Below are 112,449 nucleotides of genomic sequence, written 5' to 3' on the forward strand. Positions count from 1 at the left end.
CGAGGAACTGACGCTGTACGGCGAATCCGCGCCGCCCGCGACCATGCGCGCCTCGGCGATGACCGAGAACATCGTGCTGATGCGCTATGTGGAAGCGAATTCGGCGCTGTATCGCATGGTAACGGTCGTGAAGCAGCGCGACAGCGCGCACGATTCCACGATCCGCCGGCTGACGATCGATGCGCGCGGCCTGCACATCACGGAGAGCTTCATCGGGCCGACGGGCATCCTGTCCGGCCATACGTCGCTCTCGCCTGCGCTGTCCGTGTCGGATCCCGGCCCGCGCACATGAAAAAGATCCTTGTCGTCGACGACGAATTCGACATTCTGACCACCTGGCGGCTCGTGCTGGAGATGGAAGGCTACGAGGTGACGACGGCCTCGAACGGGCGCATCGCGCTCGACGCCGCGAACATGAACGCGCCGGACGTCATCATCACGGACTGGATGATGCCGCACATGAACGGCGTCGAGCTGATCCGCAGTCTCGCGGCGAGCGATACGCTCAACAAGGTGCCCGTAATTCTCATGAGCGCCGCCGCGCACGCGCCGGAGCTGGACCACCCGGACGCGCGGTTTCGCAGGAAGCCGCTTTCCATCGACGATTTGCTCGCGCTGGTGGCGCATCTCGTCAGCCGCGGCTGAGCGCGCCGCGCGGTGGGCACGAACCGTGCTCTAACGTCCGTTCCGGCGCTGCCGGTTGAATCGAAGCAGTATCGAGGCAAGACCAACGCAAACCGCTTCAACGAGAATGGGAGGCACCATGGTGCAAGATCAAGTGGAAGGCACGGCTCAAAACGTGGTCGGCAAGGTGCAGGACGCGGTCGGCGCGCTGACGGGCGATTCGGGCACGCAGGTCGAGGGCAAGGCGCGTCAGGCGCTCGGCTCGCTGCAGCAGACGTACGGGCAGACGCTCGACAACGTCCGCAACGTCGTTTCCGATCAGCCGATCAACGGGGTGCTGATCGCCGCGGCTGTCGGGTTCCTGCTGGGCGCATTGTGGAATCGCGATCGGTAAAGATCGGTTAAGCGCGGCGCGCTGCGCTTCCCGGCAGCGCGTACCCGCTTGAACGACAAAGCCGGCGCCTCGTGCGCCGGCTTTGTCGTTTTTGACGCGTTCGTTCTGACGCCCCGACGAACTATGCCCTACACGGCCAGCACATTCGACAACGTGCCGATCCCCGCGATCGACACATCGACGCGTGCGCCGTCCTTGATCGACCCGACGCCGATCGACGTCCCGCACGCGATCACGTCGCCGGGCGCGAGCGTCATGTCGTGCGAGAGCAGGCTCACCTGCTCGGCGGGCGAGAAAATCATGTCGTCGAGCGGATAGTTCTGACGCTCGACGCCATCGACTGTCGTCACCACGTTCGCGCTGCGCCAGTCGAAGCCGCTGACGATTCCCGGCCCGAGACACGTGAACGTGTCGAAGCCCTTCGAGCGGCACCACTGCGCGAAGTTGGGATCTTCCTGAAGCAGTTCGATCGCGGTGACGTCGTTCACGCACGTATAACCGAAAATCGCGGCTTCGGCCTCTTCCACCGACGCGCACGACACCGTCTTGCCGATCACGACGCCCAGTTCCCCCTCGTAAGCGATCTTGCCGTGATAATTCCTCGGCCGGCGAATCGACTCGTTTGGCCCGATCACCGACATCGGCGGCTTGATCAGAAAGAGCGGATGCTGCGGCGGCGCCTTGTCGAGCTTCTGCGAAAGCGCGTAGTAGTTGTTCCAGAGCGCGATGACCTTGCTCGGCTCGCACGGCGCAAGCAGCGTGAGGTCGTCCACGGGAAAGGAAATGTCGGTCGGGCGCGGTTCGTCGAACAGCGCGCCGTCGTGCTGCACGACGCGGCCCGAACGCTCGTCGAGCGTGCCGAAGCCGATATGCCCGCCGGCATCGCGAAAACGTATCCAGGTGGTCACGGGAGTCCTTTTTCGTTGGCGCGAGCCGAGGCCCGCGCCGTTCTCTCGGATTAAATCAGGCCCGCGCCGCGCGCCCACTTGTATTTCGCGCCGAGCACCGCGACGGGCAGCTCGGTCGAATACGCGTAGGCCGGCACGCCGTGTTCGTACAGATACTCGGCCGCCTCCTCCACCTGCACGTCACCGGCGAGCGACGCGACGATCGGCTTTTCGATGCCGCGCGCCTTCATTTCCTCCTTCACCTCGATCACGAGTTTCGCGAAGACCATCGGCGGCGTGATGATCGTGTGCCAGTAGCCGAGGATGATCGAATGAATGCGGTCGTCTTCGAGCCCGAGCTTGATCGTGTTCTTGTACGTGGTCGGCGGCTCGCCGCCCGTGATATCGACCGGATTGCCCGCCGCGCCGAACGGCGGAATGAACTTGCGGAACGCGGCGTCGAGGTCGTCAGGCATGGTCATCAGCGAGAGGCCGTTGTCCACGCAGGCGTCGGAGAGCAGCACGCCCGAGCCGCCCGCGCCCGTGATGATGACGGTGTTTTCGCCCTTCGGCGTCGGCAGCTTCGGAATGCCGCGCGCGAATTCGAGCAAGTCGCGCAGCGACCGCGCGCGGATCACGCCGCATTGCGCGAACACGTCCTCGTAAATCTTGTCGTTGCCCGCGAGCGCCCCCGTGTGGGAACTGGCCGCGCGTGCGCCGAGGCTCGTTCGGCCCGCCTTCAGCACGACGACCGGCTTTTTCTTCGACACGCGCCGCGCGGCTTCCGCGAAGGCGCGGCCGTCCTTCAGGTCCTCGCAGTGCTGCGCGATGATTTCCGTGTTGTCGTCCTGCTCGAAGAACGTGAGCAGATCGTCCTCGTCGATATCGCTCTTGTTGCCGAGCCCGACGATGGCGGACACGCCCATCTTCGCCGACCGCGAAAAGCCGATGATCGCCATGCCGATGCCACCCGATTGCGACGAGAGCGCGGCCTTGCCCTTCACGTCGTACGGCGTACAGAACGTGGCGCACAGATTCTTCGGCGTGTAATAGAAGCCGTAGATGTTCGGGCCCATCATGCGGATATCGTACTGACGCGCAATCCGCACCAGTTCTTCCTGACCGGCCTGATTGCCCGTCTCCGCGAAGCCGGACGGAATCAGCACCGCGCCGGGAATCTGCTTTTCGCCCACTTCGACGAGCGCCTGCGCGACGAACTTGGCGGGAATGGCGAACACGGCCACATCGATCACGCCGGGCACGTCCTTCACGCTCTTGTACGCCTTGCGGCCCATGATTTCTTCGGCTTTCGGGTGAATCGGATAAATCTCGCCCTGATAGCCGCCGTTGATCAGGTTCTTCATGACCGAGTTGCCGATCTTGCCGTCCTCGTTCGACGCGCCGATCACCGCGACCGCATCCGGCTTCATGATGCGGTTCATCTGCTTGACGATCTGCTCCTGCGTCGGGCGATAGCGCGGCTCGGCCGGCTCGAAGTCCATCACGATACGCACGTCCGCCGCCACCGCGCCAGCGGGACTCGCGAAGACCGGATTCAGGTCCATCTCCGAGATCTGCGGGAAGTCGTCGACGAGGCGCGACACGCGTTCGACCAGCGTCACGAGCGCCTCGCGGTTCACGGGCTCTGAGCCGCGCACGCCGCGCAGGACATCGGCGGCCTGAATGCCGTCGAGCATCGACTCCGCTTCTTCGCGCGTCACCGGCGCCAGGCGGAAGGTCACGTCCTTCAGCACTTCGACCAGCACGCCGCCGAGGCCGAACGCGATCAGTTTGCCGAACGACGGGTCCGTGACCGCGCCGATGATGACTTCCTGCCCCGCGCCGACCATCTGCTGAACCTGCACGCCGACGATGGTCGCGTTCGCGTCGTATTTCTTCGCGTTCTCGATGATGGTCGCGAAGCCCGCCTTCACGTCCGCTTCGTTCTTCACGCCGACGAGCACGCCGCCCGCCTCCGTCTTGTGCAGGATTTCGGGCGAGACGATTTTAAGCACCACCGGAAAGCCGATGAACGACGCGAGCTTGGCGGCATCGTCCGCGCTAGTCGCGACGCCTTCCTGCGGCACCGCGATGCCGTAGGCGTCGCAGACGAGCTTGCCTTCCGGCGCGGTCAGCGACGTGCGGCCCTCGGCCTTCACGCGCTCGAAGATTTCCGCGACACGGCGCTTCGCGTCGGCCGCATGCAACGGCACGACGATCGATGCCGACGTGGAAGACTGTACGGTTTCGCTGCGTTCCTGGACGACCGTGCTGTTCATTTTTGCGTGTCTCCGTGTGTTCTAGGACGTGTCTGAGCCGCGCGCCGCCCGTTGCGGGCGGCGCGCGAAGGGCGCATCGGGAGTGAAGGTTCAGATCGCGCCGAGGCTCTTCAGCGTGGCGATTTGGTCCGGCGTGTAGCCGAGTTCGGCCATGACTTCATCGGTATGCTCGCCGAGCAGCGGCGAGCGCACGACGTCCGTCGGGCTGTCGGAGAGCTTGATCGGGTTGCCGACCGTCAGGTACTTTCCGCGCACCGGATGGTCCACTTCCACGACCGTGCCGGTCTTTCTGAGCGACGGTTCTTCGGCGATTTCTTTCATCGAGAGAATCGGGCCGCAGGGAATGTCGTGCTTGTTCAGGATCTCCATCGCCTGGAACTTGGTCTTCGACATGGTCCACCGCTCGATTTCCGCGAAGATTTCCTTCAGATGCGGCAGGCGGGCATTGGGCGTCTTGTAGTCCGGATGATCGATCCACTCTTCCTTGCCGATGACCTTGCAGATTTCGCCCCACACCGGCGCCTGCGTGATGAAGTAGATGTACGCGTTCGGATCGGTTTCCCAGCCCTTGCACTTGAGAATCCAGCCCGGCTGACCGCCGCCGGACGCGTTGCCCGCGCGCGGCACCGCTTCTCCGAACGTGCCGTTCGGATACTGCGGGTACTCCTTCATGACGCCGGTCCGCTCGAGCCGCTGCTGATCGCGCAGCTTCACGCGGCACAGGTTGAGCACGCCGTCCTGCATGGCCGCGAGCACTTTCTGCCCGCGTCCGGTGCGGTTGCGTTGGTACAGCGCCGTGACGATGCCGAGCGCGAGGTGCAGCCCCGTGCCCGAATCGCCGATCTGCGCGCCGGTGACGGTCGGCGGGCCGTCGTCGAAACCCGTGGTCGATGCCGCGCCGCCCGCGCACTGCGCGACGTTCTCATAGACCTTGCAGTCTTCGTACGGTCCCGGCCCGAAGCCCTTCACGGACGCCACGATCATGGCGGGATTCAGTTCCTGGATGCGTTCCCACGTGAAGCCCATGCGGTCCAGCGCGCCCGGCGCGAAGTTCTCGACCAGCACGTCGCACTTCCTGACGAGCGTTTCGAGCACTTTCTTGCCCTCGGGATTCTTCGTGTCGATGGTGATGGACCGCTTGTTGTGGTTCAGCATCGTGAAGTAGAGGCTGTCGGCATCGGGGATATCGCGCAGTTGCTCCCGCGTGATGTCGCCCGCGCCCGCGCGCTCCACCTTGATGACGTCCGCGCCGAACCACGCCAGCAACTGCGTGCAGGTCGGACCCGATTGAACGTGCGTGAAATCGAGGATGCGTACGCCATCCAGTGCCTTGCCCGAACTATTCATGGCTGTCTCCCTGTGTCTTCGATCACGTTCTTTATTTGTACATGGTTTGGGCCATCGTGCCAGGGGCGTAAACCGTAGGATCGACCCAGATATTGATGACCGCGCTCTTGCCGGTTTTCGCGATCGACTCGCGCGCCCGCTGCAACGCGCCCGCGATCTTCGACGCCTCGTAGACTTCCTCGCCGTAGCCGCCGAGCATTTCGGCGAAGCGGCCATACGGCACGTCCGAGAGCAGATTGCCGACGTTGCCGCGCTCGTCGCCGTATTTCGCGAGCTGGCCGTAACGGATCTGGTTCATCGCGGAGTTGTTGCCGATCACCGCGATATACGGCACGCCGAAGCGGTTGGCCGTTTCCATGTCGAACGAGGTCATGGAGAACGCGCCGTCGCCGTAGTAGCAGAGCACTTCCTTCTCCGGATTGGCAAGACCCGCCGCGATCGCGAAGCCGGTGCCGACGCCGAGCGAGCCGAGCGCGCCGGGGTCCATCCACTGGCCGGGGCGGCGCGGACGCACGGCTTGCGCCGAGATGGTGACGACATCGCCGCCATCGCCGATATAGATGGTGTCGTCGGACAGGAACTGGTTGATCTCGTGCGCGACGCGATACGGATGAATCGGGCTCGCATCGGACGTGAACAGCGGCATGAGCTTGGCGGTCGCGGTTTCCTCCGCCGCCGCGAGCTCGCGCATCCACGCCTGGCGCGACTGGCGCTTGTCGTTCTTCAGACGCCCGCTCGCGGCTTGCAGCACCGCGCCGAGAATCGCGCCCGGATCGCCGACGAGACCGAGGTCGATATCGCGATTCTTGCCGACGGTGCGGTAATCCATGTCGATCTGCACCAGCTTCAGCTCCTTGCTGATGCGCTTGCCGTAGCCCATGCGGAAATCGAACGGGGTCCCGACGATCACGATCAGGTCCGCCTTCGCGAAAGCCTGCGAGCGCGTGCGGTCGAAGTGATGCGGATCGCCCGGCGGCAGGAGGCCGCGGCTCGCGCCGTTGAAGTAGCCGGGAACGTCGAGACCGCGCAGCAACGCGATCGCTTCTTCGTGACCGCGCGCCGTCCAGACTTGCTGGCCGTAGAGAATCGCCGGGCGCTCCGAGTTGACGAGCAGATCGGCGAGCTTTTCGATGTCCTTCGGATCGCCGACCGATTTGGTCGATGCGCGATAGCGTCCCGGCTGCGGAATCACGGCCTTGCTCACGTCGATTTCGCGGTCGAGCACATCGCGCGGAATTTCCAGATACGCCGGGCCGGGCGCGCCGTTGAAGGCTTCGCGCGCGGCCATCGACACCATGTCGGCGACGCGCTCCGTGCTCGGCACGGTCGCGGCGAACTTGGTGATGGGCGACATCATGTCGACGTGCGGCAGATCTTGCAGCGAACCCATCTTGTGCTGCGTGAGCGCGCCCTGCCCGCCGATATGGATGATCGGGCTTTCCGAGCGAAACGCCGTGGCGACGCCCGTGACCGCGTTCGTGCAGCCGGGGCCGGCCGTCGTCACCACGCAGCCGAGCTTGCCGGTCTGACGCGCGTAGCCGTCGGCGGCATGGGCGGCGACCTGTTCGTGACGCACGTCGATGATGCGGATGCCTTCATCGACGCAGCCATCGTAGATATCGATGATGTGCCCGCCGCACAACGTGAAGATGGTATCGACGCCTTCGTTCTTGAGAGCTCGCGCGACCAGATGGCCGCCCGAAACGACGCCCGCGCCGCGCGTCTTCTGCTTGAGCGTGTCATCGGCGGTGGTGGTGGCTGGAGCGACTTCCGGACGGCTGCTGACGACTTCGGACATGTGTTGTCTCCTCCTCGAATGGGTGTGTTCTTTCGCGCCGGACGTCGCGCTTTCGTCCGGTTGCTGTGATATACAATATTCCACACACAGTATTAGTCAACGAAGATCTGATTGGAATAAACCCTGTGATGCGGTGCATGAATGTCGCTGGGGCTTGTGGATGCTGATTCTCAGCGGGTTTCATGCTGCGCTGTAGCATCCGGCACGACTCCCGCTGCGTGTCTGATATGTGATATATCTAATATCAGCGCATCGACGACGCGTCGTGCGCTATACGAGACCAACGACCGCAGGCGGCCGATTCGATCGAACGCGCGAGTCGAAACAGGAGACGCAATGAACATTCACGAGTATCAAGCGAAGGCGCTGCTGCGAAAGTACGGCGTCGCGGTGCCGCAGGGCCGCGTCGCGTTCACGGCGCAGGAGGCCGCCGACGCCGCCAGCGCGCTCGGCGGCCCGGTCTGGGTCGTAAAGTCGCAGATTCATGCGGGCGGGCGCGGCGCGGGCCGTTTCGTCAACGATCCCGATGGCAAAGGCGGCGTGCGCGTCGTGAAATCAGTGGACGATGTGCGCGAGAACGCGCGAAAGATGCTGTCGTCCGTGCTCGTCACCAAGCAAACCGGCGCGGCGGGCAAGGAAGTAAAGCGGCTGTATATCGAGGAAGGCTGCGACATCGCACGCGAGCTGTATCTCGGCATCCTGGTCGACCGGGCGACGTCGCGCATCACGATCATGGCGTCGACGGAAGGCGGCATGGAGATCGAGGAAGTCGCGCATCGCACGCCCGAGAAAATACTCAAAGTCGCGATCGATCCGGCGACCGGTCTTCAGCCCTTTCACACGCGGCAGGTCGCGTTCGGCCTGGGGCTCACCGGCAATCAGGTGAAAGCGGCGTCGAAGTTCATCGCCGCGCTGTATCAGGCGTTCGTCGATCTGGACGCGTCCGTGGTCGAGGTGAATCCGCTCGTCGTGACCGGCTCCGGCGACGTCATGGCGCTCGACGCCAAGCTCAATTTCGACGACAACGCGCTGTATCGCCACCCGGATGTGGAAGCCCTGCGCGACGAGGACGAGGAAGATCCCGCCGAAATCGAAGCCGCGAAGCACGGGCTCAATTACGTGAAGCTGGACGGCAGCATCGGCTGCATGGTGAACGGCGCGGGCCTCGCGATGGCCACCATGGACATCATCAAGCTCTACGGCGGCGAGCCGGCCAATTTCCTGGACGTGGGCGGCGGCGCGACGCAGGAACGCGTCGCGACCGCATTCAAGCTGATTCTGCGCGATCCCAAGGTGCAAGGCATTCTCGTCAACATTTTCGGCGGCATCATGCGCTGCGACGTGATCGCACAAGGCGTCGTCGCGGCGGCGCGCGAAGTGGATCTGCGCGTGCCGCTCGTCGTGCGGCTGGCCGGCACGAATGTCGATGCGGGCCGCGAAATCCTGCGCACGTCCGGGCTCACCATCATCTCCGCCGACAATCTCGCCGATGCCGCCGACAAGATCGTCAGCGCCGTCCACCATTGAAAGGAAGCCTCCATGAGCGTTCTGATCGACAAGAATACGAAGGTGATCTGCCAGGGCTTCACCGGCGCGCAAGGCACGTTTCACTCTGAGCAGGCGATTGCCTACGGCACGCGAATGGTCGGCGGCGTCACGCCCGGCAAGGGCGGCACGACGCATCTCGACCTGCCGGTTTTCGACACGGTGGCCGACGCGGTCGCGAAAACAGGGGCGGACGCCTCAGTCATCTACGTGCCGCCGCCGTTCGCCGCCGACGCGATCCTCGAAGCCATCGATTCGGAAGTGCCGTTGATCGTCTGCATCACCGAAGGCATTCCCGTGCTCGACATGCTGCGCGTGAAGCGCGCCCTCGCGGGGTCGGCCAGCCGGCTCGTCGGGCCGAACTGTCCGGGCGTCATCACGCCGGGCGCATGCAAGATCGGCATCATGCCGGGGCACATTCATCGGCCCGGAAAGATCGGCGTGGTGTCGCGTTCGGGCACGCTCACCTACGAAGCCGTCGCTCAGACCACCGCGACCGGACTCGGCCAGACGACGTGCATCGGCATTGGCGGCGATCCGGTGAACGGGACCAACTTCATCGACTGCCTGTCGCTTTTCCTCGCCGACGACGCGACGGAGGGCATCATCATGATCGGCGAGATTGGCGGATCGGCGGAGGAAGAAGCGGCGCAGTTCCTGAAGGACGCGAGGACGAAAAAGCCGGTGGTCGGCTTCATCGCCGGCACGACCGCGCCGCCGGGACGCCGCATGGGTCACGCGGGCGCGATCATCTCCGGCGGCTCGGGCACGGCAAGCGCGAAGATCGACGCGATGAAGTCGGCGGGCATCCACGTCGCGGATTCGCCGGCGGCGCTCGGTGAAACGATGCTGCGGGCGATGCGCTAGCGCGTCTATCGGGCGCATGAAAAAGGCCGCGCGGCGATTGCCGTGCGGCCTTCTGCTTTACTGCTCGCGCTGCCCGCAACTCAATCCAAGAAATCGCAGTTCGCCTCGACGAACGCCGCCAGATCCAGCGAGTGCTGCTTCACGAGCCGCTCGACGAGTTCCGTGTCGCGCTTTTCCAGCGCCTCGATGATGCGCATGTGATCGACGATCGAGCGCGACGCGCGGTCGCTCTGCGAGATAGTCATCTTCCGGATGGCGCGCACGTGCACGAAGATATTCTTGATGGTGTCGAAGATGATCTGCGACTTCGACAGCCGCACGATGGCCTGGTGAAACGCGATGTTCGCTTCCGAATACTCGTCGATATGCTCGGCCGGCGTGCTGTCGCGGAAGTCGTCGAACATGTGGCGCAGATGGGCGATTTCCTCGTCCGACGCGCGCTGCGTGGCAAGGCGCGCCGCCATGCTCTCGAGCGCCGCCCACATGTGGATCATCTCGACGATCTCGCGCTTGGTCTTGCGCAGAATATAGACCCCGCGGCGCGGCACCGTGCGCAGAAAGCCTTCCTGCTCCAGCAGCGTCATGGCCTCCCGGATAGGTGTTCGCGACACGCCGAGGGCTTCCGTCAGCTCTTTTTCGTCCAGACGAATTTCCTCGCGCGAGCGATAGATGTCCGCCTCCGCGATGGCCTGCCGCAGCTTCGCGTACGCCTGATCGCGCAGCGAAACGGTGGCGTTGATCGGCTCCAGCGAAAGCGTCAGCCCGCTCGGGCGAACTTCCGGGCTATCTACGGATTGAGTATCAGATGGCATTGATGGCTTGGTTTCCCATTTGCGGCCGGTCAGCAACGACGCGCTTGCCCGAACCGCCGTTCTGGTCGTCCGCCGTGAGTCCGGCAAAGCGACCGTGTTCCTGTGCGCGCTGCAGCATGTCTTGCGGCACCGCCGACGCGATCATAAACGTAACGCTCACACCCACGGCAACCAGCGCGAATCCAACGACAACCAAAAGGGCGATGCTCATTTCAGGCTCCGGTTAAATCACTCAAGAGCCCCTAGTATATGTTGCGTCGCAGCAGAACGCAACATATTTTGCATCTTGTATATCAGAAACAACGCTGGTGCCCGTGGGTTCAGTTTAGGCCGCTTTTTGCGGCTGCGGCGGCGCTGCCGGCCGGGCCGTACCCTGATTGACGGCTTCGCGCAGTTTGATCAATGCGAGGACGGCATCGATCATCGGCGTCTCGACATTCACCAGGCGCCCTATCTCCTGCACCACCGTGATCAGCGGGTCGATTTCCATGGGCCGGCCGGCTTCGCAATCCATCAGCATCGACGTTTTATGCGCGCCCACTGCGCCCGCGCCGTTGATGCGCCGCTCCACGTCGACGCGGAAGTTGACGCCGATCTTGTCGCCGATCGCCTTTGCCTCCAGCATCATCGCCTTGGAGAGCGCGCGGGTGCCGGGATCGCTCGTGAGCACATCGAGCGTGGCGTGCGTGAGCGCGCTGATCGGGTTGAAGCACAGATTGCCCCACAGCTTGAGCCAGATCTCGTCGCGGATGTTGTCGCGCATCGGCGCTTCCATGTCGGCTGCCGCCATGATGTCGTGCAGCGCGCGCAGTCGCGGCGTGGTCTCGCCGCTCGGCTCGCCGATCGGGAATTTCTTGCCGTAGTGATGCTCGATCACGCCCGGCTCGACGATTTCCGCCGCCGGCAGCAGCACGCAGCCAATGGCCCGCTCCGGCCCGAACACGCTCCACTGCCTGCCGCCCGGATCGATGCTTTGCAGCGCCGTGCCGGCCAGCGCGCCGCCGTGCTGATAGAAATACCAGTAAGGCAAGCCATTGACCGCCGTGACGATGGCCGTGTCCGGCCCGAGCAGCGGCGGCATCAGATCGACCACGCCCGGCACGGAATGCGCCTTGAGAGCGATGATCACGTAGTCCTGCGGCCCGAGTTCGGCGGGGTTGTTCGTGCAGCGCACCTTGACCGTGTGCTCTTCCCCGTCGATTCGGAGGCGCACGCCGTTCGCCTGCATCGCGGCGAGATGCGGCCCGCGCGCCACGAAGCTGACGTCCGCCCCGGCCCGCGCGAGTTGCGCGCCCATGTAACCGCCGATGGCTCCGGCGCCGTACACGCAGATCTTCATGGTTGTCTCCTAGAGTCGTAGGCTTGCAAGCTTCTGATATACCAGATACTACATTCCACGTTCACACAGGACAAGGCGAATTCGTGCAGCGGCGGACGAGCGAAAACCCGCATGCGGCGGACGCCTTCCGGTTCGATCAGAAGAAGAAAGGGGCGGCTCAGGCTTCGATGGCCTGTGAGGTACTGAGCAGAGTATGCGTCGACGACGCGATGAAGTGTGCCCAGACGTGCGCGGCGCACTCGCGCAACGCGCGGCCCCGGCGACGCACGATCATCACCGTGCGGGCGGCGTCGGGCGTGAGGGGAACGAAGCGCACGCGTGCGCCGTCGCAGGCGAGACGCGCGTGCATCGGCAGGACGCCGACGCCGAGACCGGCCTCGGCCATGCGGACGACAGCCGCCGGCTGCGTCAGCCGTTGCCGCACCGCGCCCGTGACCGCGTGGCGCGCGAGCGCCGCTTCGACGGCGGCGAGGCTGCCGGTGTCATCGTCGAGCAGAAGGAGCGGCATGGCGCGCAACTGATGCCAGTCCAGCCGCGCTGCGTCCGCCAGCCGATGCGACGCGCCGACCACCGCGGCGAAGGCGTCGGCGAAAAGCGGTTCGGCGGCGAGTTCGTCCAGATTGTCGGGCGCGATCACGATGCCGATTTCCGCCTCGCCCGAGCGCACCAGTTGAAGCACGGCGTTCTGCGGCCGATCCAACAACGCGATCGTCACGTCCGGCAGCCGCTCCTTGCACGACGCAAGCAACGCGGGCAGCACGCTCGCCGTCAGACCGCCACTGCTCGCCACGTGGACAATGCCCTGCCCGGCGCGAGCGTCGGCGGGCGGACGCAACGTGGCTTCCAGTTCCTCGACGAGCGGCGCGATGCGCGAGAGCAGCGTGCGCCCGGTCTCGGTCAGCGTGACCTGGCGCGTGGTCCGGTCGAAAAGCCGCAGCGCGATTTCATCTTCGAGTTCTCGAATGCTGCGGCTGACCGCCGATTGCGTGATGCCGAATTCGTCGCCGGCGCGCGTGAAACTGCGGTATCGCGCGAGCGTGACGAACAGCCGCAACTGATGCAGTGACACCGAAGGCGCATGCGCGGGAGCGGCCGGGCGTTCGCGCATGCGCTGGCTTTCCCTTATTGAACCGACGTCTTGCCCGGCGCTTCGGGCCAGCCCGCCTTGAACGACGCATTGACCGACGAATCGCCCGAGGTCGCGGCGACCGTGTTCTCGATCCAGCGTTTCCTCATCGGCGCGAGCACGAACTTGGCGCACAGGCCCGCCGCAATCGACGTGGTCGCAGCCGTGATGAACACCGCGTTCCACGAGCCGATCGACGCGAGCACCGAGGCGAGCGGCACCAGCATCGACGCCGTGCCCTTCGCGGTGTACAGCGTGCCCGCGTTGGCGGCGGCGTACTTGCTGCCGAACGTATCGGCGCAAGTGGCCGGGAAGATCGAGAAGATTTCGCCCCAGCACAGGAACGTCATCGCGGCGAACAGCATGAAAAGGTACGGATGATGTCCGAACTGCATCAGCCCGAGCAGCGCGACGCCTTCGCCGAGAAAGATGATGAACATCGTGTTCTCGCGGCCGATTCTGTCCGAGATGAAGCCGCACAGCGGACGCGTGAAGCCGTTGCAGAGGTTATCGATGGAGAGCGTCATCGCGAGCAGCGGCAGCGTGATACCGAACAGATTCACCGGCATCTTCGCGAAGCCGTACTCCTTCGCGATCGGCCCGAATTGCGCGGTGGCGATCACGCCGCCCGCCGCGACGAACACGAACATCAGATACAGCACCCAGAAGAGCGGCGAGCGCACCATCTGGCCGGTCGTGTAGTCGATTTTCGTGGACACGATCCGCTTCGGCGGCGCGACGTTCACCGGGGGCTTCGGACGCACGAGCATCAGCGCGAGCAGGAAGATGCACACGCCCTGGAAGATGCCGAAGAACATGAACGCGTGCTCGTAGCCCGAGGACTGAATCATGTTCGAGATCGGGATGACCGTTACTGCCGCGCCGGCGCCGAAGCCCGCCGCCGTCAGGCCCGCCGCGAGCCCGCGCTTGTCCGGGAACCACTTGAGCGCCGTGCCGACGCACGTGCCGTACACGCAGCCCGCGCCGATCCCCGCGATCACCGCCGCGATGTAGAGATGGACAAGGCTCGTCGCGTGTGCGTCGATGACCCAGCCGATGGCCGCGCACACCGATCCGCCGATCACGACCGGCCGAGGCCCGAACTTGTCGACGAGCCAGCCCTCGACCGGCACGAGCCATGTTTCGGTGACGATGAAGATGGTGAAAGCCGTCTGGATCGCCGCTTGACCCCAATGGTGTTTGGCATCCATCGGTACGACAAAAAGGGTCCATGCGTATTGCAGGTTGGCGACGAGGCCCATGCATAGAATGCCGATCGCCAGCTGGATCCAACGGTTGTGGTGACGCCCGTCCTGCCCGGACACCACCGTGTCTGCGCTTGCCATGTCTGTCTCCGATGTTTGTCTCTGCGCTCGTGCGGCGCTTGATGTACGGCGAGATCACCGGCGCTCGGGCCGGCGGGCGATGCGGTCGGTCAGGGAAGATGCTCCGGCCAGGCGGCGCGGGCGTGGCGTCGCGTGTCCAGAAGGGCGATGAGTTCGCACATGTGGCCAACATCCGCGTCAGGCGATCGAAGAATCATTTCGAGCGATTCCCAAGAGGTCCGGATGGTCGATGCAGCCCTGGCGGGCGTGCTGTGCTGCGTGACTACCGTGCTGCATCACGCCAGGCGGCGTGGGGGCTTGCTGCCTTACAAAAGCGGGGCACGTGAAAGCATCGTGGGGGACAAAAACGATTAAGGAAAGTTAAAAAAAATTATTGTATAAGTTAGCTATCGTGAATGGATGAGGGCTTCCGTGCTAAGAAACGCCACCCTGCGCCAGCTGAAAATCTTCGAGACGGTCGCGCGCCGACTGAGTTTTTCGCGCGCCGCCGAGGAGCTCTATCTCACTCAGCCGGCCGTCTCCACGCAGGTCAAGCAACTGGAAGAGCACGCCGGCTTGCCGCTTTTCGAACAGCTCGGTAAGAAAATCTACCTCACTCCCGCCGGCAACGAAATGCTCCATTACAGCAGGGCGATTCTCGAGCAATTCCGCGAAGCCGACGACGCGATGGCCCGTCTCAAGGGTATATCCGGAGGCACGCTCAACGTTGCAGTGATCAGCGCGGGCGATTATTTCTTTCCCCGGCTTCTCGCGGAATTCACGAAACGTAATACGGATGTCCGGCTCAATCTTGCCGTTCATAATCGAGAGGAGCTGCTGCACCAACTGTCCGACAATTTGACGGATCTGGCCGTCATGGTTCGTCCGCCGCGCGACATGGATACCGTCAACGTGTCGTTTGCGCCGCATCCGTATGTGATCGTCGCCCCGCCGGATCATCCGCTGGTTGGGCAAGCCAACATTCCGCTGGAGACGCTCGCCGACGAGCCGTTCATCGTGCGCGAGCGCGGTTCCGACACATGGAACTCGATGGAAGAAGGCTTCGCCGGCAGGCTGACCAACCTCAATGTCGCGATGGAGATCACGAGTACCGAGACCATCAAGCAGGCGGTGATCGCGGGAATGGGACTGAGTTTTCTATCCGCGCATACGATCAGCATGGAATTGCAGGTCGGCAAGCTGGCGGTGCTCGATATCGAAGGCTTTCCGGTCATGCTCAACTGGTTTGTCGTGCATCGGAACAATAAGCGTTTGCCGCCGGTGGCGCTCGCGTTCAAGCAGTTCCTGATCGAAGAAGGCGCGGCGCAGATCGAGGCCATCACGCATATCGTCGCGAAGACGGGCAAGCCGGATTCATAAAGCAAAGGGAATGGTTAGCCGAAAAAACTTTGACTGTCGTGTATGAAGGGCTTTCCCTATTCTGATCGTATGCCCTGCGGCCACTGAGGAGACGATCAATGAACCAAGCCACGCTGAGCGACGACCGCGAGATTCAGGCGCAAGTTTGCGCATTTAATACCGCTTTCGAAGAACTGGACCTGATGTTCCGCTGGGACGCGGAAACGTATCGCTCGCTTGCATCGGCGGACAGCGACTACGGGAAGATCGCGCAATACATCGGGACGCAGTGCCCTCACCTGCTTAAGGCCTATAGCGCGGAGTTTCTTTGCCAGGCCATCGTCGAGCGCAAGAACATGACGATCGAGGCGTGCCGGCAGAATACGGTTCAGTATGAAGACAGCACGCAGCGCGCTCGACTCTGGCGCGCACGCGACAAGGAAGGTGTGCAGGCGCGCGTTTAAGTCGTTGCGTCTCTGTTATCAAGGGCGGCTTCGGTCGCCCTTTCGCATTTCTGCTTGATGACCGCCGCGCCGGGCGCGCGGCGATCCGTGGCCGCTCAAGGCGTCAGCGATACCCACACGGCCTTCGGCTCCGTGAAGTTCTCGATGGCCACGTCCCCATGCTCCCGGCCGAAGCCGGAATCGCCCGAACCGCCCCACGGCAGCCGCACGTCCGTATAACCATACGTATTGACCCAGACGGTGCCCGCCCTCAACTCGGCCGCCATGCGATGCACCCGGCCGATGTCGGCGCTCCACACGCCCGCCGCGAGACTGTAAGCGGTGCCGTTGGCGATGCGCAGCGCGTCGGCCTCATCGTCGAACGGAATGACGCTCGCGACCGGCCCGAAGATCTCTTCCTGCGATATGCGCATCTCGTGCTCGACGTTCGCGAACACGGTCGGCTCCACGAAGTAGCCGCGCTCGCCCGCACGCCGCCCGCCGGTCACGAGCGACGCGCCCTCGCCCTTGCCGATATCCACGTAGTCGAGCACGGTCTTCATCTGCTTGGCGGAGATGAGCGGGCCCATGTTCGTCTCGCGCTTCGATGGATCGCCGAGCTTGATCGTCTGCGCGCGCTGGGCAAGGCGTTCCACCACGTCGTCATAGACGGCGCGCTGCACGAGCACGCGCGAGCCTGCCGAGCACACCTGTCCCGCGTTGAAGAAGATGCCCGATGCGGCGGCGCGCACCGCGCTGTCGATGTTGGCATCGGCGAAGATGACGTTGGCCGACTTGCCGCCGAGCTCCAGCGTCACGCGCTTGAAGTTGCCTGCCGCGCCCTGCAGAATGCCGCGCCCGACCGAAGGCGACCCCGTAAACGTGATCTTGTCGATGCCCGGATGCGCGACCATCGAATCCCCGACCACCGAACCCTTTCCCGTGACGATATTCAGCACGCCCGGCGGAACGCCCGCTTCGAGCGCGAGCCGGCCGACCATCAGCGCGGACAGCGGCGTGATTTCGGCGGGCTTCACGATCAACGTGCAGCCGCACGCGAGCGCCGGCGCGATCTTCCACATGCCGATCATCAGCGGGAAATTCCACGGAACAATGGCGCCGACGACGCCCACCGGCTCGCGCACCGTGTACGTCAGCGCATCGGGCCGCGCCGGCACGACCTGTCCGTTGATCTTGTCGCACCAGCCGGCATAGTAGGCGAGCGTATCGATGGCGGCGGGGACGTCCTGGCGCTGGACGCCGGCAACGGGCTTGCCAGCGTCGAGGCTTTCGAGCGCGGCCAGTTCTTCTTGATTCTCGCGAAGCAGGTCGGCAAGCCGCATGAGAATGCGGCCGCGTTCGGCGGCGCGGATGGCGTTCCAGGGCTTCAACGCGGCGCGCGCCGCCTGCACCGCGCGATCCACATCGGCCGACGTGCCCTGCGCGACGTAGGCGATCGGCTCTTCGGTGGCGGGGTTCAGGTTGGTCGAATATTCGCCGCCGCTTGGCGCGACGAAATCACCGCCGATCAGTAATTCGTAACGCTTCAAATCCGCCGTGCTATCCATGTCTCTCTCCACGCTTTATTAAATCGTTTCATGGTGTGCCAGAAAACCGCTCGACGATAGCAAAACATTTTTATTGTTCTCATTCAGCGTTATGTATGGGCGGATATAGCATCGTGGCGCGCGCCCCTGCCGCCTGGCCCTTTCCGCTTGGCCCGAGTAATGCGAAGTAAGCGTTGCTTACACATTCTCACGGCATTGCGCCGCCTCCCAACGTAGAGTGACCGCCTGTTCGCGCACAAGGGCAATGATCCCTTGGCAAGGGATCAATCATCACTTCACGAGGAGAAGCGTTTTATGAAGAACAGAATTATCGTGGCGCTGTTGTCGGCCGGTCTCGGCCTTTCGGCCGGCGCGAGCTACGCGCAGCAGTGGCACGGCCCGGATGAGAACCACGGGCCTGGCGCCAGTCATGCGCCGATGATGCATGGCCACGAGGGACACGACGGACACGACGGCCACGATCAGCCGCGCCCGCCTGAGCATGCCGATCGCGATCGCGGTCATCCGGACTGGCACAAGGGCGATCGCCTTTCGGGCGAGTATCGCGATCACCAGTATGTCGTCGACGACTGGCGCGGCCACGGCCTGCGTCAACCGCCGCGCGGCTACCAGTGGGTCGGCGTCGGCGCGGACTATGTGCTCGTCGCGGCAGCGACGGGTCTGATCGCGCAAGTGGTGTTGGCGCAGTAAGACGGCGCCGGAGCGCGCAGGATTGGCTTACGCCGAGCCTTCAACGCCTGCGCGCTCGTTAGTCTTCGTCCGCGAAAAGCGACGCCTGCGCGGCCTGGCTCGGCGACAGGTTCGCGGTCCGCTCGACCAGAAAGGCGTCGCGATCTTTGCCGGCGATCCACTGGGGCGCGCGACCGCGTCCGCTCCATGTCGCGCCGCTTGCGGGGTCGCAGTACTTGGCCGCCGCGTCCGGTGCAGCGGGCTGCGTGCCGGACTTACGCCCCATCAGCTCGTTCAACGTGATGCCGTATTGGCGCATCTTCTGCACGATCTCGATCAGCGCGAGGCGCTCTTCTTTACGCCGTGCCTCGGCCAGTTCCTTCTCCAGCGACTCTCTTTGCGCCATCAACTCGGCGACTTGCGGACTTCTATACGTCATGTTCATGATGTGCGATTGGATTTCCGCAGCGGCCGATGCCCCGCCGCCGCGACAAAAGCGAGAGGCTAACATGATCACGCTTTGCGTGAAAATTTAGCGCGAGTTGCATTCGAGGGGTATCTTTACCTGAGCGATCTTGAATTGTCATACCGTTACCGTTTTTTCGGACTACGAATTTTGTTCTGAAGCCCGGATCTCTTTTCAGTCAATGCGTACGCCGTTGCCGCGCATCACCAGCCATTCCTTCGTATAGCTAACTATATCGGGCGCCGACGCTGTATGGCGACGCATTTCGATGCGTCCAAGGTTTACATCGCACGCAGAACCAAGTAACCTTTCGCCGCTGTCTCGGTTCCCGGCAACGCTTGCCTACATGCGGCATTGCTTCGCATAAGACGGGTAAATCTGACTGCGCCTCACGCATGACGCAGATGCGCTTGGAGACAGCGGCTAGAGGCAGCGTGGCTCGACTTCGCTCCTGACACGTTTCGGCGGCTATCCGCCTCGAATGCGCGATGAGTCGCGCATACACGAACGCCTTGCCTCTGACTGGCAGCGCGTTCGGGACCATCGGCTTTATCCTTTCGTGGGTTGACTTGCGCCGCGATGCTTGTGCGCGCGGGCCTGCTCCCTTTCCGTCCGAACCGTCCATGACGATGGATGCATGATCTCATCGTCATGGACACGGCACGCCATTTAGTACGACTAATAATCATGAAGAAATCGATTCGACCTTGCCTTTCCGTTACTCGGCCTTTCACGTCGCTTAAGCATGCCGCGCTAACCGGCGCGCTCATGACGAGCCTGCTGCTTGCGGCCTGCGGTGGCGGCAGCGGGAGCGCCGTTGATGCAGCGACGGACAAGAGCGGCACGCCCGCAGCGACAGCGAAAAGCGCAAGCACGAACGGCTCAATCTTCTATGGCATGAATGGCCACAACAACAGCGGCGGCGCGTACGATATTTCCAGCCCGCAAACGCAGCTTTCGCAGTTGCACGACCTCGGCGCGACGATCTACCGGAACGAGGTCTATAACCAGGCTTCGGCAAACAAGCTCGCGGGCATCGCGCAGACCATGGCGCAGGGTGGCGTGACGGTCTATCCCGTGATGCTTTTGGGTCTTGACTATGGCAACGAGCAGGACGCGTATAACGCGGGCTATACGCTCGGCAAGCAGACGGCGAGCGCGTATCACTACCAGTATTACGAGGTCGGCAATGAGCTGGAGGCCAAGACGCTCAACGGAAACGTCGACGGGGTCTACTGGCAGCACTACGACAGCCGCAAGTATCAGATTGCACGGGGCATCATTCGCGGCCTGATTGCGGGCGTCAGATCGGAGGACACGGCGGGGAAGATCGTTCTGGGCGGCACGTGGCTGCATTATGCGTTCTACCAGATGCTCGCCGACGGTTCGCAGCCTGACGGCACCTGGGGCCACCCGGCGGTGAGCTGGGACATCACGGCATGGCACTGGTACTCCAACGAAGGCGACATCACCAACGCCTGCGGCGGCACTGGATGCCACGACGTGCTGGCGGTGCTGCATCAGATGGGCAAACCGATCTGGATCAACGAATTCGGCGTGCGCCCGAGCCTGGGATCGCTTCTGCAGGTCGCCGCGTATCTCACGGGCAACGACATGATGTCGCAATATGTGAACGTGGCGTCGAAGTACAACATCCAGTCGATTCAGGCGTATGAGCTTTACGACGATGCAGAAGGCGCGTACGGGATGATGCAAGCTGACGGGCATACGCAGAAGCCGGCGTATGAGTCTTATCGGAGTTTTGTGCAGAATCATCCGCGGTGATTTTGTGGTGGGAGCTGGGAAGGGTAATCCCCCCGCTTCTAACGCGAGACAGAAGTAGAGACTATGCTGCGGCCGTGAGCCGTTGCTTCGGCGTTACGCCACAGAGGCCCATGTTGGGGCGCTCGTGATTGTATTGCCACATCCATTCGGTCGCAAAGTGCTGCACATGTGCAAGGTCATCCCAGTAGTACTGCGACAGCCATTCAGATCGCACTGTCCGGTTGAACCGCTCGACGTAGGCGTTCTGCTGCGGCTTGCCGGGCCGAATGGGACCTGTCCGAAATCTTGTGTGCCGAGGCCGGTTAAGAAATCTCAGCTGATGGCGCTGGTGAATCGCTCGCCGAACAGAATGGCGGACTGTGCAACGGCTTGCCGCCAGGTGATAGGCGGCATCTTCCAATCCTTCTCGATGTTGCGCAAGGCCAGATACAGCAGTTTGCTGGCGGCTTCGTCGCTTGGGAAGTGGCCCCGGTTCTTGACAATCTTGCGCAGCTGCATGTGCATGCTCTCGATCGCATTGGTTGTGTAGACGATTCGACGCACCTCGGGCGGATAGGCGAAAAAGGGAATCACCTGTTCCCATTGGCGCTGCCACATCGCCGCGATAGTCGGAAATCTGCGGCCCCACTCGCTGCCGGCAAAGGCGTCGAGCGCCGCTGCCGCCGCCTCGGCGGTGACGGCCTGGTAGATCGGCTTGATAGCCGCAGCCAGCGGCTTGCGGTCCTTCCAGCTCGCCAGCGTCAGCGAATTGCGGATCACGTGCACGATGCAGGTCTGGATCTGCGCGGCCGGATAGACCGTCTCGATCGCTTCGGGAAAGCCGCGCAAGCCGTCGACCACCGCGATCAGGATGTCGTGCAAGCCGCGGTTCTTCAGTTCGTTGAAGACCTTCAGCCAGAACTTGGCGCCCTCGGTTTGCTCGATCCACAAGCCCAGCACTTCCTTGCGACCGTCGGCGCGGATGCCCAGCGCCAGATAGACCGCCTTGTTCCTGACCGTGCCCTCGTCGCGGATCTTAAGGCGCAGCGCGTCGAAGTACACGATCGGATACATGGCCTCGAGCGGGCGTTGCTGCCACTGCTCGACCTCGGCCAGCACCTCGTCGGTGACCGTCGAAATCAGATCGGGCGAGACCTGCAGTCCGTACAACTCCAGCAAATGGCCCTGAATCTCGCGCACGCTCATGCCGCGCGCGTACATGCTGATGATGTGGTCATCGAAGCCGGGCAGCCGGCGTTGATACTTGCCGACCAGTTGCGGCTCGAATGTCGCTTGCCGGTCGCGCGGGATATCCAGCATCAGTTCGCCATTGGGCGTCAGCACCGTCTCGGGGCTCGTGCCGTTGCGGTGGTTGCCAGACTGGCCTTGCTCGGTCTCGGCTTGCAGATGGTGGCTCAGCTCGGCCGCGAGCATGCGCTCGGCCAGTTGCTTCTTGAGCTGGCCGGCAAGACCGGATTCGCCCAAGACCGACTCGGCATCCTTGCCCTGCACCTGGGCAAGCAACTGATCGATCAATTCGTCGGAGAACAGTTTCGGTGCCTTCGGGTTCTTACTCTTCTTTGTCACGGTTGCTTCGGTCATAGGACGTTATTTCCTCTATCGTCTCATGACCTCGGCACACAGGAAATCTGACAGGCTCGCTGAATGTAGTTCAGCGCGATACCCTGCGCCATCGCCCATTGCGTGATCGAATCACTCAGATATTCAGGGCCGTTATCGCACCGTATCGCCATTGGCTTTCCCCGCCAGCCGATGATCTGCTCGAGCGCCCGTATGACTCGCGCCGAGGGTAGCGAGAAGTCGATCTCGATGCCCAGTGCCTCCCGGTTGAAATCGTCGATCACGTTGAGCAGCCGGATACTGCGACCGTCCTTCAACTGGTCGTGCATGAAATCCATCGACCACACCGCATTCACCGCCGCCGGCACCATCAGTGGCTCTGGCACCTGTCGTACAAGCCGCTTGCGAGGCTTGATGCGCAAGTTCAGCTCAAGCTCCCGGTAAATCCGGTACACGCGCTTGTGATTCCACCCGAAGCCCTTCACGTTGCGCAGGTACAGGAAACACAGCCCAAAGCCCCAATTGCGGTGATTGTCGGTCAGCCGTAGCAGCCAGTCGGCGATCTGCTCATTCTCTTCATTGTGCAGCCGCTCGTAGCGGTAGCACGTCCGGCTTATGCCAAGCGCCTCGCACGCAAGCCGGATCGATACGCCCCGGCGTGCAACTGCGTCTCTGGCCATCTCGCGGCGGGTAGATGGCCTCAGTCTTTTTTTGCCAGCGCTTCTGCGACGATCTCCGCCTTGATCTTCTCTTCGACGTACATCTTGCGCAGCCGCGCGTTCTGCGCTTCGAGTTCCTTCATCCGCGCCATCAGCGACACGTCCATGCCGCCGTACTTGCCGCGCCAGTTGTAGAAGGTTGCCGTGCTGATGCCCAACTCGCGGCAGAGTTCCGGCACGGCAATGCCCGACTCCGCCCGCTTGAGCGCTTCCATGATCTGGCTGTCTGTGAACTTTGACTTCTTCATTGCGTAGAACTCCCGTTGCTGGAAATTCTACTTCTGATCCCGATTACTTAATGGGTGTGACCTGCCCTGGAATTTTCGGACCAGCTGAAACTTGAGAGAATGGCTTCCTACGGAGAGAAGGAAGTCATGAAGAAGAGCCGGTTTACCGAAGAGCAGATGGTCACGATCCTGCGGGAGGCGGAGCATCGGCACGGCGCCTTCGCGCACGCATCGCGGCGCGCAGGCGCGCACGCCGCAACGGGCGCCCGGCACGAAGAAACAGCGCGAACTCACGCAACAGGACCTGGAGGCAACGATGATGGCGTTACATGAACGAAAGCGCGGCGCACAGCCATCCAAAAACCGCTCCGCGGTCAGCAAACGATGAAGTCCATGCACCTGCGCCCTGCCCGTTCAACCGTGCGTCTTCAACACTACGTGAGGGTAAAACCCAAGGACAGATACGACATCTGTATTTAGCCCGCACTCCGACATTTAAATCTGGCCATGACACGTGAAACGCTTATGACGGCTCGTTATCGCCCAAGCCGTCGTAATCAGCGCTGTTCGTCTCACTCCTGCGCTGGCGCTGCCGGGTTGCGCGTATTGCCGTCGTCCGCTTCGGTCAAAGGCAGATCGGCTGCCGGATCATCGGATTTCGGCGCGGGCTGCGCGGCTTTGTCGGTATCGACGACATCGGTTCCGGGTTCGTTTTGCGGAATGCTCATAATCTTCTCCGTTCGGTCGTTGAGAGACTGGAATGCGGTACCGATGACTCAGCATCGCGGATGCCTGATCGCGGAATACGCGTTGCTTGCCTATCGGCAATACCTTCTCAACGGAGCCGACCATGTCCGCGACAGCCAACTCGAGCAGCAACCCGCCCGAAAATCCCGTCGACTCGGAGGGACTGACCGACCTCGGCCCGGCGCAGCCGGAAGATCCGCCACATCCGCCGCAAGCGGACGCCGATTTGCGCGATCCGCCCAGTCCGGCTGGCGTGCCGCGCCAAGACGGCAAGTAATAAAAACGCCCGAATCACCGATGTCGATAACTCGAACGGCGCCATTCATTCTTGTTCCGGCGCCGTCGAGTGATTCAGTGACGATAATCAAAATATCTGCATGGCCTTCGCGTGAACGCCTCAACTATGCTTGAAAGAACCCTGCTCCGCGTCCGATACCATTCCACCGAGCGCATCGGAATAAATAAGAAAATCCTCAACAACGGACGCTTTCCAAATCCGATCATAAAAATAAATCGTTCAGCGGGGGTTTCCGCGTTATCCTGATTCCAAAGCGGCACACCTTTCAACCCACATGAGGCGCAAGGATGACACCGGGAGTAAAATTGCATCGAATGCTGATCGCGGATACCACACCGATGATCGCGCAAGGCCTGAAACTGCTTTTGAACGATGGCTCGCTTCCGGTTCTCGTCGGAATATCATCGTGCAGGATAGAATTAATGGATCGGCTCCAACACAGCAAAACCGACCTGCTTATTCTCGATCCGGCATTCGTGCAGCGCGATCTGGATCTCGGAAATATGGATTCCATCGCCTCGCTCAGTCACCGCTTTCCCCGCCTTTCGATTCTCCTGCATACTACCGTTACTGATCCGCAGCTTCTGGAGAAAATGTCGAAGCTGGACCGATTCAGCATTGCAAGCAAAGCGGACGAATTACAGGACGTGGTGCAAATCGTAAGGCGCTTGCTCAAAGGCGAAACCGACATAATGTCGCCGAAAACAGAACGCATGATCTGCCAAGCGCGAAGTCTTCGAAGGCTGCTACCGGAGCTGTACGCCTTCTAGCTGCATCAACTCGTCGGACGACCCACCGCGATCTATACTGAAAGCGCGCTCGAAATCGTCAAATTTCTTTGAAGATTCATTCACCGAGCGAAACGTTCCCGGGCACCGTGCCATAGTCGCGTGATTCACGCTTGGGATTCAGCCCTGGCCGAACACCGCGCACTTTTACGACACGACAGCATGCTCGAACACTACGACGATCTTTATCCGAAACTGTACGCCGGCGATGTCGAGGAATGCTCGCGCTTTCTCGAGGAACGGCGCGCGGTGGATGGAAACACTGCCGAATACTGGCATTGGCGCGCAATAGTGCATCTGCGCGCCGGCCAATTTCATCAGGCGCTCGATATTTGCTTCATGCTGACGCGCCTGTCCGACACGTTTGCTTTTCATGTGCATTGCATGTGCGACGTGGCCGGGCATCTCGGCCTGAAAGAAGTGGCGCTTGCCGGCGTCGAATCGTTTGCCCGCAAGGCGTCCACGCCGGAAATCGCCGCTTTTCTGTGGCGCGTGTACGGCTGGCATTATCTCGGCGATGACGAGCGCGTACTCGAACTCACAGCGGACGGCATCGACGAGCACTCCGTCTTCGTACTCAGCCATCATCAGGCGCGCAGTCGCATGCGGTTGCACGGCATCGCGGATGGCGTCGAGGCGATGCACCGCTACTGGTCGTCGGACGAAGCGCGGCGCGTGCTTTTTCCTCACGTGAACCGTGAGGGCTACTGGACGGGTCAGCGCGCCCTGCCCGCGCGCCTGTCGGTGCGGCTCATCGCGTCGGGCTTCGGCGATCTCGTGAACTGGGCGCGCTACATCGGCGCGTTGCAGGCAATGGGCGTCGATGTCGACTACGACTCCGACCTGTTCCGTGTCACGACGCCCCAGTCCGATCAGGCCGATTTCGTCCGGGCCATGCAAGCGGCCGGCTTCACGCAACCCACCGGCGACGGCGCGATGTGGACGGACCCGTTCACGCTTTTCACCGCCCTCTTTCCGGTGCTCGGTCACGCGGCGTCGCACCGGTACATCGAGCCGGCGGACCCATCGAGCGTCGATGCCGTCATCGACCGCATCTGGCATCGGGCGCGCGGACGCCGCTGCATCGGCGTGTTCTGGTCGTCGTGCGAATCGGCGAACAACTTCGCGAGCCGCAGTCTCACCCTGCCCGACCTCGACCCGCTGTTCGACAGCCTGAGCGACGTGTACTGGGTCGTCATGCAGCGCGGATTCGAACGCCGCCGCTGGCTGAACGACCCGCGCTCGGCCGATCTGGACCGCTTCACGACGCTCGACCTCGACATGACGCTGGGTCAGTCGGCGGCGCTGATCGACCGGCTGGACGCGTTCATCGGCAATGATGGCGGCCTCACGCATTTCGCCGGCGCGCTCGGCAAGCGCAGCTACCTGTTTCTGAACCACGTGGCCGAATGGCGCTACGAACGCGAAGGCAGCGCGACTGCCTGGTATCCGAACATGCGACTCGTTCGGGCGCGCGAACTGGGCGCGTGGGGCGATGTCGTCGGCACCTTGCAGCGATCGCTCGGTGCCGACGCACGCTAGGCGCGTCGTCAGCGCGCGACCGCGCGGAACCCGTACTCCTCGCGAGCGCCGTAGCGCCCCGGCGCGAAGCCATTGAACACGTGTCCGCCCACTTTCGCGCCGACGTTCTCCAGCCGGCGCAAGGTCTCTTCCAGTTGCCGTGCGCCTGTGCGATCCGCCCGCGAAACCAGCAGCACGAGGTCGCAATCGTGCATCGCGATGGAAAGCGCGTCGCTGACCGGCAGCACCGGCGGCGAATCGATCACCACATAGTCGTAGATGTCGCGCAGCATCGACAGCGTTTCCTGGAACGCCGGACGCCCCAGGAGTTCTGCGGGATTCTCGGGATAGAACGCGCCGGCGTCGATCATCGAAAGACCGCCGCCGAGCGACACGATCGCTTCATCCACGCGCGCGGAGCCTTCCAGCACTTCCGCGAGACCCGGTCCGGTGCGGCCATCGACGAGATGACGCAGACGCCCCTGCCGCATGTCCGCGTCGATGAGCAGCACGGACGCACGCGTTTCCGCGAGCAGATAAGCGAAGTTCGACGAGACGAAGCTCTTGCCCACGCCCTGCGTCGGGCCGGTGAAAAGAATCACCTTGCCGCGATGATCGTCCGCGTTGGCGACGTAGCGCGGATTCATCACGGTCGTGGTCGCGCCGAATGACATCGCGTTCAGCGAACTGAGCGGGTTCAGTCCGCTCAGTCCCGGATGACCCATCGGTACCGGCGCGCCGCTCAGCATTGCGCGGACGCTGTTGCGCAAGGAACGCAGCGCCTCGATGCTCGGATCGGTCGGACTCGTCATGGCGAGCAGTTTCGCGGGCGCGGCGTTGTGCGTCAACGCGCGGACGTCCTGCCGCAATTGCGCCGTCGAACGTGCGATGACGGCAAGACGCGGCAACTGCGAGAACTGGTCGATTTCTTCCGGACTCCGAAGCTCCCGGCGATTCAACGCGATCAGATAGATCGACACCGTGCTGATGAACAAGCCGCCGAAGATCGAGCCGAGCAGCACGATCCAGGCGCGCGGCCACGACTGCTTTTCCGGCGCGACAGCCCAGTCCACGACCGCCACGCCGGGCGGCGTGCTGGCGGCCGCGACTTCGAGTTGCTGCGCATTCGTGAGCACGCTCGTGTAGAGCTGCGTCGTGACGGCGACATCGCGCGCAAGCTCGACGTATTGCCGCTGCACAGTCGGCAGATTCGCGGCGATCTTGGACGTATCGGCGATCTCACGCTTGACCTGATTCAGTTGCGTGAGCGCGCTCTGATAGTTCTCGTTGTCGGGCTTATAGCGATGCTGCGCGGCATCGAGCGCGAGTTGCAGCGTGGTCTGCTGCTCTTCCAGCCGGCTCATGCGCGTGATGAGCGCGGTGTTCTGCTGCGCCATGTCCACGGTGCCGGTCTGCGTGCGAAACGCGTTGAGGCGCCGCTCCGCCGTTTCGAGATCCTGTTTCAGCGCGGGCAGGCGCTGCTTCAGGAAGTCGAGGCTCGTCTGCGCCTGCGCTGCACGGCGTTCGACATCACGCTCCTGATACGTCTTGATGATCGCGTTGACCATCGCCTGCGCGAGCAGCGGCGATTCGGCCTGATAGCTCAAGTGAATCAGCGACGGATCGCGCAACGACGATTCGCGCGGCGGGATCGACGTGCGCAGACGCGAAATCACGTTGTCGAACGTCATCTGCTGCGAGTACTTGCGCAATTCGAAGCTGACGCCGGGCCGCGCACGCAACATGTCGATGCGCAACTCGCCGGGCGCCTGTCCATCCGCCGTGTTGACCTGGAACGACACGGTCTCGCCGACGCGCCCTTGCGCGAGCTGCCTGTCGTCCTTGTCATACAGCGTCCAGCGCCCCGCCGGACCCGCGACGACGTGAAACTTCGCCTTGTACGCGGCTTCGGGCACCGTGAAGACGCCGGCCTTCAGACGCTCCCCGCCCCATGCGAACTGATCGAGCCCGAAGAGCGATGGCGCGAGTTCGTTGTCGCTCGCATGCCGCGACGCGAGAAAGCTGCCGATCAGCGGAAAGTGACTCTTCGTCTCGACGACAGTCTCCGCGCCTGTCTGCACGATGGCCGCGCTCACCACCGAGCGCGAGGTCAGCACGTCGCTTTCGTCGTTAGCGGAAGCATCGGCAGCCATGGAACCGGAGACATCGGAGAGCGCACTGATCGACGTGCCCGCCTTGCTCTGCACGCGCAACAGGGCTTCGGCGCGGTACTGCGGCGTGGCGAGCAGCACATACAGCACGCCCGCCGCGCAGCATGTGCCGGTGACTGCGCCCAACAGCGTCTTGTGGCGCACGACGCTGCGCCACAGATCGACGAGACCGTCGCCGCGTTGCGGAACTGGCGTCATGGCCGGGCGCATATTATATGAAAGCATGTTATATCCCTACGAAGAAGTAAAAGACCACGGACGTCAGCTACATTTCCAAGAAAGGCGCATTCCCTCGCATGCGCCTTTTCTTTAGTACCACGAACTACGACGAAGCGACCGTGACGAATAGCGGTCCCTGCGCTTCCGTCACCGCGAGCACGCTGCGACCGCTCAACGCCGCGCCGTAAAGGTCGGTGACGAGCGCGCCCGCAGGCAGACGCGACACATCGAGATTCACCACGTTCCCCGCGCCGTAGCACCACACGACATATTTCGTCGCGTGCGAATCGTTCAGCTTCAGCACGATGTACTGCTGCTGCTCGTCGATGAAATAGCGCGCGTTCTTCGCATCCGCTGTGAATGCGAACAGATGCTTCACCGCCCGATAGGCCGGGAGCTTCCCGTTCTGCGCATCGAGCAAGCCGAAGTTATGCTCCATCTCCTTCGGATCGTTGCCGTCGTTGCGCATGTCGTAGTACGAAGTGAGCCGGACTTGCGCAATCCAGTTCGTCAATAGCAAACGCACGGCGTAGTTCGCCTGCCTCGCTCGTGCCTCGCAGGAATGACCATTGGCGATATCGGCTACATAGTGATAGCCGACGCTCGGGTACGACCATTCGGTCGCCCACACTTGCGGACGCCTCGCATAGGTCGAGAGATCCTCGCGCAACGCCCGATAGTCGCCGAGCACGGTCTCCGGTTCCTGCTGCCGGTACGGATGGACGCTCACAGCGTCCGGTCCCGTCTGCGTCGCGCTGATATCGCCCACGGCGCGAATGAAGTCGCGATCGACTTGCTGCACGCCACCCGTCGCGATGACCACCTCTGGATTCGCGGCACGCGTCGCTTTGACGGCCGTCCGCAGCAACGCGCGATACGCGGCCGGCGAAGGCGGCGCAAGCCAGTAGTCCTTATGGTCCTCTTCGTTCCACACTTCGAAGCTCACCGGTGCATTGCGATAGCGGTATGCCGCCTGATACGCATACGTCTGAAACGCGGCGAGTTGCGGCGCGGACGTCGGCGGTTGATCCGCGCTATACGCGTAATGCTTGTAGCCGAGAATGAACAGCGCCCCGAGGCCACGCGCCTTGAGATTGTTCACTAGACCATCGAACTCGCCGAAGTGCCAGCCGTCCGGCGCCTGCACCGCTTCCCAGAACAGGTCCGTTCGCACGAACGAGAAGCCGACGTCCTTCACGGCGTCGAGCAGCTTCGCATCGCTTATCTGGTGAATCGCGACGCCCGTGTTCGCGCGTGCCGTCGCGAACGACGGCAACGCGACATACGCACGCTCCAGCGACACCGGCGAGCCGTCGAGCGCGACGTTGGGCGTAGCCGATGCGGGCAGCATCGCCACGCATGCGGCCACCACGCCCGCCACCGCGATGCGCCGCGCGATGTTCGCTTTGCTGACGATCATGTCAAAGGCTCCCCAGTCCGTCGTGCGCGGATTCGAGCATCGGCTCGCGACGGACCGACTGCATGGCAGTCGCCGCCGGCATGCGAGGCCGCCATTGCGTCGCGGTCGATGGCATCGCCATGCGCCGTGCATGCGGCTCGATGGCGAATGCGCCCTGACGCAGATAAGCGAGCGTGATGCCGAGAAACAGCAGACAGCCGATGGATTCGCAGATGTCGGTCGTCGCGCACGCGAACAACAGATAGAGCAGCATGGCCCAGGAAGACCGGTCGTCGGGCTGCGCTCGCAACATCACGCGTACGAAAAACCCGATGAGCGCCACCGCGCCGAACGCGCCGAAACTCGCGAGCGCATAGAGCACCGTGTTGTCCGCATAGGCGACATTGAAGCCGAACGCGCTCTCGTAGTAAGTGGACGCCGAGCCGAAGCCGCCCGGCCCGAGACCCAGCCAGATGCGGTTATTCTTCAGGAGTCCTTCTATCAGGATCGGCCATGTGTTGAACATGCGGTCCTGAAACGAAGCAAGCGTCACGTAGCCGGTGCCGGAGAGATTGAACGCCGACGCCGCGATGAACGACGCAAGCGGAAAGCCGATGGCGAACGCGGTCGCCCAGAGGCAGGCGCGCTTCATCGTCATCGTCGAGAAAAAGCAGTGGACACCGACGACAAGCGCGAGCGCCACGGGCGCCGTCTTGTTGGTGGTGGCGTGAATGGCCGCGCCCGCTGCCACGAGCAACGCGCACTGCAACCAGCGATTGTCGGTCCGCATGAGAAGCCATGTCGTCAGAAGACCGGCCATGAGTCCCGTCGAGGCGCTGTCGCGCCCGAAGCCCGACAGCCGCGACGCGATGCCGACATAAGAGGACACCGCGACGCGCACGTTATGGCCGCCCACGGACACGCTCGTGCCGACCCACGGCAGCGTCATGAACGAGTTCGCGAGAATGCCGATGCCGCAGAGCGCGGCGAGCACCATGAAGCCCGCAGTCGCGACGCGTCCGTTGAGCAGCGCAAGCGCGTCGCGCGGTGCCGTGAGCGCGAAGAGCATGGGCGCCACCGTCCACACCCAGAACGCGACGGCTTGCGGCACGACGCCATGCGAGAGCGACACACAGGACTGCGCGAGCATGTAGAGCGCAATGAGCGCATGACTCGCCTTCGGACGCTTGATCAGCGTGAACAGCACCCACGCGAGCATCACCACCTTCGGCAGATACGCCGCCTGCGGCACGCCGATCATCGACGTGTAGTAGCGCACGACGCCCGAGAGCACGTCGCTTCCCACGGCGGCGAAAAACGTCGCGACCCACAGCTTGTCTTCGAGCGATGCCCTGTTCATTGTTTCACCGTCGCATGTCGCCGGGGATCGTCGGTTGCAGACTCGACCGCCGATCGCCTCTTGTTGTATGCGCTGTGCTTCCAGCGCGACGAACCCGGCCAGGCCCGCCCCCGTTGTCGAAAACTTACCGTTGCCATGCAGCCCCCTCCGTGCGCCTACGCACGCTCGTTCCGGGCGATTGTTCACGTTCACGTTTGCTATGTCCGCTTGCGCTCATAAAGCTCGCAACAGAGCAGCGCCGATGCCACGAATCGAAACGTTTGCTGCGATCGTTAGCGAACATAAGCGGGCTTATTGTCGTACCGCTACGGGTTTTTCCTCGTCATCGTCATGTGCCGCAAACGCGCGGGACGTCGTACATTAAGGCCATATCGGTACGATTGGATACGTGTAGGATTACGTACCAAACAAGCCAGAAAGAAATGCGCACCGGAAGGCGGTCGGGGCCGGACGCGCGGGGTCGCGGTATCGAACGCATCAAAAAAATTCAAAGAGGCTCGCCATGAGTCAGACCAGCACGCACGCCTGCGACGCCGCACGCGTGAGCTACGGCAACGCCGTGCTCTTCTTTACGAGGCCCGCGCCACGCGGCCCCCGATGAACCTCGCGCCTCAACGAATCGCCGTCTTTTTTCACGTCATCTCCGAGAGCGCATATGAACGCACAAGACCGTGCCGCGTTGACGCAGGCATCGAAGGGCAGTATCGCGGTATTCGAATCCGTGGTGCCACAGGCAACATTGAGCGCCATTAACCGCATGCTGGATGCGGCCTATGCCGCGACGCAGGACCACGAACAGTTTTTCGGCAGCGCCAAGGACGTCGTGCATACCTTGCGCGACATTCCGGCCTTCAAGACACTCGAGAACGAGGCCGTGCGCGCCGCGTCCGACTGGCTCAAGTCGACGATGCCGGTCAACGCGACGGTCGGACCGTGGTTTGGACTTCGCATCGGAAGCAGCACGACGACGGCGGGCAGTCATTGCCGCCATTTCGACTCGCACGTGCTCACGCTCGTCATCGTATTGAAGACGGCGAGCGATCAGGAGAAGAGCGGCGATCTCGTCGTCTACCCGAAAACGCGCGGCATTCCGCGACGCCGCGACAACCTCTTGCGCAAGAGCGTGCAATGGGGCGAGCGCGGCCTGCCCTTCCCGCTTCGCGCAGCGCGCACGCAGCGTCACCTCGAACGCGGTTCCTGCTCACGCATTCGAGGCTTCGCGGGTGACGTGTACGTGTTCAACGGATTCCTGATGCAGCACTGCAACCTGGATGTGCTCGCGGGCGAACGCCGCAGCCTCATCATTCACTATCTGGACCCGGGCTTGTCGATGGGGCTCTCGGCGATCAACCGGCTGCGTCGCCATGCGACAGCCGTGCCGACCGATGCCGTGCGTCCTGTCGAACCGGTCACCGGGATGGATGCGCTCTGAGGGGATCGCTTAACGCGGGCTCGACCGCTGCCCGCTCGCGGGGCCGGACGTGAAAGCGCCGGTCAGCCGGCACCCGTGGCGCACCACTCGCGCCACATGGCGCGATAGGCGTTCTCGAGATTGCGCGTGAACCGCGGAGCGTTCATCATCGGCGAATGCTCGAGGCGGGAACGCAGCGATGCGCGCAGTCCGGCTAGCCGCGGGGTATCGCTGGCCAGGCGCGTGACGATATCGACGTAAGCCGCGTCGTCATACGCCACGAGTTCGGGCAATCCGAGGTTCATCAGCAGGCTCAGTCCCGCGCGGCTGCAAGCGGTTTCGCCCGCGCGCGACGGCACCGGCACGCCCATCCACAAGGCGTCGAGGCTGGTGGTGTGGCCGTTGTACGGGAACGTGTCCAGACCGATGTCGATGGCGTTGTAGGTGTTCAGATACGCGCCGCGCTCCTGATAACCGACGAACGCGACGCGCGACATGTCCACGCCCAATGCGCTCAGACGTTCACTGAAGCGTTCCCGCGCGCCGGGCTCTGCCAAAAGGATGAAGCGCGCGTCCGGCGTCGCGGCCAGCACCGCGGCCCACATGCGAAGTGTGCGTCCGGATGCCTTGCACGGATTATTCAGGCATCCGAATGTGATGAAGCCGTTGCGCTGCGCCGGTAACGGCCCGACGTCGGGCGCGTCGGTCGTCGCGACGCGCGGATCGAAACACCAGAACGTCTCGGGCAGCCAGAGCGTCTGCTCGCTGTAGCGCTCGCCGACGCCCGGCTGATCGGGCGGATCGATCCAGAGATCGGTGAGCCGGTAGCGGATCGCGCGGCTGCCCGTCGTGCCCGGATACGCGAGCCACTGCACCTGCACCGGCGCGGGCCGCCGCGCGAACAACAGCGGACGGCCGCCCGCCATGTGCAGGGTGAGATCGACGAGCACGTCGATGCGATCATCGCGGATGAGTTGGGCGAGCGCCTCGTCGTCGAGCGCGTGGACGTCGCGCCAGACATCGGCCATCCCGCGAAACGACTCGGTTACCGCATCAGGCGCTTTCACGCTTGCGTAGAAGAATACTTCGAACGATGTGTGGTCGTGCTGCGCGAAAACGGGCGCGGTGAACATCGACTGGCAATGCGTCCGGAAGTCCGGCGCGACGTAGCCGATTCTGAGGCGCCGCGACGGCGACCGGTCATTCGTATAGTCAACAGCACGCTGAAGCAGCGGCGCTTCGTGTTGCGCGGAAAATCGCTGACATTCGTCGAGGATCGTCTTGGAGTCTTCCGCGTAGTAGGTCAGCGCGTAATTCAGATTGCGATGCACGCATTCATTGTCGGGCGCGCACGCGACCGCACGGCGAAACGCTTCGATGGCGTCGTCCATCCGGCTCATGTCCTTGAGCACGCTCGCGAGGTTGTTGTGGGCCTCGGCGGACCCCGGCTCAATGGCGATAGATTGCCTCAGAACGGCCTCGGCCTCCGGCAGCTGGTTCATGTCCCGCATGACGCGGCCCAGATTCGTGTAGGTGTGAGCGAAGTCCGGACGCAGTGCAATCGCGCTCCGATAGGCGGCTTGGGCCTCAGGCAGGCGACCCTCGCTGGCAAGGAGCACGCCGAGGTTGTAGTGCACGTCGGGATTGTCAGGATGTTGCGCGGCGAGTGCGCGATACGCCGCCTCCGCTTCCCTCACGCGACCGTCGTCGTGCAACAGGTGAGCAAGGCTCGCGCGAGCGTCCGAGTGATCCGGCTGCATGTCGAGCACGTCGCGATAGATCTGCTCGGCTTCCTTCATGCGGCCGGTTTCACGCCGCGCGCACGCGATGCCCATGAGCGCCTGCGTGCAGTCCGCGCGGATGGCTAGCGCCGCTTCGAATGCCGTCTCTGCTTCGGCCATGCGCCTCGTCTTGAGCAGCGCGTCGCCCAGGCTGCAATGCGCTTCCAGATAAGCGGGGCTCAGTCGCGCCGCGCGACGGTGGAAAACCTGTGCCCGCGCGTACTGGCCCATCTGCTGAAGAACGAGACCCAGATTTTGATGCGCGATGTCGAAGTCAGGACGCAGCGCGACCGCGCGTCTCAGGGCCGCCCGCGCTTCCTTCAGCCGTCCCTGCTCGCGCAGCAGGTTACCCCAATTGTTGAACGCCTCTGCATAGTCGGGACGGACCGACGTGGCGTCGCGGTACGCCGCTTCCGCTTCTGCCACGCGTCCAGCGCCACTCAGCAGATTCGCGAGGTTGTAATGCGCTTCGGCGAGTTCCGGGCGAAGGCGCAGTGCCTCGCGCAAGCACGCTTCGGCCTCCGCTGCCCGGCCGAGCGTGCGCAGCAGATTGCCGAGGTTGTAATGCGCTTCCGAAAAATCCGGGCGAATCGCGACAGCCCGCCGATACACCGGCTCGGCATCCACGAGCCGGCCCTGCGCCATGAGCAGATTCGCCAGATTGCCGTAGCTGCCGGCATGTTCCGGATGCGTATCGATGATGCGGCGCCAGTGTGCTTCCGCATCGTCCAGGCGGTTCAGTTGATAACAGCAGATAGCGGCGAGATTGCGGGCTTCGGGGTCGGCTGCCGGATCGTCGAGCATTGGTTGCAGGACGTCCAGCGCGGCGTCGAAGGTCCCGTTCGAGTAATGAGCGGCTGCGGTGTGATAGAGATTCGGATCGGAGACCATGAGCAGAAACGCGCGGGACCGCTGTTCGGGAAAGTTTTTAGAGGGTAAAACTAACAGACTGCCCGCACGGATTCGTCATTAACTATAAAGTCGCGCAAGAAGTGAAACGCGGCCCCGACGGGCGCCTCGCCGCGCCCGCGCCTCTCCATGCCGCTTGCGGATCATCTCAAAACCCCGCAAGCTCTCGGTTGCGGCGCGTGAGGCGCGCCGGGTCTGTAAATCGAAGAGGTCCCATGTCCGACAAATTGACGATGAACGAAGAGCGCAAAGGCTCCGATAACCCCGACCTGCTGTATCTCTTGCAGGGCGCCGAAGACTTCAGCCGCTTCGTCTTTCCCGACCGCGAGGCCCTTTTCAAGAGCCTCGCGCACCAGCAGGCGCCGCACACGCTTTTCATCACCTGCGCCGATTCGCGCGTGTCGCCGGAAATGATCACCCAGACGCATCCCGGCGAACTCTTCGTGTGCCGCAACATCGGCAATATCGTGCCGGCCTATGGGGAAATGCTCGGCGGCGTCTCGGCGGTGGTCGAGTTCGCCGTGCTCGCGCTGAACGTGCGGCAGATCGTCATCTGCGGCCACTCGGATTGCGGCGCGATGAAGGGGCTCGCGTCGGGCGCGACCATCGCCGACGAAATGCCGACGGTCCACGCGTGGCTGCGCAACGCGGAAGCCGCGCGCAGCGTCGTGATGACGAGAAAATTGGAGGAAACGCGCGTCGTGCAGGCGATGGTCGAAGAGAACATCCGCCTTCAGCTCACGCATTTGCGTACGCACCCGGCGGTCGCGGGACGGCTCGCGCTCGGCCAGCTACAGGTGCAGGGCTGGGTCTACGACATCGGGCAGGGCGAGGTGTCGGTTTTCGACGAAAGCGCAGGCGCGTTCGAATCGATTCCTAAGGCGCGCGAACGGCTGCTGCACAGCGGCTCGCGGTAAAACCCGTCGGCGCGACGGCGACGCGGCGAGCAACGCCGCGCCGTCTTGCCGACGCTCCGATGCTTATTGCACGCCCTTCTTGGCGGCGAGGTCCTGCGCCATCTTCAGATGCTGCTCGATGGTCGGCAATGCCTTTTGCGCGGCCTTCTTCAGATCCGCGTTCTGGCCGCCTTCGGCTTCCTTCTTGAACGCTTCGACCGCTTGCTGGTGCCCCTGCACGCCGACCTTCTGGATGTAGGCCGTATCGAATTCCTTCCCCTTCAGCCCCTTCAGCGAGTCGAGCACGGCCGTGTCGGAATTATCCTTCGGCACGGTCACGCCATGCGGTGCGGCCATCTTGAGCTGCATCGTCAGCTTGGTGTGATCGACCATCATGTGATGCGCGAAGTTCTTCACATCCTTGTCTTGCGACTGCTTGGTCGCGAGCTTGCTGGCGTCGATTTCCGTGGAACTGGACATCGACGCGGCCTGCACGAATTCCTTGTCAGGCGCGGACAAGTCGTTGGCCATCGTGGTGCTGGCCGCCTGCGTCTGCGCGAGCGCGACTGCCGGCGCGGCGGCAAAAAGCGCCGATGCCAGCGCGGTGAGCAGAACTGCATTGCGTTTCATTGATGCCTCCTTTGGCGGTGATAGCACCCTTCTTTAGCAATGGCGGTGCCACGCGTGGCCCGCCGCGCCTTCTTCCGCCGGAAAGTGCCTTGCTTGCTACACTTTCACTTCCCCGTCCTTTTCCCCATACGCCATGCCTGTCTACGACTACGAGTGTTCGCAATGCGGCGCGTTCGAAGCAGTCCGCCGTATAGCCGAACGCGACGAACCCGCCGCCTGCCCCGGCTGCGGCGCGACGGCTGGGCGCGTGACCATCGGCGCGCCATCCGTCGGATCGAGCGGCAGCTCGCAGCCCGTCAGCGAAGACGTCGGCAGCTACGGCATGCGGCATCGCGGCGGCTGTCCGTGCTGCTGAAGCGACGATTACCTCTTTGCCGCGCCATGCTTGGCAACGGCCGGGCATACGCGTTGCAATGTCCTCCGGACGCGCCGCGCGGCGTATGATGAAAACGGCAGCGGCATCGATGCCGGCGTCCTGCCTCTTCGTCGCGAACATCGCGGTCAGCGTGTACCAAGCCTTTCCACTTTTCCCACACTAGTCGAAACGGTTACTCGAACGAATAACAGGAGGTGATCAGGATGACGATAGAGTTCAGCGGGCGGCGTCATGTGGTAGCGGCAGCGCGTGTCGCATTCGAAGCGGCGGTGGACGGCCGCGAAGTCTGGTGCAGCGTGTCTCTGGATGCGCTCAACGACCACTTCGGTAACACCGGAACTTCGTCGCACGCCATCTTGAGCGCGTTCGAAGGAGGACGCCTTCAGATCGAGGAGGCCGCGCGCCGGGCGCTCGAGCGCAATGGCGGCGAGTCGGTCGAACTCGAAACCAGCGACTTTAAGAAGACTGCCTGACGTGTCGCAGGTCGACGCCGCCGCGCGGACTCACATGAGCGCCGGCAGCGTCGACGAGACATGGCCGCAAGGGATCGCGGCAGTCAATCAGGCGCGAAGAAGCGCGACAGCTTGTTCAATACTCATCAGACGGGCCACGGCGTCCGGCACAGGCCATAGTGGGCGGCTTGCGGCAGCGTGTCGCGCGGGTGCGGGCTTGTTCCATGGCGAGCGATATCAGTCGTAATTCATGCCTCTGTCGCCACTCGCACGATACGCCCGGCTCGCGGTGCTTCGATATCTCGGCGTGCAGCACTGTATCGCCGGACGGGTCAGCTAGAGCATCAGCGCGCCGCAGCAACTGGCTTTCCGTCGCTATACGCGTATCGACAGAAAGCACCCGCGGCCACCGCGACGATGCAAGCCCGCAAACAGCGGGAGCGCGACCGATCTGTGCCGTTTCGAAGCCGCGCGTGCCGAGCGCGAACGCGGGAAAGTTGCGTCAGTTCAAGGCGGATTGCGGCAGCGCGTCGCGCTGGAAAGGCCGTCGTAGGCGGCTTGCGGCAGCGTGTCGCGCGGGTGCCGGCTTTCTCCCTGGCGAGCGCGATCAGTCGTGATCCATGCCTCTGTCGCTATTCGCGCAACAATGCCCGGCTCGCGGTGCTTCGATATCTCGGCGTGCAGCACTAAATCGCCGGACGGGTCAGCTAGAGCACCAGCGCGCCGCAGCAACAGCCCTCCGTTGGCTACACGCGTATCGACGAAAAGCGCCTGCGGCCGCTATGACGATGCAAGCCCGCAACAGCGGCAGCGTGACCGAGCGGGACCCGTCCGAAGCCGCACATGCACCAGCGTGAACGCAAGAAAGTCGTGAATGTACGATCAGCACGCAGCAAGGCTCCGGCCCGTGTTTCGGCACGTTCGCGCTGCGTTGCGTCCCGACTTCGCGGTTCACGCAAGCTTCGTCATCAATGCGACCAAGGCGATCTGGCACAGCGATGAGTGCCGCGCCGATCCTGCCTCCGCGCAACGACGTGGCCCCGCAGCGACCCGCGACACGTCAGCGCGCGATCAGCAATCCGACGATCAGCCCGCCAATCGCCGCCACCGCGATGGACTTCCACGGGTTGTCGTGCACGAAATCATCGGTGCCTTCCGTGACCACCCGATAGCGCGCGACGGCGACATCCTGTGCGCCCGCGATCACGCGCTGCGCCCGGCGGCCCGCCGACACGCGTTCGGGACGAAACGGGCTGCCCTGCCCTTGCGATGCGGCGGAAGCGGGCTGGCCGAGCACGGCGGGACTGTCGCCGCCTTCCAGCACGCTGCCGCGAGCGTGGTAAGGCGCGGGATACGGTGCGTTGCGCGCGGGCTGCTGCACAGCGCCGGGCGTGTGCGGAGCGGCGTTCTGCTCGCCGCTGTGCTCCATGCCGGGGCCGAGCGCCGCGTCCATCGCGCGCTCGACGGCCTTGCGCGACACGGACGGTTCGCCCGGCGATGCCGCCGCGTTTCCGGTGCCTCCCGTACCGCTCGGCTTTGAATTTGCGTTCGCGTTCTCCATGGCGCTCTCCTTTGCGTCGTTGATGTTCACTACACGAGCCTTCCGTCGTTCGACCAGCAAGAGTCGCACCGACGAGCGAGACCCGCAACTCGACCGAACGGCATAGGCCGTGCGACGCAGAAGCATCCGCGCTCATCGCAATTTCTTTCACATACCGGTGAGAATTGCTCGTTTGCCGCCGCGACACGGCGCGCCTACGATCGTCGTCCATCAGGCGAAGCCAGCGCGTCCCGCATTTTTCATTTCACGTCGCGCCGAAGCATCGCGCATTCGCGCGCCGCTACGATGGCTTCGTTCCCGACTCTCATAGCGATGCCGTCATGAATCCCGTCAATCTGGCTCAATTGCTACTTCTTGCCGCGCTGTGGGGCGGCTCCTTTCTCTTTATCCGCGTCGGCGTGACCGATCTCGACGTCGCGCCGCTGATGGCCCTGCGCGTGGGCATCGGCGCGGCTTTCCTGCTGATCGTGCTGCTGGTGCGCGGCTCCCCGCGCGAGGCATTCGCGACGATGCGCAGGCGCGCCTGGCCGCTCCTCGTGGTCGGCGTCTTCAACTCCGCCGCGCCGTTTTGCCTCTTCGCGTACGCGGAATTGACGCTGTCCGCAGGCGTCACCTCGGTGATCAACGCGACGACGCCGCTCTGGGGCGCGCTCGTCGCTTACCTCTGGCTCGGGGACCGCCTGAGCCGGCTGCGGGTGGCGGGACTTGCCATCGGCTTCGCAGGCGTGATGGCGCTCGTGTGGGATCAGATGTTCGCGCATGACGGCTCGATGTCCGCGACCACACCGATGACGACGGCGCTCGCCGCCCTCGCCGCGCTGGCCGCGACGCTCTGCTATGGCATCGCCGCGAGCTACACGAAGCGGCATCTGATGGGCGTCGATTCCCTGACGGTGGCGGCCGGCACCATGAGCGCGGCGACGATCGTGCTGCTTCCGTTCGCGCTCGTCGCGTGGCCTGCGGGCGCGGTGTCGTTCACGGCCTGGGGCGCGGTGCTCGGGCTCGGCATCGCATGCACAGGTGTGGCCTACATGGTGTTTTTCCACCTGATCGCGGTGGCGGGACCGGCGCGGGCGATCACCGTCACGTTCGTGATCCCGATTTTCGGCATTCTGTGGGGCGCGCTTTTTCTGGGCGAGCATGTGTCGGCGGGCATGGCGGCGGCTTGCACCGTCGTGCTCGCGGGCACCGCGCTCGCCACGGGCGTCGTCAAGCGGCTGCCGCTCGTGCGCGGGCGGCGCGCGGCATGCGCGAAACAGTAAGCGACGTGGTGGATGCGCCCGGTATGGCCGTCCAGCATGTTTCGGCGGGAACGGCGGTGGCTTGGGCCGTCGTGCTCGCGGGTGCTGCGCTCGCGACGGGCGTCGTCGAGCGGTTGTCGCTCGGGCATCGGCGGCGGGCGGGATGCGGCATGCAGGGAAACAGTAAGCGAAGTGGTGGATGGCATGGCGGGCGGCCTGCGCAATCGGGCTCGCGACGCGCGTCATCGAGCGGCCGCCGCTCGTGCGCGGCCAGCGGGCCGCATGCGCAAAACAGTAGGCGACGCAGTGAATGCCGCCGCTATCGCCATAGACGCGTGAGCGGTCCACTTTCGCCGCCGACGGGATCGCTGTCCGGAAAGGGCAACGCTTCCATCGCGCGGCGCTCGTCGTCGGTGAGGGCATCGCGGCGAATGTCCCACTGCTGGTCCGGCGGATAAGCGCCGATCACCTGAAAGCGGCGGCCGCTCGTCAGCAGGCAATGGCCGGTGCCGGCGGGCAGCACGATCGCATCGCCGGCGCGCAGCGCGATCACGCGCCCTTTCGGACCGCCGATTATCAATTCCGCTTCTCCCGACGCGACGCCCAGCGCCTCATGCGCCGTCGAATGAAAATGGTGATAGTCGAAGACGCTGTCGCGCCACTGCGGCGGCCAGCCGTTCTGCGCAAAAAGCGCCTCGAAGCGGCTGCCGCAATCGCGATCCTGAGGATCGATGGCGCCGTGCCAGAGGAGCACGGGCAGGCGCGCGTTGTTCGGCACCCAGCCGTTCGCCGCGAGCATGAACGGCTCGCAGCGGGCGTTTGCCGCCTGCTCGGTTTCGGTGTGCTCGGCCATATGCGTTTCTCCTTGGAATGAGAGCAGCGCAGCAACGGCCGTTCCCGTCGCGGACTCGGCGGGCGCCGTTCATTCCCACAAAACGACGCCCGTCTAACGCGATTCAGCGGCCATGCCAATGTCCATAGCCGCCGAAGCCGACTCCGACCGACACCGACGGCGCGTAGTAAGCCGGCGCATACCCATAGCCGTAAGCCGGTGCGTAGCCGTAGGCCGGCGCGGGTGCATAGCCATAAGGCGGCGCGTAGACGCAGCCGCTCAACGCTGCGGCGAGCGAGAGCGTGGCCGAGACAACGGCCACACGCTTGCCGGCTACGCTTCTGATTCGCTTTTTCATGAGAATTCGCTCCCCGACGTCCCCGTGCCTACCAATGACGATGCTCGTAGCCGCCGCGATGCGCGTACCAGTCGCGACGGTCCCAATAGCGGTCGCCGTCCCAGTAACGATCCCCGTGCCAGCCGACGACGACAACCGGCGCGGGCGCGACAACGACCGGCGCGGGCTGATACACGACAGGCGGCGCAGGCGCCGGTTGCTCGACATAGACCGGCGGCGGCGCGGCGTACACGGGCGCTGGCGCGGCATACACCGGCTCGGCCGGCACCACCGGCACGCCCAGATTGACTCCGATGCTCACGCCCGCGAAAGCCGCCTCGCAAGCGAGCCCCGCGCAGACGGTCAGCCCCAGTGCGATATACGTTTTGATGTTCATTTTGTCCTCTGCCCGAACAGCCGCAGCACGGCCATGAACGCATGTTAGAGGGGCCTGCCCCGCCTTGCGTTACAACGGCTGTAACAGATGTGAACGCTGAAACGAACGCTCGGTCTGCGCTGCAACGCCCGGGCGGAAGCGGCGTTGCCAGATGGCGGCGTCGCGGCGGCGCGCGGTTGCGCGCACGCGCGCCCACATGGGATAGTGCGGGCTTCGTCAAAAAAGGTTGCGAGCGAATGGACCTGTTGCGAAGCATGCGGATTTTCGCGCGCGTGGCCGAAGCGTCCAGCTTCACGGCGGCGGCGCAGCAGTTGGACATCACGACGGCACAGGCGTCACGGGCCATCACCGATCTCGAGACGCATCTGCGCACACGGCTTTTGAACCGCACGACGCGGCGCGTCGCGTTGACGGATGCCGGCAACCGCTATCTCGCGCGATGCAAGGAGGTGATCGCGCTCGTCGATCTGTCCGAAGCCGAAGCCGGCGACGCCCGGGTGCTGCCGAGCGGCGTGCTGCGCATGCATGCGCCGATCACGTTCGGGCATCACTATGTGGTGCCCGCGCTCACCCGCTATCTGGAGGCGCATCCGCAAGTTCGGGTGGAGCTGACGTTGTCGCAGAATGTCCCCGACATGCTGGACGAGGGCTACGATGTCTTCGTGCAGGTCACGACATCCGCGCTGCCGGACTCCGCGCTCGTCTCCACGCGCATCTGCTCGATGCCGAGCCTCTTGTGCGCGTCGCCGGACTATCTGAAGCGGGCGGGCGTGCCGCGCGACATCGAGGAGCTGTCGAAGCACGCCTGCCTTCAGCTCGTCACGACTTTTTTTCCGGTGGACCGATGGGCCTTCGAGGGCCCGCGAGGACGCGCCGAGGTGGATCTTCCGCCGGGGCGCCTGCGGGTGAATTCCGCCGATGCGCTCGCCGTCGCGGTGGCGGATGGCTTCGGCATTGCGCCGCTGCCCGCGCTGTCCGCGCTGCCGTCCATCAAGAGCGGCGAGCTCGTGCGCGTGCTCCCCGAGTGGGAACTGCAGACCATGACCATCTACGCGATGTACGCCTCCCGGCAATATCTCGATGCGAAGATCAAGACGTGGGTGGCGTTCCTGAAGGAGTTCGTCGAAGGGACGCTGGCTGAGCAGATGGGGTGAGGGGTGTGGGCGGCGCTTTGCGCTTTGCTCTTTGCTCTGGGTCTTGCTCTGCGCGCTGTGCTGTCCGCTTTTGGCCGGTTCTGTCGGCCGCTCTCTGTCTGCGGTTCGCTGTCTACTGTCTTGCGTTCGGTGTCTGGCGTTGTTGTCTGCTTTGAGCTGTCTGCCGTTGGACGTTTGCCGTTCTCCGTTCTCCGTTCTCCGTTCTCCGTTCTCCGTTCTCCGTTTTCCGTTTTCGTTTTCGGTTTGCGATGTCCCGTGCGCCGTGTGCGGTGTCCGACCGGCATTCGGTTTCGGCGTTTGCATCCGGTATTTGGCATCCGAATCCGGCATTCGGCATTCCGCGTGGGGCATCGGGCATTGAGCATTGGGCATTCGGCTTCGGCTTCGGCTTCGGCATCCGGCATCCGGCAATCGGCAATCGGCATTCGGCATTCGGATTCGGCGTTCGGCATTCGGCATTCGGCATTCGGCATTCAGCATTCGGCATTCGGCATTAAGCATTCGCATCCGGCGTCCGGCAGTCGGCTTCGGCGTTCGGCGTTCGGCGTTCGGCGTTCGGCATTCGGCATTCGGCATTCGGCATTCGGCATTCGGCATTCGGCATTCGGCATTCGGCTTCGGCATTCGGCATTCGGCATTCGGCATTCGGCATTCGGCATTCGGCATTCGGCATTCAGCATTCGGCATTCGGCATTAAGCATTCGCATCCGGCAGTCGGGTTCGGCGTTCGGCATTCGGCATTCGGCATCCGGGTTTCGGCATTCCGCGTTCGGCGTTCGGCGTTCGGCGTTCGGCGTTCGGCGTTCGGGATTCCGCGTTCGGCATTCGGCATTCGCCGTTCGGCATTCCGACACGCGAGAATGCGTTCGCGCACGAAACAAGCGCGTATAGAAGCGCGCCGATACGGTCCGCGGCAAGCCACGCATTGCCCATTTCGCAACGTTTCGTTCGGCTGCGCGATCGTCTCGAACTCGGCGATGCAGGCGGCCGCACGCCAGAATGTGGGCGCACACGGAAATCGCGCGATGAAAACTGCCCCGATACTATTCGCCGCAAGGCGCATTGCCCCTTTCGCAACGTCTCGTCCAACTGCGCGATCCTCCCAACCCGAACGATGCAGCAAGCCGACGCCCGACAACGCCAAACCACACGCTACTATCCGCATCACACCCAACCGGCTTTCACACAAGGAAACGGCCCAATGCCCCATCGTCTCGCACGCACGCTCGTCATTTCGTCCGCGCTGGCGCTTGCCGCCTGCGCCGGTCCCGTCGAATTCTCGGCGAGCGCGAATCCGCCGCCTGACAGCGAATCCGTCGACGCCGACTTCAGCGGCATGGACCACGCAATGGACACCTGCAAAGCCGCGTCGAAGAAGGCCGGCCCCGGCCGCTGCACGCAGGTTCGCGCCTATGAGGCGTGCATGAAGACGCAGGGCTACATCACGGTGCTCGGCCCGGAAAATCCGCCGAATTGCGGACAGCCCGACTGGGAGCAGGACGTCCGCCGCTGGCTCAAATGAAAGCCGGATGAACCTCAGGTGCGCCGCGCGATCCGCATGAAGAGTATGTAGAGCAGCGCGCCCGCCACCGCGCCGATCAACCAGCCGAGATTGTTGGGCGGCAGCGCCTTGAGCAGTTGCGTCGACAGTTCCCAGCCGACCGAAATCACGCCGGAGACGATCAGCGCCGCGAGGCCGACCTTGTTCCACCCGCCGTCGTAGTAGAAACGCGAGCCGGGCTGCATCGTGTAGAGCTCGGCGGCGTTCACGTGCTGACGCTTCACGAGGTAATAGTCGGCCATCATCACGCCATAGAGCGGCGCGAGCACCGCGCCGAACACCGAGACGAAGATGGTGATCGCCTTCGGACTATCGACGAAAATCCACGGGCACACGACAACCGCGAGAACCGACGCGATTAACCCGCCCTTCTTGAAGTCCACATGCTTCGGAAAGAGATTGGCGATGTCATAGGCCGGCGAGACGAAGTTCGCGACGATATTGATGCCCATCGTCGCGATGACGAACGTGATGCTGCCGACGGCCACCGCGATCTTGTTGTCGATGCGCGAAACGATCTCGACCGGGTCCATGATCATCGCGCCGAAGACTTTCTCGCTGCCCGCCGTGACGATCACGGTGATGATGGCAAACGCGATGAAGTTGAACGGCAGGCCGAGAAAATTGCCGATCTTCATCTGCCGCTCGCTTTTCGCGAAGCGCGAAAAGTCGCCGAAATTCAGCAGCAGCGCGGCGAAGTAGCTCACCACCAGCAGGATCGCGTTCACCATTGCGTGCAATTGCTCATCGCCCGGCAGCACCTTGCCGGAGAGCGTGAGATTCAGGCTGCCTAGCCCCGCGCGATACAAAATCCATCCCATCAGGAAGAACATCACGACGTACACCGCCGGCCCGCAAAAGTCGATGAACTTGCGGATGATCTCCATGCCGCGCTGGAAGATCACGAGTTGCAGCAGCCACATGAACAGGAAGCTGACCCAGCCGAGCAGGTCGAGCCGCAGAAAGGTGGTGTCGCGCAGCGCAACGGCCGACGGCACGAACAGCAGCAGCAGCGTGGCGACCGCCTTCGACGCGAAGTACGTCTGCACGCCGTACCAGACGATGCCCACGACGCCGCGAATCAGCGCGGCGAGATTCGCGCCCATCACGCCCATCGAGACGCGCGCCATGACGGGAAACGGAATGCCGTGAACGAGGCTCGGCTTGCCGACCCAGTTCATCAGCACGTAGACCACGAGAATGCCGATGGTCATCGCAAGCAGCACTTGCCAGCCGGACAATCCGAGCAAAAAGAGGCTCGCCGCGAACGTATAGCCGCCGACGCTGTGCACGTCGGACATCCACATCGCGAAGATGCTGTAGCCGGTCCATGTGCGCCGCGCGCGCGGCACCGGCGCGAGATCGTGGTTGTAGAGGCGCTCGTCCGCGTCGACGACTTGGACATCGGCGCCCGGACCGAGCGCGGAGGGTTCCGCGACGTGCGAAGCTGGCATGATCGTCCCCTCTGTTCAAAGCGTCGAGCCGCGTCCGATAGCGGCGCGTGATGCGTCGCTCGAGGCGCGTTCGACAGACAAATGAAGCCGCGATGGAGATGCGAATCGCCAGGTCGTTGTTGCGTGCGGGCCCGGCAACGGCTGGCGCGCGCCAGCCGTTAACAGAGATTAAAGTAAAACGGCTCGCTTGCCGATATGCCGGCCATGAGAAAAAAACGCCTTCCCGCCCGCGATCTGAACCTCGCCTTCGCCGCTGCCGCCGAAGCCCTCGCGCTTTTCTGCCGCTTGCGCTGGATCGACGCTGCCGATCTGCCCGCGCACGATGTGGATGCGTTGCTCGACATCGCGTTCGAAGAAGCCGCGCAGCAGGCGGCCGAGCGCCGCACGAAGACGCATCGCGCGGGATAGGCCACGCTTCGGGCGTGCAAGTTGCTTCGCGGCTTGGCGTCCCGTCGTCGCCTTGAACATGGGGCTGGCCATCGTACGACTGTCTCCCGACCGTCACATGACCGTCGCACGCGCGTGTCGCGGAGGTTCCATGTCGAAAATTCTCGGGCCCGTGCTCGGGCCACAAATCAGAAGCGTCGCGCGCCATCCAGTCGCTTTTTTGATGCGTACCGTGAAGGCGTTTCGCGCAAACCAGGGGATGCTGCTCGCCGGTGCGGTCGCGTACTACGCGCTGCTTTCGATCGTGCCCCTCCTGATTCTCATCGTCATCGTGCTGTCGAAGTTCGTCGGCCAGCAGGAGTTGCTCGACACGCTCGCGCATCTGCTCGAATGGCTGGTGCCGGGACAGGCGCGCGCGATCGTGCGCGAGCTCGCCAATTTTCTGACGCATCGCGCGGTGATCGGCTGGCTGCTGCTCGTCACGATGATCTTCTTCAGCTCGCTCGCCTTCACCGTGCTGGAGAACGCGATGTCGGTCATCTTCGTGCATCGCGTCGCCATTCGCCGGCGCCACTTCTTGCTGTCCGCGTTGCTGCCGTATTGCTACATCCTCTTTCTCGGCGTCGGCATGCTGATCGTCACGCTGGTGTCGAACGGCTTGCAGGCGATGGGCGACAACAGCGTCACCCTGCTCGGCTTCGAACTGTCGCTCAAGGGCGCGTCGCGGCTATTGCTCTATCTGCTTGGCGTGGCGGGGGAAGTCTTCGTGCTGACATCGATCTATCTCGTGATGCCGGTCGGGCGGCCGTCGCTCAGGCTCGCGCTGCTCGGCAGCATCACGGCGGCGGTGCTGTGGGAGATCACGCGGCACGTGCTCGTCTGGTACTTCGCGACGCTTTCGCAGGTGAGCGTCGTGTATGGGTCGCTCACGACGTCGATCGTCGTGTTGTTCAGCCTCGAAGCCCTGGCGACGCTGCTCTTGTTCGGCGCGCAGGTGATTTCCGAGTTCGAGCGATTCGGTTTACCGCAGGCGGACAAGCCGCCGTCCTTCCGCACCGACTGACACGCTGCACGATGCCCGCGCCGCGCCGCTGCGATACATTGGGCGCATTTGAGTCGCCCGACTTCCGATGGACGAACCGAAACCCGCCGCGCGCAGCGCCCCGCTCACCGCCCTCACGGTCCTCACCGCGCTCGCGATGCTCGCCTTCGCCGGCAATTCGCTGCTCTGCCGGCTCGCGCTCAAGGGCACGCGGATCGATGCCGCGACGTTCACGTTCGCGCGCATCGCGTCGGCGGCGCTCGTGCTGTGGCTGATTCTCGCGGCGCGTGGCGGCGATGCGCGGCGCGCGGGAAGCTGGGCGTCGGCCGCGATGCTCACGCTGTATGCGGTTGCGTTCTCCTATGCCTATGTCGGCCTGCCGGCGGGCGCGGGCGCGCTGCTGCTTTTCGGCGCGGTGCAGGCGACGATGATCGGCTACGGTCTTTTTCGCGGCGAACGTCTTGCCGCGCGGCAATGGCTCGGGCTGGCATTCGCGCTCGCCGGGCTCGTCTGGCTCGTGCTGCCGGGGCTGGCCGCGCCGCAGCCGATATCGTCGGCGCTGATGATCGTGGCGGGCGTCGGCTGGGGCGTGTATTCGCTGAGAGGCCGCGGCCTCGCCGATCCGGTCACCGCCACCGCCGGCAATTTCCTCCGCGCCTTCCCCATCGCGGCGGCGGTCTTTGCGCTCGCTCAGACGCACACGACTTTCGACGCCGCCGGTTTGGGCTACGCGGTGGCCTCCGGCGCGATCACGTCGGGACTCGGCTACGTCGCCTGGTACGCGGCTCTCAAAGGGCTGAAGCCCGCCACGGCCGCGACGGTTCAACTCAGCGTGCCGGTCATCGCGGCGGCGGGCGGCGTCGCGCTGCTCGGCGAAGCGCTCACGGTGCGCCTCTTCATTAGTTCGGCGGCGATTCTCGGCGGCATCGCGCTCGTCGTGCTATCGCGCGGCAGACGTTAGAATGCACCGCGTCTCATAGAAGTTCGCGCTCAGTCTGTGCGCGATGCAACCAAGTCCGGTGGCGCTGATCTGAGGAATGGCCGACGCCGCCGGCTGGCCTGCGCGATGCTACGGTAGTATTCGGTATTCAAGCGATTCCGCGCCGTCGCGTCACGCGCTCTGCCGCTCAGGCCCGCATCACGCGTCGCCCCGAATTTCGAGTACCGCCGAAGCTGGCAGATTTTTCCGGCGCTCGGCAAGCGTTACATTAACTGGGACACGAACCGTCAGTCCGCTGCCCGCGCTTTCCACAGCGCCCGGCTCGGGACGACGCCGTTCGGACTCCCAGCGTGCTTCTGTTTGACCATTCATTTCGAATGAAGCGCCAAAGCGAACGAGATCTGCACTGTTCGCTTTGGCGCTTCATCCGGCTTCCTGCGGCGACTCGCGCAACGTGCATGCGCGGTCGATGCCCGCCGCCGTCGACGTACCTGTTCTGGAGGGCGCAGCCATGCCTCACCACGCTGAACTACCCGAAGAGCCGTTTGCGGGCGCCGCGACGCCCGCAAACGATCCTTCCGTCCCTCTGGCCGCGTCCGAGACCCCGCTCGACTTCGACGACGATCTCGACGCCCCGCGCGCGCCCCCGCGCTTCGGGCGGCTCGCGCTCTGGATGGCGTCCGCGAGCGCGCTCGGCATCGGCGTGCTCGGCACGGTCGCGTACAGCATGTGGTTCAATCACGATCAGCGCGTCTATACCGAAGCGATGGCGAGCGCGCGCCGCACGCTCGGCATCGACCAGCCAGTGATCGCGGCGGGACCGCCCTCGCAAACACTGTCGTCGGGCATCGTGCAGGCGCCGCCGCCCACGGCGAGCCTCGTCGCGGCGCACGCCGACACCACCGCGCTCGCCGACAATCCGCCCGCCGATACCGCCGACACCTCGGACACCACGAGCCTCGGCACCGTCGCGGCCGCGCCGGTCTTGCCGGTCACGGGCGCATCACAGGATGCGGCGCCGCAACCGCGAACCGCGTCCAATGCCGCATCGGAGACGGTCGCGGCCAGCCGGGCGAGCCGCGGCGCAAACGGCCAGCCGGTCCGCACGGCGCAGGCAAAAGAGGCCGCGCGCCATCGTGCGTCGCGTGCCAAGGCCGAGCCGGGACTGTTCGCCCGCGTGGGCGCGTTCTTCCATCGAGTGAGCTATCGACGCAATGCCACATCCGGCCAGCGAGAGGACTACTCCCGTCCGTGAGATTCGCCCGACGCACGCCTTCGCGGCGCGCGCCGGACACGCACTGGACGAGGCGCGCGCGTACGCCCGGCGGCTGCGCGTGCCCGGCCCCGCGCCGATGGCCGCCGCTGCGCTGCTGTGTCTGCTGATCGGCCTGCTGTTTCTTGCATACCAGGTGCGCGCGATCTTTTCCGCGCAACTTCAGCAGGAATATGTCGGACTGGTGCTTCAGGCGGTCGAGCGGGCGGATACGGCGCGCGCATCCGCCCTGGCGCTGAAGGACGCTTCCGCGAACGATGCACAGCATCGCGCCGGATACCGCGAGGCGCGCATCGAGTGGGCGGCGCGGCTCGCGAGCCTGCACGCGCTCATCGCGTCGAGCCCCACGCCCGCGCCCGCGCTGCCGCCGTCCGCGCTATTGCCGGCATCGGACTTCAACTTGGCGAGCGCCGCGCTCGATTCCGCCGACGCGTACTGGCGTAACGAACGCGACCGCGCGAGCGGCGACGTGCGCGCGCGCATCGTGAGCGTGTCGCATACGCTGATCGCGTTGTCGGCCATCGTGTTCGGCGTGCTCATCACCGCGCTCGGAATGTATGCAAAACGCAATCGGCAACTCGTCGGCATCTCGAGCGAATTCGAGCATGCGTCGCTGCATGATGCGATGACCGACCTGCCGAATCGCCGCAAGCTCTTCGCGGCGCTGGAGGAATCAGCGGAGGCGTTACCGGTTGGTCCGGATGTCAAGCGTATCGCCGTGCTGTACATCGACCTCGACGGCTTCAAGCGTGTCAACGACACGCACGGCCACCGCATCGGCGATGAGTTCCTGATCGCCGTGTCGCGGCGTTTCCGGCAGACGGTTCGCAACAGCGATATCGTCGCCCGGATAGGCGGCGACGAATTCGCCGTGCTGGTGAGGGAGTTTTCGAGCGATCTGGAGCTTGCGGCCATCGCGCAACGCATCATCCATTGCGTCGCGGAAACCGATGCGCGCATGGGCCTGTCGCTCGTGCGCGCGAGCATCGGCATTGCGAGCTTTCCGGATCGCGTGACGGATTACTGGCGGCTCGTCGCCGCCGCCGACGACACGATGTACACCGTCAAGCGCAACGGCAAGAACGGGTACGCGTTCGCGTCGTCGTCGGCCGCGTAAGCGCGTTGCGCGGCACGGTGGCCGCGTCAGGCGGCCGCGCGCAGGTCTTCTTCGCCGCCCAGTGCTTCGGTCAATGCCGCAAAGAGCCGCGCGAGTTCGCCGGTCATCAGCAGGAAGTCGGATTCGAAGCGTTCGTCGTCGTTCGCGGCCGTGGGATCGGCGGCTTCCTTGATGACGTCGAGCGGGCTCACGCGCTTGAGCGTGAGCGACGGCGTCAGCACGAACGACACGCGGTCGTCCCAGGTCATCGCAAGACGCATGCATTGCTTGCCGGCTTCGATATGGCGGCGCATGTCCTCCGCTTCGAGCGCATGGCCGACATAACGCACGGTGGCATTGTTCTCGCCCGCCGAACGCAGCTCCGTATCGCGATCCAGCGTGAAGCCCGCAGGCGCGTCGCCAGTCAGGAGCCATTCGGTCATCGCCGACACGGGCGAGCGCGCGGCACGCACGCTTGCGAGCGGCAAATCCGTGATCGACTTCACCAGCAAGCCGATGATGTCGTCGGCGAGCGTGGCCGATGCCGCGTCGATGGCGAGCCAGCCATGCACCGGATCGATCCACACGCGCGTGTCGCGGCGAATGCTGAAGGCGCGAGGCAGGAGTTCATCCGTCACTTGCTCCTTCAGTTCGCGCATCTGCTTGCGCCCCGGCTTGAAGCCCTGCTGCTCTTCCAGTTCCAGCGCGCGTTCCTTCGCAAACTGCGTGACGACCGACGCGGGCAACAGCTTTTTCTCCGCGCGATACGTGAGCAGCATCTGACGATTGACCGTGTACACGAGCACATCGTCGCCGCGCGGCGAGACCCAGCCGCGCCGCTCGTTCTCGATGCTCGAAGCATCGCTGAACGCGAGCGGCGCGAGCCACTCGTGCATCTGATCGGGCGTGACGGTCCAGTGAACGGGAAGACGGTGAAGCTGAAGATTCTTGAACCACATGGCGGCGCTTTCGATGTTGTTCGGAAAAGCGGGCCATTCTATACGACGCATGCCGCGCGGCGCGAGACGCACGACGTCATGGACGGCGATGCGCGCATCGAGCCGCGAAAACGGGACTACACTGAGGACGCTTTCGATGCACGCGTGCATCAGGCGAGGAGGTTCGAATGATCGATCTAGACGCGAGCCGCACGTTTCGCGGGCTACCGCTCACGCCCGAGCAAGACGCTGAAGTCAGGCACTATATCAAAAGGAAAAAGCAGCGCGGCGAGCCGTGGAATACGGCGGAACTGCGCGCGATGCTGCGCGACATGCTGGAACCGCCCGGCGAAGAACCCGCTTCCGACGAAGACGCGGAGGACGACACGCGCTCGGTGGCGGAACGCGCCTCGGCATTCATCGACGATGGCATGGACCCGATAGAAAGCAGCGAGGAACGGCATGCGGCGATGGAATCCGAAGCGATGAAAGGTCCGCGGCGTTGACAAAGAAAGCGCGCCGGCCGAGGCCGGCGCAGCATGATTCCCGCACGTTCGTTCAGTGTCTGCGATGCGTCCAGTCTCGCGGCGGATGCGTGTCCAGCCAGCGCGCTTTCGGCGGATAAATGTTCGGGTGCTTGTGATGCATCACGAGAATCACGATGGCGCATAGCACCACGACGACTCCCACCATCAAGGTGATCATTGGCTCGGTCATCGCAACCTCCTTCGGGGCTCAAGGGGCGATGCTTTCATTGTAGTGCTGGCGTCGTTGCACGGCGCGCAAATCTTACGCGCCGATGCACACCGCGCCCGCCGCTATCACGCAGCAGGCCATGAGGCGCCGCGCCGTCAATTGCTAGCCGAGGAAGATGCGCCCGATCAACGCCGCGAACACGACGCTCGTTTCGCGCAACGCGGACACCGCGCCCATTGCGCCGAACTGCATCGCCCAGATGACGATGCCGTACGCGGCCACCGAGACGAGCCCGCCCGCCATGTTCTGCGCGACGACGCCGGCAGGCGCACGCAGCGCATGCCGCCCGCGCATCGCGACAAAAAGCGGCGGCATCAGCAGATAGAACGCGAACATCCACGCCGTATAGGCTAAAGCGTGCCCCGAAGCGCGCACACCGATGCCGTCGATCACCGTATAGACCGCGATGGTCGCGCCCGTGAGAAACGCGGCGGACAGCCCCTTTCGCGAGAGATTGCCGCGCTGCAACGCAAGCCACACGATGCCGGACGACACGAGCACGATGCCCGCCACCGGCAGCACGCCGGGATGCTCGCGCGCAAAGAGCGCCGCGCCGAGAGCGACGAGCATCGGCGACGAACCGCGTGCAATCGGATAGGTCGCGCCGAGATCGCCGCCTTGATACGCGCGCACGAGCGCCATGTTATAGGCGATATGCACGAGCCCCGACGCGACGATGCACGGCCATGCGCCGCTCGCGGGCATCGGCAAAAAAGGGATCGCGACGACCGATACCACGCCGATGCACAGGCTCATCCATGTCATCGAGAGAAAGCGGTCCGCGTTGCCGTGCAGCATCGCGTTCCATGTCGCGTGCAAGAGCGCGGCGAAGAGCACGCAGCCGCCAACGTAGCTGAACATCGGTTCGACACTCCTGTCGCTGAAGCAGTCAGTCTAAACGACGCACGCGCTTTGTATTGCGCAATCCCTTATAAGCGAAGCGCGGCACGGGCCGAACGCATGGCCTATAGTGCAAAGGACCGCACGACGGAGACAGACATGGCGACATGGAAACCCGATCCGAGCTTCTACCCATCACCGCGTCTCGCCGCGAAGGCGCCGCGCGAAACGCTCGCGTACGTCGCGACATTCGATCCCGAGCGCAAGAGTCCGGACAAACTCGCCGTCGTCGATGTCGATCCGGATTCATCGAGCTATACGCAGATCGTCGGCGAGTTGTCGATGCCCGACGCAGGCGATGAACTCCATCACTTCGGCTGGAACGCCTGTTCGTCGTGCCTGTGCCCGAACGCACCGCATCCGCACATGGAGCGGCGCTATCTCGTCGTGCCGGGGCTGCGTTCGTCGCGCATTCATATCATCGATACGAAGCCGGACCCGAAAAAGCCGGTCATCGTCAAAACGATCGAACCTGAAGAACTTGCCGAGAAAACCGGCTATACGCGGCCACACACCGTTCATTGCGGACCGGGCGGCATCTATGTCACCGCGCTCGGCAACGCCGAAGGCAAGGCGCCCGGCGGCGTGCTGCTGCTCGATCAACAGAGCTTCGATCCGCTCGGCCGCTGGGAAGTGGATCGCGGACCGCAGCAACTCGCCTATGACGGCTGGTGGCATCTCGGTTACGACACGATGGTGACGAGCGAATGGGGCACGCCCGACACCATCGAAGCGGGCCTCATTCCCGAACTGCTGCTCGGCGCGAAGTACGGGCGCAAGCTGCACTTCTGGGACTTCACGAAGAGGAAGCACATACAGGAGATCGACTTCGGCGACGAGTATCAACTCGTCTTCGAACTGCGGCCCGCGCATGATCCGACCAAGGCGTACGGCTTCGTGAATTGCGTCATCAGCCTGAAGGACCTGTCCTCGTCGATCTGGACGTGGTATCGCGACAAGGACAAGTGGGCCGTGAAGAAAGTGATCGACATTCCAGCCGAGCCTGCCGATGCTTCCGTGCTGCCGCCGCTGTTGCAGGGCTTTGACGCGGTGCCGCCGCTCGTCTCCGACATCGACTTGTCGATGGATGACCGCTTTCTTTATGTGTCGTGCTGGGGCACCGGCGACATGCTGCAATACGACGTCTCCGATCCCTTCGCGCCGAAGCTCACGGGCAAGGTCCGCATTGGCGGCGTGGTCGCGCGCGCGACGCATGCGGGCGCGAAGAACGGTTCGCTCAACGGCGGTCCGCAGATGGTGGAAGTGAGCCGCGACGGACGGCGCGTGTACTTCACGAACTCGCTCTACGGCGCGGTGGATGCGCAGTTCTACCCCGAAGGCATCGATGGCTGGATGGTCAAGCTCGACGCCGATCCGAACGGCGGACTGAGCGCGGACGAGAAGTTCTTCATCGACTGGCCGAAAGGACATCGCCCGCATCAGATACGGTTGCAAGGCGGCGATTGTTCTTCGGACTCCTATTGTTATCCGTGATGCGCAGGCGGGATGTTCCCCGATGAACGCCGCCCCGCCCGCGCTCTGGCTCACGGCTGCGGGACTCGGCGCATTTCATGGCGCGAATCCCGCGATGGGCTGGCTGTTCGCGCTCGCGCTCGGTCTCTACGCGCATAGCAGGCGCGTCGTGCTTGTGTCGCTCGTGCCGATCGCGCTCGGGCACGCGGCGTCGGTGGCGCTCGTGCTCGCGGGCGTGCTGACGCTCGGCTCCGTCGTTGGTCATGCGACGCTTGCGCGCGGCTGCGGCGTGTGTCTGATCGGCTGGGGCTTATGGCGTGCGTGGCGCGGACATCGCGGACGTCCGACCGTGGGCATGCGTACCGGTCTTGCGGGTCTCGCGCTCTGGTCCTTCGTGATGTCGAGCGCGCATGGCGCGGGCCTGATGCTCGTGCCCGCCTTGCTGCCGTTTTGCGGCGGCGCGGGCGCGGCGGGCAAGACATCGGCAGCCGCGTTCGAAGCCGGCGCGCTTGCGCTGTCCGTGCATACCGCGGCGATGCTCGTGGTGATCGCCGCCATCGCGCTCATCGCCATGTCGCTGCACGAGCGCACCGGCCTCGGCTTCCTGCGCACGGGCTGGGTCAATGTCGATTGGCTCTGGAGTGTGGCGCTGATCGCATGTGGCGTCTGGCTCTTCCTGTAGCGTTGATGCCCGTTTCCGTTGCGCAAAGCGATGGCGGGCGCCGGCAGAAGTTCGGCGGGTAACGCCTACCGCCACCGATTGCACGACACTGGGCGTCCCGGCAATATCGCTCGAAATGACGAATAAAGAACGCTTCGCTGCGCCGAGATACGGACCAGGCCGGTCCGACACAAGTCATAACAACGGGGACTCTGTCATGCGCGAAATCTCGTACGAAGAACAAACCGTCAATTCGATCAATCCGCTCGCGCGTTTCGCGCATCGCACCCGCATGACGATGGCGACCGAGCTCGTCACCGGCCTATGCCCCGCACGCGGTACCGTGGTGGACTTCGGCGCGGGACCGGGCCTTTTCCTGCACACGCTCGGCGAGTCGCGACGGGACATCACGCTCGTCGGCCACGACAAGTTCATGGCGCCGGCGTTTCCTGAGGTGAAGTATGCCGAGTCGCTCGATACCGTCGCATCGCGTAGCGTCGATGTATTGACAGCCTTCGAGGTGTGCGAGCATCTCTATCCCCGCGAAGTCGATGCGCTGCTGGACGACGCGGCGCGAATCCTCAAACCCGATGGCGCGCTCGTCGTCTCCGTGCCGATCATGTACGGCCTCGCGATCGCCCCAAAAGTATCGAATTGGATGATCCGCAGCCGCACGCTCAAATCGGAATACACGCCCGCAGAGTTGCTCAAGGCGATGGTCGGCATTCGCGTCAGCCGGCCGCAGAACCCGCGCACGACCCACAAGGGCTTCGACTTTCGCGAACTGCGCGACGTGGTGAGCGAGCGGTTCGCGCTCGATGCGGTGCATACCAGTCCGGTGCCTCATGCGCCGTGGTGGGTCAGTTCGCAGTACTTCATGATTTGCAGGCCGCGCGCGCGAAGCTGACGCGCACGGGGAATGGGTTCTCGGCGGAGATTAGGCAGGTTCTTTACTCCGCCGAGCGCCCTGAGGAAGGCGTCTGGCACCGATGCGGTACGGTGACGGCGATCGCGCGTAACGACGCTCTGCGAAGCCCCTGGCCGCCCGGCTGGCGTTTGGCATTCTGCATGCACGATGCCGCACGCAGCACGCCGAATGCAAAACACCGCCCGTCAGTTAGCCGGAATAGTGACGACCGGCGCCTTCGCCGTATCCGTCACCTCGCCGAGCGCCATCAGGTTCTGCACCACCGTGAACGCGTATTTCGAATCGAAGTCGGCGCGGTCGATCCAGTAGTTCGATTTGTCGTAGAGCACACTCACGTAGGCGTCGGGCGGCGCCTTCTCGCCCACTCTGACGACGATCGTCGGACGCGTCTCCCCGCCGATCAGCCCGATCGTCGGCTTCGTCGCGCCGCTGCCGAGCTGCGCGTCCGGCACCGGGATTTGCGCGCCGAGATCCGTCAGGATGCCGAGGACCGAACGCGTGACCATCGGAATGCGATCGTGGTCCGACGACTGCCCGTACACGATCTCGTAGGTCTTCATCTTCGGCGAAAGATGCAGGAGCTTGCGCACGAGCGTCAGGTCGTCGACGGTTTGCTTGTTGGCGCCGCTGCGCGTCGCTCCGAGCGTCATGAAGATGCGGGGCGCATGATCCTGATCGCGCGTTTCCACGTTCAATTCGCCCGCCAGTTGCAGACGGCGCAGCGCCTGAATCAACAGGAAGAACTCCGGCGCGCCCGCGGCATTGGGGCCGCCGAGTGCATTGCCGTTCTGCAGGCCCGCGATGGATTGCGCGGTGATGCGCAGCAACAAGTCGATCGGAATGCCGCTTTCCGCGAGCGGCAGCACGAGCGTCGGCGAGAGCGGCCGGATATAGGCGCTCGCGTAGGCGTCGCCCGTGGTCGGCGTGAACGTGAACGTCGGGTGATTGGAATACGAAACGCTGCCGGACGCCTGGGCGTAATTCGGCTGGGCGCCGGAACCTGCATTCAGAATGCCGCCGCCCGTTGCATCGAACGTATAGGCGGCGATGATGCTGCTCACGGTGAGGAAGGAAGGCGCATCGGCGAAGCGCAACCCGACGATGGCGGCGAGTATTTCGCGCTTCTGGGCATCGCCGAGCGCGCGAGCGTAGTCGACCTGATCGGCCTTCAACCGCGTCGGACCGAAGCCGGAACAGCCCGCCGCGAGAAATGTAGCGCCCAGTATGGCGATGGATAAGGCTTTCCTTGGGTTCTTGGTCGTTGTCGTCCGGTTCATAAGGCCTTGAGTGAGATCAGCGAGGAGGGTCGTCGGCGCAATGGCCGCGGAGCACCCGGGGCCGGCAGCAATTCTCATACCTTTCGAGTCAAGTGCGGCCAAGCGCGCGTTCCGTGCCTTCGCATTGCGCGAAGGCACGGGCACGCGACCGACGAAAGTTCTCGCTCAGGAGGCGTTATTCGATTGCTCGCGCCGCTCGGCGGGCGGTGTCGCGTCATGACGCGCACGCGCGATGTGCCGGTTGGCCTCGGCGTGGTGCGCGACGAGCGCGTCGAGACGGTCCTGCGCGAAGCGCGGACCATCGTCGCGTGCATGCGCCGCCGCGCTTGCGAGCGTTGCACCCGCGATAAGGACGAAAGCAGCCAGGCGCCTGGTATTCATCATTCACCTCCGCAAGAAAGACGGGATGCGTGCGTCGATGCTCGATCTCCGCCCTCTCCCGTATCCGCCAAAATACAGCGCCGCCGCGCCGTCTGCATGATGCATGCAATGAACCCCTTGCAGGCCGCGCGGCGATTTCCTATTTCTTAGCTGAAAGGCTACGTTCAGGAGACCCTCGCCATGAAACTCGCCCTCTTCTTCGACGGCACCTGGAACGAGCCGAACGACCGCACCAACGCCTATCTCCTCTACAAGCTCGCGCCCGAAACAGACGATCAGGAAACGCTGTACGTGCCGGGCGTCGGCACGCAGGGAAACGGCCTCTTCGCGCTGGCGAACAAGTTTCTCGGCGGGGCATTCGGCGACGGCCTCTCGGCCAACATCAAGAGCGGCTATGCGTGGCTGTGCGAGCGGTACAAGCCGGACGCATCGATCTATATCTTCGGCTTCTCGCGGGGCGCCTACTCAGCGCGCAGCCTCGCCGGGCTGATCCGCAAATGCGGCCTCTCCAACGACTGGAGCGATGCGTCCATCGATCAGGCCTACGGCATCTATCGGGATCAGGGCGTGGGGCCATCAGACGACTCAGTGCGGGCGTACCGCAAGCAGTTCTCGCGCGAGGTGGACGTCGCGTTCATCGGCGTATGGGATACCGTCGGCGAACTGGGCATTCCCATTGGCGGGCTGCCGGTGCCGGGCTTTTCCAGTTACTACAACTTTCACGACACCACGCTCGCCAACAGCACGCGCGCGGCGTACCACGCGATAGCCGCGAACGAATTCCGCTCGCTCTACAAGCCGACGCTATGGACGCAGGGCACCGAGGACCGTGGAACGCTGCCGCTCGAGCAGCGATGGTTCGCGGGCGCGCATGCCAATGTGGGCGGAGGCTATCTGAGCCCGCCGCGCGATCCCGCCGACCTGCTGCCCTTGATCCCGGCGGAATGGCTCCGGCAGAAAGGACAGTTTCACGGCCTCCAGTTCGACAGGCCCATTCCGATTCCGAAAGAGGCGTTCGCCTGCGAGCCCATCGATTCGTATTCAGAATTCACAAAGATGAATCCGCTGCTGCAAGACGTGTGCAGGAAAGAGCCGCGCGTGGCCGGCGCCGCGCTCAACGAAACCGTCGATCCGAGTCTTGCGAACCGGCTCGCCACGTCCGGTTTTTTGGATGCGTTTCCGGTGCTGCGCGACCAGTTGCGCGCGCTGCCTGTGGGGACGTAAGACGCGCTGCTTACCGGCGCACTCAGAACAGGTGCGGCGGCGTGCGGTCCACCATGTCGCGCGGCAGGGTTTCTTCGAGTTCGAATTCGACGCTCGGGAAATCCTGCAGGCGGCCTGTCACTTCGGCTTCGCCTTCGCTCGTGAAGAGGCCGTCGAGATAATCGAACGTCAGCTTGTCGACCAGCGCCTTCAGCGCAAGCTCCGCGCTGCGCTTCGGCTCGACGGAAATGTCGTCCACATCGAGCCGCGCGCAGTACTCTCCGCCCTTCGACTCCATCGCGCCGATGTCGATCACCTTGCCGTCGACGTTCTGCGCCAGCACGCGCTGCTCCACCGCGAACAGGCGAAACGGCCGCTCCAGCCCGACGGGATCGCCAGAAGCGGACGTCGAGCCGGCCTGGTCTTTTGCATTCGAATTCGTTTGCGTCGTCATCGCTGCTTCTCCTGAGATGCGTTTGCTCATCACCGCGCAGCAAGTGACGCGCCCGATTCGCGCATGACGCAGCATCGCGCAACCTTTCCATTGCGGGCCGCCGCATCCTAGAGTGCTGGAATAAGCCGATGCACCCAACGCAACTCAACGCAACGCACAACACAACGCAACGCAAAGGAGCAGCCAGTGGACGGAACCATGAGCGCGAAAGTCGCAGTCATCACCGGAGCGGGACGCGGGCTTGGACGCAGCGCGGCGCTGAAGCTCGCGCAACAGGGCGTGGGCATCATCGGCACGTGGAACAGCGACGCTGCGGCTGCGGAAGCCGTGGCCGGTGAAATCGAGGAGTTCGGCTGCAAGTGCGCGATGCTCGAACTCGACGTCGCCCGCAGCGAAACCTTCGGCGCCTTCGCCGACGAGGTGTGCAAGGCGCTCGAACAGTCGTTCGATCGCACGAACTTCGACTTCCTCGTGAACAACGCGGGAATCGGCATACACGCCGCTTTCGCCGACACGACGCCCGAGCAGTTCGACCAGCTCGTGAATATTCACCTGAAAGGACCGTTCTTTCTGACGCAGGCGCTGCTGCCGTTCCTGCACGAAGAAGGCAGCATCGTCAACGTGTCGAGCGGGCTGACGCGTTTTGCTTTGCCAGGATACGCGGCCTATGCGGCCATGAAAGGCGGCGTCGAGGTGCTGACCCGCTATCTCGCGAAGGAGCTCGGTCCGCATGGCATCACGGTCAATGCCATCGCGCCGGGCGCGATCGAGACGGATTTCGGCGGCGGCGTCGTGCGCGACAACCAGGAGGTGAACGAATTCGTCGCGCAGAACACGGCGCTCGGGCGCGTGGGCCTGCCGGACGATATCGGCGGCGCGATCGCGGCGATGCTCTCGGACGGCAATCGGTGGATGACGGCGCAGCGCGTCGAGGTATCGGGCGGGATGTTCATCTGACGGGCAGCATTTGGGGGGAACATTGGCGCAAAAAAAAAACCGGACGCCGAGGCGTCCGGTTTTCTGTGAAGCAAGTGCGGCTTAGAACCGGTGGATAATACCCACGCCTGCGCCGAACATATTGCGCGTTGCCGAAGGCACGCCTTGGAAGCCGTCGCCGAGCGTCGCGTTGGCGGTCACCTGATGGCCCGCCGTGTTGCCCGTCGGCGCCGAGAGCGTATTGCCGTTGGCGCGCTGGTACGCTTCGAGCGCGTAGAAGCCCGTGCGCTTCGAGAGCGAGTAGTACTGCGACAGGTTGAACTGGTGATACGACGCCGCGCTCGTGATGCCGTTCGCCTTGCTCGTCCACGTATAGCTGTAGCCCGCCCCGAAGTCCCATGCCGACGATGCCTTCCAGTGCAGCACCGTGCCCGCCGTGTTGAAGATTGCTTCGTCGGTGAAAAGCGAGTTGGCGCCCGGGATGTACTGGACGTTCGAGTACGTCACGGAGATGTCCCACGCGCTGTTGAACGCGTAGCCGCCCGCGACGGCGAAGCGGTTCTGCGCCTGTGCGCGCTGATAGCCCGCGGTCAGCGCGGAGACGCCCGGCTGGCCCGAGCCATCGGTCGCCGTGGTGCTGTTGACGACGGCCGAGCTGCCGCTATAGATGCCGCCGCCGTTGGCCGCATTGTTGAAGCGTTCGAACGCGACCGTCATCCCGACCGGACCCTGCGCGTACTGCACCGCCGCCGACCACGCCGAGCCCTGATAGGCGCTGCCCGGCACGCCTGCGAACGAGTATGAGCCGCTGACCGTGAAGCCATAGACCTTCGGCGACGTGTACACGACCGAGTTGTTCGCCCGGTAGATCGTGTCCATGTTGTCGATATCGCCGGGGTGCGCACCGAAGTAGCCAGTCAGCCAGTTCGTCGGGCTATACGGCGACAGCAGCGTGTAGTAGGACGTGTACTGACGGCCCAACGTCAACGTACCGTAGTTCGCGTTGGTGAGACCGACCCATGCCTGACGGCCGAACATCGCGTTGGTGAACTGCTGACCGCCGCTATTAATATCGAAGCCCGATTCGAGCTGGAAAATGGCCTTGTTGCCGCCGCCGAGATCTTCCGCGCCCTTCAGACCGAAGCGGCTGCCAGCCCAGATGCCCGAGGCCATCTTGACGTTGGAGCGGCCCGGTGTGCTGCGCGCGAGGTTCGTCTGGCTGTTCTGATAGACGATCGAATCGTCGACGATACCGTACAGCGTCACGCTGCTCTGCGCGAACGCCGGCGCGGCGGCTGCGAATGCGGTCGCGGCGATGACGGCAGCCCTGGTCATTTTGAAACCCTTCATTTCTTCTCCTCTTGCTTTGTGCGGTATGAGCGAACTCTTCGTGGCCGACGCTGGAACCGGTGCGCAACCGCCCCGCGAGCGCGACTTTTATCGCTGGCAAGTGTATGGCTTGCGGATGGAATCCGAAAGAATCGTGAACATTGGTGTCTTTTTTTTTCACCGTGTGGTTAACCAGTATTTGCTTGAGCGCAAATATTTGGCAACCGGGCACGAAACTGACAGAGAACCAACGCCCGGCGGGCGCGCGGGCGTCGGCTGGGAGGCGGCGTCGCTGAGTCGTCGGAGACGAAACGGGCGCAAACGCTTGCCGGAAAAGGATCGCGGAGAAGCAGAAGAAAGGCTCGCCTTGCGCGAGCCTGCGGGAAAGGTACGCATCGCGCTCGCGCCCGATGCGCCGGGCGTCTACGCTCCGGGCGACACGACGAAGCAAGCGCCAGAGCGAAGCGCGCGCAGGCTAACCGTAAGCGCGCAAGCACCACGCCAGCGCGCCCGCCGGCTCGGAAAGCTCGACGCAAAGAACGTTACGGTTCTACTGTTCGATTCGCGAGCGCAATTCCCGCGCGGTTTCGAGCAGACCCTCGTATCCCGAGCGGGCGTGCGAAGGCAGATCGGGATCGCCGACGAGCGTGCCGAGCGTCTCGATCAGGCTGTACAGGATGCCTTTTGCCGCGCCTGCGGCCATTCGTCCCGCGGCGACGGATTCATCGACGTGCGTGATGGCGGCATCGAAATGCTCGAGCTCGGGATGCGCTGCGTCGAGGTTCGATGAAACGGGGCGTGGCTCGCGAGGATCACTCGGATCATGCGGCTGTGACGGGTCGTTGTTCATGATGATCTGCCTTCCTGGCTGTGGACCCTTTCTGTATAACGCTGCCGCGCGATGGCCGCAATCCGGTCACACCGCGCCGCAGTGTCGCGGTCACGACGCCGGCAACTCCTCCACGGGCACGATCCGATGCACGCGCCGGCCCTCGCCCGGATGCGACGCGGCCGCGCCATGCGGCAGGCCATGCTCCATCAGGAGCGCGCGCAGCTCGTTGATGACCGGAAAGACTTCGTGGTTATGATCCGCGCCCTGCCGGTCGTGCGCCTCCTGCTCGCGCTCCACGATCCACCGGTCTTCCTTGAAAATGCGCTCGGTGAACCACACGAGCAGCGGCCACGCGATATCGAGCAGGCCGGAGATTTTTGGGCGGCGGATCGACAACAGGCCGAAGGTGCGGTTGGTGCGCTGCTCGGCATCGAGCGGCACGTAGGCGATCCACAGGTCCATCACCATGGTCTCGTCACTCGTGCGGATCTTGAGCGTCTGGTACGGATAATCGGTGCGGACGGTCATCACGTCCTTCTGCGGCGCGTCCGGCTTGTCGCCCTGCTTCTCGGCCTGCTTCTCGCCGCGCTTCTGCCCGAACACGAGCGCCTCGCCGATCGGCTGCTTGCCCGCCTCGCGCGCGAAGGTGTAGTCGACTTCGATCCAGTCTTCGCCCCGGCGACGCCCGAGCGAACGCGCCCGCATGCTGCCCATCTGCCGCCGATGCAGAAACTGATGATTCATGTCCATCAGGTTCTCGTGCATGAACGTGTAGTGGCACTTCACCTCGCGGCCGAAGCGGCGCGTCTTGTAAGCCTTGTCGGCTGCGCTCACGAGCGACGGAAACTTCGCGGCGGCGGCGAGCTGCGGATCGCCCGTGAAGACGAACACGAGCCCCGCTTCCTCGCGGCACGGATACGCGCGCACGCCGTTGGGCAGGCGCTCGCGGCCGAGATAGGGGATGTCGGTGCAGCGGCCGGTGCAGTCGTAGGTCCAGCCGTGATAGCAGCAGCGAATCGATTCGCCATCCACGACGCCCGCCGATAGCGGCACTTGCCGATGCGCGCAGCGATCTTCGAGCGCGAACACGTTGCCCGAATCCGGGCGCACGAGCACGATCGGATCCCCCGCGAAGCGCACGGCGTGCGCGTGGCCGCGCTTCACTTCGTGCGACCATGCGAGCGGATACCAGTGATCGGGATGAATGTCGATGCGGCGCAAGTCGCGCGGGCTTCCGGGCGCATCGGTTGAAGCGGCATCCTCATCGCCTTGCGGCAACGCTGCGTGCATGTGAAACGCCTCCGGTAGAGGGAGATCGGGTGACGCGCCCGTCAAAGCAGCGCAAGAAACGACGCACAAACGATCCCCGCAGTCTACACGGCGAGGCGGGTTTCGGCGCGGGTGGAAAGGCACGCGGCGGCGGGTTGGAGGGCGGGGTTTGAGCGGTGCGTTTTTTCGGTGTGTCGCTGCCGTGCGTCGCTGCCGTGCGTCTCTGCGGCGTGTCTCTCCGGTGCGTCTTTCCGGCGCGTCTTTGCGGCGTGTCTCTGCGGGGCGCCTCTGCCGTGCGCCTCTGCCGTGCGTCTCTGCCGGGCGTCTCTGCCGGGCGTCTCTGCGGCGTGTCTCTGCCGTGCGTCTCTGCGGCGCGTCTTTTGTCGTACGTCTCTTACGCTAGGTGTCAGCTGCGCTTAACAACGACACGTCTCAGCCCCACTTAGCATCCCCACCTCACCGGAAGCACGAAGACCCGCCTACGCCCGTCCATCCTTCACGAATACAAGACTAAAGTTGTTCGCCGGCATGGGGACGACTTCGGCGAGCGTGAACCGCGCGTCGCGCCCGAGCGTCTCGACGGCTTCCAGGTCGCGCACGCCCCAGCGCGGATCGGTGGCGCGCAGCTGAGCATCGAATGCTTCGTTGCTCGGCGCAGTGTGCGCCCCGTTGCGCCGATATGGTCCGTACAGGTACAGTACGCCCCCCGCAGCGAGACGCTCGGCCGCGCCTCGAAAGAGCGCCTCGGCCGCTTCCCACGGCGCGATGTGGATCATGTTGATGCAGACGATGGCCGCCACTTCGCCGATGCCCCAGTCGCTGCCCGTCACATCGATGGCAAGCGGCGCGGCGAGGTTGACAAGGCGCGCATGCGTGCGCCACGCGGCGATGGAATCGCGGGCAGCGGCGTCGGGATCGCTCGGTTGCCAGACGATGTGAGGCAGCGCCGCCGCGCAATGCACCGCATGCTGGCCGGTGCCGCTCGCGATTTCGAGGACGACGCCGTTTCGCGGCAGCACGCGGGCAAGGACCGTTAGAATCGCATCGCGATTGCGTTCGGCGGCGGGCGCCCGGCGGCGCACGCTGGCTTCGGAATGGGATGGAGTTTGCATCAGGAGTGGCCGTGCAATTGCGGAGGGTCGCAGCGAGACTAAGCGCGCGCGTGCCCCGGCGTCAAGCGGTGAAAGATCGGTGACGAAGCCGTAATGAAGCCGGCGATCAAGCGCCGCAACGCCGTGGCGCGGAACATGCTGCCGGGGCTGACCATCGCCACAAGCAGCCGCCCAGGCGCGGCGCGTCATCAAACCTGTGTATGCTGCCGATGATCCGGCATGCGCCCAACGCCATCCGCGCGCTCAGCCCGCAGTCCTGGCGAATCCGGGCGCAGGCGCGGCACAAGAGGCATCACGACGAAACGGCGCGCCCGCGCGCCCGACACGGAGCGAAACATGCAGCAGGATCCGAATCAGAACCCGCGCGAAACCGAGCGCGAAGGCCCCGACGAAGAGACCATCGCGTTCGCGAACGAAGTCTTCAACGCCGCGCGCCGGGGCGACGCCGCGCTTCTCGGAGCCTGGCTGGACAAGGGCCTGCCGCCGAACCTGCGCAATGACAAAGGCGACAGCCTCGTCATGCTCGCGAGCTACCACGGCCACGCCGACGCTGTGCGCGTGCTACTCGAACACAACGCCGATCCGGAGATGCGCAACGACAACGGCCAGACGCCGATTGCCGGCGCGGCGTTCAAGGGCTTCATCGATGTCGTGCAAACGCTGCTCGACCACGGCGCGGACGTCGAAGGCGCATCGCCCGATGGCCGTACCGCGCTGATGATCGCGGCCATGTTCAACCGCGTCGAGATTCTTGATCTGCTGATCGCGCGCGGCGCGAATCCAGACGCACGCGATCAGGGCGGTTCGTCCGCGCGCGAAGCCGCCGCGAAAATGGGCGCCTCCGACACGGCGGCGCGGCTCGCGGATCATCCCGCGCCGCGCGGCGCATGAGCGCGTGGAGCGAGTACGGCGAACGGAGCGCACGGAGCGAACGGAGCGGACGCGGGCGCGGGCGCGCATCGCGTCCATCGACACGAACAGAAACTGGAAGGCGGCCCGGACACATGGAGCGTTTGTGATGGCAGGCGGTATTTCGCATCGAGGCGATGCGTCGTCGGTCGGCGCGGCCGCCCTCGTGCCGGCTTTTTCGATCGAACACGCGGCGACGCGACTGCTCGCGCTGTTATTCGCGGTCGTCGCACGCGTACGCGCGCTGCGGCTTTCCACCGTCCTCGTCATGCTCGGCGCGTGCAGCCTCTCGGCCTGCTCGGTCTTTCAGACGCCCGCGCCCATCGTCGAGCACTCGTACATTCCGGGGCCGAGCGAAACCGAATCCACCGAGCCCGAAGAACCCGCGCCGGTCGTCGCCGCGCCGGAGCCCGCGTCCGCGGCAAAGCCAGCGCCCGCGCCGAAGCCAAAGCGCCGCGTGGTGAAGCCCAAGCCGCCGGAGCCGGTCGTGACGCCGCCGCCGGAGCCGCCCGAGCCGCCGCCTCCGCCGCAGATCATCTCGACGCGCCTCATGCAGCACGACCAGCTTCACGGCGTGCTCGATGCCGAAGTTCAGCGTCCCGACGGCAAAGTGGTCGGCCGCGCGGTCGATCTGTATGTCGATACGTCCTCGAGACCCAAGCTGCTGATGGTCAACTTGTCGGGCTTTCTCGGCATCGGCGATCGCAAGGTCAACTTCCCGTGGACGGCGTTCCGCTTCACGCCGAACTCGAAGACCGCGCCGATCACCTTCCTGCCACCGCCGCCGCCCGCGAAGGGCAAGCCGGCGGCGGACGCGGTGCCGAAGCCGCAGCCCATCAACGAGGCGCCGGCCAATTTCGTGCAGCTCGTCGATTCGACGGTCACGCAGAAAAATGGCGCGCGCATCGGCCGGGTGGTGGACGTGCTGGTCGATTCGCAGGCGCAGCCGCAGGCGCTCGTCGTCGATCTATCCAGCTCGCTCGCCGGCGAAAAGCGCCACGTCGCGGCGAACTGGGGCGACCTGCACGTGGTGTCGCGCAACAAGCAGCTCGCGCTACAGATGGATTTCAACGACGCGCAACTGAAAGCCGCGCCCACCTATGCGCCCGAGCAGCCGATCAAGATCGTGTCGCCGGCCGTTCCTGCGCCGGCTTCGTCGGCTGCGGCGAGCGGAGGGGCGAGCGGAGGGGCGAACGGCGCGGCAAATGGCGCGGCGGCGGCTGGCGCGGGCACGTCGGGCGGCACGACCGCCTCGGGGTCGGTCGCGGCGCAAACGCCGTCTTCCGGCGCGCGCCCGGCCCGATAACGGATCACGACATGGATAACCGATTCACGACATGGTAATTGCACGCAGTCTGCGCGCGCTCGACTGGCTGAACTTCTTCGTCGCCAACGTGCAGACCGGCTTCGGCCCTTTCATCGCTTCGTACCTCGCGGCCAACAAGTGGACGCAGGGCGAGATCGGCCTGATGCTGTCCGTCGGCACGGTCAGCGCGATGGCGAGCCAGCTTCCCGCGGGCGCGCTCGTCGACGCCATGCGCAACAAGAAGTTCGCGGCTCTCTCCGCGATCGTCGCGATCATCGCGAGCGCGCTGCTGCTCGCCGCGAGCCCGACCTTCGTCCCGGTCTTCGCGGCCGAAGTGCTGCACGGCTTCGCGAGCTGCATGCTGGTTCCGGCGATGGCCGCGATCTCGCTCGCGCTCGTCTCGCGCGCCGATCTCGGGGACCGGCTTGGGCGCAACGCGCGCTGGGCGTCGATCGGCAGCGCGCTCACGGCGGCGCTGATGGGCGCGTTCGGCGAATATCTGTCGCTGCGCTCGGTGTTCTTCCTGACGGCGGCGCTCGCGCTGCCCGCGATCTTCGCGCTGCGCATGATCCACTACGAAGCCCTTCCCGCCGCGCCGCTCACGCCGGGCAAACCGAAGCTCACGCCGGAGGGCGAAGAGCGCGAATCGCTGCGCCAATTGCTCAAGGACAAACGCCTGCTGATCTTCGCGGCGTGCGTCGTGCTGTTCCACCTCTCGAACGCCGCGATGCTCAATCTCGCCGCCGGCGAAGTCACGGCGCACATGGGCGACAACGTTCAACTCGTGATCGCGGCGTGCATCATCGTGCCGCAGTTCATCGTGGCGGCGCTCTCGCCGTGGGTCGGGCGGCAGGCGCAGAAATGGGGACGCCGTCCCGTGCTGATCCTCGGCTTTTGTGCGCTGCCGGTGCGCGCGCTGCTCTTCGCGGGCGTGAGCAGTCCGTATCTGCTCGTGCCGGTGCAGATGCTCGACGGCATCAGCGCGGCCGTGTTTGGCGTGATGCTGCCGCTCATCGCCGCCGATGTCGCCGGTGGACGCGGGCATTACAACCTGACGATCGGCTTCTTCGGCCTCGCGGCGGGCGTCGGCGCGACGCTGTCGACGGCGGCGGCGGGCTTCGCCGCGGACCGCTTCGGCACGGCGATGAGCTTTTTCGGGCTCGCGGCGGCGGGCGCGATCGCGGTCGCGCTCGTCTGGCTCGCGATGCCGGAAACGCGGGGAGCGGCGGTCGCGGCGAAGGTGCAGAAGCCGCCGGTCGAGGCTTGAGGACGCGGTGCGAGGCGTCAATTCGTCGGCTTGAGATTGCGAAAGACAGTACGCAGCGGTTCGCTTACCGTCGGTTGATGTGCAGCGCGCGTCGCATTCAGTATGCGACGCGTCGGCATTCGGAATGCCGATGACGTTCGGCGCCGCCGGCGCGGTCATCTCAGCGGTTTCTGACCGCGGGACAACGTCGCGAACAGTAAGCCACCGCCGGAGGGACATGCAGCTCGCGTTGCATTCAGTGTGCGACGCGTCGGCATTCAAAATGCCGATGGCGTTCGGCGCTGCCGGCGCGGTCATATCAGCGGTTTCGGACCGCGGGACAACGTCGGCAATAGTTTGCACCGTCGGAGGGTCACGCAGTTTGCGTTGCATTCAGTGTGCTGCGCGTCGGCATTCAAAATGCCGACGACGCGCGACGCGGCGGGCGTAGACATTTCAGCGACTTCAGACCGAGCGACAAGGTCGGCACCCGTTAGCTCACCGTCAGAGCGACATGCAGCTCGCGCTGCATTCAGTGTGCTGCGCGTCGGCATTCAAAATGCCGGTGACGTTCGGCGCGGCCGTCGCGCGCAACAAGAACACGCGCCAGGCGCAGTCATCCCAGCGGCTTCAGACCGCCCAACAACATCCGCACCAGTTCGCTCACCGTCGGATGGATGTGCATCGCGCGTTGCAGCGTGGCGTACGGCGCGTCGGCACTCAAAATGCCAAAGCCGCACGACGCGGCTCTCGCGCCGAACGTGGAAACGCGGCGGGCGCGGTACTTTGAGCGGCTTCAGACCGGCCGACAAAGCCGGCACCAGTTCGCCCTCCGTCGAACGGATCCGCATCGCGCATTGCATTCAGTGTACGGCGCGTCGGCATTCAAAATGCCGATAACGTTCGGCGCCGCCGTCGCGCGGAACGAGGAAACGCGGCGGGCGGTTATTCCAGCGACTCCAAACAGAGCGACAACGTCGGCACCCGTTACTTCACCGTCAGAGCGACTTGCAGCACGCGTTGCATTCAGTGTGCGGCGCGTCGGCATTCAAAATGCCGCTAACGTTCAGCGCCGCCCTCGCGCGGAACAAGGACACGCGCCCGGCGCAGTCATTCGAGCGGCTTCAACCCGCCCAACAACGTCGGCACCAGTTCGCTCACCGTCGGATGGATGTGCATCGCGCGTTGCAGCGTGGTGTACGGCGCGTCGGCATTCATGATGTCGACGAACGTGTGAATCACCTCGTCGCCTTCGATGCCAAAAATCGCCGCGCCGAGGATGCGCAGCGTCTTTGCATCGACGAGCGCCTTCATGAAGCCGTCGGTTTCGCCCCGCTCGCGCGCACGGCCGACGCGCGACATCGGCATCGTCGCGATCAGCGCGTCGCGGCCGTCCTGCCTCACTTCTTCCTCGCTCAGGCCGACGCGTGCGAACGGCGGATCGACGAACACCGCGTACGTCATGATGCGCGTATCGACGCTGCGCGATTCGCCATCGAGCACATTGGCCGCGACGATCTCGTAGTCGTTCCACGATGTATGCGTGAACGCGCCGCGCCCGTTCACGTCGCCGATCGCCCAAACGCCGTCTACCTGGGTGCGCAACTGGCCGTCCACGTCGATCAGCCCCTGCCGGTTCACGTCGATGCCCGCTCGGTCGAGCCCGAGATCATCGGTGTTCGGCGTGCGGCCCGTCGCGAAAAGAAGATGCGATGCGTCGATGGAGGCATCGCCGAGCGCAATGCGCACCCCGTCGTTCACGCGTTCGACGCGCCGTGGCTGCGCGCCAAAGCGGAACTCGATGCCCTCGCGTGCAAGCACGTCCTGCATCGCGCGGGCGATGTCGGCGTCCTCGCGCGTCAGAATGCGCTCGCCGCGCACGAGCAGCGTGACGCGGCTGCCGAAGCGGCGGAACATTTGCCCGAACTCCAGCGCGATATAGCTCGCGCCGACGATCACGAGATGCTCCGGCACCTCGGTCAGTTCGAGGACGGTGGAATTGGTGAGATACGGCACGCCATCGAGCCCGTCGATGGCCGGCACCGCGGCGCGGGTGCCCGTATTGATGAAGATCATGCCGGCGTCGATGTCTTCTGTTGCACCGTCGCTGCCCTCGATGCGCAGCGCGTGCGGGCCCGTGAAGCGCGCGTGGCCCTTGAATACGGTGACATTCGGCGTTTCACGCAGCGATTGCTCGATGCCGTCGCGCGACGCGCCGATGACCTCGTCCTTGCGCGCCTTCACGCGCGCCATATCGACCGTGATCGCTCCGCCAATATTCACGCCGTATTTCGCCGCCGTGCGCGCGACGTGCGCCGCGCGTGCGCTCGCGACATACGTCTTCGTCGGCGTGCAGCCGACGTTCACGCACGTTCCGCCGAACAGATGCCGCTCGATCACGGCAGTGCGCCTGCCGCTCTGCGCGAGCCGCACGGCGAGCGGCGAGCCGCCCTGCCCCGTGCCGATGACGACTGCATCGAATTGCTGTGACATGCGTGAGCCTCCCTGGCCGGTGTGCGCTCTCGAAGACAAAGGACGAACCATTGCCGATGACCGGCCATCTTACGCCGAACGCCGCGCACGGGCATGCTCCGTGCTCGCCACCGCTAGATGCGCATTCGCCCGGCTTTTCGCCGCTCCACTGCTTCAAGGCTTTCATGACCGAGACGATCTGGTTTCTCGTCGTCGGCGGCGTGCTCATTTTCATGGGCCTCGCCAGCTCGACGTTCAAGCGCCTGCCGATCAGCACCGCGATGTGCTATCTCGCCATCGGCTTCGCGCTCGGGCCGGGCGTCACCGATCTTCTGCATATCCGGCTCGACGGCGATACAGCCGTCCTGCGTCTCATCACGGAAGTCGGCATGCTCGTGTCGCTCTTCGCCATCGGGCTGCGCCTGCGCGTGCCGCCCACCGACCGCCGCTGGCTGCTGCCGCTGCGTCTGGGCTTTGTCGCGATGGTGCTGACCATCGCCGCGCTCACGCTGCTATGCACGTACGTGCTCGGCATGACGTGGGGCGCGTCGCTGCTGCTCGCCGCGATGCTCGCGCCGACCGATCCCGTTCTCGCGCACGACGTGCAGGTCGAAGCCCCCGGCGACACCGACTTGCTCCGCTTCTCGCTGACGGGCGAAGGCGGCCTGAACGACGGCATCGCGCTGCCGTTCGCCCTGCTCGGCATTGCCGTGTGCCGCTTCGAGGCATCGCCGCACGATGCCTTGCAGTGGAGCTTCATTCTGCAGGCCGTGTGGGGCACGCTCGGCGCGCTCGCGAGCGGCTGGCTGCTCGGCGAACTGACCGTGCGTCTGGTCGCGTATCTGCGCACGCGTCATGGCGAAGCGTTCGGCTCGGAGGGCTTCTATGCGCTTGGATTGATCGCGCTGTCGTACGGCGTCGCGGAGCTGCTGCATTCGTATTCCTTCCTCGCCGTGTTCGCGGCGGGCCTGGCGATGCGCCGCGTCGAACATCGCGCAAGCGGCGACAAGTCCGCGCGAGAGGCCGTCGGCACCGTCGACGCCGACGACATGAGCGCGACCGCATCCGATCCCGAGCGCGCGCACGCGTTCATGGCCGAGCGCGTGCACGGCTTCACGATCGAACTGGAACGCATCGCCGAAGTGGCGATCATGCTGCTTGTCGGCTCCGTGCTCGCGACCCTGTGGCGCGATCTTTTCACGTGGCGCGCGGTCATCATCATCGGCGGGCTGTTTCTCGTGATACGGCCGTTGGCGGTGCAGGCCTCGCTCGTCGGCTCGTGCGCGTCGCGCGGGCAGCGGCTTTTGATAGGCTGGTTCGGGATTCGGGGCGTCGGCTCGTTCTACTATCTCTTGTATGCAATCGAACACGCGCCCAAGCAAGTGGCCGGGCCGCTCACGCCGATCATCATCGCGACGATTGCCGCGTCGGTGATCGTGCATGGCATGACATCGACGCCGCTGATGAACCGCTACCAGCGCGCGCATGAAAACTATTGAATACAGAATACAGGCGACACGCGATGAAGCATCTGTTCTTCTTTTGCGGTCACGCGGGAACCGGCAAGACGACGCTCGCGAAGCGCCTGTTCGCCCCGTTGATGCGCGAAACGTACGAGCCGTTCTGCCTGCTCGACAAGGACACGCTCTATGGCGCGTACAGCGCGGCGGCCATCGGCGCGCTGACCGGCGATCCGCATGACCGCGACAGTCCGCTCTTTATCCAGCATCTGCGCGACCCGGAGTATCGGAGTCTCGTCGATACCGCCGCCGAGAATCTGGCGCTCGGCGTGAGCGTCGTCGTGGTCGCGCCGCTGTCGCGCGAAGTGCGCGAGCGGCGGCTCTTCGATCGCGCATGGCTCGGCATAGGCGACGATGTGACGATTCGCGTCGTGTGGGTGCATGTCGGCGAGAATGTGGCGCGCGAGCGGATCGCCGCGCGCGCGAATCCGAATGATGCATACAAACTGGCGCACTGGGACGACTACCGGCAGCGTCTTTTCTTTCCCGACGATGCGCTCGCCGCCGATCTGCAGATGTTCGACAACACGGCGGCGACGGCCGACGACGAGGCGCGTCTGCTCGCGCGGCTCGTCGCTCACACCTGATTTCAGGACTTACGCGACCGCCAGCCGTCTGGGCGCTTGCAGCGCGTTCGCGCCTTCGTACAGCTTGCCGAAACGGTTTTCGAGGAACGCATCGAGCGGAACCTGCTCCTGCCGCACGAAGCCGCTTTGCGGCAGGACGCCTTCGCGGAAAAGATCCAGTTCGGCGCAGACCGCGCCTGCCGTCGTGATCTGAATCGCGCTCATCGGCACGCCGCACACTTCCTTCGCGACGATCTTGCGCGTGAACACGTTTTGCACCAGTTGGCCGTTCGAGCCGCCGCGCATGCCCGTCACCGTCACGAAAATCAGCACGACGTCCTGCGCCGTCGAGGGCACCGCGCGCTTGAGCATCGCCTTCAGGCCGTCGCGGTCGGTGGACATGCGCAGGTCGTCGAGCAGGAACTTCATCAGATCCCGATGTCCCGGATAACGCACCGACTTGTAATCCAGCGATTCGACTTTGCCCGCGAGCGTCTCGCATAGCGTCCCGAGCCCGCCCGACGTGTTGAACGCTTCGTACTCGATGCCGTCCAGCGAAAAATGTTCAACGCCTTCGAGCGGCTGCACCCACTGCGTGCGGCCTTCGCGCACCGCTTCGCACGGCTGACAATATTCGTTGATGAGCCCGTCGATGCTCCACGTCAGGTTGTACTTCAGCGCGTTGGTGGGGAACTGCGGCAGCGCGCCGACGCGCATCTTTACTTCGCGGAGGTCGTCGAGCCGCCCCGCGAGATCGTGCGCGACGATGCCGATGAAACCCGGCGCGAGCCCGCATTGCGGCATGAATGCAGTATGCGATCCGTCGGCGATGGCACGAATCGCATGCGTCGCGCGCACGTCCTCGGTCAGATCGAAATAATGGACGCCCGCCGCTTTCGCGGCCGACGCGACCGCGATCGCAAGGTAATACGGCAGCGCATTGACGAGCGCATCGAAGCCGGCGAGCGCGTGACGCAGGGCGGCAGTATCAGCGGAATCGACGCGGCGCGTCGGGATGCCCTGCGCGTCGAGTTGCGCGAGCGCGTGTTCGTCGCGATCGAAAGCGACGACCTCGAAGTCGCCTGTTTCCCGCAGCAGATGCGCGATGCTTTGACCGATCAACCCGGCGCCGACCAGTGCCACTTTCATCTTCGTCTCCTTGTAGGGCTGTGAACGCCTCAGTGTAGGAGTGTGTGAAGACTGATCCTAGACGCAAATTGATGCGAAACGGCGACGGTTTTCGTCAATTCGACGAGCGCGTGATGCGATTTGTATTTTGCATGCCTCATCCCGTGCGATCGATCTTGCGTGCAAGGATGATGGAAGTCGTCGTGCGCTCGACGCCTTCCAGCGCGCCGATCTCATCGAGCAGATCGTTCAGGCGGTCCGGAGAATCAGCGCGCAGCCACGCGACGTAGTCGAATTCGCCGCTCACCGCGCACAACAACTGGATCTCGGGCATGCGCGCAAGACGCTTCTGGACATCGCGGCCGTACTTCGGCGCCAGCTTGATGCCGACATACGCCTGAATGCTCGCATCGAGCACGTCCTGCCCGAGCCGTACGCCGTAGCCCGCGATCACGTTGTTCTTCTCCAGCCGCGCGATCCGGGCAATGACCGTCGTGCGCGCGACGCCCAGTTGCCGCGCGAGATTCGCCACGCTGTCGCGGGCGTTGGTCTGCAACAGCGCGACGAGATTGCGGTCGATGTCGTCCAGCTGATCGAGGCGCGGTGGTCTCATGTCGTCCCCTTTGCTTGGCTTCGTATTGAATTCATTATCCGATGCGATTTTTCCAAGGACGTATCGAATGTAAGCAGTTGTGGCAATGCAGGCGGATTGTCGCTCAATCGTGATACTAATATCCGGCGACGGCGTTATCGCTCGCGTATGACCTGTCTGCGCTGTCAGCGCCTTGTCAGGCCGCGCGGCTCGCCACTTTTCCATCGATCGAAGGATTCACGAATGAAAAAAACACTTGTCGCACTGGCGGCGTCCTGTGCCGTCACGGCGGTCTTCGCACAATCGTCCGCGCCTGCGGCAACCGCGCCCGCTTCCGCCGCAACCGCGCAGTCCGCCTCTGCGCCCGCTGGGTCCAAGCGCGAAGCGCGCGTCGAAGAGCGCATCGCTCAACTGCATTCAAGCCTCAAGATCACGTCCGCCCAGGAAGCGCAGTGGACGCCGTTCGCCGACGCCATGCGTGAGAACGCCCGCACGATGTCGGATCTGTATCGCCAGCGCATCGCGCAGCGCGACACCATGTCCGCACTCGACGACATGAAGCAGTATCAGCAGATCACGCAAGCGAACGCGGACGGCACGAAGCGTCTGGTGGACGCATTCGAACCGCTGTACGCGAGCATGTCGCCGGAACAGAAGAAGCTCGCCGATACGAGCTTCCGTCAGGACGGCGAACACCACGGACGCCACGGGCATGGCCTGCGGCATCCACACGCTGCAGGCGCCGACGCCGCATCGGCAACGAAGCCCTAAGCCGCCATCGTCGCCATTTCAGGGGCCCGTATCTTTGCCGATGCGGGCCTTTTGCATGCCAACACCGCATGCCGCATGCAAAATGTCACAATTGCCGTTAGCATCGCGCTCCGCACTTTGTATTCATATCCCCATGCTGAATCTCTCTAAACCCGATCTCTCGACCGATCCCGCCGCGCGCCGCGTCGTCAAGAACGAGGCGGTGGCCGTCGAATTCGCGGCTGCCGCTGGCGAATTGATGAGCCTCGAAGGACCAAATCGCTACACGACGGGCGACGCCATCGTGACGGGCGCATCGGGCGAACGCTGGGTGGTGTCGCGTGAGCGTTTCGACGCGAAGTATGTGGCCGAAGGCGGGATCGCGCATGGCGAGCCGGGCACATACCGCAACCTGCCGAGCGTCGTGCTCGCGAAGCAGATGCAGGAGGCGTTCAGCATCGCGCGCTCGGCTGCCGGCGACGTGCTGAGGGGCGACCCCGGCGATTGGGTGATGCAGTATGCACCGGGCGATTATGGCGTCGTCAAGGCGGCGCGCTTCGCGAAGGTGTATCGCGACGCGTAAGGGCTATTGAGCGCCTGTACGGGCCTCAAAGCCTGTATTGGCCTCTCAGCGTCTCTAGGCGTCTTGAGCGCCTCGAACTTCTCGACGCTCCTTCAAGCCCTAAGCACCCTACTTACTCCAAACGCCTCGAACGCCGAAGCGCGCTCAGGCAAAGTCATCGCCCATTTCGATTTCCGTTTCGCGCGGCACCGTCTCCCCATTCGCGTAGCGTTCTTCGAGCGAGCCGAGCGTCGCTTCCACATAGGCGCGCAGCACCGCATAGCTTCGCGCGTGCAGGCGCGGCGGCAGCGCGCGATACCGCGCAAGCGCGGCCGGATCGAAGCGCACGTCGATGGTGATGCGCCGCGCCGTCGAGCCGAAGCGCATCGCGATGTAATGAATCATCAGCGAAGTGCGGCCGTTATCGTCGATGCGCTCGGCGAATTGCGTCTGCTCGGGGAACAAATCGCTGATGACATGCGCGAGCATGTCGATGTCCGCGCTCGGACAGTCGTATTGGTAATCGTCCATTCGATGTTCGATCGGTCAGGGTTGGCGCACGCCGCGCGATGTGGCGCTGCCGGCTTCGGCTTCGGCGGCTCGCCGATAGTAGCGCACGAGCGCCAGCGCGACGATCACGCCCAGCACGAGATACACCGCATCCGCGGCTACGAGCGGAATCATGCGCGCCTGAAAGAGCGCGGCGGGCAGTCCGACGAGCGCGTGCGCTGCAATCAGCACGCCAAGCGCGGCCCGCGAGCGTTCGCGCAGCAGTTGCCACATGAGTGCGGAAAAGCCGAGTTGAAAGACGAATGCGCTCGCGCGCTCGACAAGAAAGATGCCCGCCGACACGGGCGACAGGCTCATGAGAATCATGTGAATGCGCGCGAGCGCATCGAGCGGCGCGCTTTCGAAATGCGTGTCGAGCGTGCCGTTATTCGCCAGCACCGCATACACGATCCACTGCGCCTGCACGAGCGCGCCGACGATCCACGCCTCCGCTCCGCCATGACCGATGCCATAGCCAAGCGCGGGGCCGTGCCGTTCGAGCGCGGCGGGTTCGCGCCGGATCAGCCACTTCATGCCGGCAAAGCGCCCGACTTCCTCGCACACGCCCGCCGCGAGCGCGCCGTACACGACGAACGCGACAGGATTCGACAACCAGTGCGACGTCACCGCGTTGCCAAGCATGAAGCCGTGCAGCGCGCGCTCGATGACCATTGCAAAGAGCGCAAAGACCGCGATGCCGAGAATCGGCTCGCGCGGCACGAGCCGAAACCGTGCGCGCAGCTTTCGATACAACACGACGGGCATGGCCGCGACAATGAGCGTCACGAGCACGAGGCTCGCCAGTGTCGGGATACTGATCATTCAGGTGTCCTTCACAGTCCTTGGGAGGCCGGCTGTTGCCCGATGCTGGCCAAGCGTTGCGTCGATGATCGCACGATGAGCTCGCCCGGCAACAGGCACTCGCGCGCCGGCATCAACGCCCCGCCGAGCCGCTCGTGCAGGAACCCGACCGCGCGCCGGCCAATCTCGTAGGTCGGCTGGCGCACCGCTGTCATGCCCGCGAGTTCCGCCCATTCCGAATCGTCGATGGCGAGCAGCGCGACGCTCGCCTGCCAATCCGGGCCGTGGCGCTCCTTCAGATGCACCGCGACGCGCAGCGCGACGGGTCCGTTCGCCGCGAAGAGCGCGACGCGCTTGCCCGCCGCGCGCGCCGCTTCGACCCGCCGGTCCATCTCGGCGAGCGCGGTCGCGGCATCCGCGAGCTCGAGGACGAGCGTCGAGCCGCTTGCGCCCAGCGCCGCGACGGTTTCGCGAAACGCGGCTTCGCGCAAGCGTCGGGAACTCACGTGCATCACCGGCTGCACGATGAACAACAGTTCGTCGAAGCCTTCATCGACGAGATGACGCGTGGCGAGCGCGACGGCGGCGGCATTGTCGAGGCCGACCATATCGGTGACGATGCCTTCGACCGTGCGGTCCACCAGCACCACGGGAATGCCGCCTTGTGTGAAGCCCTGCAGCAGTTCTTCCTTCACGCCGAGCGCATTGACGATCACGCCTTCCACGCGATACGTCGTGAGCAGTTGCAGATAGCGCCGCTCCATGTCGACTTCATTCGCGGCATGGCAGATGAGCGGCATGTAGCCGAGCGCGTGGCACGCGGCCTCGACGCCTTGCAGCACCTCCACGGAGTACGGATTCGTGAGATCGGCGAGCAGCATGCCGATCAAGCGGTTGCGCCCGCGTTTCAGGCCGCGCGCCATCTGGTTCGGCCGATAGTCCAGCTTCGCGATAGCGGCTTCGATGCGCTCACGCAGTTCGGGCGACAGCACGCCGGTCTCGCCGTTCAGATAGCGCGAGATACTTGTCTTGCCTGTGCCGGCCTCGCGGGCGACATCGGTGATCGTCGCGCGGCGCGCGGCGAAAGTCGGCGGGCGATGAGTCTGGTTATCGGGATCGTCGGACATGATGTGTCGTGAGGCATGGCTCGTTCACTGAACGGCGATGCGCGCTGCATGCAAAATGCGAGGCGGCGCGAGGGGTTCGCCCAGACGCATGTTATCGCATACGACGCGCCGATCCCATCGCTCTCAGCGCATGCGCACTTCGCGGTTGACGATGTTTTGGGTGAGCGTGCCGTCGAGCGCGCCGATGAGGTTCTCAGCGGCGTTGCGGTTCATTGCATGCCGTGTCTCGTGCGTGGCCGATCCGATGTGCGGCAGCGCGACGACGTTCTTCATCGCGAGGAGCGGCGAATCGACAGGCAGCGGCTCGTGCTGGAATACATCCAGACCGGCGCCGCGGATCGTGCCGTTCTTCAGGGCTTCGATGAGCGCGGCTTCGTCGACGGTCGGTCCGCGCGACGCGTTTATCAGAATCGCGCTTGGCTTCATCGTCTTCAATTCGTTAGCGCCGATGAGACCGCGCGTCTCGGGCGTGAGCGGCACTTGCAGGCAAACGAAGTCGGATTGAGGGAGCAGTTCGTCGAGCGGCACGCGCTTCGCGCCGTAGTCTTTCTCGGCCTGTTCGTTCGGCTGCCGATTGGTGTAGAGCACGTTCATCCGAAAGCCGAGCGCCGCGCGCCGCGCGACTGCCCCGCCGATGCGGCCCAGCCCGACGATACCAAGCGTCTTGCCCTGCACATCGACGCCGAAACAGGCTTCGCCGATGCTTGCCTTCCAGTTGCCTTCCTTGACCCATTCGGCAAGCTCCACGACGCGGCGCGCGCTGGCAAGAATCAGCGCGAATACGGTATCCGCGGTGGATTCGGTGAGCACGTCCGGCGTGTGTGTCAGGACGATGCCGCGGCGCGTGAGGTCGTCGACGTCGAAATTATCGTAGCCTACCGAGACGGTCGATAACGCCTTCAGGCGCGTGGCGCCTTGGAGCATGTCCGGCGTGATTTTCACGCTTGCGCCGATGGCGCCGTCGGCTTCTTTCAGCGCCGCTATGAACGCGGTGTGGTCCTTCGGGTCCACGTTGACGACTTTCGCGTGCGTGCGGAGGTAAGCTTCCACGTCGGGCGGTAAGGGTTTATAGGCTACGATTTTCTTTCGGGTCATGGTCGGTCGGAGTTTGGGTTCGGCCTTTGGCACGCGGAGAGTTTTGGTTGCGGTTCTTGCTCTTGGCTCACTTGACTTGTCTAGCTTACCTAGCTTCGAGTTGCTTCGTACTTCGTGGAACTTGTTCTCGCGCCGAAAACAAGCTCCCCGGAAAACGCATAGATTAAGACCGCAAAACCCCCGAAGCCTGAACAGCGCCCTGAGGCCGAATAGCCAGCGTGAACCAGACAGAAAGCAACAGCGCACCACTCATAAACACGTAAGAGGCCGCCGGCGACCCGGTCGCCCCATTGAGATACCCGACCACGTAAGAACCCACGAACGAGCCCAACGCGCCCATGCTATTGATAAGCGCCATCGCTCCGCCAGCGACATTCTTCGGCAGCAGCTCAGGCACGATCGCAAAGAACGGACCATACGGCGCATACATGGCCGCGCCCGCGATCACGAGCAGCGCGTACGAAGCCCAGAAGTTAGTTGTCCCAAGCAGATACGAACCCGCGAACGCAATTGCGCCAACTAGCAGAAAGGGCCAGACGAATGCCTTGCGCGCCTGCAGCTTGTCGGATGCCCACGAAGCCAGCAGCATCGCAATGGTGGCCGCGAGATACGGCACCGCCGACAGCCAGCCGGTCTCGACCATGCCCAGCGTCGAACCGCTCTTCAAAATCGACGGCAGCCAGAGCACGAACCCGTACACGCCGATGCTCCAGCAGAAATACTGCGCGCACAGCTTGATGACCGCCGGCGACCTGAACGCTTCGCCATAGTTCTTCACCGGCTTGATCGCGGCTTGCTCGGCGCGCAGCGTCGCGTCGAGATCGCGTTTTTCCTGCTCGGACAGCCAGCTCACCTGCGCGGGCTTGTCCTTCACGATGAACCACCAGATCACCGCCCATACGATCGCCGGCAGACCTTCTGCGACGAACATGTGACGCCAGCCGAACGAGTTCACCAGATAGCCCGATACGACCGACATCCATAACACCGTCACCGGATTGCCAAGGATGAGAAACGTATTCGCGCGCGATCGCTCGGATTTCGTAAACCAGTTCGCGATGAAGACGAGCATCGCGGGCATCACCGCGGCCTCGACGATGCCGAGCACGAAGCGAATCGCCATCAGCGACGGAATGTTGCTGACCATGCCCGTCGCCGCCGCGCACGCGCCCCACAGCACGAGGCTCCAGAACACGAGTTTCTTCACGCTGCGGCGCTCAGCGTAGATCGCGCCCGGAATCTGGAAGAAGAAATAGCCGAGAAAGAACAGCGCGCCGATCAGCGACGACAGCCCCTTGCTGATGCCGAGATCCTGATTGATGCCCGCCGCCGAAGCGAAGCCATAGTTCGCGCGGTCCAGATACGCGAGGCTGTACGTGATGAAGACGATCGGCATGATCGCCCACCAGCGGCGTACCGCGAGCGTGGATGTCGTGGATGTGTGCATGTTGTCTCCGAACGCTAGTTTGTCGGTGTCTTGAGATAGCTTGCGACTAGGCTTGCCTGATTGCCGTCTGCCATTGTCAGACGATGATCGCGGCTTGCGCCGTCTTGTCGTTCTTGTCCTGCGCTTCCAGTGCATCGAGCGCCTCGCGCGTCGGCAAGCCTTCGCTGTCGCCGATCACCTGGATCGCCAGCGCGCCGATGCGATTGCCGCGTGCGATCGCATCGCGCACGCTGCGTCCTTCGAGCAGCGCGCTAACGACGCCGACCGCGAACCCATCGCCCGCGCCGACGGTATCGACCACGTTCGTCACCGGCACGCCCGACACCAGGCCCGAATCGCCGGCGGCGGTGCGGAAGTACGCGCCCTGCGCGCCGAGCTTCACGACCACGCCTTTCGCGCCGCGATCGAGATAAAACGCCGCGATGTCTTCGGGCTTCGCGTAACCCGTGAGCGCCAAGCCCTCGCTCACGCCGGGCAACACCCAGTCGGCGAGCGCGGCGAGCGCATTCAGCGACTCGGCCATCGCTTCGCGCGACGGCCATAGCGTCGGGCGCAGGTTCGGATCGAAGGAGATGGATTTGCATGCAGCACGCATTTCGCGGGCCATGTGGAATGCAAGTTCGCGCGAACTCGCGGATATGGCCGGCGCGACGCCCGTCAGATGCAGATGCCGTGCGCCGAGCACGTAGTCGGCGACATAATCATCAACAGACAGATGGCTTGCCGCCGAGCCTTTGCGAAAATATTCGACGGCGGGATCGCTGCCGTCGTCGCATTTGCCCTTCAACTGGAAGCCTGTCGGATAACGTTCGTCGGTGCTCACGCAGCGCGCGTCGATGCCTTCCGCGGCGAGCACGTCGAGCACGTAGCGCCCGAATGAATCGCGGCCGACGCGGCTCATCCAGCCGACCTTGAAACCGAGCCGCGACAAGCCGATCGCGACGTTGAGATCCGCCCCGGCGATGCGCTTCGTGAAGTGGCCGACCGACGCGAGATCGCCCGTGTCGGCGGCGACGAACATCGTCATGGCCTCGCCGTAGGTGACGATGTCCAGAGCTTCGTGCTCGATTTGCATGTTCGATCCTTGCCTTTTGCGTACAAAATTCAAATCAAAAAACGGCAATGCGCGCAACCTGGATCGCGGCGTCGGCTTCGTCGTGAAACGGATACTCGATGCCGCGCGGCACATCCGATGGCAGTCGCGCGAGAAGCGCGGCGAATGCCGCATCGTCGGGGGCCGGTGCAACGGCGAAGCGCCGCGCGCCCTTGCCTTGCGTCGTCTTGCAATGCACGTAGCCGACGTGCGATGCGAGCCGCTCCGCTGCGTCAAGCGGATTCACATCGGCCCAGCGCCAGTTGCCCGTGTCGAAGGTCATCGCGAGACCGGTTTCGGCGGGCAGCGCCGCGAACAGCATTTTGAATGCACTCGGCAGGCCGCCTGCGCGCAGTTGGCCGTTCTCAACGAGGACCCGCGCCCGTGAACCGCCGACGGCGCGCGTGAGCGCATCGAGCGTCGCCGAATCCGTCGCGACGCCGTGCTCGTCGCCGCCGAGTTGCAGTTTGACGATGCGTGCGCCGAGCGCGTGCGCTTCGTCGATGGCGAGTGCAAGCGCGTCGCGATCGAGCGAGCCGTCAGCCGCAAACAGCGTTGCTGGCGTCGAATGCACCGCCCACAATCCAGCAGCGTGGATTCGCTCGCCGAGTTGCGCCAGCGCGTGCAAGCTGACGTCCGCGCACAGTTCGCGACGGACCTCGAAGCCGTCCGCGCCCGAAAGCGCCGCCTTTTCTGCCCACACGGAATGACCGTCGCGGCGGATCGCATCGACGCCGAACGCGCTTGCGACTATCACGACTTCGGTTTTCGCGTTAGTGCTCGACGATCTCATGGAACCGGTTCCATCCTCGCTTACGAAAAAGACGCCGAAGCGCCTCACTGATTCCGCATACTGCGCTTCGGCGGCCGGCTCACGCCATAGTGGAATTCCCTAGCCGGTCACGGTGCGGTCTTCGCAGAGTTCCAAAAAGCGCGCCGCAGCCCGCGATGGCGCCGCGGCGTGCGGCACGAGAATCGAGAAACGGCGCATGAGCGGCTCGGGCGCGATGTGCAGACGCCGCAGCGCACCGTCCTCGTGTCGAATAGACATCGCGGAAACGAAGCCGATGCCCATGCCCGCCCGCACCGCTTCTTTCACGCCCTCGACGCCCGCGATCTCCAGCGCGACGCGCATGCCGACCTCGCGCTCCGCGAACGCCCGCTCGACAATCTGGCGCACGCCGGACCCGCGCTCGCGCAACACGAGCGGATGCGCGCCGATGGCGTCGAGCGTCGCGGTGTCGCGGCCGTCCGCGAGCGGATGGCTGGCGGGAAGAATGGCGACGATCTCATCGTCAAGCCAGGGCGTCACGCCCGCCGCCGGCGGCAGTTCGAGTCCGGCCGGCCCTTCGATGATCGCGACATCCAGCGAGCCGAGCGCCGCGACGATTTCCGCCGTATTGCCGTCGATGGTCGTCACCGCGACCTCTGGATGGCGCTTCTTGAACGCCGCGATCAGGTACGGCAGCAGATAGCTCGCGGGCGTCGTGCTGGCGCCGATGCGCAGCGTGCCGCTTTCCAGTCCCCGCATCGCGTCGCGCAGCGCGTGCGCCTGCTGAAACGTCTCCCGCAACCGCCTGGCGTAATCGAGCACGGCCTCGCCTGCCGGTGTAAGCCTGATGCCGCGTCCGTCGCGCTGATAAAGCGGTTCACCGAATTCATCATTCAAAAGACGAAGCTGACCGGACACCGCGGGTTGGGACAAGTGCAGTGCTATCGCGGCCCGGCTGATATTGCCGTGCTCCGCTACCGTCGCGAAAGTTATCAGTTGGTCGGGGGTCATGTAGCAGAAGTATCAGCTAAGGCTATAGTTTGCATTCTAAATCACGATTTTTCATATGCATATATCGGATTTAGGATAGCGACATTGCTTAACTGCTCAATGAAGGACGCCCGCACCATGTCCACGGTCCAGCCCGGTTCACTTGCCTCCAGTTCGTCCGCACGCGGGCAGCTCAATGGCATTCTTTTTGTCGCACTCTTCGCCGCCGCAGTCACGCGGCTGTCCGCGCTCCCGTTCATCGCCGGGCTCGGAATCAGCCCGTTGATCGTCGGCATCGTGGCGGGCGCGTTGTACGGCAACGCGCTGAAGGACGGCATGCCGCAAAGCTGGGCCGCCGGCGTCAACTTCTCGGCGCGCAAGCTGTTGCGCATCGCCGTGGCGTTCTTCGGACTGCGCGTGAGCTTGCAGGAGATCGCGCAGGTCGGCTTGCCGGGCTTCACCGTGTCGGTGCTCGTCGTCGTGAGCACGCTCGTGATCGGCACCTGGGTCGGCATGAAAGTGATGAAGCTCGACCGCGATACCGCGCTTCTCACGGCGGCAGGCAGTGCGATCTGCGGCGCGGCGGCGGTGCTCGCGTTCGAATCGACGCTGCAATCGAAGCCGCACAAGAGCGCGATGGCGGTCGGCAGTGTCGTGCTGTTCGGCACGCTCTCGATGTTCCTCTATCCGATCGCATTGCATGCAGGCTGGCTGCATCTCGATACGCTCGGCGCAGGGCTCTTTTTTGGCGGCACGATTCACGAAGTCGCGCAGGTCGTCGGCGCGGCGAGCAACGTGAGTCCGGAAGCCACCCATATCGCGACGATCGTCAAGATGACGCGCGTGATGTTGCTGGTGCCGGTGTTGCTGGTCGTTGGCGTGTGGGTCAGCCGGGCGCGCAGCGATGCCGCAACGGGCGCGAACAGTGGCAAAGGCAAGCTGGCGGTGCCGTGGTTCGCGCTGGGCTTTCTCGCGCTCGTCGTCGTGAATTCGCTGCACGTCCTGCCCGATACCGCGACGAGCACGCTCAACACGCTCGACACCTTCGCGCTCACGATGGCGATGACCGCGCTCGGCATGGAAACGCGCATCGCGCAGATTCGGGAAGCCGGCCCCCGTGCCATCGCGACCGGCGCGATTCTCTATGCATGGCTGATCGGCGGCGGTCTGGCGATCACGTATGGCGTCGAGCGGCTCTTCGGCTGAGCCACGTCTTAGCGTGCAAGGGCGGCGTTCACATGGACTAACGCCGTAATGCGGAAGGTTTCGGCTTAAGCGCCGTGGGGCTGAGTTCTGGACATCACAGGACTCAGCCCTTTTTGTTCTAGGCCGACGCAGTGTCATGATGCTAATGCGCTGATTGCCATGAATCTCCCTTTGCGACGGCGGAGCGAAAGTCGCCGCGCCCGACATGAAGGCGCGCTTGCCTCCTAGTTGCCGGTTGCCAAAACGGAGAATACGTCGTGCCGCGGCTGCGTTCTTCGCGAGTTGCCATCGTCGATACGAAGCCCGACCCGAAAAGGCCGGTCATCGTCAAGACGATCGAACGTGAAGAGCTTGCCGCGAAAACCGGCTATACGCGGCCACACACCGTTCATGCGGACCGGGCGGCATCTATGTCACCGCGCGTGTCAACGCCGAAGGCAAAGAGCCCGGCGGCGTGCTGCTGCTCGATCAACAGAGTTCTGAGTCAGCGGCAGCTGCGGCCATGACGTTGTATGCCTCAGCGACTGCCTGCAAAGCGGTGAGGTCTGCCATGCACGACAGACAGAGACTCCCTCTAACGCGTCGTCTCTTGCGTAACAACATGAGTGCGAAAACACGTGAAACGTACGGTCATCGCTGTGGCTCGCATTGGCTGCTGCGACCGCTATGGCTTGTAGCGGTGCGATAAATCACGACATCAACTCGTCGATCTTAAATAGCGGCACACCGAGGCCGCACAATCGGCCCGACGCGATGAGTTCGGTGGCCACATGAAAAAGCCAAGCAGTTGCTGAAGCAGGCTCACGCTGGACTCAAAAGGCAGCGGGCTCGCCGCGTATAACCACTAAGCGATCCGTTCAAGGCTCGCTGACTGTTGGGAAACGGTCCTGAAAGCCGCCCGCCTGATCCGTTGATGAACGCGTTGCGGCTCGCCGGAAGTGCAGCGCGGTGCCCCCGCGAATCAAAGGGCGCGCCGCTTCAACCGACCATCGGCAAGCAAGCTCGCCTGTCATCCGTTAGTAAAGCTAATGATTACACAAATACCGCCCGAAGGCGGCCTTCTACGTCTTTCGCCTGCGTATCAACCAAGCCGAAGCGCCTGCTCGAAATCCGCGACGAGATCGTCGATTTCCTCGATGCCCGCCGACAGCCGGATCATGCCGTCGGAAATATCCATCGCCTTGCGCGTGTCTGCGCCTGCTTCGAAGAAAATAGTCGGCGCAACAGGAATGATGAGCGTGCGCGTATCGCCGAGACCCGTCGCCTTAACCGGCAGTTGCAAGGCGTTGATCACCTCGATCATTCTGTCCGGATTGCGCAATTCGAACGAGAGCAGCCACGAGTTGCTCTTGAACAACGACTTCGCGATGCCATACTGCGGATGACTTTCGAGCCCTGGATAGAACACGCGGCCGATAGCCTCGTGCCCCTCAAGAAAGCGCGCGAGCGCAAGCGCGTTGTCGCTGCACTTCGTCACGCGCAGCGCGAGCGTCTCGGCACCTAGCGCGATCTGATGCGCCTGCTCCGACGACAACGCCGCGCCCATATCGCGCAGTCCCTTCTTGCGAATCTGCAATAGCGCCTGCTCCTTGGGACCGGCACGGCGGTAGTCGTCCGCGATATTCGGGTATTGGCTCCAGTCGAAAAGCCCTGTGTCCGTGACCGCACCGCCGAGCGCCGCGCCATGACCCGCAATGGTCTTCGTCAGCGAGTTCACGACGAGGCTCGCACCGACGCTTTTCGGCTTGAAGAGCGCAGGCGACGTGATGGTGTTATCGACCACGTAAGCAAGTCCGCGCTCGCGGCACAGCTCGCCGATTCCCAGCAGATCCGGCACCTGCGTGCCCGGATTCGCGATCGTCTCGACAAAGACCATGCGCGTTTTCGGCGTGACGGCCTCGGCGACATGTTCTCGCGTGCTCGCATCCACTGTCGTCACCTCGATACCGAGCGTGCGAAGCGTGTTGAACAGGCTATTCGTGTTGCCGAACACATAGCGGCTCGCGACGAGATGGTCGCCCGCGCGCAGAAGCGTCAGGAACACGGCGGTGATCGCGGCCATGCCGGTGCTGAAGCATATCGAACCGACGCCTTCCTCGAGCATCGTCACCTTGCGCTCGAGCGCCGCCGTGGTCGGCGTGCCCTGGCGCGCGTAGTTGTAGCCGCCCTTCTTCGTGCCCTGGAATACACCGATCAGATCTTCGACGCGCTCGAACCCGTACTGAACCGATGTATGGATCGGTTGCCGCAAGCCGCCATGTTCGACGCCGGCGTTTCGGTCGCCGTGAACGATGCCCGTGGTGAAGCCTTGCTTGTCCATCCCTTCTCCGCTTCCGTGTCGATATCGCTTGCATGCTGTATGCCGCGTGATGTAGGCGGCATGCAAAAGACCATTCTACACCGGCACTTTTTCGCCGTTCGGCGGTTTAGCGCGGGAATAGCCGTTGCTCGGATTGCGCTCTGTGTCCGCTCGCAACGTGCTTCAATAGCAGAAACGCCGCACGTTGCCGCTTCCGGCATGATTTGACGAGGAGCTCACGCATGGCTTACGAACTCTACTATTGGGATGGCTTACAGGGCCGCGGCGAATTCGTGCGGCTCGCACTGGAGGATGCGGGCGCCGAGTACATCGACGTCGCCCGCGAGTCAAAGAAAAGCGGCTACGGCATGGACGCCATGATGAAGCTGCTGAACAGCAAGACCGAGCCGCACATTCCGTTTGCGCCGCCGTTTCTGAAGGACGGCGAACTCATCGTGCCGCACGTCGCGAACATCCTGCTCTATCTCGGCCCGAAGCTGAATCTTGCGCCGAAAGACGAAGCCTTGCGCCATGTCGCGCACGGGCTGCAACTGACCATCGCAGACTTCGTCGCCGAAGTGCACGACACGCATCATCCGCTCGCCACCGATCTGTATTACGAAGACCAGAAAGACGCCGCGAAGATTCGCACGAAGAACTTCATCGAGAAGCGCGTACCGAAATTCATCGGCTATTTCGAGCGCGTGCTCAAGCAGAACGCCGACGGCGACACGCAGATGATCGGCGACGCCATCACGTATGTCGATCTCTCGATGTTCCAGATCGTCGAGGGTTTGCATTATGCATTCCCTCGCGCGATGAAGACGTTCGCGAAACACTATCCGCGCGTTGCGGCGCTGCACGACGCGGTGCGCGAACGGCCGAACATCGCGGCGTACGTCGATTCGGAGCGGCGCATTGCATTCAATGAATCGGGCATTTTCCGGCACTACCCCGAGCGGGATCAGGACGCGCACTGACATGTGTTCTCACGACATCAACCTCATGACAAGGAGCCAGCATGGTTGAATCTATTCCTTCTTTCGGTCTAGGCACGTTTCGCGTCGATGCCGACAAAACCACGCACGCCGTCAAGAGCGCGCTGCAGATCGGCTATCGCCACATCGATACCGCGCAGTTCTATAACAACGAAGCCGCCGTCGGCCAGGGCGTGCGCGACTCGGGCATTTCACGCGACGATATCTGGGTCACGACGAAAGTCTGGTGGGACCGCCTCGCGCATGACAAGCTGATCGCGAGCCTGAATGACAGTCACGCGAAGCTCGATATCGGCACCATCGACCTGGCGCTCGTGCACTGGCCGTCGCCCGATGGCGCGGTGCCCATCGCCGAGACGCTCGGCGCGATGCAGGAAGCACAGAAGCTCGGCCTGATCCGTCATTACGGCGTGTCGAACTTCACCGCGCCGCTGCTCGAAGAGGCGTTGAATGCGCCCGGCGGCCGCGAGATCGTGACGAATCAGATCGAGGTGAGCCCGTTCCTCGCGAACCGCCCGCTCGTGGAAGCGACGCAGCGGCTCGGCGTGAAAGTCACCGCTTACATGCCGCTCGGCGAAGGCCGCGCGCACAACGACACCACCATCAAGGCGATCGCCGCCAAACACGGCGCGACGCCCGCGCAGGTCACGTTCGCGTGGCTGCTCGCACGCGACATCGTGGTGCTGTCGGCATCGACCAATCCGGAGCACCAGCAAAGCAACTGGGACGCGCAAAAACTCAAGCTCGATTCCGACGACATCGCCAGGATCGACAAGCTCGACGAAGGCAAGCGCAACGCGAATCCGTCGTTTGCGCCGAAGTGGTAGGAAGCCGTTGGAGCTTCAAGCCCGGTCCGCGATAGCGAGCCGGGCTTTTTTGTCGGCGCGCGAGCCGCCGGGCTGGCCCGCAATGCTATTCTTGCGGCGCCCTTATTCCATCTGCTTCTAAGCTATCCACGCTTACAGCTAACCGACCCGTGCTCTCGTTTCTGCTCAAGCTGCGCACGTACGCGCAACAACTGTTTCGTCTGTCGGACTCGCACACCATGCTCATCTGGGCGGTGGTCGTCGGCGTGGCGGGCGCGTTTGCGACGACCGTGTTTCGCGGAGGCATCGCGCTGTCGCAGCGGCTGTTGGGCAATCACTCGGAGGGACTCGTCGCGCTCGCGACAATGCTGCCGTGGCCGATGCGCGTCGCGCTGCCGGCCGCGGGCGGACTCGTCGCGGGCTTTTGCCTGATCGCCGCGCGGCGGCACGCAAAAAAGCAGGCGAACGCCGATTACATGGAAGCCGTGACCATCGGCGACGGCGCCGTGCCGGTGTCGCAGACCGTGTGGCGGAGCCTGTCGTCGCTTTTCACGATCACGAGCGGCGGCTCCATCGGCCGGGAGGGGTCGATGGTGCAACTGGCCGCGCTCGCCTCCTCGCTGATCGGCCGATGGGTTCACTTCGATCCGCCGCGCCTGCGCCTGCTGGTCGCGTGCGGCGCGGCGGCGGGCATCACGTCGGCGTACAACGCGCCGATTGCGGGCGCCTTCTTCGTCACCGAAATCGTGCTCGGCTCGATGGCGATGGAAAGCTTCGGGCCCATTGTCGTCTCGTCGGTCGTCGCGAACATCACGATGCGCGAGTTCGCCGGCTACCGGCCGCCCTACGAGATGCCGGTGTTTCCGACCATCGCGGGCGTCGAAGTGCTGCTCTTCGTGGTGCTCGGCCTCTTGTGCGGTGCGCTCGCGCCGCAATTTCTGCGGCTGCTCGCGGCGTCGAAGCGGCGCTTCGCGCTGTTGCCGCTGCCGTTGCCGGTGCGGCTTGCGCTCGGCGGACTGATCGTCGGCGTGATTTCGGTCTGGTGGCCGGAAGTCTGGGGCAACGGCTACGAAGTCGTGAACTCGCTGCTGCATCATCCGTGGACGTGGACGCCGCTGCTCACCGTGCTCGTCTTCAAGACCATCGCGACGGCGGCGACCGCGGGCTCCGGCGCGGTCGGCGGCATTTTCACGCCAACGCTCTTCGTGGGCGCGGTGCTCGGCTGTCTCTTCGGGATGGCCGCGCACGGCATCTGGCCGCATTCCACGTCGGCGCCGTTCGCCTACGCGATGGTCGGCATGGGCGCCTTCCTCGCCGCCGCCACGCACGCGCCGCTCATGGCGATCCTGATGATCTTCGAAATGACGCTCTCGTATCAGGTCGTGCTGCCGCTGATGCTCTCGTGCGTCGTCGCTTACTTCATTGCGCGCACGTCGGAGCAGACCTCGATGTACGAAGTCACGCTGCGCCGCACGCGCGAGGAGAAAGAGCGCCTGCGCCTCGCCGCGACGCAGATGCGCGAGCTCGTCAAACCCGCCGATACGGTCGTGCCGCTCACGGCGAATGTGAAGGACATGACGCGCGTGTTTCTCGAATATCCGGTGAAATATCTGTACGTGGTCGACGAAGCCGGGCGCTTTCGCGGCGTCGTCGCGCTGAAGGACATCACGTCGGATCTGCTCGATGCGCGCGACACCGCGACGAAGACCGCCGCCGACTATCTTCAGCCGCAGTTCGACGTGCTCACGCCCGACATGGCGCTCGGCGAGGCGCTGCAGCACTTCCTCGCGTTCCAAGGCGAACGGCTGCCGGTGATCGAGCGCAAAGCCGAGCCGCTTCTGCTCGGCGTCGTGTACAAGACGTCGCTTCTGGACGCATACTTCCGTTTGAACCCGACATCGCGCTGAAACTGCGCGGCCGTGCAAATTCGCGGCTCGCAACTTCGGGAAACCTCGCATCCGAACGGCGAGTGGCGAGTTCACGCATCACTCGAACTATGGTCGCGCGACGCCCGTTGGTCGCGCCCGTGCGCAACCAGGCGCCATGCCCCGGACGCACGGAACGCACGCGGAAACGCTATCGGCATAAGCTTTGCTTGATGCTTTTCGCTGCTTTACGTGAGGAGGGGTTGCCCGATGAAGACCTCAACGTTGTTGTCGATGGCGCTGGTTTCCGTGTCCTGCTATGCCGCGCCGTTGCATACGAGTTCGACGGACTCGGCGGTCGCTTCGGCGACCCGCGCCGCGCTGCGCGTGAATGCCGGGCCCGTCTCGCCGCCCGCGCCGGATGTCACCGCGCAGAATCTCGATCATGCCCATTGGCGTCATGTGCCGCTGCCGAAATCCCGCGCGCCCCGTCACGGCATGGCAAGCCAGACGATTCAGGTGCTGACCTGACTGCCCTCCACCCTACAATCAACGGATTCGACGATGACCGACAAGCCCGCAGAGAACCATCTTCTGAACGACGAGCCGATCGACGACGAAATCGCGCAGACGCTGCGCATGGTGCAGTTTCCGGCGAACAAGGATGCGCTCGTCGAAGCGGCGCGGCAGGCGGGCGCGAGCAACGATGTCATCAATGTGTTCGATGGGCTGCCCGAGCAGGATTATGCGGACGCGGATTCGGTCGAGCGGTTGCTGGGGAGTAATGGAGGGCCGGGGATTTCGGTTTGAGGGTGGTTGCGGCGCGGTGCGTGGAGGGAAAAAGACGCGCCACGTTCGTTATCTGTTGAGTTGGTACGTCAACTTTGGCTTTGCGAAAGTACGCGCTAGTCCGCGTTATGAGCGCACGCCTCGCCGTCGCTCAGAAAGCAACGTTCATCGCCGTAGGCAGCAGGGCAAGTGCGATTTCCCGCTACGCGCCCGATCCATTCAAGTGTCGACCAAGCAGCGAAGCAGCGCGAAACCTATCCACAAAAACCGTGCACCACCCTGTTGATAACCCGCCGAGAACTGCGTTAAGTCCTTGACGCCGAAGCCAAACCGACGCGCGCGTCGGAATGCGTCACGCTTGGACGGGGCAATCAACTCGCCCCCACGTCGCAAGAACATCAACTCCCACGATACTGCGCCGCACTCGCCCCGGCCGGCGCCGCCGGCTTCCTGGGCGCCTTGTCAGCCGCCCCTGCCCCCACCGCACCCGACGACATATAAGCCGGCGCCGCCTTGGCCTTCTCCTTTTGCCCGGCCGGCGGCGCGGTCGGCGGCTTCTGAATGTCGGCGAGCATCTGCGCGCACGGCAGCGGTTTGTTGTTGCTCGGCGCGATGAGCGGAATCAGCGCCGCGAACGGGTTGATGAGCCCAAGACCCACCGCCGCCCCGCCGCGCACCGCCAGCGCCCCGACATTCACGCCCACTTTCGGATCCTTGAACGTTCCCTTCACGTACAACGGCGAGCGCAGCGAGAAAATGCGAAAGCCCTTCGTATGCGGATGTATGCCGAGATCCATGTCCTCGGTCTTCAGGTTGATGGTGCCATCGACGTTGATCACTGCATCGTCCGTATCGAGCGCGAACACGCGCGAATCCAGCACGCCGTTCGTCACCACGAAGTCGGCCGCCGCGCAATTTATCTTCACGTCGCGGTTGCCGAAGAGCTTCTCGTAGACCACGTTCGCCACGTTCAGACCCGCCGCCTCCATGTACAGCCGACTCACCGTGCCCTGCGTGATGAGCGCCTTCACTTCGCCGTTCGAACTCGCGGCAAGCGCCGCCGGCGAATTGCCGGTCGCGGACAGCGCGGCGTCGCCGTTCACTTCGCCGAGCGCGGATTGCATCGTCTTGATGGTCGGGAAAAGCTGCTTCAGTTTCAGATGCCGCGCCTCCGCCGACACCTTGCCCTTGAGCGGCGCGTCGCTGCCGTCAAGATGAATATTGGATGCAAACGTGCCGCCCGCGACGCCGAACTTGAGCGGTTCGAGCGAGAGCACGCCGTCCTTCATCACGACATGCGTGTAGAGATCCGTGATCGGCAGCTTCGGGTCCTTGATGATGCGCTGGCCGGTGAATTTCACGTCGGCGTCGATCGCCTTCCAGCGGTCCGTCTTGAATTCCTCCGTCGGCAGCGCCTTGGCCGACGGCTGCTTCTTCGTCTCGCCGCGCTTCTCCTTGCTCGCGTTCGAGTCCGCGCCGATGATCGGCGCAAGATCCGAGAACTGCAGCAAGTGCGAAACGAGGTCGCCCTGCAAAAGCGGCCGCGGCTTTCTGGCCGCATAGACGAGCGAGCCGTTCAGGTCGCTGCCGCCCACGCGTCCGGTGAAGTTCTCGTAATGGAAGACGTTGCCCTCTTCCCTGAACTGTCCGGTCAGGCGGCCTTCGGTCGCGAACGGCGGCGTGTCCGGCAGCGTGACGCCGGTGAACGGATACAGATGCGCCATGCTGACCGCCTGCACCCAGAGCCGCAGATCGACCGCCGCGAGATGCGCGGGATCGGTCACGGTGCCGACGAATGCAATATGCGTATCGCCGAGCCGCACATCGGCCTGAACGGGAAACGGGCGCTGCGCGTCCTGCACCGCGAGCACACCGCCGAGCTTGCCTTCGCCCGACACCTTGCCGTTGTTGTACGTGCCCTTCGCGGTCCAGCCGAACGCATACGGCGGAATCGGCGGCTTAGGCGCATTCTTGGTCGTGATGCTCTTGTTCGCGGATGTGGTCGCCGGGTTCGGCGCCGATGCATTCGCGGCCGCAGCCGCGGACGCCGCCGATGCAGCCGACGCTTCCGAAGCCGCCGCCGCATCCGCCTGCTTGCTGAGCTTGGCCGCCCCGCCCTTGCCGACCATCTCCGCCGACGATTTCGTCGATGCCGCTTCCTGCTGCTTCATCACGTCGCCGATCGGCACCGGCTGGCCGAGCGTATCCACGACGATGTCCATGTCGGCCTTGGTCACTTCGTCATGGACGCCGATCGTGCCTTTCGCGAGCGAAATGTCGCCGAGCTTCAGGTTCCATGTCGAAGGCTGGCTCGACTGCTTGAACTTGAACGTCCAGTTGTTGCGCTTGTCCTTCAGCCGTTCGATGTCGATGGACGGATTCACGAGGTTGATCGTCGGAATCTCGATGTTGTGCGCGAGAAGCGGCAGCACGGCCACCTGGAAGTCGATTTCGTCGAGCGTCGCGAAGTGCTGCTGGCGCGCCCAGTCCGGATTCGCGATGGTGATCTTCTCGGCGGAAAAGCGCGGCCACGGCACCCAACGCTTCCAGCCGGTTTCGTTCGGCGGACGGCGCCAGCCGACCTTGAGATCGCCCGTGATCTGAAACTGGCGGCCGATCGCCTGCGAGACCTTGTCGTCGATCCAGGGCCGCAGCCGGTTCCAGTCGAAGGTCAGGAACGCGATCACCAGCACGGCGATCAGGATCGCGAGAATGGCGAAGAACCATGCTGCGATCTTTCCGATTTTTCCGGCGGTGCGGGCTTGCGCCATGACCTCTCCATCCGTTTCTTCTGATTCACTTCGCGCCAGCATGAGATGTGCCCGCTTGTGTCCCGCCGCGCCCGCGTAAGATGACGCCACGTTGAACTTCGCACCGATCCAATCGATGGCTTACGAGACACCGCTCGTCGCAGCGACGGGCGTCGCGCGCCGCGACGCGCTGCGCGGCACGGTACTGCTGCATCCCACCGACTTCACGCTGCATGCCGGCGAACGCGTGGCCATCACCGGCCCTTCGGGGTCGGGCAAGAGCGTGTTTCTGCGCACGCTCGCGCTGCTCGATCCGTGCGATGCCGGCGTCGTCACGTGGCGCGGCGAGCGCATCGAACGGGCGGGGATTCCGGCGTATAGGCGGCGCGTGGCGTATATCGCGCAACGTCCCGCCATGCTCGACGGCACCGTGGAAGACAACCTGCGCTATCCCTACACGCTGAAAACCTATCGCGACGTCCATTTCGATCGCGAAGCCGCCGCGCGTCTTGCGCACGCAGCCGGACGCAGCGCCGATTTCCTCGACAAGCTCGCAAGCGAGCTGTCCGGCGGCGAAGCGCAGATCGCCGCGTTCGTGCGCGTGCTGCAACTCGCACCCGATGTGCTTCTGCTCGACGAGCCGACCGCATCGCTCGATCCCGCGTCGGTGCGCGCCATCGAGGCGCTCGTCGGCGCATGGTTCGACGGCGGCAACGAGCCTCGGGCGCGCGCGTGCATCTGGGTATCGCATGACCACGAGCAGGCGCGCCGCGTGGCCGGGCGCCAACTCTCCATGACGGCGGGCACGCTCACCGAAACGGTGGAGGCGCTGTGAGCGGCTATCAGAACCTGAGCCTCGTCGATATCGGGCTCGCGGCGGCGCTGATCGTCGTCAACGGGGCGCTCTCAGTCGCGCTCGACCTCGGGCTGGAACGGCGGCTTCTGATCGCGGCGGTACGCACCGTCGTGCAACTGCTTTTCATCGGCTACGTGCTGGGCTGGGTCTTCGCGTTCAGCCGCTGGTACGTCGTGCTGCCGCTGATGGTGCTGATGACCGTCATCGCGGGATTCGCGGCGTCGGGGCGCGGGCGGCGCACGTATGCCGGTCAGCGCGTGGACAGCATCGTGTCGATCTGGGGCAGTTCGTGGGTGATCGGCGCGTTCGGCCTCTTCGCCGTGATCCGCATTCATCCGTGGTACGAGCCGCAGTACACGATCCCGATTCTCGGCATGGTGCTCGGTAACACGCTGACGGGCGTGTCGCTCGGCATCGAACGGATGACAGAAGAACTGACCGCCGGACGCGCGGCGGTCGAGATGTCGCTCGCGCTCGGCGCGACGCGCTGGGAAGCGGCGAAAGGACCTGCGCGCCAGGCGGTGCGCGCGGGCATGATTCCGACGCTCAACCAGATGGCCGTGGTCGGTCTCGTGAGCTTGCCCGGCATGATGACCGGGCAAGTGCTGGCGGGCCAGTCGCCGTTGCAGGCGGTGCGCTATCAGATCGTCATCATGTTTCTGATCGCGGCGGCGTCCGGGCTGGGCGTCGTGATGGCCGTGGTGATGACGTACCGGCGGCTCTTTTCCCCGGACCACCGCTTCGTGGCGTCGAAGCTGATCGAGCGCCACGCGAAGAAGCGCAGCGTGTGATCATTCGCCGCGATACGCGCGCTCCAGTTCGGCGATATCCAGCTTGATCATGCTCATCATCGCCCGCATCGTGCGGTCGGCTTTCGCCGCATCGGGGTCCTGAAGCATCGAGCGCAAGCGCGACGGCGCGATCTGCCACGTCACGCCGAAGCGGTCCGTCACCCAGCCGCACGCGAGCGCCTGCCCGCCGTCGAGCAGCTTGTCCCAGTACCGGTCGATCTCGTCCTGGCTGTCGCAGCTGACGAACATTGAAATGGCGGGCGTGAACGCGAACTGCGAGCCGCCGTTGATTGCCATGAATGCCTCGCCGTCGAGTTCGAACAGCACGGCAAGCACGCTGCCCGCTGGGCCCGGGCTCGCTTCCGTATGGCGCATGGTTTCGGTGATGCGCGCGTTGTTGAACACGGTGAGATAGAAGTCGACGGCCTCTTGCGCATTGCCGTCCTGGAACCACAAGCAGGGCGATATCTTCTGCATGAGCGTTGCTCCTTGTCGGATTGGGAAACCGCTTGGCGTCATTCGCGGGGCGCGCACTTGCCCTGCTGCATCTCGGCAGGACTGACATCGCGCGTGTGCGTGGCGACCGACCACTGATGCCCGAACGGATCTTCCAGACGGCCGTAGCGGTCGCCCCAGAACATGTCGGCGACGGGCAGGGTCACGCGCGCGCCGGCGGCTTCGGCCTGCTTCATCGTGGCGTCGACATCTTCCACGTACAGATGAATGGTAACGGGCGAGCCCTTCAGCGAGGTCGCGCCGAGCATGCCGAAGCTCGGGTTCTCGTCGACGAGCATCAGCATGGAATCGCCGATTTTGACCATCGCGTGCATGAGCTTGCCGTCGTCGCCGGGAAGACGTCCCAGCTCGACGGCGCCGAACGCGCGCGTGTAGAACTCGATGGCCTCGGCCGCGCCCGCGCAGACAAGGTGCGGCGTGAGCGAGTGCATGCCTTCGGGAATGGCTTTGACGGCAGTGTGCGACATGGTGGCTCCGTGATTGAACGTCGTGGACGAGCGGGTGCGCCCGCTCTCTTTCCTACGACGTGCAAGCATGCCGCCAATCGACATCGTTCCGCGCACCGGGCGCAAATTTTTGCACAACCACGAACGAAAGCTGCCGCTACTCCGACAGCTGCTCCGCGAGCGAGCGGATCAGCGCCTCCAGGCGCGAGAAGTTGACGGGCTTCGTCAGATGATCGCGAAAGCCTGCTTCGCGGCAGCGCCGGATGTCCTCGTCCATGCCGTATCCCGTGATGGCGACCGACGGCTTGTCCGGCTGAAGCTCGCGCCAGGCGCGGGCGATATCGAGCCCGCTGCCGTCCGGCAAGCCGATATCGCTCACCAGAAGGTCGAACGCCGCGCCCTTCGCGCGTTCGAGCGCCGCCCCGACGGTCGTGGCGACCGCGACATCGTGGCCGAGCATCTCGAGCACTTCCGCCATCGCGGAAGACGTCTGCTCGTTGTCCTCCACGAGCAGCACGCGCAGCGCGCGGCCCTTTTCGTGGCGGGCGGCTTCCGGCAGCGGCGCGGCTTCGTGCTGGGGCTGCACGCGCGCGAGCGGCAGCGTGAGCGTGAAACGCGCGCCCAGATCGCGGCCGTCGCTATGCGCCGAGAGCGTGCCGCCGTGTTTCTGCGCGAGCGTGCTGGCGATGGCGAGCCCGAGACCCAGTCCGCCGAACGAGCGCGTGATGGAATCGTCCGCCTGTTCGAACGCCGAGAAGATGCGCGGCAACGCCTCGGCGCTGATGCCGATGCCGCTGTCCGTCACCGACACCGCGATGGTCCGCTCGTCCGGGTTCCACGTTCGCACGTCGATGCGCCCGCCCGCCGGCGTGAACTTGACCGCGTTCTTCATCAGATTCCAGACGATCTGCTGAAGCCGCGCGGCATCGCCCAGCACGACGAATTGCGCAGCCTCGAACTTCGTTTCGAGCGTGAGCCGCTTCGCGCGCAGGTCGGCTTCGGACATGTCGAGCGCGCTCGTGAGCAGCGTATCGAGCGCGACGTTCGCGAAGTTCAGGCTCAGCTTGCCGCGCGCGATGCTCGTGAGATCGAGCAGATCGTCGATCAGGCGCGCTTCCAGTTCGACGTTGCGGCGGATGAGGTCGAGCGTCGGGTGCGCGTCGGGCGGCAGCGGGTGCTTGATTTCGAGCAGCCGCACCGCCGCGAGGATCGGCGTGAGCGGCGTGCGCAGTTCATGCGAAAGCACCGCCAGAAAATGGTCCTTCGCGCGGTTCGCGGATTCCGCCTGATCCTTCGCGAGCCGCAGCGCGTCGGCGGCCATGTGGGCGTCGGTCGCGTCGCGCACGATTTTCGAGAAACCGATCAGCTCGTCGTGCTCGGTGCGGATCGCGGTCGTCACGCCCGATGCGAAGAACGAGTGCCCGTCCTTGCGCCACAGCCAGCGATCGTCGCTCGCGCTGCCCTCGCGCCGGGCCGTTTCCAGTTCGTTGTCGTAGACGGCGGCTTCGCGGTCTTCCTGGCTATAGAAAATGCTCGCGCTTTGCCCGAGCACGTCCTGCGCAGGAAAGCCCAGAATGCGCTCGGACGCCGCGTTCCACGTGCGGATGCGGCCGTCGGGATCGAGCGTGATGACGGCGTAATCCTTGAGCGCATCGATCAACAGGCGAAAGTGCGTTTCCGTTTCGCGCAGCGCACGTTCCACCGCGATGCGTTGCTCGCGTTCGGCGCTTTCGCGCATCGCGCGGCGCACGACGGCGGGCAGCCGTTGCAGGCGCTGCTTGAGCACGTAATCGGTCGCGCCGCGCTTGAGCATGTCGACCGCGTGTTCTTCGCCGAGCAAACCGGACACGAAGATGAACGGCGTGTCCGGCGAACGCTCGCTCGCGATGGACAGCGCCTCGATGCCGGAGAATGTCGGCATCACGAAGTCGGCGAGGATCACGTCGAAGCGTTGGTCTTCGAGCGCGGCGATGAAGCTCGCCGAGTCGTAGACGATGGTCGCGTCCACCACGTAATCGGCGCGTTCGAGCTGGGCGATCGTCAGTTCCGCATCGAGTGCGTTGTCTTCGACGAGAAGCAGATGCAGAGGCTGCATGGTCTAGGCGGCCTCGCTCGAAGGCGGGCGCGCTCGCGCTGAGAGAGTCACGACGGCGAACATGGGCACAACCGTCACTGCCCGGCCGACGGACGGCGAAAGCGCGTGGAACCCGGCGGCGGCTCGTTCAGCACGGCCCAGAAGACGCCGAGATCGCTGATCGCCTCGACGAATTCCGCGAATTCCACCGGCTTGACCACGTAGGCGTTCACGCCGAGTTCGTAGCTGCGCACGAGGTCCTGCTCCTCGCGCGACGACGTCAGCATGACGACCGGAATGCTCTTGAGCCCCGCGTTCGTGCGCACCATGTCCAGCACTTCGAGGCCGTCGATCTTCGGCAGCTTCAGGTCCAGCAGGATGACGGCCGGATTGCCGGGCGCGCGTTCCTTCCACTGGCCTTCGCACATGAGATAGTCGATGGCTTCCTGACCGTCGCGCGCGACGATCACTTCGTTGGCGAGCTGGCTCTTGTCGAGCGCGACGAGCGTGAGCTCGAGGTCGTTCGGATTGTCTTCGACGAGCAGTATCGGTTTAAGCATGGTCTGGTCTTGATTTTGTCACTGACGTTGCGGACGCGGCCGTCGGCCTCACGGCCTCGCGGCCCGTCACGCTGCGAAACTCCACCGGCAACGAAAAGTAGAAGGCCGCGCCCTCGCCGAGCCGCCCTTCGGCCCACGTGCGCCCTTCATGCCGCTCGACGATTCGGCGCACATTCGCGAGGCCGATTCCGGTGCCTTCGAATTCCTCCGCGCGATGCAGCCGCTGAAACACGCCGAAGAGCTTGCCTTCGTACTTCATGTCGAAGCCGACGCCGTTGTCACGGACACCGATGATGTGCTCGTCGTCGCTTCGCGTCGCGAATATCTCGATTTTCGCCGATTCCCGCGTTCGCGTATATTTCACCGCGTTCGAAATCAGGTTGCGCACGGCCAGTTGCAGGAAAGCGGAGTCGCCGGTGACGCGCGGCAGATCGCCGATCACCCATTCGATGTGCCGTCCGGCGGTTTCCGCGTCGAATTCACGCACGACGAAACGCACCAGTTGCCCGAGATCCACCGGCGCTGGACGCAGCGCGGCGCGGCCCATCTGCGAGAACGTCAGCAGATCGTCGACGAGCGTGCCCGCGAAGCGCGCCGATTCCAGCATGTTGTTGAGAAAGCGCCGGCTCTTGTCGGACATGCGTTCGGCTTCCAGTTCGCGCAGCAGGTCTCCGTAACCGGCGATATGGCGCAACGGCGCGCGCAGATCATGCGACACCGAATACGAGAAGGCTTCGAGTTCCTTGTTCGCGCGGGCGAGTTCCGTCGCGAGTTCGGCGCGCTCTTCCGCACGGCGCAGCACGATGTTGAGCAGCGCGCCGCGCAGCTCGCTCGCGACTTCCAGCTCCGCTTGCCGCCACGACACCGAATGCCCGCGCACCGTTTCGAGCCACGGGCTGAAGCTCGTGCGCGGCGCGCTTGCGCCATCCGCGCCGCGAATCTTCACGGGCTCGCCGGCCCATTTGATCGTCTGCATCACCTCCGGCCGGAACCACAGCAGATAGTTCCGGAAAATCTGCGAAACCGGCACCGCGAGCACGCCGCAGGCCGTGTCCTGATGCGCCTGCCCCGGCGGCCACTCGCGCGCGAGCGAATCCGTCGACCAGACGCCGGAGGTGTTTTCGGCGAGCCAGAGCGTGAGCGCGCGCACCGTCTCTTCGTCGGGCGTCGCGCCCATCAGCGTGATCTGGTCGTTCATCACGATGGCCGCGCCTTTGGAACGCGTGAAGCTGAGCAGGTCGCGCGGCTCGCCTTGCAGCCCGGCGACGAAGCTTTCGTGCTCGCCCATCGCGCCGATGAGCCGGGCCATCGTGCGGCGCAGTTCGGCGAGATATTCGCCCTGCTCGCGCTCCTCCTTGGCCTCGATCTGCAGCGACAGCATGTGCCCCAGATGTTCGACCGCCACGCGCGTGCTGAACGGCGCGTGACGCGGGTCGTGATCGTGGCACGAGATGAGGCCCCACAACTGCCCGCGCACGACGATCGATACCGACATCGACGCATGCGTGCCCATGTTGCGCATGTATTCCAGATGCACCGGCGAAAAGCTGCGCAGCGTCGCGTAGGTGAGATCGGCCGGGCGGCCGGTCACGGGGTTGACGGCGGGCACGAGACGCGCCGGCACGTAATTCACGTCCGAGACGAGGCGGATGCGGTTGCGCAGATACAGCGCGCGCGCCTGACGCGGAATGTCCGACGCCGGAAAGAACTGATGCAGAAACGACGCATAGCGCGCGTCACGGTCTTCGGCGAGCACGTGGCTGCGGCCTTCGGCGTCGAAGCTGTAGAGCATCACGCGGCCGAAGCCGCAAATCGAGCGGACCTGTTGCACGGCCAGCTCGGCGAGTTCCTCGACCGTGCCTGCACTTTGCAGGCTGCCCGCGAACGTCCGCACGAGCGGATACATCGCCGAGAAGGCCGCCCCGCCCGGCTGCGCCGCCGCTTCCATTTCGACGATCAGCACGCCGTCGTGACGATGAACCGTGACATCGAGCGGCACGGGCGCGTCCGTCACGCCGACGTAAAGCGGTGCGTCTTCCACCTGCACCGTCGATGCGGCGTGCAGGATACGCCGGGCGGATTCTTCGCCGAGCAGCGCATCCAGCGGCTTGCCGAGCAGCGTCTCGACGCTTTCGCCGGTCAGCGCCGCGATGTTCTCGCTGGCCTGCGCGATGCGCGGTCCGCCTGCGTTGCCCGCGTCTTCGGCGAGCACCAGCAGATAGCCGTGCGGCTGGATGCCGCCGGGAATGTGAATCGGCTCGGCGTCGCAGTCCTTGCTCGCCACGCCGGAATCGAGCGTGCGGCGGCGCGCTTCCGCGTCCGGCGGACCGGCGACATGGCTCGGGCCCTGACCCGCGCCGTGGCTTTCGCCGAGCGGCTTGCCTGGGGTATGGCTCATGCGGCGGCTCCCGAAATCGCGGGGGCGTCGAGCGATTCGACACACAGCCAGTCGTGCAGGGTGTCGAAAGTCTCGACGGCGGCGCGCACCGCGGCGTCGTATTGCGTTTCGGGGACGATCGCGGCGGCGGTTTCGCGAAACGCGTTCCACATGCTGCCCGTGCGCGGTCCGTAGCCGTCGAAGTAGGCGTTGCCGGCGCCCGGCGCGAGGCCCAACTGCTTCGCGACGTGCGGCGCGATGAAACGGCCGCCGAGCGTCGAGCCTTCCATCACGTACAGGGAGCCGAATGCGCTGCCGAGGTCGTCGATCAGCGGCAAGCTCGACGCGTCGGCGAACATGATCGAATCGACGGCAGTGGAGTCGCCGCACAGCGCGGCCAGGTCGGCGGCGAGGAGCGGCGCCTTGCGGCGTTCATCGAAGAACGGGTGCAGCGATGCATGCAGGCACGCTCCGACCGCGTCCTCCCACGGCGCGACATAGCCGTAGAAACGTTCGAGCAGCGCGATGTATTCGTCGCGCAGCAATCCGTCCCGCATCAGATCGAGCGCATGCTCCAGCCGGGAATGGCACGCAGCGGTTTCTTGCTTCAGGCGGGACAGAAGGTCGTGTCGCATGTTCGGTAATGTGGCTTGTTGCGCCGGATATGCGGCAAAAGGCATGCTGACTGGAAGGGCTTACCGGCGAACGAAACGTTGCGCATCCGGGTCCGGTAAAAAGGGGTGATCTAGGCCCTGTTTTCGAGACAGACGACCATTCTACGCAACGCGCCCGTGTGATGTCATGCGCGTCGGCGCTCCGGAACCACGCTTTCCCCAGTTCAGCGTTCTTGTCCGCTTTCCGCCTCGCCGCTGCGGCGGTCCGTATCGACAAGGCCGCGTTCGATGTCCTCGTGCGCCTGCCTGCCGACATCGCGCGGCGCTTCCTCGTCCTGCGATTGCACGCTCTGATCCGTCTCGTGCGGCAGCGGCGGCTTCGCTGAGTCGTTCGTTGCGCCGCCGTCCGGTGGTGCCTGCCGCGCGCCGCGCGGTTCGTCTTTCGCCTGCTTCATCGTGATCTCCGTTCCTTGTCGGCAGCGATGCTCACCCGCGCGAGCCGTCGATGCCGAGCCGCTTCTTCATCTGCGCCGTGAGCCGCTGGCGCGCCTTCGCGTAGCCTTCCCACGGATCGGCGGCGAGCGCCTCCATCCGCTCGCGCGCATTGCGGATCGTCCACTGATCGCCGCGCGTCGTGTCGTCGAGTTCGTCCCAGCTGATGGGCATCGACGCGCCCATGCCCGGGCGCGCGCGCAGCGAGAACGCGCACACCGTGCTGGAGCCGCGATTGTTGCGCAGATAGTCGATGAAAATCTTGTCCTGCCGGTTCTGCATGCCCATTTTCGCGGAGAAGAACTTCGGCAGCGTCTTCGCCATGAACTGCGCGACGGCCTGCGAGAAGCCCTTCATCTCGTCCCAGCCCGCCTGCTTCGCGAGCGGCACGACGACATGCAGCCCCTTGCCGCCGCTCGTCTTGCAGAACGACGTGAGCCCGAGTTCCCCGAGCAGGTCCTTGGTGAGCTTCGCCGCTTCCACCATGCGATCCCAGCCGACGCCTTCGCCTGGGTCGAGATCGAACACCATGCGATCCGGCTTCTCGATGTTGGACGCCACCGAGTTCCACGTATGCAGCTCGATCGTGCCCATCTGCGCCGTGCCGACGAGCCCCTGCGCCGATTCGACCGTCAGCAGCGGCGGATGCTCCGGATCGACATCCGGATGCTGCGTAATGTGCGGAATCGCAAGCCGCGCGCTGTGCTTCTGAAAGAACAGTTCGCCGCCGATATCGTCCGGCGCGCGCACGAGCGACACCGGCCGGTCCTGCAAGTGCGGCAGCATCCATTGCGCAATCGACGCGTAATACTCGACGACATCGATCTTTTTCAGACCGCTCGACTTGTCGATCACGCGGTCCGGATGGCTGATCTTCACGCCTTCGATTTCGGTCGCGTTCCCGCGGGACTTCGTCGCTGTTTTCGTTGCCGTCTTTGTTGCAGACTTCGCGGCCGTCTTGCGCGCTTTCGGCGTCGCCGCGGCCTTGTGTTCCTCCTCCGCCTCGACTTTTTCGGCCGATGCAGGCTCTTCCTTGACGATCTGCCGCGCCGGCTTGTCGTCGCGCAGACTGACGAACGATGCTTGTCGCACGATGCGCTCCTTGGTCCATTCCGCGAAATTGCACTCGGCCACGAGTTCGGGCTTCACCCAATGCACCGGCGTGCGGCTGCGTTCCTGCGGCTCTTTCTCGAAAGGCATGCGATCGGTCGCGCGCTTGTCGAGTTCCTTCTTGACCGCGACGAGCGTCGCGTGATCGAAGCCGCTTCCCACGCGTCCCGCGTATTGCAGCTTGCCACGGGCGTCGTACACGCCGAGCAACAGCGCGCCGAACTGCCCGCGGCTGCCGGACGGCTCCGAGTAACCCGCCACGACGAACTCCTGTCTGCGGCGGCACTTGAGCTTGATCCACGAGTTGCTGCGCCCCGACACATAAGTCGAGTCGATCCGCTTGCCGATGATGCCTTCGAGCGCCATGTCGCATGCGCTCTTGAGCAGATCGTCGGCGCTGAAGGCGAAGTCATCGGAATAACGCAGGGCGGGATCGTCGACCGGTTCGACGATCGCCTTCAGAAGCGCGCGGCGCTGCACGAGCGGCACGTTGCGCAGGTCATAGCCGTTGAGAAACGGCAAGTCGAAGAAATACACGACGATGCCCTGCGGACGCCCGACATCGAACGCATTTTGCAGCGCCTGAAAATCCGGCAGACCACGGTCGTCGAGCACGACAGCTTCACCGTCGAGCCAGCCACTGTCGATATCGAGCTTTTCCAGCGCCTTGACCTGCTTCGGAAACTTGGCGGTCCAGTCGTTGCCGTTTCGCGTGTAGATGCGGATATCGCTCTTGCCCTTCGTCCGCTCGATGCGCGCGAGCACACGATAGCCGTCGAACTTGATCTCGTAAGACCACTCGTCGCTGGGCGGCGCGGCATCGACGAGCGTGGCGAGCTGCGGCTTCAGCAGCGCCGGAAGCTTCGCTTTCTCGGCGCCTTCGATTGCCGGATCGTGCGACAGCGCCCGCAGCGATTCGCTATTGCGCGTCGCGACGATATCCGGATGCGCGTGACCGTCCGATGCGCTGCTCGCGGGCCGAGGCGCCGTTCTTCGCGCCGCCGGCTTCGCCTTGCGCTCGTCGCGCTCGCGCAGCTCGCCGTTCTCGAGACGCGCGCCGAGCGAATCGGAGAGCACGCTGCCGGGCTTCTTCAGGAGTACGTCGTATTCGGATTCGGGTCGCGCTTCCTCGTCGCGCTCCTTGATGAGAAACCACTGTTCCTTGTCGCCGCTGCCGCGCATGTGGCTGCGCACGAGCGTCCAGCCGCCGTGCAGCTTGTCGCCGGCGAGCGTGAACTTGAGCTTGCCTTTCTCGTACTCGCGGGCGGCGTCTTCGGCGGTGCCGGTCTGCGGCGCCCACGTCCCGCGATCCCACACGATGACGCTGCCCGCGCCGTAATTGCCCTCGGGAATGTCGCCCTCGAAGGAGCCGTAGTCGATCGGATGGTCTTCGACATGCACCGCGAGCCGCTTCACCGACGGATCGAGACTCGGCCCTTTCGGCACCGCCCACGACTTGAGCGTGCCGTCGAGTTCCAGCCGGAAGTCGTAATGCAAGCGCCGCGCGTCGTGCTCCTGAATCACGAAAGAGAGCGCCTGCGCGGGCGCCTTCTTGCGGCGCGCCATCTTGCGTGCGGCGGTCTTCTCGCCCGACGGCTCCGGCGTGTCGTTGAAACGCCGCATCCGTTGATAGGTTTCGAGCTTGCCCGTCATCGTTGGGGATCCTTATGTCTCGTCCGATGGGCGCATCAGGAGGCATCTAGACGCATTGAGACGCATCAGGCGCGCTTGCGACGCGCCGTCTTGCGCGCGGGACGTGCTGGTTCGTCGCTGGCTTCTTTGCCCGCGTCCTTGCCCGCGTCGTCGCCGGAACTGCCGCCGCGCTTTGTCGCCCCGCCTTTTTTCAGGCTGCGCTTGAGCAGTTCCGACAGGTCGAGAATGTCCGCGCTCGCCTTGGCCTCGCCGCCTTCCTCGAACTTCATCACCTCCGCGACCTTGCCTTCCTTCACCTTCTTTTCGACGAGCGCCATGATGTCGTCGCGGAAAGTATCGTGATACTTCGTCGGATCCCACGCGTCGCTCATGTCGTCGATGAGGCGCTTCGCCATGTCCAGTTCCTTCGGCGTGACGCCGGCTTTCTTGGTGTCTTCGTCGGGAAACGTGAACTGGCTGAAGTCGCGCACTTCGTCGCCCCAGCGCAGCGTGTTCAGCGCGAGCGCCGGACCGACCGGAATCAGCGCGGCCAGATGCTGCTTGTTATGCAGGACGACGCTCGCGATGCCGACCTTGCCGGTATCCTTCAGCGCGTCGCGCAGGAGCGCATAGACCTTCTCGCCCTTGCGATCGGGCGTGAGGTAATACGGTGTATCGAGCGAGAGGAACGAGATGTCGGGGGCATCGACGAACGAGAGGATGTCGACCGTTTGCGTCGATTCCGGATTGGCCGCGCGAATCTCGGCGTCGGTCATCACGACGTACTTGCCCTTCTCGTATTCGAAGCCGCGCACGATGTTGTCGCGCGTGACGTCCTTGCCGGTGTTCTTGTTGATCTGCTTGTAACCGATGGGATCCATCGACCGTTTGTCGAGCAGATTGAAGCCGACCTTCTCCGACTGCGTGGCCGGATAGAGTTGCACGGGCACATGGACCAGCCCGAAGCTGATCGCGCCTTTCCAGATCATATGCGGCATCGCGATTACCTCGCTGTCGGAACGGTCGATGCGTTGACTAGTGGCGTTGTTGGCGCTTTGGCGCGATGAGACGCGGCACTAGAGGCTCGCTCTTGAGTAGCAGGAAGAATGCCAACCGCGGCGGCCTTGGCGTCGAGGCGGACTGGCGGTTGTGAGCGATAAAGACCGTTAGTTGCTTCTGTGGAACGCCGCATCGGAAGGCGGCAAAGGACGAACTACTTTCGGCTCGCCGTGATGGCCAGTTGAGTGCCGTCATCGAGCGTGACGGTCTTCTTCGATCCGGTGGACGTCGGCATCGTGAAACGCACGATCTGACTCACGCGGGAATCGACGGGACACTGCAACGCCTTGCCCCCCACCGTCACCTTGCTGGTGCCCTTCGGCGCATAGCCGCGAAAACTGAGTTGCACGTTAGCCGAGCCGTTGTCGGCGACAACGGGCGCAAAGCGGATCTGCACTTGCCGCACCGCCGCCCCGTCGGCGCTGCGCGGAATCGACGAAAGCTGCGGGCAACCGTCCGGCACGGCCTGCGCGCCCTTCGGCGCGGCGGCTTGCCAGGTGAAGTCGTCGCTTTCGCCGGAGCGGATCGTGCGCGTCTCCTGTTCGTTGCCGAAGGCCTTCGACGTCATCTTGATCGTGTATTTGATGGGGCCGTCGTTCGGCGCTTCGGACAGCACCCGGGTGCCGGGCGTCGCGTGAGCCGTTGCCAGCGCGCCGGATGCAAACACGGCCGCAATCGTGCCTCGCACTGCGTTCGAACGTCGATTCATCCGGCATCTCCTGAATAAGCGCGAGGGAAATCCGGCGCGGCGGGCGCCGGATCGGCTGAAGGCGGAGTCAGTCTAGCGCCGAGCACGCGCGGGCTTCTTCAGGGAAAACCCGATCCCGCGCACTCGCGAAAAAGTGCGCGGAAGCGTTTCAGAAACCCGTCAGCACGAGCTTGCCGATCGCGCGCCCTTCTTCCAGAAGGCGATGCGCCTCTCGAAGATTGGCGGCGTCGATCTTTCCGAGGTTCTTGCCGAGCGTCGTGCGGATGGTTCCTGCGTCGATCAGCCGCGCCACTTCGGACAACAGCTTGTGTTGCTCGATCATGTCGGGCGTCTGGAACATCGCGCGCGTAAACATGAATTCCCAGTGAAACGCCGCGCTTTTCGCCTTCAGCAACTCGACGGGAAGCGGCTTTGCATTCTCGACGATCGTGCAGATGCTGCCCTGCGGCTTCACGACTTCCGCCGCAGCCGCGAAATGCTTGTCGGTGTCGTTGAAGATGAGCACGTAGTCGACTTGCGGCACGCCCGCGTGCTTCAGTTGCGCCGGGATGTCCCCGAAGTGATCGACGATGCGATCCGCGCCCAGTTCCATCGCCCATTTCGCAGATTCCGGCCGCGACGCGGTCGCGATAACGTCGAGCTTCGCCACTTGCTTCGCGAGTTGAATGCCGATGGAGCCGACCCCGCCCGCGCCGCCGATGATGAGCACCGTCTTGCCCGCGTCCTTCCCTTCGGCCGACACTTTCAGGCGGTCGAACAACGCTTCCCATGCCGTGATGGTCGTGAGCGGGAGCGCGGCGGCGTGCGTGAAGTCGAGCGACTTCGGCTTCGCGCCGACGATGCGCTCGTCGATCAGATGAAACTCGCTGTTCGCGCCTTGCCGCGTGATGTCGCCGGCGTAATAGACCGCATCGCCCACCTTGAAGAGCGAGACGTCGGGGCCGATCGCTTGGACCACGCCCGCCGCGTCCCAGCCGAGCACGCGCGGCGTGTCTTCGATCTTGTCCTTCGGCGCACGCACTTTGGTGTCGACCGGATTCACCGCGATGGCCTCGATTCTCACGAGCAAATCGCGACCGGTCGGCGTGGGTTTATCGAGTTCGATATCGACGAGCGATTCGGGATTGGAGATCGGCAAATAGCGAGTCAAACCGATGGCTTTCATGATGTGTCCTTTTTTCGAGGTGGATTGAATTCTTCATGCAACCGTCAGCGGATGTTAGCCCGCGCGACGCTTTGGGAAAACCGCGATAATGCATAAAACATTTTTTGGCGAATCCATCGAATGGCAAGCGATGCATGGCTTGAAGGACACGCGCGAGACCGGCTCGATCTGCTCGACGTGAGCCTTTTCATGCGGGCGGCGGCGCTGGCGAATCTGTCGTCGGCGGCGCGGGAGTTCGGTTTGTCGCCGGCCGTGGCGAGCGCGCGCATCGCGGGTCTCGAGCCCATGCTGGGCGCGCGGCTGCTGCACCGGACGACGCGGCGCGTGAGCGTCACGCAGGAAGGCGAGATTTTCGCGGCGCACGCGCGCGGGTTGCTGGACGCCGCCGAAGCAGCGCGCGCGTCGGTCGGCCGGGCGCTCGCGCAACCGCACGGACGGCTGCGCGTGACGATGCCCTCATCGCTCGGCCGTCAGCACATCTCGCCGCTGATTCCGGCTTTCCTGCGGCAGTACCCTGGCGTGACCATCGACTTGCGCATGACGGATCAGATCGTCGATCTGGTCGATGAAGGAATCGACCTGGCGATACGCATCGGCGCGCTCAAGGATTCGACGCTCGTCGCGCGCAAGCTCGCAAGCAACCGGCGCGTGCTGTGCGCGTCGCCGGCTTATCTCGAGAAACACGGCATGCCGCGGCATCCCGCCGATCTGGCGCTGCATGAATGCGTGATCCTCGCGGATCAGCGCGACTGGAGTTTTGTCACGCCGACGGGCGTGATCGACGTGCGCGTGTCCGGCCGGCTCGTGACAGACAACGGCGAAGTGATCCGCGATGCGCTCGCGGCAGGCATCGGCATCGGTTTGAAGTCGACGTGGAGCGTCGCGCCGTTGCTTGCGAGCGGGGAACTCGTGACTGTGCTGGATGATTATCCGATCGCGCAGACGGTCGCGATCTGGGCGGTGTATCCGAGTCGCGCTTTTGTACCGCCTAAGACGGTGGGGTTTATCGAGTTTCTCGCGGGGCGGTTCGGGGAGCCGCCGTATTGGGATGTTGAGCCGGCGGGGGTGATGCGGTAGAGCGGGTGGTGTTTTGTATGGTGTATGCCAACGGGGCGCTGGCTATGGGGGCTGCATTCTGCGCTCTGCATGCGTGCGCTTTCTTTTGATCGCGCAGCGCGTCCTGCCGGATCCGCATCGAGGCGTTTGGCGTTTGGCGTTTGGCGTTTGGCGTTTGGCGTTTGGCGTTTGGCGTTTGGCGTTTGGCGTTTGGCGTTAGGAATTGCGGCATTGCGGCATTTGTGGCATTCCGGCATCCGCATCAGCATCAGCATTCGGCATTCGGCATTCGGCATTCGGCATTCGGCATTCGGCATTCGGCAGTCAGTATCGAAAGTCGGCATCGCCATCGCCATCGGCTTCGCCATCGGCATCGGCATCGGCATCGGCATCGGCATCGGCATCGGCATCGGCATCGGCATCGGCATCGGCATCGGCATCGGCATCGGCATCGGCATCGGCATTCTGCATTCGGCATGCGGCGTTCGCGTCTCGCGTTGCGCGTTGAGTGCAAAATACCAATGAGTCGCGACCGATAGAATCTGAATGTTGGACGCGGCATGCCGCGCGGGGCATGCAAAATGCCAAGTACTACTGCAAGTCCTCGTGGAGGGGCGTTGTTCGGCCTTGTCTTGCGTGCTCGGCGTTTGGCGTCCGGGTCACGGTCCGCTCTGAGCGTGTGCGTGCTGGGTCCGCGTGCGGATGCGGGCGCGGGCGTGGCCTAAGGGCCCAGGGCGCGAAACCGCTCAATTCGCCATTCTGTTCGGCGAGCGATTCACCAGCGCCATCAGTTGAGATTTCTTAACCGGCCTCGGCACACAAGATTTCGGACAGGTCCGCGAAATCCTACAAACCGCCCACCTCAAGCAACGCAACCGCCGACCAAAAATATTCGCATGCAATACACCCCGCGCCGCATGCAAAACGCCAAACCAGTCCGCGCGCCCCTCTGATCAACCCCGCCCCGTACAATATCCGCTTCCCGCGCCATGGTCCGACAGAACTCTTCGATGAACCTCGTCATTCAAAGCCCCGCCCCAATCGCCGATTCGCATTTGAAGCCGCTCGCCGCCCTCGCCCGCTCGCGCGAGACCGCGCGCATCGACGACACGCTCTTGCGCCTTGTCGATGCCGATCCGCTGCAGCGTCCCGATATCGACGCCTACTGCGGCGTGCATGCGTTGGACTACGCCTATGTCGAGCCGCAAGCGCGGCTCTCCGACTTCGGCCTCGTCGCGATGGACATGGACTCGACGCTCATCACGATCGAATGCATCGACGAGATCGCGGACTATTGCGGGCTGAAAGCGGAAGTGTCCGCGATCACGGAAGCGTCGATGCGCGGCGAAATCAAGGACTTCAACGAAAGTCTCACACGCCGCGTCGCGCTGCTGAAGGGCCTCGATGCGACGGCCCTCGAACGCGTCTACGAAGATCGGCTGCGGCTGTCGCCGGGCGCGGAACGCATGCTCGAAGGCGCGCGCGCGGCGGGCCTCAAGACACTGCTCGTATCCGGCGGATTCACGTTCTTCA

Annotated in this window: 107 protein-coding genes and 3 pseudogenes (2 of these 110 cut by a window edge); 51 read left to right on the forward strand and 59 right to left on the reverse strand. The window is 64.2% G+C overall.

The window, feature by feature from the left end:
- The 3 genes from GV035_RS17205 to GV035_RS17215 all read left to right on the forward strand — a co-directional run.
- A protein-coding gene (locus GV035_RS17205) for an ATPase domain-containing protein (RefSeq protein WP_159836219.1) crosses the window boundary here: on the forward strand, positions 1-292 show its final stretch. The gene continues 1,220 nt to the left of window position 1, outside the view; 292 of the gene's 1,512 nt are visible here — the last part of the coding sequence; its start codon lies off the left edge, out of view; its stop codon occupies positions 290-292.
- The gene (locus GV035_RS17210) at positions 289-645 is read left to right on the forward strand and encodes a response regulator (protein WP_159836220.1); all 357 of its coding nucleotides are present in this window, start codon (positions 289-291) and stop codon (positions 643-645) included. The genes GV035_RS17205 and GV035_RS17210 overlap by 4 nt, the downstream gene beginning before the upstream one ends.
- Positions 646-763: 118 nt before the next feature.
- Positions 764-1,018: a CsbD family protein gene (locus GV035_RS17215; RefSeq protein WP_159836221.1), complete on the forward strand. Its 255-nt coding sequence runs from the start codon at positions 764-766 to the stop codon at positions 1,016-1,018.
- Positions 1,019-1,146: 128 nt separating this feature from the next.
- Here GV035_RS17215 and GV035_RS17220 read toward each other — a convergent pair whose 3' ends face one another.
- From GV035_RS17220 to GV035_RS17235, 4 genes are all read right to left on the reverse strand, one after another.
- Positions 1,147-1,926, reverse strand: coding sequence for a fumarylacetoacetate hydrolase family protein (locus GV035_RS17220; protein ID WP_159836222.1), 780 nt, complete (start codon positions 1,924-1,926; stop codon positions 1,147-1,149).
- A 50-nt stretch (positions 1,927-1,976) separates the two neighbouring features.
- On the reverse strand, positions 1,977-4,184 hold the full coding sequence (locus GV035_RS17225; RefSeq protein WP_236572642.1) for an acetate--CoA ligase family protein: 2,208 nt from the start codon (positions 4,182-4,184) through the stop codon (positions 1,977-1,979).
- Between the two features lie 90 nt (positions 4,185-4,274).
- A complete protein-coding gene (gene frc, locus GV035_RS17230; protein WP_159836223.1) occupies positions 4,275-5,531 on the reverse strand; it encodes a formyl-CoA transferase in 1,257 nt (418 codons plus the stop codon).
- Between the two features lie 31 nt (positions 5,532-5,562).
- The gene (locus tag GV035_RS17235) at positions 5,563-7,329 is read right to left on the reverse strand and encodes a thiamine pyrophosphate-binding protein (RefSeq protein WP_159836224.1); all 1,767 of its coding nucleotides are present in this window, start codon (positions 7,327-7,329) and stop codon (positions 5,563-5,565) included.
- 336 nt (positions 7,330-7,665) lie between these two features.
- Between GV035_RS17235 and sucC the strand changes: the two genes are divergently transcribed.
- Both sucC and sucD read left to right on the forward strand, forming a co-directional pair.
- On the forward strand, positions 7,666-8,856 hold the full coding sequence (sucC, locus tag GV035_RS17240) for an ADP-forming succinate--CoA ligase subunit beta (protein ID WP_159836225.1): 1,191 nt from the start codon (positions 7,666-7,668) through the stop codon (positions 8,854-8,856).
- A gap of 12 nt (positions 8,857-8,868) precedes the next feature.
- Positions 8,869-9,741, forward strand: a complete 873-nt coding sequence (sucD, locus tag GV035_RS17245; RefSeq protein ID WP_159836226.1) for a succinate--CoA ligase subunit alpha — start codon at positions 8,869-8,871, stop codon at positions 9,739-9,741.
- An 80-nt stretch (positions 9,742-9,821) separates the two neighbouring features.
- On the opposite strand, the gene GV035_RS17250 is transcribed toward sucD, so the two are convergent.
- The 5 genes from GV035_RS17250 to oxlT all read right to left on the reverse strand — a co-directional run bounded on the left by GV035_RS17250 (position 9,822) and on the right by oxlT (position 14,364).
- Complete coding sequence (locus GV035_RS17250) at positions 9,822-10,553, reverse strand: GntR family transcriptional regulator (RefSeq protein WP_159836227.1); 732 nt, start codon at positions 10,551-10,553, stop codon at positions 9,822-9,824.
- Positions 10,543-10,764 carry a hypothetical protein gene (locus GV035_RS17255; protein WP_159836228.1) on the reverse strand — a complete coding sequence of 74 codons (222 nt, stop codon included), beginning with the start codon at positions 10,762-10,764 and terminating at the stop codon, positions 10,543-10,545. The genes GV035_RS17250 and GV035_RS17255 overlap by 11 nt, the downstream gene beginning before the upstream one ends.
- Before the next feature lie 114 nt (positions 10,765-10,878).
- Positions 10,879-11,892: a 2-dehydropantoate 2-reductase gene (locus GV035_RS17260; protein ID WP_159836229.1), complete on the reverse strand. Its 1,014-nt coding sequence runs from the start codon at positions 11,890-11,892 to the stop codon at positions 10,879-10,881.
- Between the two features lie 157 nt (positions 11,893-12,049).
- Positions 12,050-13,000 (reverse strand): LysR family transcriptional regulator, encoded by a 951-nt coding sequence (locus tag GV035_RS17265; protein ID WP_159836230.1) that lies wholly within the window; start codon positions 12,998-13,000, stop codon positions 12,050-12,052.
- 14 nt (positions 13,001-13,014) lie between these two features.
- The gene (gene oxlT / locus GV035_RS17270; RefSeq protein ID WP_159836231.1) at positions 13,015-14,364 is read right to left on the reverse strand and encodes an oxalate/formate MFS antiporter; all 1,350 of its coding nucleotides are present in this window, start codon (positions 14,362-14,364) and stop codon (positions 13,015-13,017) included.
- A 399-nt stretch (positions 14,365-14,763) separates the two neighbouring features.
- Here oxlT and GV035_RS17275 point away from each other — a divergent pair, with 399 nt between their 5' ends.
- Positions 14,764-15,723 (forward strand): LysR family transcriptional regulator, encoded by a 960-nt coding sequence (locus GV035_RS17275; RefSeq protein WP_159836232.1) that lies wholly within the window; start codon positions 14,764-14,766, stop codon positions 15,721-15,723.
- A gap of 98 nt (positions 15,724-15,821) precedes the next feature.
- Positions 15,822-16,166, forward strand: a complete 345-nt coding sequence (locus GV035_RS17280; protein WP_159836233.1) for a hypothetical protein — start codon at positions 15,822-15,824, stop codon at positions 16,164-16,166.
- A gap of 95 nt (positions 16,167-16,261) precedes the next feature.
- Here the strand turns inward: GV035_RS17280 and GV035_RS17285 are convergent, their stop codons facing one another.
- Positions 16,262-17,713, reverse strand: coding sequence for an aldehyde dehydrogenase family protein (locus GV035_RS17285; RefSeq protein ID WP_159836234.1), 1,452 nt, complete (start codon positions 17,711-17,713; stop codon positions 16,262-16,264).
- A 294-nt stretch (positions 17,714-18,007) separates the two neighbouring features.
- Between GV035_RS17285 and GV035_RS17290 the strand changes: the two genes are divergently transcribed.
- On the forward strand, positions 18,008-18,403 hold the full coding sequence (locus GV035_RS17290; protein WP_159836235.1) for an RcnB family protein: 396 nt from the start codon (positions 18,008-18,010) through the stop codon (positions 18,401-18,403).
- 58 nt (positions 18,404-18,461) lie between these two features.
- Here the strand turns inward: GV035_RS17290 and GV035_RS17295 are convergent, their stop codons facing one another.
- Positions 18,462-18,821, reverse strand: a complete 360-nt coding sequence (locus GV035_RS17295; RefSeq protein WP_159838008.1) for an H-NS histone family protein — start codon at positions 18,819-18,821, stop codon at positions 18,462-18,464.
- A 795-nt stretch (positions 18,822-19,616) separates the two neighbouring features.
- Between GV035_RS17295 and GV035_RS17300 the strand changes: the two genes are divergently transcribed.
- Entirely contained in the window at positions 19,617-20,633 is a 1,017-nt protein-coding gene (locus GV035_RS17300; RefSeq protein WP_236572644.1) for a lipopolysaccharide biosynthesis protein, read from the forward strand.
- 61 nt (positions 20,634-20,694) lie between these two features.
- On the opposite strand, the pseudogene GV035_RS17305 reads toward GV035_RS17300, so the two are convergent.
- The 4 genes and pseudogenes from GV035_RS17305 to GV035_RS17320 all read right to left on the reverse strand — a co-directional run.
- Positions 20,695-20,901, reverse strand: a pseudogene (locus GV035_RS17305) (integrase core domain-containing protein); the annotation flags it as partial.
- 44 nt (positions 20,902-20,945) lie between these two features.
- Positions 20,946-22,214: an IS256 family transposase gene (locus GV035_RS17310; RefSeq protein ID WP_159836237.1), complete on the reverse strand. Its 1,269-nt coding sequence runs from the start codon at positions 22,212-22,214 to the stop codon at positions 20,946-20,948.
- Positions 22,215-22,273: 59 nt separating this feature from the next.
- Positions 22,274-23,160: pseudogene (locus GV035_RS17315) on the reverse strand (IS3 family transposase); the annotation flags it as partial.
- A gap of 551 nt (positions 23,161-23,711) precedes the next feature.
- Entirely contained in the window at positions 23,712-23,867 is a 156-nt protein-coding gene (locus GV035_RS17320) for a hypothetical protein (RefSeq protein ID WP_159836238.1), read from the reverse strand.
- A gap of 122 nt (positions 23,868-23,989) precedes the next feature.
- Here GV035_RS17320 and GV035_RS17325 point away from each other — a divergent pair, with 122 nt between their 5' ends.
- The 3 genes from GV035_RS17325 (at position 23,990) to GV035_RS17335 (ending at position 26,514) form a co-directional block, all read left to right on the forward strand.
- Positions 23,990-24,163, forward strand: coding sequence for a hypothetical protein (locus GV035_RS17325; protein ID WP_159836239.1), 174 nt, complete (start codon positions 23,990-23,992; stop codon positions 24,161-24,163).
- Positions 24,164-24,498: 335 nt separating this feature from the next.
- A complete protein-coding gene (locus GV035_RS17330) occupies positions 24,499-24,954 on the forward strand; it encodes a hypothetical protein (protein ID WP_159836240.1) in 456 nt (151 codons plus the stop codon).
- A 180-nt stretch (positions 24,955-25,134) separates the two neighbouring features.
- A complete protein-coding gene (locus GV035_RS17335) occupies positions 25,135-26,514 on the forward strand; it encodes a glycosyltransferase family 9 protein (protein ID WP_159836241.1) in 1,380 nt (459 codons plus the stop codon).
- A gap of 8 nt (positions 26,515-26,522) precedes the next feature.
- Here the strand turns inward: GV035_RS17335 and GV035_RS17340 are convergent, their stop codons facing one another.
- The 3 genes from GV035_RS17340 to GV035_RS17350 form a co-directional block, all read right to left on the reverse strand.
- Positions 26,523-28,862: a GNVR domain-containing protein gene (locus tag GV035_RS17340; protein ID WP_159836242.1), complete on the reverse strand. Its 2,340-nt coding sequence runs from the start codon at positions 28,860-28,862 to the stop codon at positions 26,523-26,525.
- Positions 28,863-28,986: 124 nt separating this feature from the next.
- The gene (locus GV035_RS17345) at positions 28,987-30,303 is read right to left on the reverse strand and encodes a cellulase family glycosylhydrolase (RefSeq protein WP_159836243.1); all 1,317 of its coding nucleotides are present in this window, start codon (positions 30,301-30,303) and stop codon (positions 28,987-28,989) included.
- Between the two features lies 1 nt (position 30,304).
- Entirely contained in the window at positions 30,305-31,642 is a 1,338-nt protein-coding gene (locus tag GV035_RS17350) for a hypothetical protein (RefSeq protein ID WP_159836244.1), read from the reverse strand.
- A gap of 655 nt (positions 31,643-32,297) precedes the next feature.
- Between GV035_RS17350 and GV035_RS17355 the strand changes: the two genes are divergently transcribed.
- Complete coding sequence (locus tag GV035_RS17355) at positions 32,298-33,074, forward strand: hypothetical protein (RefSeq protein ID WP_159836245.1); 777 nt, start codon at positions 32,298-32,300, stop codon at positions 33,072-33,074.
- Between the two features lie 62 nt (positions 33,075-33,136).
- On the opposite strand, the gene GV035_RS17360 is transcribed toward GV035_RS17355, so the two are convergent.
- Positions 33,137-35,725, reverse strand: a complete 2,589-nt coding sequence (locus GV035_RS17360; protein ID WP_159836246.1) for a tetratricopeptide repeat protein — start codon at positions 35,723-35,725, stop codon at positions 33,137-33,139.
- 233 nt (positions 35,726-35,958) lie between these two features.
- Here GV035_RS17360 and GV035_RS17365 point away from each other — a divergent pair, with 233 nt between their 5' ends.
- Positions 35,959-36,660 carry a carbonic anhydrase gene (locus GV035_RS17365; RefSeq protein WP_159836247.1) on the forward strand — a complete coding sequence of 234 codons (702 nt, stop codon included), beginning with the start codon at positions 35,959-35,961 and terminating at the stop codon, positions 36,658-36,660.
- Between the two features lie 63 nt (positions 36,661-36,723).
- Here GV035_RS17365 and GV035_RS17370 read toward each other — a convergent pair whose 3' ends face one another.
- Entirely contained in the window at positions 36,724-37,269 is a 546-nt protein-coding gene (locus tag GV035_RS17370) for a DUF4142 domain-containing protein (RefSeq protein ID WP_159836248.1), read from the reverse strand.
- Positions 37,270-37,402: 133 nt separating this feature from the next.
- Here GV035_RS17370 and GV035_RS17375 point away from each other — a divergent pair, with 133 nt between their 5' ends.
- Both GV035_RS17375 and GV035_RS17380 read left to right on the forward strand, forming a co-directional pair.
- Positions 37,403-37,624, forward strand: a complete 222-nt coding sequence (locus GV035_RS17375) for an FmdB family zinc ribbon protein (protein WP_159836249.1) — start codon at positions 37,403-37,405, stop codon at positions 37,622-37,624.
- 224 nt (positions 37,625-37,848) lie between these two features.
- Positions 37,849-38,118: a DUF1488 domain-containing protein gene (locus GV035_RS17380; protein ID WP_159836250.1), complete on the forward strand. Its 270-nt coding sequence runs from the start codon at positions 37,849-37,851 to the stop codon at positions 38,116-38,118.
- A gap of 1,039 nt (positions 38,119-39,157) precedes the next feature.
- Here GV035_RS17380 and GV035_RS17385 read toward each other — a convergent pair.
- Positions 39,158-39,658 (reverse strand): DUF883 family protein, encoded by a 501-nt coding sequence (locus tag GV035_RS17385; protein ID WP_236572646.1) that lies wholly within the window; start codon positions 39,656-39,658, stop codon positions 39,158-39,160.
- A 320-nt stretch (positions 39,659-39,978) separates the two neighbouring features.
- On the opposite strand from GV035_RS17385, the gene GV035_RS17390 reads away from it, so the two are divergent.
- On the forward strand, positions 39,979-40,920 hold the full coding sequence (locus tag GV035_RS17390) for a DMT family transporter (RefSeq protein WP_159836251.1): 942 nt from the start codon (positions 39,979-39,981) through the stop codon (positions 40,918-40,920).
- 298 nt (positions 40,921-41,218) lie between these two features.
- On the opposite strand, the gene GV035_RS17395 is transcribed toward GV035_RS17390, so the two are convergent.
- The 3 genes from GV035_RS17395 to GV035_RS17405 form a co-directional block, all read right to left on the reverse strand.
- Positions 41,219-41,752, reverse strand: a complete 534-nt coding sequence (locus GV035_RS17395) for a cupin domain-containing protein (RefSeq protein WP_159836252.1) — start codon at positions 41,750-41,752, stop codon at positions 41,219-41,221.
- Between the two features lie 103 nt (positions 41,753-41,855).
- Positions 41,856-42,089, reverse strand: coding sequence for a hypothetical protein (locus tag GV035_RS17400; protein ID WP_201303992.1), 234 nt, complete (start codon positions 42,087-42,089; stop codon positions 41,856-41,858).
- A 28-nt stretch (positions 42,090-42,117) separates the two neighbouring features.
- A complete protein-coding gene (locus tag GV035_RS17405) occupies positions 42,118-42,465 on the reverse strand; it encodes a hypothetical protein (RefSeq protein WP_159836253.1) in 348 nt (115 codons plus the stop codon).
- A gap of 236 nt (positions 42,466-42,701) precedes the next feature.
- Between GV035_RS17405 and GV035_RS17410 the strand changes: the two genes are divergently transcribed.
- Positions 42,702-43,619, forward strand: coding sequence for a LysR family transcriptional regulator (locus GV035_RS17410; protein ID WP_159836254.1), 918 nt, complete (start codon positions 42,702-42,704; stop codon positions 43,617-43,619).
- Between the two features lie 1,201 nt (positions 43,620-44,820).
- Entirely contained in the window at positions 44,821-45,141 is a 321-nt protein-coding gene (locus GV035_RS17415; protein ID WP_159836255.1) for a hypothetical protein, read from the forward strand.
- A gap of 14 nt (positions 45,142-45,155) precedes the next feature.
- On the opposite strand, the gene GV035_RS17420 is transcribed toward GV035_RS17415, so the two are convergent.
- Entirely contained in the window at positions 45,156-46,634 is a 1,479-nt protein-coding gene (locus tag GV035_RS17420) for an NCS1 family nucleobase:cation symporter-1 (RefSeq protein WP_159836256.1), read from the reverse strand.
- A 204-nt stretch (positions 46,635-46,838) separates the two neighbouring features.
- Between GV035_RS17420 and GV035_RS17425 the strand changes: the two genes are divergently transcribed.
- The 5 genes from GV035_RS17425 (at position 46,839) to GV035_RS17445 (ending at position 51,393) form a co-directional block, all read left to right on the forward strand.
- Positions 46,839-47,042 carry a hypothetical protein gene (locus tag GV035_RS17425; protein WP_159836257.1) on the forward strand — a complete coding sequence of 68 codons (204 nt, stop codon included), beginning with the start codon at positions 46,839-46,841 and terminating at the stop codon, positions 47,040-47,042.
- Between the two features lie 130 nt (positions 47,043-47,172).
- Positions 47,173-48,084 (forward strand): YihY/virulence factor BrkB family protein, encoded by a 912-nt coding sequence (locus GV035_RS17430; protein ID WP_159836258.1) that lies wholly within the window; start codon positions 47,173-47,175, stop codon positions 48,082-48,084.
- Between the two features lie 67 nt (positions 48,085-48,151).
- On the forward strand, positions 48,152-49,024 hold the full coding sequence (locus GV035_RS17435; protein ID WP_159836259.1) for a DMT family transporter: 873 nt from the start codon (positions 48,152-48,154) through the stop codon (positions 49,022-49,024).
- 490 nt (positions 49,025-49,514) lie between these two features.
- The gene (locus tag GV035_RS17440) at positions 49,515-50,258 is read left to right on the forward strand and encodes a hypothetical protein (RefSeq protein ID WP_159836260.1); all 744 of its coding nucleotides are present in this window, start codon (positions 49,515-49,517) and stop codon (positions 50,256-50,258) included.
- A gap of 73 nt (positions 50,259-50,331) precedes the next feature.
- On the forward strand, positions 50,332-51,393 hold the full coding sequence (locus GV035_RS17445) for a GGDEF domain-containing protein (protein ID WP_159838023.1): 1,062 nt from the start codon (positions 50,332-50,334) through the stop codon (positions 51,391-51,393).
- Between the two features lie 26 nt (positions 51,394-51,419).
- Here GV035_RS17445 and GV035_RS17450 read toward each other — a convergent pair whose 3' ends face one another.
- Positions 51,420-52,331, reverse strand: a complete 912-nt coding sequence (locus GV035_RS17450; RefSeq protein ID WP_159836261.1) for a recombination-associated protein RdgC — start codon at positions 52,329-52,331, stop codon at positions 51,420-51,422.
- Here GV035_RS17450 and GV035_RS17455 point away from each other — a divergent pair.
- Both GV035_RS17455 and GV035_RS17460 read left to right on the forward strand, forming a co-directional pair.
- Positions 52,305-52,502, forward strand: a complete 198-nt coding sequence (locus tag GV035_RS17455; RefSeq protein WP_159836262.1) for a hypothetical protein — start codon at positions 52,305-52,307, stop codon at positions 52,500-52,502. The genes GV035_RS17450 and GV035_RS17455 overlap by 27 nt on opposite strands.
- Entirely contained in the window at positions 52,499-52,816 is a 318-nt protein-coding gene (locus GV035_RS17460) for a hypothetical protein (protein WP_159836263.1), read from the forward strand. Before GV035_RS17455 ends, GV035_RS17460 begins: the two co-directional genes overlap by 4 nt.
- 52 nt (positions 52,817-52,868) lie before the next feature.
- Here GV035_RS17460 and GV035_RS17465 read toward each other — a convergent pair whose 3' ends face one another.
- A complete protein-coding gene (locus tag GV035_RS17465; protein WP_159836264.1) occupies positions 52,869-53,027 on the reverse strand; it encodes a hypothetical protein in 159 nt (52 codons plus the stop codon).
- 72 nt (positions 53,028-53,099) lie between these two features.
- Positions 53,100-53,927: pseudogene (locus GV035_RS17470) on the reverse strand (EamA family transporter).
- A 138-nt stretch (positions 53,928-54,065) separates the two neighbouring features.
- Between GV035_RS17470 and GV035_RS17475 the strand changes: the two are divergent.
- From GV035_RS17475 to GV035_RS17485, 3 genes are all read left to right on the forward strand, one after another.
- Positions 54,066-55,460, forward strand: coding sequence for a selenium-binding family protein (locus GV035_RS17475; RefSeq protein ID WP_159836265.1), 1,395 nt, complete (start codon positions 54,066-54,068; stop codon positions 55,458-55,460).
- 22 nt (positions 55,461-55,482) lie between these two features.
- A complete protein-coding gene (locus GV035_RS17480; RefSeq protein ID WP_159836266.1) occupies positions 55,483-56,121 on the forward strand; it encodes a hypothetical protein in 639 nt (212 codons plus the stop codon).
- Positions 56,122-56,317: 196 nt separating this feature from the next.
- The gene (locus tag GV035_RS17485) at positions 56,318-57,007 is read left to right on the forward strand and encodes a class I SAM-dependent methyltransferase (protein WP_236572648.1); all 690 of its coding nucleotides are present in this window, start codon (positions 56,318-56,320) and stop codon (positions 57,005-57,007) included.
- 206 nt (positions 57,008-57,213) lie between these two features.
- Here the strand turns inward: GV035_RS17485 and GV035_RS17490 are convergent, their stop codons facing one another.
- Complete coding sequence (locus GV035_RS17490) at positions 57,214-58,305, reverse strand: hypothetical protein (protein ID WP_159836268.1); 1,092 nt, start codon at positions 58,303-58,305, stop codon at positions 57,214-57,216.
- A 165-nt stretch (positions 58,306-58,470) separates the two neighbouring features.
- Positions 58,471-58,689: a hypothetical protein gene (locus GV035_RS17495; RefSeq protein WP_236572650.1), complete on the reverse strand. Its 219-nt coding sequence runs from the start codon at positions 58,687-58,689 to the stop codon at positions 58,471-58,473.
- Positions 58,690-58,866: 177 nt separating this feature from the next.
- On the opposite strand from GV035_RS17495, the gene GV035_RS17500 reads away from it, so the two are divergent.
- Positions 58,867-59,910, forward strand: a complete 1,044-nt coding sequence (locus tag GV035_RS17500; protein ID WP_159836270.1) for a DUF2235 domain-containing protein — start codon at positions 58,867-58,869, stop codon at positions 59,908-59,910.
- Positions 59,911-59,932: 22 nt separating this feature from the next.
- Here the strand turns inward: GV035_RS17500 and GV035_RS17505 are convergent, their stop codons facing one another.
- Positions 59,933-60,343, reverse strand: coding sequence for a hypothetical protein (locus GV035_RS17505; RefSeq protein ID WP_236572651.1), 411 nt, complete (start codon positions 60,341-60,343; stop codon positions 59,933-59,935).
- Between the two features lie 198 nt (positions 60,344-60,541).
- Here GV035_RS17505 and GV035_RS17510 point away from each other — a divergent pair, with 198 nt between their 5' ends.
- The gene (locus tag GV035_RS17510) at positions 60,542-61,300 is read left to right on the forward strand and encodes an SDR family NAD(P)-dependent oxidoreductase (protein WP_159836271.1); all 759 of its coding nucleotides are present in this window, start codon (positions 60,542-60,544) and stop codon (positions 61,298-61,300) included.
- Positions 61,301-61,381: 81 nt separating this feature from the next.
- Here GV035_RS17510 and GV035_RS17515 read toward each other — a convergent pair whose 3' ends face one another.
- The 4 genes from GV035_RS17515 to GV035_RS17530 form a co-directional block, all read right to left on the reverse strand.
- On the reverse strand, positions 61,382-62,629 hold the full coding sequence (locus tag GV035_RS17515) for a porin (protein ID WP_159836272.1): 1,248 nt from the start codon (positions 62,627-62,629) through the stop codon (positions 61,382-61,384).
- Between the two features lie 529 nt (positions 62,630-63,158).
- Positions 63,159-63,458, reverse strand: coding sequence for a hypothetical protein (locus GV035_RS29500; RefSeq protein WP_159836273.1), 300 nt, complete (start codon positions 63,456-63,458; stop codon positions 63,159-63,161).
- A 90-nt stretch (positions 63,459-63,548) separates the two neighbouring features.
- The gene (locus GV035_RS17525) at positions 63,549-64,730 is read right to left on the reverse strand and encodes an aromatic ring-hydroxylating oxygenase subunit alpha (RefSeq protein ID WP_159836274.1); all 1,182 of its coding nucleotides are present in this window, start codon (positions 64,728-64,730) and stop codon (positions 63,549-63,551) included.
- Positions 64,731-65,188: 458 nt separating this feature from the next.
- Entirely contained in the window at positions 65,189-65,821 is a 633-nt protein-coding gene (locus tag GV035_RS17530) for a DUF938 domain-containing protein (RefSeq protein ID WP_159836275.1), read from the reverse strand.
- 336 nt (positions 65,822-66,157) lie between these two features.
- Here GV035_RS17530 and GV035_RS17535 point away from each other — a divergent pair, with 336 nt between their 5' ends.
- The 4 genes from GV035_RS17535 (at position 66,158) to GV035_RS17550 (ending at position 70,072) form a co-directional block, all read left to right on the forward strand.
- On the forward strand, positions 66,158-66,712 hold the full coding sequence (locus GV035_RS17535; protein WP_159836276.1) for an ankyrin repeat domain-containing protein: 555 nt from the start codon (positions 66,158-66,160) through the stop codon (positions 66,710-66,712).
- Positions 66,713-66,839: 127 nt separating this feature from the next.
- Positions 66,840-68,036, forward strand: coding sequence for a PRC-barrel domain-containing protein (locus tag GV035_RS17540; RefSeq protein WP_159836277.1), 1,197 nt, complete (start codon positions 66,840-66,842; stop codon positions 68,034-68,036).
- A 31-nt stretch (positions 68,037-68,067) separates the two neighbouring features.
- A complete protein-coding gene (locus tag GV035_RS17545; protein WP_159836278.1) occupies positions 68,068-69,303 on the forward strand; it encodes an MFS transporter in 1,236 nt (411 codons plus the stop codon).
- Positions 69,304-69,796: 493 nt separating this feature from the next.
- Positions 69,797-70,072, forward strand: a complete 276-nt coding sequence (locus GV035_RS17550) for a hypothetical protein (RefSeq protein WP_159836279.1) — start codon at positions 69,797-69,799, stop codon at positions 70,070-70,072.
- A gap of 320 nt (positions 70,073-70,392) precedes the next feature.
- Here the strand turns inward: GV035_RS17550 and GV035_RS17555 are convergent, their stop codons facing one another.
- On the reverse strand, positions 70,393-71,775 hold the full coding sequence (locus GV035_RS17555) for an FAD-containing oxidoreductase (protein ID WP_159836280.1): 1,383 nt from the start codon (positions 71,773-71,775) through the stop codon (positions 70,393-70,395).
- A gap of 164 nt (positions 71,776-71,939) precedes the next feature.
- Between GV035_RS17555 and GV035_RS17560 the strand changes: the two genes are divergently transcribed.
- Both GV035_RS17560 and GV035_RS17565 read left to right on the forward strand, forming a co-directional pair.
- Complete coding sequence (locus GV035_RS17560) at positions 71,940-73,253, forward strand: cation:proton antiporter (RefSeq protein WP_159836281.1); 1,314 nt, start codon at positions 71,940-71,942, stop codon at positions 73,251-73,253.
- Positions 73,254-73,276: 23 nt separating this feature from the next.
- Positions 73,277-73,861 (forward strand): AAA family ATPase, encoded by a 585-nt coding sequence (locus tag GV035_RS17565; RefSeq protein WP_159836282.1) that lies wholly within the window; start codon positions 73,277-73,279, stop codon positions 73,859-73,861.
- Positions 73,862-73,870: 9 nt separating this feature from the next.
- Here the strand turns inward: GV035_RS17565 and GV035_RS17570 are convergent, their stop codons facing one another.
- Both GV035_RS17570 and GV035_RS17575 read right to left on the reverse strand, forming a co-directional pair.
- A complete protein-coding gene (locus GV035_RS17570) occupies positions 73,871-74,989 on the reverse strand; it encodes a saccharopine dehydrogenase family protein (RefSeq protein ID WP_159836283.1) in 1,119 nt (372 codons plus the stop codon).
- Positions 74,990-75,125: 136 nt separating this feature from the next.
- The gene (locus GV035_RS17575; protein WP_159836284.1) at positions 75,126-75,581 is read right to left on the reverse strand and encodes an Lrp/AsnC family transcriptional regulator; all 456 of its coding nucleotides are present in this window, start codon (positions 75,579-75,581) and stop codon (positions 75,126-75,128) included.
- 222 nt (positions 75,582-75,803) lie between these two features.
- Here GV035_RS17575 and GV035_RS17580 point away from each other — a divergent pair, with 222 nt between their 5' ends.
- A complete protein-coding gene (locus GV035_RS17580; protein WP_159836285.1) occupies positions 75,804-76,331 on the forward strand; it encodes a Spy/CpxP family protein refolding chaperone in 528 nt (175 codons plus the stop codon).
- 133 nt (positions 76,332-76,464) lie between these two features.
- A complete protein-coding gene (locus GV035_RS17585; RefSeq protein ID WP_159836286.1) occupies positions 76,465-76,893 on the forward strand; it encodes a PGDYG domain-containing protein in 429 nt (142 codons plus the stop codon).
- A 144-nt stretch (positions 76,894-77,037) separates the two neighbouring features.
- Here GV035_RS17585 and GV035_RS17590 read toward each other — a convergent pair whose 3' ends face one another.
- From GV035_RS17590 to GV035_RS17625, 8 genes are all read right to left on the reverse strand, one after another.
- Positions 77,038-77,403, reverse strand: coding sequence for a DUF3022 domain-containing protein (locus GV035_RS17590; protein WP_159836287.1), 366 nt, complete (start codon positions 77,401-77,403; stop codon positions 77,038-77,040).
- 15 nt (positions 77,404-77,418) lie between these two features.
- Positions 77,419-78,243: a YhfC family intramembrane metalloprotease gene (locus tag GV035_RS17595; RefSeq protein ID WP_159836288.1), complete on the reverse strand. Its 825-nt coding sequence runs from the start codon at positions 78,241-78,243 to the stop codon at positions 77,419-77,421.
- 11 nt (positions 78,244-78,254) lie between these two features.
- Positions 78,255-79,349: a LacI family DNA-binding transcriptional regulator gene (locus GV035_RS17600; RefSeq protein ID WP_159836289.1), complete on the reverse strand. Its 1,095-nt coding sequence runs from the start codon at positions 79,347-79,349 to the stop codon at positions 78,255-78,257.
- A 123-nt stretch (positions 79,350-79,472) separates the two neighbouring features.
- Positions 79,473-80,444, reverse strand: a complete 972-nt coding sequence (locus GV035_RS17605; RefSeq protein WP_159836290.1) for a 2-hydroxyacid dehydrogenase — start codon at positions 80,442-80,444, stop codon at positions 79,473-79,475.
- A 163-nt stretch (positions 80,445-80,607) separates the two neighbouring features.
- Complete coding sequence (locus GV035_RS17610) at positions 80,608-81,891, reverse strand: MFS transporter (protein WP_159836291.1); 1,284 nt, start codon at positions 81,889-81,891, stop codon at positions 80,608-80,610.
- Positions 81,892-81,967: 76 nt separating this feature from the next.
- Positions 81,968-82,966 (reverse strand): sugar kinase, encoded by a 999-nt coding sequence (locus GV035_RS17615; RefSeq protein ID WP_159836292.1) that lies wholly within the window; start codon positions 82,964-82,966, stop codon positions 81,968-81,970.
- 34 nt (positions 82,967-83,000) lie between these two features.
- Positions 83,001-83,777 carry a sugar phosphate isomerase/epimerase family protein gene (locus GV035_RS17620; RefSeq protein ID WP_159836293.1) on the reverse strand — a complete coding sequence of 259 codons (777 nt, stop codon included), beginning with the start codon at positions 83,775-83,777 and terminating at the stop codon, positions 83,001-83,003.
- 99 nt (positions 83,778-83,876) lie between these two features.
- On the reverse strand, positions 83,877-84,767 hold the full coding sequence (locus tag GV035_RS17625; protein WP_159836294.1) for a LysR family transcriptional regulator: 891 nt from the start codon (positions 84,765-84,767) through the stop codon (positions 83,877-83,879).
- A 117-nt stretch (positions 84,768-84,884) separates the two neighbouring features.
- Here GV035_RS17625 and GV035_RS17630 point away from each other — a divergent pair, with 117 nt between their 5' ends.
- Together GV035_RS17630 and GV035_RS17635 are read left to right on the forward strand one after the other, a co-directional pair.
- Positions 84,885-85,952, forward strand: a complete 1,068-nt coding sequence (locus GV035_RS17630) for a YeiH family protein (protein WP_159836295.1) — start codon at positions 84,885-84,887, stop codon at positions 85,950-85,952.
- Between the two features lie 257 nt (positions 85,953-86,209).
- Positions 86,210-86,458 carry a selenium-binding protein SBP56-related protein gene (locus GV035_RS17635; RefSeq protein WP_442859568.1) on the forward strand — a complete coding sequence of 83 codons (249 nt, stop codon included), beginning with the start codon at positions 86,210-86,212 and terminating at the stop codon, positions 86,456-86,458.
- A 575-nt stretch (positions 86,459-87,033) separates the two neighbouring features.
- On the opposite strand, the gene GV035_RS17640 is transcribed toward GV035_RS17635, so the two are convergent.
- Positions 87,034-88,272 carry a cystathionine gamma-synthase family protein gene (locus GV035_RS17640; RefSeq protein WP_159836296.1) on the reverse strand — a complete coding sequence of 413 codons (1,239 nt, stop codon included), beginning with the start codon at positions 88,270-88,272 and terminating at the stop codon, positions 87,034-87,036.
- 221 nt (positions 88,273-88,493) lie between these two features.
- Here GV035_RS17640 and GV035_RS17645 point away from each other — a divergent pair, with 221 nt between their 5' ends.
- From GV035_RS17645 to GV035_RS17665, 5 genes are all read left to right on the forward strand, one after another.
- On the forward strand, positions 88,494-89,231 hold the full coding sequence (locus tag GV035_RS17645; RefSeq protein WP_159836297.1) for a glutathione S-transferase: 738 nt from the start codon (positions 88,494-88,496) through the stop codon (positions 89,229-89,231).
- Between the two features lie 41 nt (positions 89,232-89,272).
- Positions 89,273-90,076, forward strand: coding sequence for an aldo/keto reductase (locus GV035_RS17650; protein ID WP_159836298.1), 804 nt, complete (start codon positions 89,273-89,275; stop codon positions 90,074-90,076).
- A gap of 149 nt (positions 90,077-90,225) precedes the next feature.
- Positions 90,226-91,962, forward strand: a complete 1,737-nt coding sequence (locus GV035_RS17655) for a ClcB-like voltage-gated chloride channel protein (RefSeq protein ID WP_159836299.1) — start codon at positions 90,226-90,228, stop codon at positions 91,960-91,962.
- A gap of 228 nt (positions 91,963-92,190) precedes the next feature.
- The gene (locus tag GV035_RS17660) at positions 92,191-92,451 is read left to right on the forward strand and encodes a hypothetical protein (protein WP_159836300.1); all 261 of its coding nucleotides are present in this window, start codon (positions 92,191-92,193) and stop codon (positions 92,449-92,451) included.
- Positions 92,452-92,484: 33 nt separating this feature from the next.
- Complete coding sequence (locus tag GV035_RS17665; protein ID WP_159836301.1) at positions 92,485-92,730, forward strand: DUF2795 domain-containing protein; 246 nt, start codon at positions 92,485-92,487, stop codon at positions 92,728-92,730.
- A gap of 377 nt (positions 92,731-93,107) precedes the next feature.
- Here GV035_RS17665 and GV035_RS17670 read toward each other — a convergent pair whose 3' ends face one another.
- A complete protein-coding gene (locus GV035_RS17670; RefSeq protein WP_159836302.1) occupies positions 93,108-95,480 on the reverse strand; it encodes an AsmA family protein in 2,373 nt (790 codons plus the stop codon).
- 115 nt (positions 95,481-95,595) lie between these two features.
- On the opposite strand from GV035_RS17670, the gene GV035_RS17675 reads away from it, so the two are divergent.
- Together GV035_RS17675 and GV035_RS17680 are read left to right on the forward strand one after the other, a co-directional pair.
- A complete protein-coding gene (locus tag GV035_RS17675; protein WP_159836303.1) occupies positions 95,596-96,294 on the forward strand; it encodes an ABC transporter ATP-binding protein in 699 nt (232 codons plus the stop codon).
- The gene (locus tag GV035_RS17680; protein WP_159836304.1) at positions 96,291-97,106 is read left to right on the forward strand and encodes an ABC transporter permease; all 816 of its coding nucleotides are present in this window, start codon (positions 96,291-96,293) and stop codon (positions 97,104-97,106) included. Before GV035_RS17675 ends, GV035_RS17680 begins: the two co-directional genes overlap by 4 nt.
- On the opposite strand, the gene GV035_RS17685 is transcribed toward GV035_RS17680, so the two are convergent.
- The 11 genes from GV035_RS17685 to GV035_RS17735 form a co-directional block, all read right to left on the reverse strand.
- Positions 97,107-97,583 (reverse strand): VOC family protein, encoded by a 477-nt coding sequence (locus GV035_RS17685; RefSeq protein ID WP_159836305.1) that lies wholly within the window; start codon positions 97,581-97,583, stop codon positions 97,107-97,109.
- 38 nt (positions 97,584-97,621) lie between these two features.
- Entirely contained in the window at positions 97,622-98,089 is a 468-nt protein-coding gene (locus GV035_RS17690; protein ID WP_159836306.1) for a VOC family protein, read from the reverse strand.
- A 136-nt stretch (positions 98,090-98,225) separates the two neighbouring features.
- On the reverse strand, positions 98,226-100,163 hold the full coding sequence (locus GV035_RS17695) for a hybrid sensor histidine kinase/response regulator (protein ID WP_159836307.1): 1,938 nt from the start codon (positions 100,161-100,163) through the stop codon (positions 98,226-98,228).
- A gap of 74 nt (positions 100,164-100,237) precedes the next feature.
- Positions 100,238-100,702, reverse strand: a complete 465-nt coding sequence (locus tag GV035_RS17700; RefSeq protein WP_159836308.1) for a response regulator — start codon at positions 100,700-100,702, stop codon at positions 100,238-100,240.
- Positions 100,695-103,100, reverse strand: a complete 2,406-nt coding sequence (locus tag GV035_RS17705; RefSeq protein WP_159836309.1) for an ATP-binding protein — start codon at positions 103,098-103,100, stop codon at positions 100,695-100,697. The genes GV035_RS17700 and GV035_RS17705 overlap by 8 nt, the downstream gene beginning before the upstream one ends.
- Positions 103,097-103,714, reverse strand: coding sequence for a biliverdin-producing heme oxygenase (locus GV035_RS17710; protein WP_159836310.1), 618 nt, complete (start codon positions 103,712-103,714; stop codon positions 103,097-103,099). The genes GV035_RS17705 and GV035_RS17710 overlap by 4 nt, the downstream gene beginning before the upstream one ends.
- A 203-nt stretch (positions 103,715-103,917) precedes the next feature.
- Positions 103,918-104,148: a hypothetical protein gene (locus GV035_RS17715; RefSeq protein ID WP_159836311.1), complete on the reverse strand. Its 231-nt coding sequence runs from the start codon at positions 104,146-104,148 to the stop codon at positions 103,918-103,920.
- Between the two features lie 31 nt (positions 104,149-104,179).
- Complete coding sequence (gene ligD / locus GV035_RS17720; RefSeq protein WP_159836312.1) at positions 104,180-106,948, reverse strand: DNA ligase D; 2,769 nt, start codon at positions 106,946-106,948, stop codon at positions 104,180-104,182.
- Positions 106,949-107,013: 65 nt separating this feature from the next.
- Positions 107,014-107,925 (reverse strand): non-homologous end joining protein Ku, encoded by a 912-nt coding sequence (gene ku / locus GV035_RS17725; RefSeq protein WP_159836313.1) that lies wholly within the window; start codon positions 107,923-107,925, stop codon positions 107,014-107,016.
- A gap of 215 nt (positions 107,926-108,140) precedes the next feature.
- Complete coding sequence (locus tag GV035_RS17730) at positions 108,141-108,695, reverse strand: DUF6013 family protein (RefSeq protein ID WP_236572653.1); 555 nt, start codon at positions 108,693-108,695, stop codon at positions 108,141-108,143.
- Between the two features lie 148 nt (positions 108,696-108,843).
- Positions 108,844-109,860 carry a zinc-binding alcohol dehydrogenase family protein gene (locus GV035_RS17735; RefSeq protein WP_159836314.1) on the reverse strand — a complete coding sequence of 339 codons (1,017 nt, stop codon included), beginning with the start codon at positions 109,858-109,860 and terminating at the stop codon, positions 108,844-108,846.
- A 120-nt stretch (positions 109,861-109,980) separates the two neighbouring features.
- Here GV035_RS17735 and GV035_RS17740 point away from each other — a divergent pair, with 120 nt between their 5' ends.
- The 3 genes from GV035_RS17740 to serB form a co-directional block, all read left to right on the forward strand.
- The gene (locus GV035_RS17740; protein ID WP_159836315.1) at positions 109,981-110,937 is read left to right on the forward strand and encodes a LysR family transcriptional regulator; all 957 of its coding nucleotides are present in this window, start codon (positions 109,981-109,983) and stop codon (positions 110,935-110,937) included.
- Between the two features lie 210 nt (positions 110,938-111,147).
- Positions 111,148-111,441 (forward strand): hypothetical protein, encoded by a 294-nt coding sequence (locus tag GV035_RS29140; protein WP_201303995.1) that lies wholly within the window; start codon positions 111,148-111,150, stop codon positions 111,439-111,441.
- A gap of 485 nt (positions 111,442-111,926) precedes the next feature.
- Positions 111,927-112,449 carry the 5' portion of a phosphoserine phosphatase SerB gene (gene serB / locus GV035_RS17750; RefSeq protein ID WP_159836317.1) on the forward strand. 317 nt of this gene lie beyond the right edge of the window, so 523 of the gene's 840 nt are visible here — the first part of the coding sequence; its start codon is at positions 111,927-111,929; its stop codon lies off the right edge, out of view.

The organism is Burkholderia sp. 8Y (assembly GCF_902506145.1).
In the GTDB taxonomy this organism is placed as follows: Bacteria; Pseudomonadota; Gammaproteobacteria; order Burkholderiales; family Burkholderiaceae; genus Caballeronia.

What these genes read in the sequence shown, in the direction of transcription:
- GV035_RS17210 (WP_159836220.1), top strand. Translation starts at nt 289, where the DNA reads ATGAAAAAGATCCTTGTCGTCGACGACGAATTCGACATTCTGACCACC.
- GV035_RS17215 (WP_159836221.1), top strand. Translation starts at nt 764, where the DNA reads ATGGTGCAAGATCAAGTGGAAGGCACGGCTCAAAACGTGGTCGGCAAG.
- GV035_RS17225 (WP_236572642.1), bottom strand. Translation starts at nt 4,184, where the DNA reads ATGAACAGCACGGTCGTCCAGGAACGCAGCGAAACCGTACAGTCTTCC.
- frc (WP_159836223.1), bottom strand. Translation starts at nt 5,531, where the DNA reads ATGAATAGTTCGGGCAAGGCACTGGATGGCGTACGCATCCTCGATTTC.
- GV035_RS17235 (WP_159836224.1), bottom strand. Translation starts at nt 7,329, where the DNA reads ATGTCCGAAGTCGTCAGCAGCCGTCCGGAAGTCGCTCCAGCCACCACC.
- sucC (WP_159836225.1), top strand. Translation starts at nt 7,666, where the DNA reads ATGAACATTCACGAGTATCAAGCGAAGGCGCTGCTGCGAAAGTACGGC.
- sucD (WP_159836226.1), top strand. Translation starts at nt 8,869, where the DNA reads ATGAGCGTTCTGATCGACAAGAATACGAAGGTGATCTGCCAGGGCTTC.
- GV035_RS17250 (WP_159836227.1), bottom strand. Translation starts at nt 10,553, where the DNA reads ATGCCATCTGATACTCAATCCGTAGATAGCCCGGAAGTTCGCCCGAGC.
- GV035_RS17255 (WP_159836228.1), bottom strand. Translation starts at nt 10,764, where the DNA reads ATGAGCATCGCCCTTTTGGTTGTCGTTGGATTCGCGCTGGTTGCCGTG.
- GV035_RS17260 (WP_159836229.1), bottom strand. Translation starts at nt 11,892, where the DNA reads ATGAAGATCTGCGTGTACGGCGCCGGAGCCATCGGCGGTTACATGGGC.
- GV035_RS17265 (WP_159836230.1), bottom strand. Translation starts at nt 13,000, where the DNA reads ATGCGCGAACGCCCGGCCGCTCCCGCGCATGCGCCTTCGGTGTCACTG.
- oxlT (WP_159836231.1), bottom strand. Translation starts at nt 14,364, where the DNA reads ATGGCAAGCGCAGACACGGTGGTGTCCGGGCAGGACGGGCGTCACCAC.
- GV035_RS17275 (WP_159836232.1), top strand. Translation starts at nt 14,764, where the DNA reads ATGAGGGCTTCCGTGCTAAGAAACGCCACCCTGCGCCAGCTGAAAATC.
- GV035_RS17280 (WP_159836233.1), top strand. Translation starts at nt 15,822, where the DNA reads ATGAACCAAGCCACGCTGAGCGACGACCGCGAGATTCAGGCGCAAGTT.
- GV035_RS17285 (WP_159836234.1), bottom strand. Translation starts at nt 17,713, where the DNA reads ATGGATAGCACGGCGGATTTGAAGCGTTACGAATTACTGATCGGCGGT.
- GV035_RS17290 (WP_159836235.1), top strand. Translation starts at nt 18,008, where the DNA reads ATGAAGAACAGAATTATCGTGGCGCTGTTGTCGGCCGGTCTCGGCCTT.
- GV035_RS17295 (WP_159838008.1), bottom strand. Translation starts at nt 18,821, where the DNA reads ATGACGTATAGAAGTCCGCAAGTCGCCGAGTTGATGGCGCAAAGAGAG.
- GV035_RS17300 (WP_236572644.1), top strand. Translation starts at nt 19,617, where the DNA reads ATGACGAGCCTGCTGCTTGCGGCCTGCGGTGGCGGCAGCGGGAGCGCC.
- GV035_RS17310 (WP_159836237.1), bottom strand. Translation starts at nt 22,214, where the DNA reads ATGACCGAAGCAACCGTGACAAAGAAGAGTAAGAACCCGAAGGCACCG.
- GV035_RS17320 (WP_159836238.1), bottom strand. Translation starts at nt 23,867, where the DNA reads ATGAGCATTCCGCAAAACGAACCCGGAACCGATGTCGTCGATACCGAC.
- GV035_RS17325 (WP_159836239.1), top strand. Translation starts at nt 23,990, where the DNA reads ATGTCCGCGACAGCCAACTCGAGCAGCAACCCGCCCGAAAATCCCGTC.
- GV035_RS17330 (WP_159836240.1), top strand. Translation starts at nt 24,499, where the DNA reads ATGCTGATCGCGGATACCACACCGATGATCGCGCAAGGCCTGAAACTG.
- GV035_RS17335 (WP_159836241.1), top strand. Translation starts at nt 25,135, where the DNA reads ATGCTCGAACACTACGACGATCTTTATCCGAAACTGTACGCCGGCGAT.
- GV035_RS17340 (WP_159836242.1), bottom strand. Translation starts at nt 28,862, where the DNA reads ATGACGCCAGTTCCGCAACGCGGCGACGGTCTCGTCGATCTGTGGCGC.
- GV035_RS17345 (WP_159836243.1), bottom strand. Translation starts at nt 30,303, where the DNA reads ATGATCGTCAGCAAAGCGAACATCGCGCGGCGCATCGCGGTGGCGGGC.
- GV035_RS17350 (WP_159836244.1), bottom strand. Translation starts at nt 31,642, where the DNA reads ATGAACAGGGCATCGCTCGAAGACAAGCTGTGGGTCGCGACGTTTTTC.
- GV035_RS17355 (WP_159836245.1), top strand. Translation starts at nt 32,298, where the DNA reads ATGAACGCACAAGACCGTGCCGCGTTGACGCAGGCATCGAAGGGCAGT.
- GV035_RS17360 (WP_159836246.1), bottom strand. Translation starts at nt 35,725, where the DNA reads ATGGTCTCCGATCCGAATCTCTATCACACCGCAGCCGCTCATTACTCG.
- GV035_RS17365 (WP_159836247.1), top strand. Translation starts at nt 35,959, where the DNA reads ATGTCCGACAAATTGACGATGAACGAAGAGCGCAAAGGCTCCGATAAC.
- GV035_RS17370 (WP_159836248.1), bottom strand. Translation starts at nt 37,269, where the DNA reads ATGAAACGCAATGCAGTTCTGCTCACCGCGCTGGCATCGGCGCTTTTT.
- GV035_RS17375 (WP_159836249.1), top strand. Translation starts at nt 37,403, where the DNA reads ATGCCTGTCTACGACTACGAGTGTTCGCAATGCGGCGCGTTCGAAGCA.
- GV035_RS17380 (WP_159836250.1), top strand. Translation starts at nt 37,849, where the DNA reads ATGACGATAGAGTTCAGCGGGCGGCGTCATGTGGTAGCGGCAGCGCGT.
- GV035_RS17385 (WP_236572646.1), bottom strand. Translation starts at nt 39,658, where the DNA reads ATGGAGAACGCGAACGCAAATTCAAAGCCGAGCGGTACGGGAGGCACC.
- GV035_RS17390 (WP_159836251.1), top strand. Translation starts at nt 39,979, where the DNA reads ATGAATCCCGTCAATCTGGCTCAATTGCTACTTCTTGCCGCGCTGTGG.
- GV035_RS17395 (WP_159836252.1), bottom strand. Translation starts at nt 41,752, where the DNA reads ATGGCCGAGCACACCGAAACCGAGCAGGCGGCAAACGCCCGCTGCGAG.
- GV035_RS17400 (WP_201303992.1), bottom strand. Translation starts at nt 42,089, where the DNA reads ATGAAAAAGCGAATCAGAAGCGTAGCCGGCAAGCGTGTGGCCGTTGTC.
- GV035_RS17405 (WP_159836253.1), bottom strand. Translation starts at nt 42,465, where the DNA reads ATGAACATCAAAACGTATATCGCACTGGGGCTGACCGTCTGCGCGGGG.
- GV035_RS17410 (WP_159836254.1), top strand. Translation starts at nt 42,702, where the DNA reads ATGGACCTGTTGCGAAGCATGCGGATTTTCGCGCGCGTGGCCGAAGCG.
- GV035_RS17415 (WP_159836255.1), top strand. Translation starts at nt 44,821, where the DNA reads ATGCCCCATCGTCTCGCACGCACGCTCGTCATTTCGTCCGCGCTGGCG.
- GV035_RS17420 (WP_159836256.1), bottom strand. Translation starts at nt 46,634, where the DNA reads ATGCCAGCTTCGCACGTCGCGGAACCCTCCGCGCTCGGTCCGGGCGCC.
- GV035_RS17425 (WP_159836257.1), top strand. Translation starts at nt 46,839, where the DNA reads ATGAGAAAAAAACGCCTTCCCGCCCGCGATCTGAACCTCGCCTTCGCC.
- GV035_RS17430 (WP_159836258.1), top strand. Translation starts at nt 47,173, where the DNA reads ATGTCGAAAATTCTCGGGCCCGTGCTCGGGCCACAAATCAGAAGCGTC.
- GV035_RS17435 (WP_159836259.1), top strand. Translation starts at nt 48,152, where the DNA reads ATGGACGAACCGAAACCCGCCGCGCGCAGCGCCCCGCTCACCGCCCTC.
- GV035_RS17440 (WP_159836260.1), top strand. Translation starts at nt 49,515, where the DNA reads ATGCCTCACCACGCTGAACTACCCGAAGAGCCGTTTGCGGGCGCCGCG.
- GV035_RS17450 (WP_159836261.1), bottom strand. Translation starts at nt 52,331, where the DNA reads ATGTGGTTCAAGAATCTTCAGCTTCACCGTCTTCCCGTTCACTGGACC.
- GV035_RS17460 (WP_159836263.1), top strand. Translation starts at nt 52,499, where the DNA reads ATGATCGATCTAGACGCGAGCCGCACGTTTCGCGGGCTACCGCTCACG.
- GV035_RS17465 (WP_159836264.1), bottom strand. Translation starts at nt 53,027, where the DNA reads ATGACCGAGCCAATGATCACCTTGATGGTGGGAGTCGTCGTGGTGCTA.
- GV035_RS17475 (WP_159836265.1), top strand. Translation starts at nt 54,066, where the DNA reads ATGGCGACATGGAAACCCGATCCGAGCTTCTACCCATCACCGCGTCTC.
- GV035_RS17480 (WP_159836266.1), top strand. Translation starts at nt 55,483, where the DNA reads ATGAACGCCGCCCCGCCCGCGCTCTGGCTCACGGCTGCGGGACTCGGC.
- GV035_RS17485 (WP_236572648.1), top strand. Translation starts at nt 56,318, where the DNA reads ATGCGCGAAATCTCGTACGAAGAACAAACCGTCAATTCGATCAATCCG.
- GV035_RS17490 (WP_159836268.1), bottom strand. Translation starts at nt 58,305, where the DNA reads ATGAACCGGACGACAACGACCAAGAACCCAAGGAAAGCCTTATCCATC.
- GV035_RS17495 (WP_236572650.1), bottom strand. Translation starts at nt 58,689, where the DNA reads ATGATGAATACCAGGCGCCTGGCTGCTTTCGTCCTTATCGCGGGTGCA.
- GV035_RS17500 (WP_159836270.1), top strand. Translation starts at nt 58,867, where the DNA reads ATGAAACTCGCCCTCTTCTTCGACGGCACCTGGAACGAGCCGAACGAC.
- GV035_RS17505 (WP_236572651.1), bottom strand. Translation starts at nt 60,343, where the DNA reads ATGACGACGCAAACGAATTCGAATGCAAAAGACCAGGCCGGCTCGACG.
- GV035_RS17510 (WP_159836271.1), top strand. Translation starts at nt 60,542, where the DNA reads ATGAGCGCGAAAGTCGCAGTCATCACCGGAGCGGGACGCGGGCTTGGA.
- GV035_RS17515 (WP_159836272.1), bottom strand. Translation starts at nt 62,629, where the DNA reads ATGAAGGGTTTCAAAATGACCAGGGCTGCCGTCATCGCCGCGACCGCA.
- GV035_RS29500 (WP_159836273.1), bottom strand. Translation starts at nt 63,458, where the DNA reads ATGAACAACGACCCGTCACAGCCGCATGATCCGAGTGATCCTCGCGAG.
- GV035_RS17525 (WP_159836274.1), bottom strand. Translation starts at nt 64,730, where the DNA reads ATGCACGCAGCGTTGCCGCAAGGCGATGAGGATGCCGCTTCAACCGAT.
- GV035_RS17530 (WP_159836275.1), bottom strand. Translation starts at nt 65,821, where the DNA reads ATGCAAACTCCATCCCATTCCGAAGCCAGCGTGCGCCGCCGGGCGCCC.
- GV035_RS17535 (WP_159836276.1), top strand. Translation starts at nt 66,158, where the DNA reads ATGCAGCAGGATCCGAATCAGAACCCGCGCGAAACCGAGCGCGAAGGC.
- GV035_RS17540 (WP_159836277.1), top strand. Translation starts at nt 66,840, where the DNA reads ATGGCAGGCGGTATTTCGCATCGAGGCGATGCGTCGTCGGTCGGCGCG.
- GV035_RS17545 (WP_159836278.1), top strand. Translation starts at nt 68,068, where the DNA reads ATGGTAATTGCACGCAGTCTGCGCGCGCTCGACTGGCTGAACTTCTTC.
- GV035_RS17550 (WP_159836279.1), top strand. Translation starts at nt 69,797, where the DNA reads ATGCAGCTCGCGCTGCATTCAGTGTGCTGCGCGTCGGCATTCAAAATG.
- GV035_RS17555 (WP_159836280.1), bottom strand. Translation starts at nt 71,775, where the DNA reads ATGTCACAGCAATTCGATGCAGTCGTCATCGGCACGGGGCAGGGCGGC.
- GV035_RS17560 (WP_159836281.1), top strand. Translation starts at nt 71,940, where the DNA reads ATGACCGAGACGATCTGGTTTCTCGTCGTCGGCGGCGTGCTCATTTTC.
- GV035_RS17565 (WP_159836282.1), top strand. Translation starts at nt 73,277, where the DNA reads ATGAAGCATCTGTTCTTCTTTTGCGGTCACGCGGGAACCGGCAAGACG.
- GV035_RS17570 (WP_159836283.1), bottom strand. Translation starts at nt 74,989, where the DNA reads ATGAAAGTGGCACTGGTCGGCGCCGGGTTGATCGGTCAAAGCATCGCG.
- GV035_RS17575 (WP_159836284.1), bottom strand. Translation starts at nt 75,581, where the DNA reads ATGAGACCACCGCGCCTCGATCAGCTGGACGACATCGACCGCAATCTC.
- GV035_RS17580 (WP_159836285.1), top strand. Translation starts at nt 75,804, where the DNA reads ATGAAAAAAACACTTGTCGCACTGGCGGCGTCCTGTGCCGTCACGGCG.
- GV035_RS17585 (WP_159836286.1), top strand. Translation starts at nt 76,465, where the DNA reads ATGCTGAATCTCTCTAAACCCGATCTCTCGACCGATCCCGCCGCGCGC.
- GV035_RS17590 (WP_159836287.1), bottom strand. Translation starts at nt 77,403, where the DNA reads ATGGACGATTACCAATACGACTGTCCGAGCGCGGACATCGACATGCTC.
- GV035_RS17595 (WP_159836288.1), bottom strand. Translation starts at nt 78,243, where the DNA reads ATGATCAGTATCCCGACACTGGCGAGCCTCGTGCTCGTGACGCTCATT.
- GV035_RS17600 (WP_159836289.1), bottom strand. Translation starts at nt 79,349, where the DNA reads ATGTCCGACGATCCCGATAACCAGACTCATCGCCCGCCGACTTTCGCC.
- GV035_RS17605 (WP_159836290.1), bottom strand. Translation starts at nt 80,444, where the DNA reads ATGACCCGAAAGAAAATCGTAGCCTATAAACCCTTACCGCCCGACGTG.
- GV035_RS17610 (WP_159836291.1), bottom strand. Translation starts at nt 81,891, where the DNA reads ATGCACACATCCACGACATCCACGCTCGCGGTACGCCGCTGGTGGGCG.
- GV035_RS17615 (WP_159836292.1), bottom strand. Translation starts at nt 82,966, where the DNA reads ATGCAAATCGAGCACGAAGCTCTGGACATCGTCACCTACGGCGAGGCC.
- GV035_RS17620 (WP_159836293.1), bottom strand. Translation starts at nt 83,777, where the DNA reads ATGAGATCGTCGAGCACTAACGCGAAAACCGAAGTCGTGATAGTCGCA.
- GV035_RS17625 (WP_159836294.1), bottom strand. Translation starts at nt 84,767, where the DNA reads ATGACCCCCGACCAACTGATAACTTTCGCGACGGTAGCGGAGCACGGC.
- GV035_RS17630 (WP_159836295.1), top strand. Translation starts at nt 84,885, where the DNA reads ATGTCCACGGTCCAGCCCGGTTCACTTGCCTCCAGTTCGTCCGCACGC.
- GV035_RS17640 (WP_159836296.1), bottom strand. Translation starts at nt 88,272, where the DNA reads ATGGACAAGCAAGGCTTCACCACGGGCATCGTTCACGGCGACCGAAAC.
- GV035_RS17645 (WP_159836297.1), top strand. Translation starts at nt 88,494, where the DNA reads ATGGCTTACGAACTCTACTATTGGGATGGCTTACAGGGCCGCGGCGAA.
- GV035_RS17650 (WP_159836298.1), top strand. Translation starts at nt 89,273, where the DNA reads ATGGTTGAATCTATTCCTTCTTTCGGTCTAGGCACGTTTCGCGTCGAT.
- GV035_RS17660 (WP_159836300.1), top strand. Translation starts at nt 92,191, where the DNA reads ATGAAGACCTCAACGTTGTTGTCGATGGCGCTGGTTTCCGTGTCCTGC.
- GV035_RS17665 (WP_159836301.1), top strand. Translation starts at nt 92,485, where the DNA reads ATGACCGACAAGCCCGCAGAGAACCATCTTCTGAACGACGAGCCGATC.
- GV035_RS17670 (WP_159836302.1), bottom strand. Translation starts at nt 95,480, where the DNA reads ATGGCGCAAGCCCGCACCGCCGGAAAAATCGGAAAGATCGCAGCATGG.
- GV035_RS17675 (WP_159836303.1), top strand. Translation starts at nt 95,596, where the DNA reads ATGGCTTACGAGACACCGCTCGTCGCAGCGACGGGCGTCGCGCGCCGC.
- GV035_RS17685 (WP_159836305.1), bottom strand. Translation starts at nt 97,583, where the DNA reads ATGCAGAAGATATCGCCCTGCTTGTGGTTCCAGGACGGCAATGCGCAA.
- GV035_RS17690 (WP_159836306.1), bottom strand. Translation starts at nt 98,089, where the DNA reads ATGTCGCACACTGCCGTCAAAGCCATTCCCGAAGGCATGCACTCGCTC.
- GV035_RS17695 (WP_159836307.1), bottom strand. Translation starts at nt 100,163, where the DNA reads ATGCAGCCTCTGCATCTGCTTCTCGTCGAAGACAACGCACTCGATGCG.
- GV035_RS17700 (WP_159836308.1), bottom strand. Translation starts at nt 100,702, where the DNA reads ATGCTTAAACCGATACTGCTCGTCGAAGACAATCCGAACGACCTCGAG.
- GV035_RS17705 (WP_159836309.1), bottom strand. Translation starts at nt 103,100, where the DNA reads ATGAGCCATACCCCAGGCAAGCCGCTCGGCGAAAGCCACGGCGCGGGT.
- GV035_RS17710 (WP_159836310.1), bottom strand. Translation starts at nt 103,714, where the DNA reads ATGCGACACGACCTTCTGTCCCGCCTGAAGCAAGAAACCGCTGCGTGC.
- GV035_RS17715 (WP_159836311.1), bottom strand. Translation starts at nt 104,148, where the DNA reads ATGAAGCAGGCGAAAGACGAACCGCGCGGCGCGCGGCAGGCACCACCG.
- ligD (WP_159836312.1), bottom strand. Translation starts at nt 106,948, where the DNA reads ATGACGGGCAAGCTCGAAACCTATCAACGGATGCGGCGTTTCAACGAC.
- ku (WP_159836313.1), bottom strand. Translation starts at nt 107,925, where the DNA reads ATGCCGCATATGATCTGGAAAGGCGCGATCAGCTTCGGGCTGGTCCAT.
- GV035_RS17730 (WP_236572653.1), bottom strand. Translation starts at nt 108,695, where the DNA reads ATGAATCGACGTTCGAACGCAGTGCGAGGCACGATTGCGGCCGTGTTT.
- GV035_RS17735 (WP_159836314.1), bottom strand. Translation starts at nt 109,860, where the DNA reads ATGAAAGCCATCGGTTTGACTCGCTATTTGCCGATCTCCAATCCCGAA.
- GV035_RS17740 (WP_159836315.1), top strand. Translation starts at nt 109,981, where the DNA reads ATGGCAAGCGATGCATGGCTTGAAGGACACGCGCGAGACCGGCTCGAT.